The organism is Curtobacterium sp. 18060, assembly GCF_902706105.1.
Classification (GTDB): Bacteria; Actinomycetota; Actinomycetes; order Actinomycetales; family Microbacteriaceae; genus Curtobacterium.
This window is the reverse complement of sequence record NZ_CACSJV010000002.1, coordinates 111,047-222,935: the sequence shown is the minus strand read 5'-3', so window position 1 is coordinate 222,935 and position 111,889 is coordinate 111,047. Positions and strand designations below refer to the sequence as shown.

Sequence of the window (111,889 nt, the reverse complement as noted above, 5' to 3'; positions counted from 1 at the left end):
GGGCCAGGAGCGGCGCGAAGATCGCGACCAGCACGAACACCGCGAGGATGATGATGCCGATCCGGGCCTTCGAGTTCGACCAGACGACGCCGAACTGGCGGGCGGTGCTCTTCCACTTGGAAGGAGCCTGTTGTTCGTCGGTGTCCTGGGTCCGGACAGCGACAGTGGCGTTGTTGGTCATCGGCGCGTCCTCGGGTCCAGGACGCCGTACATGACGTCCACGATGAAGTTGGCGATGAGCACCGACACGGTGATCATCAGGAAGAGGGCCTGCATCAGCGGGTAGTCCTGCCCGATGACGGCGTTGAACAGGAGGTAGCCGATGCCGGGGTAGCCGAAGACCTGCTCGACCAGCACCGAACCGCCGACCACGCCACCGAGTGCCAGACCGAAGCCGGTCAGGTTCGGCAGGATCGCGTTCCGCGCCGCGTACCGGACGGCCACGGTGCGGCCGCGCAGACCGTTCGCCTCGGCGAAGGTCACGTAGTCGTCACCGAGCGTGTTGATCATCGCGTTGCGCATGCCGATGATCCAGCCGCCGAGGCTCGTCACGAGGATCGTCACCGCGGGCAGCACCGCGTGCTGCAGGGCATCGGCCGCGAACGCTCCGTTGAGCCCCGGGGTGGTGGTCGCCGAGTAGGCGCCCGTGGTCGGGAACCAGTGCAGCACGTAGCCGAGGAAGAACAGCAGGAGCAGGGCGGTCCAGAAGTACGGGAACGTCGACATGAACGACCCCGACAGCGTCGGGAGCGAGTCCAGCCAGGTGCCGCGCTTCCACGCCGCCGCGACGCCGATCAGGGTGCCGAGGACGAACGCGAGGATCGTCACGACGCCGACCAGGATGAGCGTGTACGGCAGGGCCTTCGACACGAGGTCGCCGACCGGCTGCGGGTAGAACGTGTAGCTCACCCCGAAGTCGAGCGTGACGACCTGGTGCAGGTAGTTGACGTACTGGTCCCACAGGTTGCCCGTGGGGACGCCGAGCTGGGCCTCGATGGCCTTCTTGGTGGCTTCGGTGACGGGGCCGTTCTGGCTGAGCTTCGCCAGCGCGGCGTCCGACGGGCTGCCCGGCATGAGGCGCGGGAGCACGAAGTTCAGCGTGACCGCGGCCCAGAGGGTCAGGACGAAGAGGACGAGTTTCTGGAGGATGTACTTCACTTCTGGTCCTCTTGCTGCTTCAGGATCTCCTGGCCGGCTGCGCTGTCCCGGAGCCGGAGCTTCGAGAAGATGAGCAGCGGTGCGGAGTCGTAGTTCTGCGGGGCCATGTACGGGTCCTCGGCGCTGGGCCAACCGACGAACTTGCCGGTGTTGAACAGCCCCCAGAGCCCGCCGTAGTACATGCCGATCACGGGCAGTTCGTCGTACACGATCTCCTGCAGCTGGTTCAGGATCTCCTGCTGCTTCGCCGTGTCCGTCGTCGCCTTGTACTCGTCGAGGAGCTTCTGGGTGTCGGCGTTCTTGTAGCGCTCGTAGTTGTTCACCGTCGACTTGCCGACCGGCTGGTAGAAGTCGCTGCTGAGCAGGGAGTTGAACGCCTGGTAGACGTCACCGTTGCCCATGCCGCCCATCGCCATGTCGAACGTGCCGTTGTTGATGTTCTGCTGGTAGCCGGCGGGCTGTGGTGCCTGGATCGTCACCTTCACGCCGATGGCCGTCAGGTCGCGACGGACCTCCTGCGCGGCACGGAGCCAGTCCGAGTAGCCGTTCGCGGTCATGATGGTGATGGACAGCTGCTTGCCGTCCTTCATGATCTTCCCGCCCTGCTCGGTCCAGCCGGACTTCGCGAACGCGGCCTTCGCAGCGTCGACGTCCTGCGTGATCATGCCCTTGTCCGGGATGTCCGGGTTGAGGTACTTCTCCTGGTTCGGCAGGATCAGGCCGGTCTGGCCCGCTGCCGCCAGGTTGCCCTCGGACGCGGTCTCGGCGATGTCGTCACGGTTCAGCGCGAGCGAGATGCCCTTGCGGACGTTGACGTCGTTGTACGGGGCCTTCGTCAGGTTCGGGATGAGGCCGATCACGCCACCGGCCGGGAACCACCACTGGTTCGTCTTCGACGCGGCGCCCCAGGTGCCCTTGACGTCCGAGATGAACGAGTACGCCCAGTCGTAGCCGCGGGTGACGGTGTCGAGCTGCGTGTTCGTCGCCGGCAGGATGAGGTGCTTGATGGCGATCTTGTCGGCCTGCCAGTACGTCGGGTTCTTGTCCATCGAGTACTGCTGGTCGGTGTAGTTGCCGAGCACGAACGGGCCGGTGCCGACCGGGTTCGGGTCGCGGAACGTCGTGGGGTCCTTCACGCCGCCCCAGTGCTGCTCACCGAGGATGTACGTCGCGCCGATGATGTTCAGGCTCGGCACGTCGTCGCTCTTCAGGTGGAAGACGACGTGGTCGCCGTCCACCTCGATGCTCTTGATGTGCTGCCAGGCGCCCTTGACGTCCATCGCCGGGAACTTCTTCAGCAGGTCGAACGTGAAGGCGACGTCCTTCGCCGAGAACGGTGAGCCGTCGGACCACTCGACGCCCTGGCGGATCGTCATGTCGATCGTGCTGGCGTCCGGCTGGCTCCACTTGCTGGCGAGCCACGGGGTGCCCTTGCCGTCGAGGGGGTTGATCTCGATGAGCGGCTCGTACATCCACTTGGAGGCCGTGCGGGCGTTCGCGATGTACGGGTTGAAGTTGCGGTCGAACAGCGGGTTGCCGTGGTCCGCGTTGATGAGCATCGTGTCCTTGCCGATCGTGGGATCGGGTTCGGACCGGACCTGGATGCTGCAGCCGGTGGCCATGAGGGCCACGGCTGCGAGCCCGGCGATCGCCGCGACGAGGCGTCCGCGTCGTCGGGTGCTGCCGGGGCGCGTTCCGGGAGCGCGGGTCCCGGGGTCGCGCTTGCCGCGCGTGCGCTGTGGGGGAAGCGTCATTGCTCGGTCGACCTCCGTGTCGAATCGGTACTGGGTCAATGTATGCGCTTACATCGCGTCGCGCAACACCGGGGTTCCGTGCCGGGGTGGTACGTAGGCGCGGGCGGCGGCAGCGAGGGTCGGAGCGAGGGTCGCTGCGCACGGTGCGCGTTCCGTCGCAGGGTGCGAGGCTGCCCGCTCCGTGCGCGGTTACAGGCCCGCACCGGGCGGTCAACGTCGCACGGGATGACCAAAGCCGCACGGTGCGGACGCACCGCCGCGCCGCTCGCAGCACCGCTCGCCGCGCCGCTCGCCGCACCGCTCGTCACAGCGCCGGCGGGCAGCTCTCGCGCAGCAGCACCTCGACCGGCAGCCGGACGGCGCGCGGCGGCCCCTCGCGGTGGTCCAGCCGGTCGACGATCGCCCGCACCGCAGCACGCCCGAGCTCCCCCATCGGCTGGTGCACGGTGGTGAGCCGCGGCGACGAGAAGCGCCCGGCGTCGATGCCGTCGAAGCCGGTGACGACGACGTCCTCCGGCACGCGCAGGCCCCGGGCGGTGGCGGCGTCGAGCACCCCGAGTGCCGACTGGTCGTTCGAGCACACGATGGCCCGGGGCACCTCGTCCGCCAGCAGCGTCGCCGCCAGCTCCCGCGCCCGCGCCCGGCCGAAGTCGCCGTGCACCACCCGGACCGACGACGCCAGCACCCCGTGGTCTGCCAACGCTGACCGGAAGCCCGTCGAGCGCTCCATGTCGTCCGGCGAGTCGATCGGGCCCGCGACGTACGCGAGCGACCGGATGCCGAGCCGCCCGATCACGTGCGATGCGAGCGTCCGCATGCCGGCGCTGTTGTCCACGCTCACGGAGTCGAACCCGTGCGACCGCCGGTCGTCGGCGAGCACCACGACCGGGATCCGACGGGCGACGTGCTCGAGCAGGTCGTCCGGCACGGTCTGCGCGAGCACGGCGAGGCCGTCCACCCGGCCGGCGACGTCGTTGACGATCACGTCGCGCGACGACCCCCGACCGGCGGCGACCATGAGCGCGAGTCCGCGCTGCCAGGCCTCGGTCTCGGCGCCGCGCAGGACCTCGTCGAAGTACAGGTTCGAGGAGAACGGCTGGGTCACGTGGCGGCGGTCGTCGACCACGCGGACGCCCCCGTCGGTGACCAGGTCCGGCCGTTCGTCGGGTACCACGTCGAACCCGGGCAGCAGCAGTCCGACGACGCCGGTGCGCTTGCCGGCGAGGGCTCGGGCGTTGCCGGAGGGGACGTAGCCGAGGCTGCGGATCGCCGCCTGGACGCGGTCCCGGGTGCCCTCGCGGACGGCGTCCGGCGTGCGGAGCACGCGCGAGACGGTCGCGATCGAGACGTTCGCGGCACTGGCGACGTCGTAGACCGTGGGAGGTGCGGTACGTGGTGCAGCCAAGCCGTGCCTCCCGTCCGACGTCCGCTGGTGCGCACCGGGGCGGCGCGGCCGCACCATCCTAGGCACGGTCCGTGACGGCACTTCTCCACATGTGACGAAAGCCCTTGCGGCGGCCGGAGCGACCGCGCGACACTGTCACGACCTCAGTACGTCCCGTGAGGAAGCGCACCGGCGGGCAGGATGCCCGCGCACACCACGATGCCCACACGCAGGGGAAGGACACCGACATGTCACAGGCGACACGATCCGGAAGCAAGCTGGCGAACCGCGCGAGCCACGACGAGGCCGAGGTGCGCGACGCGCTGCTCGAGCGCACCGACGGCGGCGGTTCGACGTTCGACCAGCTCGACGCGACGGAGGAGCGCGCGGACCGCCCGTAGCGGGTCACGTCCGGCGTCGACCGGGCGACGGCCAGGAGGCGCGGACCGGCACCTGCTGTCGGGTCGCGTCTCCGGGGCGGTCGCGTCCAGTGCCCTGCTCGCGTCACGGCGGACCGCGTCACGCGCCGCGCGTCACGCGCCGCGCGTCATGCCGGGCCCCGGGGTTCGTGCTCCGTCAGGTCACGCGGTTCGCGTCAGCGCTCGGTGGCCCCGACGATCGTCATGCCCGCGCCGCGCAGTCGGCGGCGCTCCTGTGCGATCCAGCCGAGCAACCGGTCGTTCGTCCCGGCGACGTGCGCTGCGACGAGCCCGGCCGCACGGTCGGCGTCGCCGTCGCGCACGGCGTCGATGATGGCGCTGTGCTCGTCCCACGCGGCGTCGCGGGCCTCGGGCGTGCGTACCTCGATCCACCGGGTGCGCTCGAGACGGGTCAGGGCATCGGCGATCGCGTCGGTGATGAACCGGTTGCCGCCGAGCGCCGCCAGGTCGAGGTGGAACGTCGAGCCCATCCGGATGCCGGCTTGCTGGTCGGGTGTCGGGCGCAGGGCGTCGAGGTGCCCGCGGACCTCGGCGAGCTGTTCGGCGCTCGCCCGCTCGACCGCGAGTCGGGTGGCGGCGGGTTCGAGCACGCCCCGGAGTTCGGCGAGCGAGGCGATCTCGTCGAGGTCGATCGGGGTGACCGTCCACGAGCGCCCCTCGTGCAGGATGAGGCCCTCGCGCTCGAGCCGCGACAGTGCGGCACGGACGGGGGTCCGCGAGGCGTGGAACCGTGCTTCGAGACCGCGCTCCGAGATGCGCTCGCCCGGCGCGATGTCGAGCGTCAGGATCGCGGCACGCAGGTTGTCGTAGAGCTGGGCCGTCTGCGACACCGGGGTTGCATCGGTCGTGTCGGTCACGGCCAACAACTCTAGCGGGGACACCGCCGGAATGGTATACCGTTGTGGTATACCAATTGCTTCCGACATGAAACGATGCGAGCCACCACGATGACCGCGACCGCCGCACCCCCGACGCCCACCACGATCGGCCGCCGAGCGTGGACGATGCTCGCGCTCGGGGTCGCCGCGCAGGCCGCCGGGACCCTGGTGGTGACGGCTCCCGCTCTGCTCATCCCGTACCTGCACGCGAACGGTACGTCCCTGACCGTGGCGGGCGTCCTCGCCGCCGCGCCGACGTTCGGCATGGTCCTGACGCTCATCGCCTGGGGCGCCATCACCGACCGGATCGGCGAACGGATCGTGATCGCCGGCGGACTCGTGCTGACGACCCTCGCGGTGGTCGGGGCATGGCTCGCCGCGGGCGACCCGGTCCTGCTCGGGCTGGCCTTCCTGCTGGGCGGCATGACGAGCGCGTCGACGAACGCCGCGAGCGGCCGGGTCGTCGTGGGGTGGTTCCCGAAGGAGCGGCGCGGGCTCGCGATGGGCATCCGGCAGATGTCGCAGCCGCTCGGGGTGACGCTCGCGGCCGTCACCGTGCCGCAGCTCGCCGAGGGGTCCGGGATCCGCGCGGCCCTCGTCCTGCCGATCGTCCTCTGCGCCGTGCTCGCGGTGCTCTGCGCCGTCGGCATCCAGAACCCGCCACGACCGGCCCGGCACACGGCACCGGCCGACGCGACGGCGAACCCGTACCGGGCGAGCGGGTTCCTGTGGCGGATCCACGCGGTGTCGATCCTGCTCGTGGTGCCGCAGTTCACCCTGTCGATCTACGGGCTGGTGTGGCTCGTCGGGCTGGGCTGGTCGACGGCCGCGGCAGGGCTGCTCGTCGGGGCGTCGCAGTTCGTCGGGGCGATCGGGCGGATCCTGGTCGGGGTGTGGAGCGACCGGGCCCGCTCACGCGTCGGACCGCTGCGGATCGTCGTCGTGAGTGCCGCCGTCGTGATGGGGCTCCTCGCGCTCGTCGACGTCACGCACCTGGCGGCCGGCGCCGTGTTCCTGGTGATCGCGACGAGCGTCACCGTGGCGGACAACGGGCTGGCCTACACGTCGGTCGCCGAGGCGGCCGGGCCGTTCTGGTCCGGTCGCGCCCTCGGCACGCAGAACACCGGGCAGTTCATCGCGGCGAGCGCCGTCGGCCCGGGCATCGGCGCGTTGGTGACGGCGCTCGGGTTCGCGGCGTCGTTCGGCATCGTGGCCGTGCTGCCGCTGCTGGCCCTGCCGCTGGTCCCGCGTGCGGACCGGTCGCACGACTGACCCGCGCGATGCACTGTAGGAACGGGCGTACCTGGTCGAAAGAACTGACCAGGTACGCCCGTTTCGATAAGGTACGCGCGCGGCTCGCTAGGCGGGGACGACCGGACCCACCGGCCAGCGCAGCAGCGCGGCGGCGGGAGCGCCACCGGGCAGCGATGCGGCGTTGACGAGCACGAGCTCGGCGTCGGTCAGGACCGCGGCCCGCACGAGCGCGCACACCGCCGGCACCGCCCCGATGACCGGCGTCCCCGCGGCCTGCTCCGGCGCGGTGGCGACCCACGGCGCCCCGGCGAGCGCGAGCAGCGTCCGGTCGCCGATGGCCACGGCGTCGAGGGCGACGGTCGCGCCCTGGGCCTGCTGCAGCGCCTCGACGACGGGTCCGAGGCCGGTGACGACCTGGTTGTCGCCACGGCCGACGTGCGTGCGGAGCGAGTCCTCGAGGTCGTGACGGCGGGTGGCGACGACGCGGGCGAGTGCGGTCTCGACGTGCTCGACGAACGCCTGCTTCGAACCGGCGTCGGCGCGCGGGTCGCCCGGGAACACCGAGACGAGTGCACGGGTCTCGGACGAGAGTGCCTTCACCAGCAGCTCGCGCGCGGTGACGTCACCGGCGACGACGACGAGTCCGGGGCGGATCGTCCGCACGGCCTCGTCGACGGCGGCAGCGGTCTCCGACGAGTTCTGCTTCCAGATCTCCTCGGTGTGCTGCTGCCAGTGCGGCTGCTTCCACCCGGTGCCGGCCTTGGCGTAGTGCAGGGTGTCGTTCCGGCCCGCCACCTGCTGCTCGGACGCGTCGGCCGCGACCGGGGCGTGCCCGAGGCGGTAGGCGCGGAACGCCCCGCCCTCCTTGCCGGCGTGGACCACCAGGAACGGCAGGTCGACGGGACGGTGGGCGACGAGCGGCACGAGGTCCGGCACGGCTCCGACGCCGACGGACTCCGATCCGTGCAGCGGCCCGGGCAGGACCTCGCTCAGCACGACCTCGCCGTCGTGCACGAGCACGTACCGGGTGACGGGCGAGGGGACACCGGGCTCCTGCTCGAACTCGGTGGCGACGGCGTCGACGACCTCGTCGGACGCACCCTGTGCCCGGAGCCCTTCCTCAACACCGCGGAGCTTGAGCGCCGCCTGTCGTCGGGGATCCTCGACGTTGCCGGAGACGTCGGCGTAGGCCCAGGCCCAGGTGCCGCCGCCCTCCAGTCGCTCTCCCAGGATCCGGTGCAGTTCGCTCGTCGCGTTGGTCGACGTCATGGCAGCTCCTCTCGGACGGTTGCCGGAGCCGATGAGCTCCGGCGCTCTCACGTGCGACCACACTCCACCTCGCCGCCACCGGGCGTCCACAGTCGGGAGCGAACACCCAGGCGCGAATCTGCAACGACGCTCGGTTTTGTGGTTGGCTGACCTGGACCCCGAATCGACGACGAACCGGAGTGCGGCAATGACGCCACGACCACGACCCATCTCCAGACGACAACTCCTGGGCTTCGGCATCGGCACGGCGGCGGCAGGACTGCTCGCCGGCTGCGCGGTCCCCGGTTCCACCAACGTGAACAAGGCCGCCCTCGTGCCGGCCGCCGCGTCGGGCGAGACCGTCCAGCTCACCTACTGGGCCTGGTTGAAGGACCTGCAGAAGGTCTGCGACGTCTGGAACAAGACGCACCCGAACATCCAGGTGTCGGCGAACTGGATCCCCGGTGGCAACAGCGGCGGGTACCAGAAGATGTACTCCGCGCTGGCGGCCGGCGGCGGTCCGGACATCGGTCAGGTCGAGCTGCGGCAGATCCCCGAGTTCATGCTCGCCAACGGTCTCGTCGACCTCGCCCGCTACGGCGCGAAGGACTTCGAGTCCAAGTACGACGAGGCGGCGTGGGCGCAGGTGTCCTTCGTCGACGGCATCTACGGCATCCCGCAGGACACCGGCCCCATGGGCTTCTACTACCAGACCGCCCTGCTCGAGCAGGCCGGCGGTGAGCCCCCGACGACGTGGGACGAGTGGCGCGAGCTGGCCGAGAAGGTCCGGAAGACGGGCAAGCAGAACTACCTCGAGGTGTTCCCGGTCTCGGACGCGTCACCGTTCGCCGCGTACGCACAGCAGGCCGGCGCCCGCTGGTTCAAGGTCGACGGTGACGAGTGGGTCGTCGACATGACCGACGACAAGACCCTGATGGTCGCGGACTTCTTCGACGGGGTCATCGACGACAAGCTCGTCGACACCAGCGCCGGTGCGTACTCCCCCGGCTGGTACGCCTCGGCCGCGAGCGGCAAGATCGCCGCGGTCACGAGCGCGAGCTGGGGTGACGCCCTGATCGAGTCCGTGCAGGGCGGCGAGGGCAAGTGGAAGGTCGCCCCGATGCAGAAGTGGGGCGCCGACGGCTTCGGCTCGAGCGCCATCGGTGGTTCGACGGCGGCGGTCCTGGCGAACGCGAAGCACCCGAGGGAGGCGCTCGAGTTCATCACGTGGATGACCACCTCGAAGGAGGGCATCGACGCGATGATCAAGCACTGCGGCATCGGCTGGTCGCCCGCGGTCGACTACATCGGCAAGCAGCGTGAGCAGCCGTCGAAGTGGTTCTCCGGCCAGAACTACAACGAGGACGTCTTCGTGCCGGCCTCGAAGGAGCAGAACATCGACTGGTCCTGGTCCCCCGTGACCCAGTCGGCGTTCACGAGTCTGCAGAACCAGTTCCGCCGCAAGCTCACCTCCGGCCTCAAGCTCTCCGACGCGGTGGAACTCGCGCAGCGGGAGATCGTCCAGTCCTTCAAGGACAAGGGCCTCAGCGTCAGGACGGCACGATGAGCCAGCAGACCAGCACGCGACCCGCCTTCCGCACGAGCACGAAGGCCACGAGTGCGCAGAAGCGTGCCCCGTGGATCCTGCTCGCGCCGTTCCTGGCCCTGTTCCTGCTGACGTTCATCATCCCGATCATCAGCGCCCTGTTCCAGTCGTTCACGACCGTCGACCGCGAGGGCCTGTTCGGCGAGGACGGCGTCGTCGGCAAGTTCGCCGGCTTCGACAACTACGCGATCGCCCTGCAGGACTCCGGCTTCGTCGCCTCGATCGGCCGCATGCTGCTCTTCGGCATCGTGCAGGTCCCGGTGATGATCATCGCCTGCACGATCCTGGCGCTGCTGCTCGAGTCGGCGAGCGCCCGCTGGCCGGGCTTCTTCCGGGCGATCTACTTCATGCCGTACGGCGTCCCCGGCGTCATCGCGACGATCCTGTGGTCGTTCCTGTACGTGCCCGGCCTGTCGCCGATCGTGTCGCTGCTGCAGTCGATGGGGCTGCAGCCGGACTTCCTCGGCGCGAACAGCGTGCTGTGGTCGATCGCGAACATCGTCACGTGGACCTACACGGGCTACAACATGCTCATCATCGTGGCCCAGCTGAAGTCGATCCCCGGCGAGGTCTACGAGGCCGCCAAGATGGACGGTGCCGGCCCGTTCCAGGTCGCGTGGCGGATCCAGATCCCGCTCATCGCGCCGGCCCTGGTGCTCACCACGGTGTTCTCGATCATCGGCACGCTGCAGCTCTTCGCCGAGCCGCAGATCCTGTCCACGGTCGCCCCGGCGATCGACACCGAGTACACGCCGAACTACGCCGCGTACACGAACGCGTTCGCGTTCAACGAGTACGGCGTCGCGAGTGCGCAGGCGGTCATCATCGCGCTGGCCGCGTTCATCCTGTCGTTCGCGTTCCTCGCGTTGACGAACCGCGCGCCGAAGGACGAACGCGACCGGCGCAAGCGCGCCAAGCGTGACGGCCTGGAGGCCCGTACCGCGCTCCAGACGCGCGCTGCGGCGGGCAGCACCGGTACTTCCCAAGCCGCACCGGGCCTCCAGGCCAGGTCCGGTCTGCAGAACGGAACGAAGGGGGCGGACGCATGACCAGCGAAGCCATCGAAGCGCCGGCCACGGCGAAGACCGCCGTCCCCGTGGACACCACGTCGATCTCGGCGCACCAGCGCCGCAAGCTCGACCGGTCCCCGCGCTCGCAGATCGTCGTGACGGGCATCCTCGTCATCGTCGCGCTGTACTTCCTCGTCCCGCTGTACTGGGTCGTCATCGCCGCGACGAAGACGACCGGCGCGCTGTTCTCGACGAACGGGTTCTGGTTCGGCGGCGAGTTCGCACTGTGGAGCAACCTGCAGCAGGTGTTCACCTACGACGGCGGCATCTTCGTCCGGTGGATCGCGAACAGCATCCTGTACTCCGGCGTCGGTGCGGTCCTGGCGACCTACTTCGCCGCGGCCGGCGGGTACGCCCTGGCGAAGTACGACTTCAAGGGTCGGCAGTTCGTGTTCGGCACGATCCTCGGCGGAGTGCTCGTGCCCGGGACCGCGACGGCGCTGCCGCTGTTCCTGCTGTTCTCGACGCTGGGCCTGACCGACACGTACTGGAGCGTGCTCATCCCGAGCCTCGTCTCCCCGTTCGGCCTGTTCCTGTGCCGGGTGTACGCAGCGGCGTCGGTGGACACCACGCTGCTCGAACAAGCACGCATCGACGGTGCCAGCGAGCTCCGGATCTTCCACACCGTCGTGCTCCGGCAGATGACCCCGGCCCTGGTGACCGTGTTCCTGTTCCAGGTCGTCGGCATCTGGAACAACTTCTTCCTGCCGCTCATCATGCTGGCAGACCAGAAGCTGTACCCGATCACACTGGGGTTGAACAACTGGCGCTCGCAGGTCGACCGCCTGCCGGAGTTCTACCAGCTCACCACCGGCGGGGTGCTCGTCTCGGTCATCCCGCTCGTCATCGCCATCATCGTCCTGCAGCGCTTCTGGCGCGGGGGCCTCACGGAAGGATCGGTCAAGGGTTGACCAACTCCGCACTCGACGACCTCCACTCGACCTCGCCGGGTTCGGCATCACGGCTCCCCCCGCGGGCCGCGCTCCACACCGACGCACCGTCGCTCTCGCTGAACGGCGACTGGCGCTTCCGGTGGTCGCCGGTCGCATCGGTGTCCGACGCGTTCGCCACCGACGCCGCCGTGGAGGACGACCCCGCGTGGGGCGAGCTCCCGGTGCCGTCGCACTGGGTGCTGCACGGGCACGGGTCGCCGAGCTACACGAACCTGCAGTACCCGTTCCCGATCGACCCGCCGCACCCGCCGGACGAGAACCCCACCGGTGACCACCGGCGGACGTTCGAGCTGCCGGCGTCCTTCGCGGCCGCCGGTCGGGTGCTGCTGCGGTTCGACGGGGTCGAGTCGCACTTCCGGGTGTGGCTGAACGGCACGCTCGTGGGCTGGTCGACCGGGTCCCGCCTGGCGACCGAGTTCGACGTCACGCAGCTGCTCCGTCCGGGGTCGAACGACCTGGCCGTGCGGGTGCACCAGTGGTCGGCGGCCTCGTACCTGGAGGACCAGGACCAGTGGTGGCTGCCGGGGATCTTCCGCGACGTCACGCTGCTCGCCCGTCCGACGGCGCCGATCGACGACGTGTTCGTCAGGGCTTCCTGGGCGCCCACGTTGGGCAGTGCCGCGACGGCCGGGACGGCTGCGTCCGGACGCCCGGCGACCGGCAGCGGGACCATCACGTTCCCGACGCTGGACGCTGGCTTCCCGGTGCGGTTCGCGGTGCCCGACCTCGGCGTCGACGTGACGTGGGCGACGGCCGACGAGGTCACGCCGATCGAGGTCGAGGGCGTCGAGCCGTGGAGCGCGGAGCTGCCGAAGCTGTACGACGCGACGGTGTCGACCGGCACGGACGCCGGCGGTGCCGCCGGTGGCGAGACCGTCTCGTTGCGGCTCGGCTTCCGCACCGTGTCGATCGAGGGCGACCGGTTCCTGGTGAACGGCGAGCGCGTGGTGTTCCACGGCGTGAACCGGCACGAGACCCACCCCGTCCGCGGCCGCGTCTTCGACGAGGAGCACGCCCGCGCGGACATGGCGCTCATGAAGCGCAACAACGTCAACGCGATCCGCACCTCGCACTACCCGCCGCACCCCCGCGTGCTGGACCTGGCCGACGAGCTCGGCTTCTGGGTGATCCTGGAGACCGACCTCGAGACCCACGGGTTCATCTTCACCGGCTGGGTCGGCAACCCGTCGGACGACCCGGCCTGGGCGGACGCCTACCTCGACCGCGTCGCACGGACCGTCGAGCGGGACAAGAACCACCCGTCCATCGTGATGTGGTCGCTCGGCAACGAGTCCGGCACCGGCCGGAACCTGGCGGCGATGTCGCAGTGGGTGCACGACCGCGACGCCGAGCGCCCCGTGCACTACGAGGGCGACTACACGGGCGAGTACACCGACGTGTACTCGCGGATGTACCCGTCGCTGCAGGAGACCGAGTCCATCGGCGGCGGCACCCCGACGCCCCTGCTCGGCTGCGGCCCGGCCGAGGCCGCACGGCAACGCTCGAAGCCGTTCATCCACTGCGAGTACGTCCACGCGATGGGCAACGGCCCCGGCCAGATCGCCGAGTACGAGGCCCTGGTCGACCGGTACCCGCGCCTGCACGGCGGGTTCGTGTGGGAGTGGCGCGACCACGGACTCCTGGCGCAGACGGCGTCCGGCCAGGACTACTACGCCTACGGCGGCGACTTCCACGAGGTCGTGCACGACGGCAACTTCGTGATGGACGGCCTGGTGCTGCCCGACGACTCCCCGACCCCGGGGCTCGCCGAGTTCGCGGCCGTGGTCGCGCCGATCCGCCTGGCGGTGTCGGACACCACGATCCTGGTCGAGAACCGGTACCACTCGGCCTCGACCGCCGGGCTGCGGTTCTGCTGGACCCTGTCGCGGAACGGCGTCGTCGAGGCCTCCGGTCGGTTCGCCGCCGGTGTGGTGGCCGCCCGCGAGTCGGCGACCGTCCCGGTGCCGTCCGAGGTGCTCGACGCGGCCACCGCCGAACTCGCACCCGGCGACGAACTCTGGCTCGACCTGACCGCCGAACTGGCGGGCCCGACCGCGTGGGCGGACACCGGCCACGTCGTCGCACGCACCCAGCGGCTCGTCGCGAGCCGTGTGGCGGACGCACCACGGGCCTCCCGGCAGGGGTGGGACGGCGACCGTCTCGGCGTCGGGACGTTCTCGGACCGCGGCGACCTGGTGTCCTGGAAGGGACACGAGGTCGCAGGACCCCGCCTGGAGCTCTGGCGCGCCCCGACCGACAACGACCGCTTGGCGTCGCAGGGCGGCTACGAGACGGCGGACCCGGTGCTGACGCACGGTGTCGGTGACCCGGACGCTCCCCCGTCGGCCTCGCGCTGGCGGGACCGTGGTCTGGACCGGCTGAGCCACCGCCTGGTGTCGGTGGCACGGACCGACTCCGGCCTGGAACAGCGGGTGCGGGTGGCGGCGGCGAACAGCGGGTGGGGCCTCGAGGTCACGCACCGCTGGACCCTGACGTCCGACGGGCTCGTGCTGCAGACCGACGCGGTGCCGTTCGGGGCGTGGGACGTCACCTGGCCGCGGATCGGGGTGCGGTTCGACCTGCCGGCCGGGTTGGCCGACGAGACGGCCACGTGGTTCGGCACCGGACCGCTCGAGTCGTACGCCGACTCGTCGCACGCTGCCCGGGTCGGTCGGTTCACCGCTCCGGTGCGGTCGCTCGGGGTCGAGTACTCGCGGCCGCAGGAGACCGGGCACCGGCCTGCGCTGCGCTCGTTGTCCGTCGGGCCGTTCACGGTGTCGACCGTGGGGTCGCACCGTGCGGGCTTCACCCTGTCGCCGTGGACCGCGCAGCAGATCGACCGCGCCGAACACCCGTACGAGCTGCCGACGTCGGACCACCTGTACCTGTACCTCGACGCGGCACAGCACGGGCTCGGCTCCCGCGCGTGCGGCCTCGACGTGCTGCCGGAGCACCAGCTCTGGCCGCAGGCGTTCTCGTGGAGCGTCGTGCTGGCGTAGGGGTCGGGTCGGGTCGGGTCCGGCTCGTCCGCGCCCCGCTGTCGTCGTCGCGCCCCGGCTCTTCGGGGCGCGACGACGATCACGGGGCGCGATCTGTCGACTGCGCCGCGACCGCGCTACGCGTCGGCGGACAGGGCGCGCAGGGCCTCGGGGTCGCTCGCGTTCAGGAAGTCGGTCAGACGCTCGGGCTCGCCGGGCTCGTCGATCGCCTCGGCCGCACGGCGCAGGGCGAACAGGGCACGGAGCACGCCCCGGTTCGGCTCGTGCGCCCACGGCACCGGACCGGCACCGCGCCAGCCGGCCTTGCGCAGGGCGTCAAGCCCGCGGTGGTACCCGACACGGGCGTAGGCGTACGACTCGAGCGCCGCGCCACGCTCCCAGGCCTCGTCGGCGAGCAGGGCCCACGCCAGGCTCGACGACGGGTGCGACACCACCACGCTGGCGACGGGGGCGTCGGCGGCGAGTGCCGCGGTCACCTCGGGTTCGGCGGGCAGCAGGGTCTCGGGGTTCGTCGACGGGTTCGGCAACAGGTTCTCCGGCATGCCCCCAGCCTGTCATCCCTTGCGCGTCCCCGTGGCCGGGATTACCGTGGGAGGCACCTCGTCGTCATCACGAGGCCCCCGGGGCGGGAGACCGACCGGCGGCACGGATGGCGGACACGGGGGTCCCCGACGGAAGAAGACGGATTGCTGTCGATCACCGGTTCTGCTCAGCCCACGCGCTGACACCGTGATCGCGCGCCCCGTCGGGCGCTCCACCGCACAGCGGTGGGTTCGGTGTCGTGCGCCCAGCATCGACACCGGGAGGCATCCCCATGCCCAGCAGTCCATCCGTCGTCCTGCACGACGTCACCTTCGCCTGGCCCGACGGCACCGTCGCGCTCGACCACCTCACCGCCGCCTTCGGGCGTGGCCGGACCGGCCTGGTCGGGAGGAACGGGGCCGGCAAGTCCACGCTGGTCCGGCTCGCGACCGGTCGGCTCCACCCCACGTCGGGTACCATCTCGACGTCCGGCCCCGTCGACCACCTGCCGCAGCGCCTCGCAACGGGGATCGACGACGCCGTCGCCGACCTGCTCGGCATCCGGTCGACGCTCACCGCACTCCGGGCCGTCCTGTCCGGTGACGCGTCCCCCGAGCACTTCGAGGCGGTCGGCGACGAGTGGGACCTCGAGGAACGGGCCGCCGCCGCGATCGCGAGCGTCGGACTCGACGGCGCCGACCTGGAACGCCCGGTGTCGACGCTGTCCGGCGGGCAGTCCGTGCTCGTCGCCGTCGCCGGGGTGCGGTTGCGCGGCCGTCCGATCGCGTTCCTCGACGAACCGACGAACAACCTCGACCGTCGGGCACGAGGGCTCCTGCTCGACCTGGTCGACGACTGGCGCGGCACCCTCGTGGTGGTCAGTCACGACCGGGAGCTCCTCGAGCACGTCGACGAGACGTGCGAGCTCCGCGCCGGTGCGATGACCGTGTTCGGCGGGACGTTCAGTGCGTTCGAGGAGCACGTGGCCGTGCAGCAGGCGGCCGTCGAACGGGAGGTCCGGGTCGCCGAACAGCGACACCGCACCGAGAAGCGGCAGCGCATCGAGGCCGAGACGAAGATCGCCCGGCGAGCGCGCGCCGGGGTGAAGGCCGTCGAGAACATGCCGAAGGGCTACGCGAACGAGCTGCGGAAGAAGGGCGAGCAGACCGCCGGCCGACTGCGCGTCGGGTACGCGGACGACGAGGCCGCTGCCCTCGAGACGAAGCGGGAGGCACAGCTCCGGCTGCGCGACGACGAGTCCATCCACGTGACCCTGCCCGACCCGGACGTGCCGGCGTCACGGCAGATCGCGACCGTCACGGTTCGCGGGCGGGACGTGATCGTGCAGGGGCCGGAGCGGATCGCCGTCACCGGGGACAACGGCGTCGGCAAGTCCACCCTGCTCGAACAGCTCGTCGGTGCGCCGGAGGCCCGGGAGCACCCGCTCCCCGACACCGGTGCCGTCGCCCACGTCGAGCGGATCGCGTACCTGCCGCAGCGGAAGGACACCCTCGACGACTCCGCCACGGTGCTCGACAACGTGCGACGGGACGCCCCGCACGTCGCCGTCGCCGAGGTGCGGAACCGCCTCGCGAAGTTCCTGGTGCGCGGCGACACCGTCGACCGGCTCGCCGGGGCGCTGTCCGGCGGGGAGCGCTTCCGGGTGGCGTTGGCGAGCCTGGTGCTGGCCGACCCGCCGCCGCAGTTGCTGGTGCTCGACGAGCCGACGAACGACCTCGACCTGACGAGCGTCGACCAGCTCGTCGACGCGCTGCGGGCCTACCGCGGCGCGCTCGTCGTGGTCAGCCACGACGAGACGTTCCTCGACCGACTCAAGCTCGACGCGCGCATCGAGCTGTCGTAGCCCGCTGTCAGCGCCGTCGGGTCGGTCGGATCGCGAGCGACTCGACGGTGCCGCGCTCCGGCAGGTCGACGACCGTCCGGACGGCGGCGGCCACGTCCTCCGGCGCCAGGTAGTACGCGGTGTCGTAGTCCTCGCCGAGCTTCTCGGTCAGCGCCCGCTGCATGTCCGAGTCCGTCCGGCCCGGGTGCACGCTCGAGACCCGGACGCCGTTCGCCCGTTCTTCTTCGCGCAGGGCATCGGCGAAGGCCCGCAGTGCGAACTTCGACGCCGCGTACACACCACCGCCGGGGCCGGAGTGGAACCCGGAACCGCTGTTGATCGGCACGACGATGCCCCGAGCCGCCCGGAGTGCCGGCAGCGCCACCCGGGTGAGCTCGGCGACCGCGAACAGGTTCGTGGCGAAGACCTGCTCCCACACGGCACGCGGGGTGTCGGCGATGGTCGTGCCCTGCTCGACACCGGCGGAGTGCACGAGCACGTCGAGCCGGTCGGGCAGCGGCGGCAGGTCCCCCGCGCCGAGGTCACCGACGAACGGCACGGCGCTCGGCAGCTCGGCGACGAGGGCGTCCACTGCCTCGGCGTTCCGCCCGCCGACGAACACGTGGTGGGTGCGACCGAGGTCGGTCGCGATCGCGCGGCCGATGCCGCGGGTGGCACCGGTCACCAGGGCGACCGGACGGTTCTGGAGCTGTTCTGTCGTCACGTGGGCCAGCCTACGGAAGCCGGGCCGGGCCTCCTGTCCGGTTCCGCGATCTGTGGAGAACCGTCACCGCGACGACCATCGCGACCACCAGGACGGCCACCGCCGCGATGCCCCAGGGCGAGCCGGCCAGCGCGGCGACGACCGCCCAGAACACCGCGAGCCCGACGGTGGCGTAGAGGAAGGCCCACGCGACGCACCCCGGCACCATCGCGATCGTGTAGCGCCACCACGCCACGCGGGCGAGCCCCGCGGCCGCGTTCATCACCGTCTGCAGCCCGACCACCACGAAGCTCACCGTCACCACCGGCAGGCCCCAGCGTTCGAGGAGCACTGAGCCGCGGCGGACCGCCGGCGAGTGCAGCCAACGACCCCAGCGGGAGCGCGAGGCACCCGTCACTGCGAGACGCGCGACCCAGTACGTGGCCTGCGCACGGCAGAACACGATCACGAAGAGCGCGAGGACGAGCTGCCAGAACGGCAGCCCGTCGAGGAAGGCGGGCACGGTCGCACCGTAGCGCGCCGACCCCCGCGGACGCCTGGAGTAGACGCGCCGCGTGCTCGAGGACCCGGTGGCACATGACAGCCGTCGTTCGCAGTGGGCGCAGATCGCCGACCTCGTGGCGTACACGGTGAACATCCACCTCAACCGGCACCCACGCAACGCGTTCGGATGAAATTGGTACGACCAGCACCTGCGACCCCTGGACCGAAACGGTGCGCCGTTGCACGTGCCCGGAGAAACAGCTAGACCCGCCTGATCCACGAGAGTGGGGCGGGTCCGCTGCACCAGTTTACCGGATTCGGTCAGTCGCCGTCGGCGCCCTGCCGGATCCTGATCCCCTCGAGGACGTCCTGCGCGCGCTTCTCGTCCTGCTTCTCGATCTGGCGGGTGTCGCGCTCGGGGAGCTGGATGTCCTCCTCCGCACGGATGCCGGCCTGCAGCTGCCGGCCGCGCTCGAGCTCGGCGTCGAACTCGGCACCGAACAGCAGCGCGTTGTTCGTGATCCAGAGCCACAACAGGAACACGATGACCCCACCGAGGGAGCCGTACGTGGCGTTGTAGTTCGAGAAGTTGGCGACGTAGAACCCGAAGCCGACGCTCGCGATGATCAGGATGAGGATCGCCAGAATCGACCCACCGCTCACCCACCGGAACTTGGGCTGCTTGACGTTCGGCGCCCAGTAGTAGAGCACCGCGACGACGATGATCGCGACGACGAGCAGGATCGGCCACTGCACGATCAGCAGGACCGTCGCGGCGGCGTCGCCGAGTCCGATGACGTCGCCGAAGCTCCGCGCGAGCGGGCCCGAGACGAGCACGAGCAGGCCGATGACGAGCATGACGACGGTGAACACCGTCACGCCGAGCATGGTCGGGCGGAGCTTCCAGATCGGTCGGCCCTCGCGGACGTTGTAGATCCGGTTCATCGCCCGGCCGAAGGCGCCGACGTACCCGGAAGCCGACCAGATCGCGCCGACGATGCCGACCACGAACGTGATGCCGGCGGCGGGCGACCGGACGAGGCCCTCGATCGGCTCCTTCAGCAGGTCGACGACGCTCTGCGACCCGACGTTGCCGATGATCGTCAGCAGGGAGTCGATGGTCTGCTGAGGGTCGGACACGAGGCCCAGGATCGAGACGATCGCCAACAGTCCGGGGAAGAGCGCGAGCACGGTGTAGTAGGTCAGGCTCGCCGCGAGGTCGGTGCACTGGTCGCCGGTGAACTCGCGCAGGGTCTTCTTCAGCGTGTAGACGAGCGTGGGCTTGGTGAGGTCGGTGGGGCTGTCCGGCTTCCGGGAGTCGTCCGGGTCCGGCTTCTGCTGCTCCTGCGCCATCGGACTACCCCCGCGCCTTCAGGGCCTGCTTCGACCGCTTCACGGCGGCCTTGCGGTTCTTGTTCGCCCGTCGCTGGACCGCGGCGATGCCGGTCTGCTGCTTCACGCGGGCCTTGTGGGCCGGGTCACGGTCCAGCGCTTGCTCGGCGGCCTTCGCCCGGGCCTTGCGACCCTTGCGGCCGGACTGTGCCTGCTCCTTCGCCGAGGGGCCGTCGCCGCGCGCGCCGAAGGGCAGCAGCGCGGTGAACGCCGAACTTGCCGGTGGCGTCGCCAGGTGTCCGGCGGGGCGGTTGCGCAGCGCGACGCCGAGGACGATCGCCGCGACACCGGTCAGCCCGGTGATGCCCATCGCGACGAGCGGGGTCGGGTCACGGTGCCAGCGCTGGCGGGTCTTCGCGGCTGCGAGCCGTGCCCGCGCCGGGAGGTTCGCACGGCGCTTGAGCTCGATGACGGTGTCGGTCATGCGCTCACGCGTGCGGACGTTCGCGAGTTCGAGCTCGGGGAGACTGTCCTTGGCCATTCCCCAGTTTCTACACGGTGGGGCCGGGGGCGCGCCCAGATGGCCGCGGTGAGGCCTCCTGCTCGGTGTCGCTCCTGCGGCAGTGGGCGTGGCCCCAGGGCGGACGGGAGGCCCGTGGCGGGCCCGCCACGGGCCTCCCGTCCGTCGGTCACGGCGTTCAGGACGGGACGACGACGTCCTCGGGCTGGCCGCTGGCAGCCGAACGACCGGCTGCCTCCATGAGTGCGAGGCTGCGCAGGTTGTCGCGGCCGCTCGTCGCCGGTGCCGGACCGCCCTCGACCGAACGGGCGAAGGCCTGCAGCCCGCCCTGGCGGTCGGTGTGCTCGAGCACGGGCAGCTCGACGGGCTCGGCCTCGTCGTCCTGGGTGCGGCGGAGGGTGACCACGTCGCCGTCGACCGCGTTCGGCGCTCCGTCGCGGCTGGTGAACCAGAGTTCGCCGTCCTCGCCCTGGATGCTCCACTCGCCGGCCCACGCCGTGCGGGGGCCGCGGCTCAGCCAGCTGCCGCGGTAGCTGACGACCAGCCCACCATCGAGCTCGATGAGCATCGAGGCGATGGCTTCGTCCTGGTACTTGCTGTACGACGGGAAGGTCGCCTTGGTGAAGACCCGGACGGCCTCCTGCCCGGTGACCATCCGCAGCAGGTCGAAGTGGTGGATGGCCATGTCGTTGATCATGGCGTGGGGGAACTTGTAGTGCGGGTGTTCCTCGAACGCCAGGTCGTTGTCCCACTGCCGGAAGTCGACGTTGATCGCGGAGAGCTCGCCCACGGTGTTCGCAGCGAGCAGGTCCTGCACGGCGCGCGGTGCCGGGTACCAGCGGTAGTTCTGGCTGACCTGCAGCACGAGGCCGAGCTCCTCGGCACGGCGCACGGCGGTGACGGCCTCGTCCGTGGTGTTGGCGAACGGCTTCTCGACCAGGACGTGCTTGCCGGCGTCGAGGGCCTCGAGCGCGAGCGGCACGTGGGTGACGGCGGGGGCGGTGATGACGACGGCGTCGGCCTCGACCCCGGCGAGCGCCTCGGTCAGGGACGCGAACGCAGCGGACGCGGGCAGCCCGAGGTCCTGCTGCACGGCGGTCAGCGTCGCCGGCACCGGGTCGACGATCCCGACCACCTCCACTTCGGAGACCTCTGGGATGGCGGTGCGGGCCCAGTTGCCGCCCCACCCTCCGAGACCGACGTGGATGATCCGGACCGTCATGCGTGCACTCCTTCGTGGCTGCCGCGTCACGACTCCCGTGACGCGTCCGTCCAGTCTGTCAGTGCTGCGGGCGGTGGGCGCCGAGGTTCGGGCGCCGAGGTTCCACGACATGCCGCGTCCGCGGCGTCGAGGTTCCACGGATCGCGCCGGGCGACGTCGAGATGCCGAGATTTCGGAACCTCGACGGGACGCTGACGGAGCCCGACCGCGACCAGCGCGACCCGGGCGCTCAGTGTGTGAAGGCGTAGGCGATGAGCGCCATCGTCACGATGAACCCAGCCAGGTAGTTGATCCAGAGGAACCGCTTCCACCCGGCGTTCGCGGCCTCGGCACCCTGGTCCGTGATGTTCCACCACGGCAGCACGTTGAGCGCGTACGGGATCACGACGACGGCGGCGATCGGTCCGGGGAACGCCGAGAAGAGCAGCGCGACGCCGGCGACCAGGTACGCGACGAACGCGAGTCGCACGGTCGCCCGCGCACCGATGACGGTCGCGACCGACCCGATGCCGCCGGCCCGGTCGGCCAGGACGTCCTGCACGGCGCCGAAGGCGTGCGAGGCGACCCCCCACAGGAAGAACGCGATGCAGACGGCGACGAGCTGGCCGGTCCAGTGCGGTCCGGCGAGCGCCAGGCCGTAGATCGCGGGCGAGACGAAGTGGGTCGACGAGGTCAGGGAGTCGAGGAAGGGCTTCTCCTTGAACCGCAGCCCCGGCGCCGAGTACGCGATGACGGCGAAGACGCTGATCGCGAGGACGAGCCACGACCAGGGCCCGTTCCCGCTCACCGCCCCGAGCACGACGAGCGCGACCAGGAACGGCACGTTCGTGGCGACGACGGCCCAGAGCGTGGTGCGGTGGACGCTCTTGTCGAGCAGCGCCCCCTCGACGCCGCCCTTGCGCGGGTTGCGCAGGTCGGATTCGTAGTCGAAGACGTCGTTGATGCCGTACATCGCCAGGTTGTAGGGCACCAGGAAGTACACGACGCCGACCAGGAACGCGACGAGCGAGAACCCGCCGCCGCCGCTGTCGTCAACGCTGACGCCGACCCCGCTGCCGAGCAGGTACGCGGCACCGAACGGGTAGGCGGTGTTCACCCAGCTGATCGGACGCGACGAGACGAACAGGGCTCGCAGGGTCGACGGCCTGGAGGCGGTGCTGGCGTTCACGGGGTGTCCTCCGGTGGTGCGGTGGTCGGGTCGGGCGCGGGGCGCGCGGCGGCCGGGTCGCGCGGGCCCGTCCGGTCGAACAGGACCCAGAGGCTGGGCAGCAGCACGATCGCCGCCATCGCGTAGGCGAGGTCCTCGACCGGGATCGCCCCGATCTTCGCCCCGCTGATGAGCGAGGGGTCGTAGGCGACGATGCGCAGGGTCACGATGACGTTGTCGAACACGATCGTCATCACGAGCAGCGCGACCCCGGCGACGAGCGACGTGACCAGTGCGACCCGGCGGCCGGGCCCCGGTGCGCGTCCCGCCGTTCGTGCACGGCGCGCGGCCACGATGCCGGCGACGACCGCCACCACCGCCACGACGGCGAAGAACGGCAGGGCCAGGAAGGCGTACGCGCCGGAGCCGGTCACGGGCGCCGCCGTCCGAGCGACCGCTGCACGACGGGCCGGACGAAGCCGACCAGGTCCATCGTCGAGTAGCAGAGCAGCAGCAGGAAGAAGAGTTCCTCGAGCGGGACCTCGGGGGCGAGCAGCACCCCGGTCAGCAGGTGCTGCGGGCCGATGAAGAAGATGCCGTACGCGACCCCGGCGACGTCCCACACCATGAAGAACGCGACGCCGACGACCATCACCGCAGCCGCACGCCACGGCGCTCGCCAGAAGAACAGCCGGAAGCGGGCGTCGAGCACGGTCATGCCGATCAGCGACACGACCAGGCCGGCGAGGTACAGCCCCGGCATCAGGCGGTGCCGGCCTGGTTCCGCGGGGTGCCGAGCGGCGTCGGCAGCGGTTCGGTGCTCGTGTCGCCGTGGATCCGCTTGAGCAGGACCTCGGCGCTGATCAGGCACATCGGCAGACCGATGCCCGGGATCGTGGACGCCCCGGCGTAGTACAGGCCCTCGACCTTGGCCGACGCGTTCTTCTCGCGGAAGAACGCACTCTGCTTGAGCGTGTGCGCGGGACCGAGCATCGACCCGTTCCACGCGTTGAGGTCGTCGGCGAAGTCGCGCGGGCCGATCGTCCGGCGGACCCGGATGCGGTCCCGCAGGTCGGGGACGCCCGAACGCTCGGCGACGACGTCGATGGCGCGGTCGGCGATCTGCTCGACCTCGTAGTCGCCGGCACCGTCGATCCCGCCCTTGCCGATGGACAGGTCGGCGGGCAGCGGCACCAGGATGAACAGGTTGCTCGAGCCGCGGGGTGCGACGGAGGGGTCGGTCTCCGACGGCGCGCAGACGTAGATCGACGCGGGGTCGGGGACGTGCCGGTCCTTGCCGAAGATCGCGCCGAAGTTCGCCTTCCAGTCCTCGGTGAACACCAGGGTGTGGTGCAGCAGGCCGGGCGTCGGTCCGTCGATGCCGAGGTAGACGAGCACGGCGCTCGGCCCGGGGTCGCGGGTCTTCCAGTGCTCGGCACCGTGGGTGCGGTGCTCGCGGTCGAGCAGCTGCATCTCGGTGTGCTGCAGGTCGGCGGCGCTCACGACCAGGTCGGCCGGAGCCGTGTGCTGCACGCCGTCGCGGTCGCGGTGCACGACCCCGGTGGCGACGCCGTCCTCGACGACGATCCGTTCGACCTTCGCGCCGGCGATGATCTTCGCGCCCTCGGCACGGGCAACCCGCTCGACCGCGGCGATCACCTCGGTGATGCCGCCCTTCGGGTAGAGCACCCCGTCGGCGAGGTCGAGGTGGCTCATCAGGTGGTACATGCTCGGTGCGGCGTACGGGCTCGTGCCCAGGAAGACGGCCGGGTAGCCCAGGATCTGCCAGAGCCGCCGGTCCTTGACCGCCGAGGCAGCGCGGGACGACAACGGCTGCAGGAGGAGCCGGGCGAGCTTCGGCAGGCGACGGAGCACGTCGGGGGCGGCGAGCTTCGTGAGGTCCTGGAACGTCGTGTACAGGAACCGGCGGATCGCCATCGCGTAGGTGTCCTCGGCCGAGGCGAGGTACTTCCGGATGCGCTTGCCGGCTCCGGGCTCGACGGACTCGAACAGCGCGATGTTCGCCTCGGCGTCGGCGCGCAGGTCGATCGGCTCGTCGTTGCCCTCGCTGTAGACGCGGTACCCGGGGTCGAGCTTCACGAGGTCGAGTTCGGCGTCGGCCGAGGTACCGAGCAGCTGGAAGAAGTGGTCGAACACCTCGGGCATGAGGTACCACGACGGCCCGGTGTCGAACCGGAAGCCGTCGCGCTCCCACGAACCGGCACGGCCGCCGAGCTGCGACCGCTGCTCGAGCACGGTCACGGCGAAGCCGTCCCGCGCGAGCAGCGCCGCGGACGCCAGTCCGCTGATGCCGCCGCCGATCACGACGGCGCGTCGGGCGGGCACCTTGCGCCGGGTGGTGGCGGCGACGGCCGTCGGACGGGAGGCGCGGGGCGGGGTCATGACGTGCCTCCTGGCCGACGGGTGGCCACCTTCGACCGCACGGGGGCGCGTCCGGCGAGCACCTGTGCGGCCAGGCGTGCCTTCACCGGGTTCGGGACGCGCACGCGCGTCGTCACCAGGCGCGTCGCCGGTGTGCGGGCGATGCGGTCGTTGAGTTCCTGGAACAGGGCGTGCGCGAGTCCGACGGCGGCGCGCGCGTCGGACGGCAGCAGGCGGATCGTCCGGGCCGCGTGGTCGAGGTCGGCCTGCACGCCGGCGACCAGCCGGTCCTTCGTGGCCTCGTCGAACGAACGGATGTCGACCCCCGGGAAGTAGGAGCGACCGAGCACCTCGAAGTCGGCGTGCAGGTCCCGCAGGAAGTTCACCTTCTGGAACGCGGCGCCGAGCGCACGGGCCCCCGCGACCAGTTCTGCCTGGTCGAAGGTCGGTCGGCCGGCGCGGTGGACGAAAGCCCGCAGGCACATCAGCCCCACGACCTCGGCCGAGCCGTACACGTAGGCGTCGAACGAGGCGTCGTCGTGCTCGGTGCGCTCCAGGTCCATCCGCATCGACGCGAAGAACGGCTTCGTGAGCTCCGCGCCGAAGCCCGTGACCCGCGCGGTCCGGGCGAACGCGTGCACGACGGGGTTCACCGAGAAGCCGAGGGCGATCGCTCGCTCGGTGTCGGCCTCGAGCTCGTCGAGGACCGTCCGAGCCAGGTCGGGGTCGAGACCCGCCTCGGTCGCGGGACCGTCGACGACCTCATCGGCGACCCGCACCAGCGCGTAGACGTTCCGGATGTGCTCGCGGGCGTCCTTGGCGAGCAACCGGCTCGCCAGACCGAACGACGTCGAGTAGCGGTCGATGACGACGCTCGACGCGGCCTCGGCCGTGGCGTCGTACAGGGGCAGCCGACCGGACGGCGCGCTGCCGGTCCGGGTGGTCTCGGTCGTCACCGGGCGCGCTCCACGAGTTCGGTCACGAGGCCCTCCAGGCGGTCGGCGAGGTCGTACGGCAGTCCGGAGAGCTCGGCACGGGCGAGTGCGACGTGGTCGGCGATCCGGGACTCGGCTGCGGCACGGGCGCCGCAGGTGACCAGGGTCGCACGGAGTTCGGCCGCGCGTTCCTCCGTCAGGTCCGGGTCGCCGAGGTAGGGAGCGATGTCCGGCCAGCAGTCCGTCGTGGCCGCGTACGCGATGAGCATGGTCCGCTTGCCCTCGCGCAGGTCCCCCAGCACGCTCTTGCCGGTGGTCGTCTCGTCGCCGAACACCCCGAGCAGGTCGTCGACGATCTGGTAGGCGATGCCGATCTCGCGGCCGAAGGCGCCGAGCGCGGTGACGACGGTCTCGGGCGCGCCGGCGAGCACGGCACCGGACTGCAGCGGCGCCTCGAACGAGTAGACGCTCGTCTTCGCCCGTTCCATCGCCAGGACCTCGTCCACCGTCGGCATCACGCCGAGCGCCAAGTCGACGTCGGTCATCTCACCGGCGGCGCTGGCGAACACGGCTTCGTCGAGCAGTTCGAGCAGACGCCCACGACGCTCGCCCGTCACACCAGAGGACTCGATGAACCGCGGCGCGCCGGAGAGCGCGAGGTCGCCCGCGATCACGGCGGCGCTCATCCCGCGGTGCTCGGCGGTCGGCAGTGGCAGCCCACCGGTGGTGCCGGCGTCGCGGTAGGAGCCCGCGACGTTCGGCTGGCCGCGGCGCGCCCAGTCACGGTCGATGACGTCGTCGTGCACCACCAGCGCGGTGTGCAGGAGTTCGTAGGCCGCGGCGACGTGCGCGGCAGCGTGCACGTCGTCCCCGCCGAGGCCGAGGTACGCGGTCAGGACCATGCGCGGTCGGAAGCGCTTGCCGCCCAGGCTCGCCTTGCGGAGCACCCGCCAGAGTTCCTCGGACGGACGGCCGTAGCGCGCGGCACGAGCCGAGGACACGACGAAGAAGCGCTCGAGACAGTCGTCGACGAGCGCGAGGTCGATGTGCGCCACGGTGGCCGCTTCCTCGCTCATTGGCCTAACCTATCGGTGCAGATGAGCGCTTTCCCGGAAACCGTGGTCCTGCTGGCCGACGACCGTACCCCGATCGGCACAGCGGACAAGTTCACGGTGCACACAGACCACACGCCCCTCCACCTGGCCTTCTCGTGCCACGTCCGCAACACCGACGGGGACGTCCTGGTGACCCGTCGCGCCCTGTCGAAGAAGACGTGGCCCGGTGTCTGGACGAACACGTTCTGCGGGCACCCCGGCCCCGACGAGTCGTTCGAGGACGCCATCGCCCGCCGGGCATCGCGCGAACTCGGCATCACCGTGCGCGACGTCGAGCTCGTGCTGCCGGACTTCCGGTACCGCGCGGTCGACGCCTCGGGGATCGTCGAGAACGAGGTCTGCCCGGTGTTCCGCGCCGTCACCGACGACCTGCCCGCCCCCGCGGACGACGAGGTCGCCGAGTACGCCTGGGTCTCCGAGGACTCGCTGCGGGCCGCCGTCGCCGGTGCGCCGTTCGGCTGGAGCCCCTGGCTGGGCTGGCAGCTGACCGAGCTCGAGGCCGCGGGCCTGCACATCACCCGCTGACCCCGGCCGCGCGGTCCCCGCCGGTCCGGGGCGGGGGCGAGACTCGGGCTGCGCGACACTCCTCGTGCCCGCGAGCGCGAGAACTGTCGCCCACGCCGAGTCTCGAGTGCGCCGGGTCCAGTCTCGAGTGCGCGGCCAGCGACTGTCAGGGCGCGTCATCGACAATGGTCGGTATGACCACGACGGAACGCGATGCCGCACCGCGCGCTGGCGCCGCCGCCGTGCTCGAAGCACTCCGCGACGACCCGGTGATCGCCAGCGTGAAGGACGCCTCGGCGCTCGACGAGGTCCTGGCCTCCGACCGGGGCGTCGTGTTCGTCCTGTACGGCAGCGTCCTCGACGTCGCGGACGTCGTCGACCGGGCGAAGGACGCCGGCAAGACAGTCTTCGTGGACGTCGACCTGCTCGACGGGTTCTCGGCGCGCGAGGTCGTGGTGACCTGGATCGCCGAGCACACCCGCGCCGACGGGGTGCTCTCCACCAAGTCGAACCTGGTCCGCGCCGCCAAGCGTGCGGGGCTCGTTGCCGTCCAACGGTTCTTCCTGGTCGACTCGTTCTCGTACCACCAGCTGCCCCGGGTGGTCGAGCAGGCGAAGCCCGACGCGATCGAGATCCTGCCCGGGTGCATGCCGCGGGTCATCACGTGGCTCCGCGACGACACCACGGTGCCGGTCATCGCCGGCGGCTTGGTGTGCGACAAGGCGGACGTCATGGCGGCGCTCGGCGCGGGCGCGATCGCCGTGGCCTCGTCGAACCGCGACGTCTGGGGCATGTGAGCCCACGCAGGTCCTCGCCGCGAACCGGCGGGAGTGGTGACCGCCTGGAGGCCCGGTGCCGATCTCGTGGACCGGCACCGGGCCTCCAGGCTGTCGCGTTCGACGTCCGCGGCCGTCAGCCGACGATCGCTGCGGTCCGCCGGTACAGCTCGTCGGTGTGGGCCGTGACGTCGGCGTGCACCGCACGCAGCGCGTCGTAGACCGTCGCGGTCGACGGGTCCGGCGCGAACCGGTCCCGCTCGACGACCATCGCCTCGGCCGCCGCGGCGAACGACGGGTGCACACCCGTCGCGACGGCAGCGCAGATCGCGGCCCCGCGCCCGGCGGCGCTGTCGCCCACGATGCGGATGGCCGGTGTCTGGAAGACGTCCGCCATCACCCGCATCATGAGGTCCGACGACGAACCGCCACCGGAGACGACCACGCGCTCGTACGGCGTGCCGAGCTCTGCGGCCATGGCGTCGCTGCGGTCGCGCATCGTCATCGCGATGCCCTCGAGGATCGACCGGTAGACGTGCGCTCGGCCCTGCCGTCCGTCGAAGCCGAGGATCGACCCCTTCCGGAACGCTGCGTCCGCCGGCGCGAGCCAGTCGAGCACCGTGAGGAGCCCGTCGGAACCGGCAGCGACCGCGGCGGCCTCGCGGTTCAGCCGGTCCTCGGCCCGCTCCCCCGCGGACTCGGCCGCGGCGGCGTAGTCCGGCCCGAGCAGATCGCGGAACCAGCTCACCGTCCACATGCCGCGGCGGATGCCGCCGGACTCGTACAGGTACCGGCCCGGTTCCGCACCGAAGTTGGTCCAGAAGTCGGTCCCGCCGGCGGTGTTCCGCTCACCGACGGACATGCCGGCGATGTACGTGCCGAGCGACACGAGCAGGGTGGTCGGGTCGAGGAGCCCGCAGCCGAGGGCCTCCACCGCCTTGTCGTTGGCCGTCGCGACCACTGGCAGTCCGACCGGCAGGCCCGTCGCCTTGCTCGCAGCTGCCGTCACGGTGCCGAGTACCTCGCCCGGGTCGACGAGCTCGAGGAGCTGCGACCGCTGCATGCCCGTTGCGGCATACGCGGCGTCGTCGGTCGCCCAGCGCCAGGTGTCGGTGTCGATCGGCCACATGCCCTGGTAGTTGGCGGCGGTGTCGCGGAACGCGCCCGTGAGCCGGTGACCGACGTAACCCGAGGAGGTGGTGACGTACGCCACGTCGTCGTGCTCGGCCGTGAACGGCTGCCCGACGCGGGCGTCCATCCAGCTCATCACCGGCTGGGCGAGCGACCCGTCGGCGCGCAGCACCGCTCGGCAGAACCGGATGGTGCAGAGCCCGACGCCGACGATCTCGGACGGGTCCCCGCGGAAGGCCGCCATCGCGATGCGGCACGCCGCCGCGACGGAGTCCCAGAGATCGTCGTCCGGATGCTCGACCACGCCGGGCGCCGGTGTGTGGTTCGGCCGCAGCGGCACGCGCCCCTCGGCGACGACGACGCCCCGCTCGTCGAAGACCGTGACCTTCGACGACTGCGAGCCGTTGTCGATGCCGACGAGGTAGCGAGTCATGCGCCCGTGGCTCCGAATCGCGTGTCGGGGTGCTCAGCGGCCGACTGGATCGCTCCGGGTGCAGGGAAGATCGTGCCCTTGTTCATGATGCCCTTCGGGTCGAACTGCGCCTTGAGCCCCTGCATGATCGCGAACGCGGAGCCGTGCTCCTCCTCGACCCACGGGGTGCGGTACTTGCCGACGCCGTGGTGGTGGACCATCGAGCCACCGTGACGCAGGGCCTCCTCGACGATGATCGCGTTGAGCGGGATGTGGTACTTCTCGATCTCCTCCTCCGGGGAGCAGTCGATCCGGTAGTCGTACACGAAGTACATGTTCGTGCCGGTCTGGTAGCTGTGCGACGAGTGACCGCCGAGCATCGTGAGGTCCTCGGCGTGCGGGTACTCGTCGCGGATACGGGCGATGACCGCGTCGTACACGTCGCCGACGGCGGACCAGTCGGCGGAGATCTCGGTCGTGTAGCCGAGCTGGCGGTCCTGCAGCATCACCGCCTTCTCGGCGTCGATCTTGTCCTGCCCCCAGTTGAGGTTGTCGAACCAGGCCTCGATGAGCGCCGGGTCGACCTTCTCGTGCTGGTGCTGGTCGAGGACGCGCTGGATCTCCTCGGAGGTGGCACGCACGATGCCGGCCGGGCCCTCGGCGACGAACACCACGACGCACTTGTCCTTCGAGAAGTGCGAGAAGTGCTGGTTCGCGTCCTCCGGCGAGTACAGGCGCACGACGGAGGGGTGGAATCCGTTCGTGATGACCTCGCGCAGGATCGCGATGCCGGTGCGCATGTCGTCGACGAGCGCACCGTGGAACTCGTTGTTCTCCGGCTGGTACTTGAACACCTTGATCGTGACCTCGGTGATGACGCAGAGCGCGCCCTCGTTGCCGATGACGACGTGGCGGATGTCCGGGCCGGCGGAACGGCGCGGGACGGCCTTGATGCGGCGGACATCACCACCGGGGAAGACGGCCTCGAGCCCGACGACCATGTCCTCGATGGCGCCGTACAGCGTGGAGAACTGGCCGATGGACCGGGTCGCGACGAGCCCGCCGTACTGGGCCAACGGCTTGGACTGCGGCGAGTGACCGGTGGTCAGGCCCTGCAGGCGGAGCTCGTCCTCGAGGCGCTGGAGCGGCACGCCCGCCTGCACCGTCACCTGCATGTTCTCGGGATCGACGTTCAGCACGGCGTCCATGCGCGAGCAGTCCAGCACGATCGTGTCGACCACGCTCGTCTCGAGGCCACCCTCGGTGCCGGTCCGGCCCGTGCGCGGGACGATGTTGATCAGGTTGTCGTTCGCGAACACCAGGATCGCGGCGACGTCCTCGGTGGACTCGGCGTTCACGATGGCGACCGGGGCGGGCGCGTCGTAGATCCCGTGCACCGACTGGTACTTCTTGAACCGGTCGACGCTGGCGTCCTTGAGGTGCTGTTCGTCGGTGTCGATCTGCTCAGGTCGGACGATCTCGGCGAGGCGCGCGAGGATCTCGGAGCGGTCGAGGGTGGCGATCGAGTCGATCATGCGAAGGGTTGCCTTTCGTTGGTGTGGGTCGGAGCGCTGGTCGGGCGACTAGCGGACGAGGTATCCGCCGTCGACGGTCAGGGTGTGGCCGTTCACGTAGTCGGAGGCGCGCGAAGAGAGGAAGACCGTCGCGCCCATGAGGTCGGCGACGTCACCCCAGCGCCCGGCCGGGATGTGGTCGAGGACGCGCTGGTTCGTCTCCGGGTTGGACCGGGTCTGCTCGGTGATCTTCGTGGCGAAGTACCCCGGAGCGATCGCGTTGACCTGCACGTTGTGCTGCGCGAGTTCGTCGCAGTACGCCTTCGTGAAGCCGACGATGCCGTGCTTGGTCGCGGCGTACGCGGGCGACCACTGGCCGCCGAGGAACGCGAACAGCGACGCGATGTTGATGATCTTGCCGGAGCCCTGCGCGACGAAGTGCTTCGCGACCGCGTGCCCGAGGGCGAACGGCGCGGTGAGGTTGACCGCGACCATCGGGTCCCACTTCGCGCGGTCGAACGCGTCGACGTCGTCGAGCAGGCAGATGCCGGCCGAGTTCACCAGCACGTCGACGCCGCCGAGTCGCTCCACGCAGGCGTCCACGATCCGTTGCGGGGCGTCCGCCGCGGTGAGGTCGACCTCGAGGAACTCGTACCGTCGGCCCTCGCCCTCGACGAGCGCCCGGGTCGTGCCGTCGTCGTCGACCACGCTCGGCACGAAGACGTCGGCGCCGGCCTTGGCGAGAGCCAGCGAGAACGCCTGCCCGAGGCCGGAGTTGCCGCCGGTGACGATCGCCCGCTTGCCGGCGAGGCTGAACAGGTCCATCGAGAAGTCGCGGATGTCCATGGGTGTGGGGTCCTTTCGTGGTGCTTCAGGCGACGACGGCCACGTCGGGCGCCGTGTGGTTCCGGAGGTCTCGCGCGCGGACGCGCATGGTGAGGGTGGTGAGGAGGAAGCCGAGGACGGCCGCGCCGAGCAGGACGGCGAACATGGTCGTGTACCCGCCGCCCTGCGAGGGGACGCCGTTCGCCGGGTCCCCGACCCACCAGGCGCCGAGGGCAGGCAGGAACGCGTCCGGCAGGTAGGCGATGCCCGAGGCCAGCCCGATCACGCCGCCGCGCTGGGCGAGCGGGACCTCGACCTCGCCGATCTGCGCCCAGTAGACGCCGCGCGAAGTGAACACCGCGAGGCACATCACGATCATGAGCGCGACGGCGACCCACACCAGGGCGGGGTCCTGCGGCAGCAGGAGGAAGCCGGCGGCGCTGACGGCCGCGACGACGAACGTCCACCGGAGGAACGCCGGCGAGGACTTCGTCCACCGGTCGACGAGCACGCCGCCGACCGGGCCGCCGACGATCTGGAACACGTAGGTGCGGATGACGCCGATCGCGCCGAGGAGCACGACGGGCACGGCGAACCCGTTCTGCAGTAGCGGCGTGAGGTAGCCGAGCAGCGTGTAGAAGCAGTACATCAGCATGATCGAGGATCCGATGAGCCACGTGTACTTGTTGCGTGCGGCGGCGCCGAGTTCGCGGAGCGTGACCGTCTGTCGGCCGACCTGGCCCAGGGCATCGCGGTCCGTGCGGACGACGAGCAGGACCAGGCCGGCGAACACGAGGCAGAGCACGCCGTAGATGCGCATCACCCAGAGCACCCCGCCGGTGTCGGCGATCGCCGCGGCGACGATGCCGGCGCCGATGAAGCCCACGATCGTGGACGTGATGCCGCGGACGCCCTCGAGCCAGCCGAACAGCTTGCCCTGCTCGTCCGCCGAGCCGAGCATCGAGATGAGCTTGACGAGCGACGACCAGTACAGCCCCATGCCGAGCACGGCCATGAGCACGTGGGCGACGACGATCCCGGTCTCGTCCGGCACCGTCGCGAGCCAGAGGTCGACGACACCCATGCCGGCCAGCGCGACCACGATGAGGGCCTTCGGTGAGAAGCGGTCGGCGAACCACCCGCCGCAGAAGTACATGAGCACGGCGACGGCGCCGAACACCGAGGTGATCTCGCCGTAGCGCTGGATCGTGAGGTCGAGCGCATGCGCGGTGTCCGCGAGGAACACGAACCGGATGTACGCGACCTGGAAGATCACGCCGCCGGTCATGGACAGGACGATGAAGCTCAGCAGTCTGCGGGACTTGGTCAAGACCACTCCTTCGTGGTGTGGGTCGGATCGGGTCGGGGGAGGGGGTTCCGGGCACAAAAAAAGAACAGCGACACCCCAGCGCCGGTGCGCTGCGGGTGTCGCTGTTCTCTGAGGTCTGGAGCGACTGCCGTCCCTCGGGTGGGACGGCCGATCTGCAGTTGTCCGATCCGGCCCACGCGATATGCCGGATACGACGTGAACCGTAACCCATGATCACCCGCCAGCACAACTCAGGTGGCACGGATGCTCCGGACGTGCATAATGATCTGGCCCGGAATGTGAACGTGCACATCGACGTGCCACGGCCCCGGGCGGAAACGAGCAGCAATGGCGTCATCGCGGGCACAGCAACCGCGTTCGCCCAGCATCCGTGACGTCGCACGGATCGCGGGCGTTTCCCACCAGACCGTCTCGCGGGTGCTGAACAACTCCGACGCCATCCGCGACGCCACGCGCGACAAGGTGCTGGCGGCGATGGAGCAGCTGCAGTACCGGCCGAACCGTGCGGCGCGGGCCCTCGTCACGAGCCGGACCCACACGATCGGCGTCCTGACAGCCCGGCGCGCCCACTACGGCCCGGCGGTCGCACTGCAGGCGATCGAGGACGCGGCGATGCTGCGCGGGTACTCGGTGACGACGGCGAACATCGCCGAGGCGACCGACACCGCCGTGCGCGAGGGGCTCGGGCACCTGCTCGACCTGGACGTCGAGGGCATCGTCGTCATCGCTCCCCAGCAGCGGGTGTTCGACCTGATCGAGGAACTCGGCATCCGCACGCCGTACGTGACGATGCGGGCCAGTGTCGGCGAGGACCCGACGGCCCTGTGGGTCGACCAGATGGAGGGCGCGCGGCTCGCCACCGAGCACCTGCTCGACCTGGGCCACGAGTACATCCGGCACATCGCCGGCCCGCAGGACTGGATCGAGGCGGACGCCCGCATGCAGGGCTTCCTGCGCGCCATGTCGGACCGCGACATGTCCGTCGTCCCACCGATCCTGGGCGACTGGACGGCGGACTTCGGCTACCACGCCGGCCGAGAACTCCTGCGGTGGCGGGACTGCACGGCGGTGTTCTGCTCGAACGACCAGATGGCCCTGGGCGTCATGCACGCGGCGCGCTCCTACGGGCTCGACGTGCCGGGCGACCTGTCGGTGGTCGGCTACGACGACATCCCCGAGGCGAAGCACTTCTGGCCGCCGCTCACCACGGTGCAGGTCGACTTCGCCGAACTCGGGCGACGCTGCGTCGACCTGCTCCTGCCCGGCGACGACGAGCTCCTGCGGCCGATCGACATCGTCCCGCAGCTCGTCGTGCGCGCGTCCACGGGAGCCCCGCGCGGCCGGTGACGCGCCCACGGTCGATCCGCAGGACGCGGGGCGGACCGGCACCGTGCCTCCCGTCCGGGGGACGTTCGTGCGGGATCACGCAGGCCGTTACGAAAACGCGACCAATCCGAATTGACAGCCGCACCGGGGCTGTGCGTAAATTACCTCCGTCCAGCCGATGTGACCGTTCACATGAGCGTCACACCAGCGGGACACCGGACGCGACAACGAAGTCCACGCAGGCCACCTGCGCCCATTCGCTGCCGCAGCAGAACCACCGAAGAACTGCCGCATCGCAGCGGCAGAAGGAGATGCACTGTGGCGTCAACCCCGATCGACACCGGCCTCGAGACCCGGTCGATCACCGCACCCGAGACCATCCTCGAGATGCGCTCGATCACCAAGGAGTTCCCTGGTGTCAAGGCGCTCTCCGAGGTGTCCCTCAACGTCCGCGCCGGCGAGATCCACGCGATCTGCGGTGAGAACGGCGCCGGCAAGTCGACCCTGATGAAGGTCCTGTCGGGCGTCTACCCCTACGGCACCTACGACGGCGAGATCGTCTACGAGGGCGAAGAGGTCCGTTTCAAGGACATCAAGCAGTCCGAGCAGGCCGGCATCGTGATCATCCACCAGGAGCTCGCGCTGATCCCGGAGCTCTCGATCACCGAGAACCTGTTCCTCGGCAACGAGCCCGGCAAGTTCGGCGTGATCGACTGGACGAGCGCCCAGCTCCGCGCGCAGGACCTGCTCGCCCGCGTCGGCCTGGCCGACGACCCGGACACCCAGATCAAGAACATCGGTGTCGGCAAGCAGCAGCTGGTCGAGATCGCGAAGGCCCTGCACAAGGACGTCAAGCTCCTCATCCTCGACGAGCCGACCGCGGCCCTGAACGAGAACGACTCGCAGCACCTGCTCGACCTGATCGTCGGGCTGAAGGCCAAGGGCATCTCGAGCATCATCATCAGCCACAAGCTCAACGAGATCGAGCAGATCGCCGACGAGATCACGATCATCCGTGACGGCAAGACCATCGAGACGCTGAACGTCAAGGGCGACGGCGTCAACGAGGACCGCATCATCCGCGGCATGGTCGGCCGGTCGCTCGAGAGCCGGTTCCCGGACCGCACCCCGAAGATCGGCGAGACCTTCTTCGAGGTCCGCGACTGGACCGTGCAGCACCCGCTCGACGCCAGCCGCCTGGTCTGCAAGGGCTCGAACTTCCACGTCAAGCGTGGCGAGATCGTCGGCTTCGCGGGTCTGATGGGCGCCGGCCGCACCGAGCTCGCGATGAGCCTGTTCGGTCGCTCCTACGGCACCTGGCTCGGCGGCGAGATCATCAAGGACGGCCACGAGATCAAGGTCACGAACGTCCAGCAGGCGATCCAGAACGGCATGGGCTACGTCTCCGAGGACCGCAAGGCCCTCGGCCTCAACCTGCTCGACACCGTGAAGCGGTCCACCGTCTCCGCCGACCTGCAGAAGATCTCGAAGGGCGGCGTCGTCGACTCCATCGAGGAGTACGACGTCGCCGAGAAGTACCGGAAGATGCTCCGCACCAAGGTGCCGAGTGTCGAGGAGAACGTCGGGAAGCTCTCCGGCGGGAACCAGCAGAAGGTCGTCCTGTCCAAGTGGATGTTCACCGACCCGGACATCCTCATCCTCGACGAACCGACCCGTGGCATCGACGTGGGCGCGAAGTTCGAGATCTACGGCATCATCCAGCAGCTCGCAGCACAGGGGAAGGGCATCATCCTGATCTCCTCCGAGCTCCCCGAACTCCTCGGCCTCTCCGATCGCATCTACACGATCTTCGAGGGCCAGATCACGGCCGACGTCCCCGCGGACCAGGCCGATCCAGAAACGCTCATGCGCAGCATGACCTCCGCGCGGAAGGGCGCTCCCGTCTCATGAACAACCTGAAACTGCTCTTCGGCAAGGGCAACTCGATCGGCCAGTACGGCATGATCATCGCCCTCGTCGCGATCGTCATCTTCTTCTGGTTCACGACGGACGGGCTCATCCTCGAGCCCACCAACGTGATCAACCTGTTCCTGCAGTACTCCTACATCCTCATCCTCGCGCTGGGGATGGTCATGGTGATCATCGCGGGCCACATCGACCTGTCCGTCGGATCGGTGGCGGCGTTCGTCGGCATCATCGTCGCCCAGTCGATGTCGGTCTGGCACTTCCCGGTCTGGCTGGCGATCGTGCTCGGCCTGGTCGTCGGTGCGCTCGTCGGTGCCTGGCAGGGCTTCTGGGTGGCGTTCGTGAAGGTCCCGGCCTTCATCGTGACCCTGGCCGGCCAGCTGATCTTCCGCGGTGCGAACCAGATCATCGGTGCGTCCACCTCGGTCCCGACGCCGGACGGCTACAACACCATCGGCTCCGGCTTCCTCGGTGACTTCGGCCCCGACTTCGGGTTCTCGAACGGCACGCTGCTGATCGGCGCGGTGACCATCGCCGTCCTGATCATCGTCGAGGTCCGCGGTCGTGCCCGTCGCCGCAAGATGCAGGCCGAGGTCCCGCCGCTGTGGGTCTCCGTCGTCCGCACCGGCATCCTGGTCGCCGTCACCCTCGTCGCCACGTACCTGTTCGGCGCCGGCCCGGTCGGCACCTCGATCCCGATCGTCGCGATCATCCTCGGTGTCCTGACCATCGTCTACGGCTTCATCACGAAGAACACCATCTTCGGTCGCCAGGTCTACGCGGTCGGTGGCAACTCCAGCGCCGCCGTCCTGTCCGGCGTCAGCGCCCGCAAGGTGAACTTCTTCGTCATGGCGAACATGTCGGTCCTCGCCGCGATCGCCGGCATGGTGTTCGTCGGGTACTCGAACGCCTCGGGCCCCGCGGACGGCACCGGTTGGGAGCTCGACGCGATCGCCGCCGTGTTCGTCGGTGGTGCAGCGGTCGCCGGTGGCATCGGCACCATCTCCGGCTCCATCATCGGTGGCCTCGTGATGGCGCTGCTGTCGAACGGTCTGCAGCTGATGGGCATCGAGTCCAACAAGGTCCAGATCATCCGTGGTCTCGTGCTCCTCATCGCCGTCGCCTTCGACGTCTACTCGAAGTCGCAGGGCCGCCCGTCGCTCATCGGCGGCATGATGCGGCAGTTCCAGCGCAAGGACGCAGCCGAGGTCCCCGCGGCCCAGCAGCAGCCGCGCTCGATCGAGGACCAGCCCGACAAGATCACCCTCCCCTAGTCCAACCCTTCCCCTCACAGCACCACCACCTCAACGAAGAGAAAGCACTCTCATGCGCAAGAAGCTCATCGCCGGCATCGGTCTGGCACTCGTCGCGGGCCTGGCCCTCAGCGGCTGCTCGGCTCGTGGCACCTCCGACTCGGGCGACGGCTCCGGCTCGTCCATCAAGAAGGGCGACCTCATCGGCGTCGCCCTGCCGGCCAAGACCTCGCAGAACTGGGTGCTCGCGGGCGCCGCGTTCAAGAAGTCGATCGAGGACGCCGGCTTCAAGGCCGACATCCAGTACGCCAACGCCGGCAACCCGGTCCCCGACCAGCAGTCGCAGATCTCGGGCATGGTCACCAAGGGTGCGAAGGCGATCATCATCGGTGCTGCCGACGGTTCGCAGCTCGGCTCGCAGGTCAAGGCCGCCAAGGCCCAGGGCACGACCGTCATCGCCTGGGACCGCAACATCCTGAACACGAAGAACGTCGACTACTACGTCGCGTTCAACAACTTCAAGGTCGGCCAGCTGCAGGCCCAGGCACTGCTCAAGGGCCTCGAGGAGAAGAAGGGCGACGGACCGTACAACGTCGAGCTCTTCGCCGGTTCGCCGGACGACGCCAACGCCACCGTGTTCTTCAACGGTGCGATGGACGTCCTGCAGCCGAAGATCGACGACGGCACGCTGAAGGTCGTCTCGGGTCAGACCACGTTCGCCAAGGTGAACACGCAGGGCTGGCTCGCGCAGAAGGCCCAGTCGCGCATGACCGACCTGCTGGCCCAGTACTACACGGGTGACACCAAGCTCGACGGCGTCCTGTCGCCGAACGACACCCTCGCCCGTGCGATCCTCACCGCGACCAAGGCCGCTGGCAAGGACAACCCCGTCGTGACCGGGCAGGACTCGGAGACCGCTTCGATCCCGCTCATCATGCAGGGCACGCAGTACTCGACGATCTACAAGAACACCACGGAAGAGGCCCAGGCGGCCATCGACCTGGTGTCCGACCTCGCCGACGGCAAGACCCCGAAGACGACCAAGGACAAGAACAACGACAACGGTTCGAAGGTCGTCCCGGCCGTCGAGCTGACGCCGATCCTGGTCACGAAGGACAACGCGGTCGAGGCCTACAAGGGCAACGACACCCTCGAGGAGCTCGCCAAGAAGGGCTGATCTCCCCTGCTCACACGGACGGCCCCGTCTCGCTTCGGCGAGACGGGGCCGTCTTGCGTCGTCGTGGGGCCGGCCACGGTCGGACGGGAGGCCCGGGGCAGGTCGTGATCCGTGCCTCCCGTCCGCCGTGCACGCACGTCCGGTGCCCGCGCGACCCGCCGGGTCAGGGCCGGGTCGCGCGCAACCGCCGCGCCGCGTCGGCCAGGTGCGGCACGTCGGTGTGGGCCGTGCCGAACACCACCGCGCGGGTGGTGTCGAAGTAGCGCCGGGTCAGCCGGTCGCCGAGGTCGGACACCCGCGACCACGGGATGTCCGGTTCGCTCGCGGTGACGGTGCTCGGCAGGACACGGACCGCCTCGCCGATCTCGACCAGCCGCATCCGGACGGCGTCGTGCACCAGGTCCTCGGGCAGCCGCTCGTCGCCGACGTACCGGCCGATGGCCTCGCACGCGCCGATGACGTCGTCGAGTCGATCGCCGACCAGCCGGGGCGTCACCGGTTCCTGGCTCACAGCGGCACCGCGCGTCGGACGACCTCGGGGCTCATGCCGGCGGCGTCCACGACGTCGACGCGCACGCCGAGCAGTCGCTCGGCGCCGTCCTGGATGCGCATGAGCGCGAAGATGCCGAGCCCGGCGTCGACGTCGATCATCAGGTCGACGTCGCTGCCCGGGCCGTCCTCCCCGCGGGCGACGCTGCCGAACAACCGTGGGTTGCGGCCGCCGAACCGCTCCACGACGGCGACGAGGTCGTGCCGTGCTGCGGCGACGCGTTCGCGCAGCGGCGGTGGGTCCTCGACCGGTAGCAGGTCGATCGACGTGGTGAAGCCCGCGGCCCGGAGCATGCGCTGGAGTGCGGCGAGCGAGGGTTCGCGTCGGCCGTTCTCGTACGTGCTGATGACACTCTGCGTGACACCGGCCCGCCGGGCGAGCTGCACCTGCGTCAGTTCGGCGCGGTCACGGGCGTCACGGATGAGCGCGGCCGCCGACACCGTCGGCATCGGACGTGGAGGGACTGCGGACATGCTGCAACGATACACAGCATGCAACATTTCGTCCGCTGGATGACGCGCGGTGTCGACCCGGAACGACGTCATCGATGTCGCACGACGTCGATGACGTCGCTCCGGGTCGGACGGACCGCGGTCAGGGGCGCGCTGAGACGTCCGCGCGGTGGAAGTTCTGCGCCGAGCGGGACGGGGTCGGCCCGCGCTGGCCCTGGTACCGCGACTGGTACTCGGCCGAGCCGTACGGCTTCTCGGCAGGGCTGGACAGCTGGAAGAAGCACAGCTGCCCGATCTTCATGCCGGGCCAGAGCTTGATCGGCAGCGTCGCGACGTTCGACAGCTCGAGCGTCACGTGGCCGGAGAACCCGGGGTCGATGAAGCCCGCGGTCGAGTGGGTCAGGAGCCCGAGGCGTCCGAGCGAGCTCTTGCCCTCGAGCCGCGCGGCGATGTCGTCGGGCAACGTGACGACCTCGTAGGTCGAGCCGAGCACGAACTCGCCGGGGTGCAGCACGAAGGCCTCGTCCGGGTCGGTCTCGACCAGCCGGGTCAGGTCGGGCTGGTCGACCGCCGGGTCGATGTGCGGGTACTTGTGGTTGTCGAACAGCCGGAAGAACTTGTCGAGTCGGACGTCGATGCTCGACGGCTGGACGAGCGAGGCGTCGTGGGGGTCGAGACCGATCCGGCCCTCGGCGAGCTGGGCGGTGATGTCGCGATCGGAGAGCAGCACGCCGTGCAGCCTAGCGGCAGCGGACCCTCGCCGATATGCTGCGAGGCTGTCCGGAGCCGGGCGGCGTCGCACCGCCGGGAGGAACCGACATGACCGCGTACACCGTCCACGAACTCGTGGTCCCCGCCACGATGGACGACGACCCGGGGACCGTGCGGGCGTTCCGCGAGTGGGTCGACGTGCAGAACCGCGCCGAGGTGTCGATCACCGGACTGCCGGAACTGCTCTGGACGCCCGAGGAACAACTGCCGTACCTGATCGACCCCGACGCGCCCAGCCGACTGTTCCTGGTCCGTGACGACGAGGGGGCCGCGGTGGGGGCCGGCTCGTACGAATCGAAGGCGGTCGCGGACGCCCCGAACTGCTGGATGGCGGTCAGCGTGGCGCCCGAGCACCGGCGCCGTGGCATCGGCACGCTCCTGGCCGAGCACGTCGAAGCGGTCGCGAGGCAGCAGGGCCGCACGCAGTGGAAGACGTACGCCGTGTCACGGCAGGTCGGCCCCGCAGCGGGCCCCGGGTACCTCCGTGCACCGACCGGGTTCGGCGTCGTGCCCGAGGACGAACCCGGAGCCCGGTTCCTGACGAGCCGGGGGTGGCGGTTCGGGCAGGTGAACCGGATCAGCCGTCTGGAGCTCCCGGCCGACCCCGATGCGCTCTCCGGCGTCCGCGCGGCGGCGACGCGGGCGGCGGCCGACCGGTACCGCGTGCACACCTGGGCCGGACCGACTCCGTCCCGGTGGCAGACGGACGTCGCACTCCTCCTGAGCCGGATGAGCACCGATGCCCCGGCCGGCGACATGGCCGAGCCCGAGGACGCCTGGACGATCGACCGGCTCCGGACGCACGAGCAGCACCTCGACGACGGCCCGCGCACCATGCGCACCGTCGCCGTGGAGGACGTGTCGTCCGGCGGACTCGTCGGCTTCACCCAGCTCGCCGTCCCTGGGCCCGTGGCCCAGCCCGTGATGCAGGGCGACACCCTCGTGCTGCGCGAGCACCGGGGGCACCGGCTCGGGTGGCTGCTCAAGGTCGTCGGGATCGAGACGATCGAGCGCGACCACCCGGGGCACCCCTCGATCATCACGTTCAACGCCGAGGAGAACCGCCCGATGCTCGACGTGAACGAGGCCGTCGGGTTCGTGGGCGTCGGCAGCGAGGGGATCTGGGAACACCGCCCGGCGTAGGGTTCCCCCATGACGCGCTCACGGGGGATGGACGATCTGGTCAGCGACGGGGTCTTCCTGGCCTGGGAAGCGCAGCTGCAGCTCGCCGACCTGTACGACGACCACGAACGCTGGAACGTCGACCTCGCCGCCGGCACCCTGCAGTTCGTCGGGCCGCACCCGGGCGAGTTCCGGATCCAGCTGCTGGGATCGGCCGCACCGGGGCCGCGCAGCTGGCTCTGGGGCTGGGCGAACCCGTCGCAGTACCCCGCGTCGGTGCTCGCGGCCGCGAACGCCACCCGCGCGCTGGGCGAACGGCTCGGCATCCCGGAACTCGTGCAGGGCGAGGTCCCGTTCGGCGAGCACCGGCAGGCCGACGCCGCCGACGCCGGGTACGAGTTCGCGTGGGACATGTCGATCGCGGCACGGCTGGCGACCGGTTCGTGGTTCGGCTTCGGCGGGCACGTCGGTGGAGGTTCCCGACTCTGGGTGCTGTTCGAGGGCCTGCTGTTCGCGCCACCGACGGTCCCCCGGATGGTCCGGGTCTTCGGTGAGGGCCTGCAGACGACCGAGGTGCACGACCACCGCCGCGCTGTGGGGAGCTGGGCGTCGCTCCGCGGTGTCCCCTGGGACGGGCGCACGCTGACGTTGGCGGACGGGACCATCACGGTCGACTTCGACGAGCTGGGCCGGATCCGCGACCTGCAGGGGTCGTCGGCGCGAGCCTGAGGCGGGCCGCAGCGCGCGCTGCGGACTGACACCGCGCCTCCAGACCGACCCGCCTACCATGGAGGGTCCGCGGTCTCGCGGACGCACGCGTCCCTGGAACAAGGTTGATGACCGTCACGTCCCCCGCAACCCAGCCCGGAGGCCCGGCGCCGGAATCCGCGCCCGTCACCGCGCGCACGTCCACCGTCGCGACCGTGCTGGTCGTCGCCATCCCGCTCGCGGTCGCGTGCTCGATCCTCGGCCTGACGATCACCGGGGCGTTCACCGCGAACCAGCAGCTGGTGTCCGCCGGCGACGTGGTCGAGTACGGCCTGCCGATCGCCCGCGTGGTGCACGACACCATGGCGGCGCTGACCGTCGGCCTGCTCATCGTCGCCGCGTTCGCGCTGCCGGCACAGAAGAAGGACCACCGGGCACTGTCGAGCGTGCAGCACCGCGCCACGCGCTGGGCGGCGGCGACCGGATCGATCTGGTTCCTCGCCGCGGCCGTCACCGTCGTGCTGACCGGCGCCAACACCCTCGGCGTCCCGCTCACCAGTCCGGTGTTCGCCCGCAACTTCATGCTGTTCGCGTTCCAGGTCGAGATCGGTCAGGCGCTCGTGGTCTCCGCGGCGGCGATCCTCATCGCGACCGTGCTCGCCGCGTTCGCCACCCGGGTCACGACGCTCGCCGTCGCCACCGTGTTCGGCCTCTTCGCCCTGCTCCCCCTGGCACTGTCCGGCCACGCCGCCGGCTCGCTCGAGCACGCCAACGCCGTGAACTCCCTCGCGATCCACCTGATCGGGGTGTGCGTCTGGGCCGGCGGGCTCGTCGCCGTGGTGCTGCTGCGCACCCGCACGAAGGGCGCGACCGGTCGGGTGGTCTCCCGGTACTCGACGCTGGCCGGGTGGTCGTTCGGCGCCGTCGCGTTCTCCGGCATCGTCAACGCCTCGCTGCGGCTGACCGGTCCGCTCGACCTCGTCACCACCCCGTACGGCGCACTCATCACGGTCAAGGCCGTCATCCTGGTGCTGCTCGGGATCGCCGGCGTCGTGCAGCGCCGCAAGCTGGTGCCCGGGCTGCTCCGCGCGCCGCTCGACCGCCGTCGGTTCACCCGGTTCGCGCTCGCCGAGATCGTGTTCATGGCCGTCGCGATCGGCGTCTCGGTGGCCGTGTCCCGCTCGCAGCCGCCGATCCCGCAGACACCCGAGACCGGTGAGGACACCCGCTCCGGCCTGATCGGGTTCCCGTTCCCGCCGGCCCAGACGATGCACACGTACCTGACGCAGTGGCACATCGACTGGGTGTGGCTCGGGCTCGCCGTCGTCGGTGCCGTCTGGTACCTGCTCGCCGTGCGGAAGCTCCGGAAGCGCGGCGACAAGTGGCCCGTCGGGCGCACCATCGCCTGGGTCATCGGCTGCGCCCTGTTCATCTGGACCACGTCGGCCGGACCGGCCGTGTACGGCATGATCCACTTCTCGTCGCACATGGTCCAGCACATGCTGCTCATGATGTTCGTGCCGCTGCCGCTCGTGCTCGGCGGGCCGGTGCTGCTCGCCATGCGCACCCTGCCGGTCCGCAACGACGGTTCCCGCGGGGCCCGCGAGTGGCTCATGCTCTTCGTGCACTCGCGGTACATGCAGTTCATGGGGAAGCCCGCCGTCGCGGGTGTGATCTTCGCCGGGTCGCTCGTGGTGTTCTACTTCACGCCGGCGTACCAGGCGGCGATGCAGTCGCACGAGTGGCACGTCGCGATGGTCGTCCACTTCGTGCTGAGCGGCTACCTGTTCTTCTGGGTGTTCGTCGGCGTCGACCCGGGGCCGAAGCGTCCGCCGTACCCGATCCTGATCATCGCGCTGCTCGCGACGCTGGCCTTCCACGCGTTCTTCGGCGTCGCCGTGATGACCTCGCAGTCGGTGTTCGCGATCGACTGGTTCCACGCACTCGGCCAGACGAACGACGCCGCCCTGCTCGACGACCAGCACACCGGCGGCGGGATCGCCTGGGGTGCCTCCGAGCTGCCGATGGTCTTCGTCGCGCTGCTCGTGGTGCGGAACTGGATCCGCACGGACAAGCGCGACGCGAAGCGGCTCGACCGCAAGGCCGAGCGCGACGGTGACGCCGACCTGAAGGCGTACAACGAACGTCTGGCGGCGATCAACGCGACCGACACCGCGCGCCGCGACTGACGCGCGCGTCCGGCGTCCGCGTCGGCTCCGTCAGTCGCCGTGGACGATGCAGACCGCGTCGAGGTCGAGCGCGGCCTCGAGCGCCGCCGAGATCCCGGACTCGCCGTCGGCCCCCGCCGGGGTGACGGTGTCGACCCACCACAGCGGCGTCGCGATCGTGGGAGCGTCCGGCAGGATCCGCTCGACCTCGTCGAACGAGTCCACTCGCCGCACCCCGAGCACGGTGATCACCGGGTGCGTGGCGTCGCGGCAGACCTGCAGCATCGGGCCGTCGTCGAGGGCTCGGACACCCCAGGACTCGTCGTGCAGGAGCAGCGCCTCGGCGACCTCCCGCGGCTCGACCGGCTGACGGCAGAGGATGGTGACGTCACGCGGCACCGTGACCGCCTGCCACCCGGGCGTCCCGCACGTGTCCGTCGAGCGTGCCCTCGTCGTGGGCAGGGTCGAGGGGCGCTCCGCCGACGAGCTGCAGGAAGCGGTCCTCGTCGATGCGGTCGAGGAAGGACTCGAGGGCTTCCCAGCCGTCCTCGAAGCGGACGATCATGCCGCCGTCGACGATGTCGCTGTCAGCGGCACCGGTGTCGCCTGCTCCGGACGGGCCGCCCGCCCCGGACCGGTCGCCTGCCCCGGACCGGGTGCCGAACGTCGCCGTCGTGGTGCGCGGTGGCGGCCAGACCCCGTCGCGGTCCAGGAACTCGGAGGCTTCGGGTCCGACGACGACGGCGAGCGGCGACGGCTCGCCGTGCGACACCGCGCGGATCAGGTGGTCGGCGTCCCCCCGGCGCTGCATCACCACACCGAAGACGGGCACGACCTGGTCCGCGACCTGCTGCACGGCGTCGAACAGGCGGTTCGCGAGCGCCGGGTCGGTGTTCTCCTCGGGCACGGTCAACACGGCGGACATCGTCTCGACGACGACGCCACCGACCAGGTGGGCGGTCATCGTCGCGGAGAAGCCCTCGCCGACGGCGTACGAGGTCGACACCCCGGGCGCCTCGTGCTTGGCGTACTGCGTGACGACCCATCGGTCCCACGGCACGGAGAGCGGTTCGGCGGTGCCCCAACGGGTGGGGCAGGTGCCGACGGTGTGGCACAGGGCCTCGATCGCGGACCCCATGTCCACGGCACGCTCGGCGTGGTGGCGGAGCGTCAGGTCGATGCTGATCTGGCGGACGGAGTCGGCTGCGACCGGGTGCTCGGGAGACGGTGTGCCGACGAGTTCGGGGCCGCGGTGCACGAAGTCCTCGATGCCCGAGGCTGCCGCACCCGTCCGGCCGTCGCGCAGCGTCCCGTCGAAGTCGGCGACGGCCCACGCGGCACCGTAGGCACCGAGCGCGTGCCGCAGGGCGGGGGTGATCGCGGATTCGCGCCCGGTCCGCAGCACGACCATGCGGCCGGCGTCCGCCGAACGACGGAGCAGTGAGGCGAGCGCGTCCGTCAGCCACACGACCGGCGAGGCGGACTCGACCACGATGGCGGGACCGACCACGTCGTCGATGAGGGGATGCCTGACCATCCGGTCCTCCTCGGGTTCTTCGGCGCTGGAACTCCCTGGACGGTACACACGAGGACGACACCTGTCCGTCAGGCTGGCGTGCTCACAGCGGAGACTCGGGAGGCACGACACACGCCCGACAGGAGGCGTACGGTGCGCGGTCGGCTGGCTTCCAGGCGAGAATCCGCTAGGCTTGCCGAGTCCCGTTCTGCGGGGTGTGCGAGTGTAGTTCAATGGTAGAACTCCAGCTTCCCAAGCTGGTAGCGCGGGTTCGATTCCCGTCACTCGCTCCGAACGAACGGCCGCCCGGTGGGCGGCCGTCCTGCATGTGTCCAGGGTGACCCGCAAGGCTGCTCGCATGCGTCGTTCTGCCTTGTTCGTGATCGGCGGTGTGATCACTGCGCTCGTCCTGACCGGCTGTGCGGACGGCGAGTCCCCGGCGACGTCCCGTTCCGCGGCACCGCCCCGGACGACGGCGAGTCCGACCCCGACGGCGAGCGCCGCTGCACCGCACCAGGAGCGCGTCCGCCGAGCACTCGCGGGCCTCGAACGCCAGTACGACGCGACGGTCGGCGTCGTCGCGACCGACACCGTCACGGGTGCGACGGTCGCGTACAACGGCGACCGACGCTTCGGCTACGCCTCGACCATCAAGGCGTTCGCCGCGGCACAGTTCCTGCGCTCGGTGCCCGCGGACGCCCGGAACGAGGTCGTGCACTGGACGGCCGCGGACGTCGCCGCTGCCGGGTACTCCCCCGTGACGGAACAGCACGTCGCCGACGGGCTGTCGTACGAGCAGCTGGCCGAGGCAGCAGTCCGGATGAGCGACAACACGGCCCTGAACCTCGTGCTCACGCGCATCGGCGGTCCGAGCGGCCTGGACGCCGCGTTGACCGAGCTCGGCGACACCACCACCGAGGTGGTCCACGGCGAGCCGGACCTCAACACCATCGAGCCGGGCAGCACCGAGGACACCACGACCCCGGCGGCGTTCACCGCGGCCCTGACGACCGTGCTCGACGGCAGCACCCTGGACCGCGCCGACACCGCGCTGCTGGTCGACTGGATGGGCGGCAACGCGACCGGCGACGCACTCATCCGGGCCGGCGCACCCGACGGCTGGGTCGTGGTCGACAAGTCCGGGGGCGCCGGGCCGATCCGGAACGACGTGGCGCGGGTGACCCCGCCCGGCGGCGACCCGATCGTGCTCTCGGTCCTGACCACGCGGAACGACCCCGACGCCGCCTACGACGACGCCCTGGTGGCCCGGTCGGCATCGGCGGTGCTCGACGCGTTCGACCGCTGATCGACCGGGGCGGCGATCGCCGTTCTGCACCGCGTCACACGGCGTCATGAACGACACCTGTCGGGGACCCCGGGACACTACGCTCGCTCCATGTCCTCCTCCGGATCCCCCGTGGTCGTCGTCGGCGCCGGCATCATCGGACTGAGCGCCGCGTGGCACCTCGCCGGGCTCGGGCAGCGGGTCCTGCTCCTCGACAGTGGGACGGTCGCCGGGGGCACGACCACCGCGGGTGCCGGGTTCGTCGGCCAGTGGGCAGCCGGGTACGCCTGGTACTGGAACGAGTCCGAACGCGACGTCGAGCAGTACGGCATCGACTTCTACCGCGACCTCGCCGGCGCCGGCCACGGCCCGACCGGGTACCGGCAGAACGGCAACGTCTGGCTGACCGTCACCGAGCAGGGCCAGGCCGACCACCTGCCGCCGTTCGAGCAGCACCCGCTCCGGCCGGCCGGGGCGCGGACGCTCACCCCGGCCGAGGCGGCCGACCTCGTGCCCGGGCTCGACCCGACCGCGGTCACCGCGGGCTTCCTCCATCCGGACGGCATCCAGATCAGTGCGCCGGACACGGCCGCAGCGCTGGTGCACGCGGTCCGTGCACGGCGCGTCGAGATCCGCGAGCACACTCCGGTCGCCGGTCTGGAGGCCCGTGGGGGCTCCGTCACGGGCGTCCGGACCGCGAACGGCGAGGTCATCGACGCCGCGAAGGTCGTGCTCGCCGCCGGCAGCTGGACGAACGCCCTCCTCGCCCCCTTCGGGCGCGAGCTGCCGACGGTCCGGGTCGTCGCCAGCCGGCTCGTGACGACACCGTTCGGTCTGCCGGGCACCCTGCCGACCCTGATGCTGCCGGAGCTGCACGGCCTGTGGATCCGTGAGCACCGCGGTGGCCTGACGTACGGTGCCGGGCCCGGGTACGAGCCGCTGCACGTCGGCGGTGCGGACCGGAGCGACGAACCCGACCGCCGACCGGTTCGCACGGACCTGCTCGACGCCATGCGGACGTACCTGCACCCGATCGTCGCCCGGCTGCTCCCCGCCGCCGCGAGCGTGCTCGGGGTCGACGAGACCCCCACGCAGGGCGTCGTCTCGATGACCGCCGACCGGAACTTCATCGTCGGCGCGGTCCCCGAGCTGGACGGACTTGTGGTGGCCGGTGGCGACAACGAGTCCGGCGTCACGCACGGTCCGGGCCTCGGGCGGATCGCGGCGGAACTGAGCGTCACGGGCACGACCACCCTCGGCGACGCGAGCCGCTACGCCCCGGCACGGTTCCCGGCGGCGGCCCCGGCCGAGGCCGAGGTGGTGGCGATGATGCCGGCGCGGCGCGAGGCTGACGCCCGACGAGCCGGAGCCGTGGCATGAGCGACGTGCTGAGCGACCGGGCCCCGGCGCACGTCGTGATCGGCGGCGGGGTCGTCGGCGCCGCCACCGCGTACGCCCTCACACTCCGCGGCGAGCGCGTCCTGCTCGTCGAGCAGCACGAGCGCGGGCACCACAACGGCTCGTCCCACGGCGCCACCCGGATCTTCCGGCAGGGCTACGCCGACCCCGAGTACGTCGCCCTGACCTCCCGCGCGCTGGCGCTGTGGGAAGCGCTCGAGGGCGCTGCGGACGAGGAGCTCATCGTCCGCACCGGGGCCGTCGACCACGGCCGCGCCGAGGTCGTCGACGCCATCGCCGCCGCGCTGACGGACGCCGGCATCCCGTACGAGACCCTCACCCCGGACGCCGCGGCCGCACGCTGGCCGGGGATCGCGTTCGAGGGCCACGTGCTCGCGCACGCCACGGCCGGTCGCATCCGGTCCGACCGCGCCATCGAGCTGTTCCTCACCCTGGCGGAACGGACGGGGCTCGCCGAGCTGCGCTTCGACACGGGCGTGACGGGGCTCGAGGACCACGGCGACGACGTGACCGTGACGCTGTCCGACGGGTCCACCCACCGCAGCTCGTCCGTGGTGGCGGCCGTGGGGTCGTGGGCTCCCGCGCTGGTCGGCGACCTGCTCGCCGGACGCGGGGCGGGCCTCCCGGCCATCCGCGTCACCCAGGAGCAGCCCGCGCACTTCCCCAGCCGTCTGCCGGACCAGGCGTGGCCGAGCTTCGTGCACTGGGCGGCCGACGACGACGTGTACGGCCTGCTCACCCCGGGCGAGGGCGTCAAGGTCGGGTTCCACGGCACCGGCCCCGTCGTCGATCCGGACCACCGCGACTTCACGCCCGTGCCGGCCGAGGCCGAGCGGCTGCAGGCCTACGTCGCGCGGTACGTGCCCGGTGTCGACGCGACGAAGCCGACCTTCATCAGCTGCCTGTACGACAACTCCCCCGACGAGGACTTCGTGATCGACCGACGTGGTCCCGTCACCGTCGCGACCGGGTTCTCCGGCCACGGCTTCAAGTTCGCACCGCTGCTCGGCGACATGATCGCCGACCTCGCGACCGGCGGGGCCGCACATCCCCGTTTCTCCCTCTCGAAACCATCCCCCTCAGGAACCCCGTGACGACCCGACTCCTCTCCGCGCTCGCGCTCTCCGCTGCCGTCGCCGCCGTGCTCACCGGCTGCGCCTCGACCGGGGCGTCCACCGACGTCTCCGACGGCCTGGTGATCGGGACGACCGATCCCGTCACGTCCCTCGACCCGGCCGGCGCCTGGGACCGCGGCAGCTACACGGTGCAGACGCAGCTGTACCAGCACCTGCTCACCTACCCGGCCGGCAAGACCACGACGAGTCCCGAGGTCGCCGAGTCGTGCGACTTCACCGACGGCACCCACTACGTGTGCCGGATCCGTGACGGGCTCACGTTCTCGAACGGTGACGCCCTGACGGCGAAGGACGTCGTGTTCTCGTTCGAGCGCCAGGTCGGCATCGGCTCCGAGAACGGTCCGGGGTCGCTGCTCGCCAACATGGCGTCCGTGGCGGCCGACGGCGACGAGGTCACGTTCACCCTGAAGCAGGCGAACGACCAGACGTTCCCGTACGTCCTGGCGAGCATGGCCGGGGCGATCGTCGACAGCGGGGTGTTCTCGAAGACGGAGGTCCACGCGGACGACGGGGTCGTCGGGTCCGGTCCGTACGCGCTGCAGCAGTCCGCCGACGGCGGGGCGACCATCGCGTTGACGGCGAACAAGGAGTACGACGGCACCGCGCCGGAGTCGTCGAGCGTGACGATCAAGCAGTACACGAAGTCCGCCGACCTCAAGCTCGCGGTGCAGGGGGGTGACGCCGATGTGGCGTACCGCCAGCTCACACCGACCGAGGTCACCTCGTTGTCCGAGGACGACGGCCTGCAGCGGGTCCAGGGCTCGTCGGGCGAGGTCCGGTTCCTCGGCTTCAACCTCGACACGATGCCCGGTGACGACACCGCGCAGAAGACCGCGATCCGCCAGGCCGTCGCCGCGACGGTCGACCGCGCGGCGATCGCGAAGGACGTCTACCAGGGCACCTACGCTCCGGCGTACTCGATCGTGCCGTCCGACTTCACCGGCGCGACCGATGCGTTCCAGACGGAGTACGACGGCGCCGACCCCGCGGCCATCCTCGAGAAGGCCGGCGTGCGCACGCCCGTCACGTTGCCGATCGAGTACACGACCGACCACTACGGCTCCGGGTCGGACGACGAGTACGCACTGATCAAGCAGCAGCTCGAGGACACCGGCCTGTTCACGGTCGACCTGCAGTCGGCGAGCTGGGACACCTACGTCGGGAACGTCGGCAAGGGCGAGTACCCGGTCTTCCAACTCGGGTTCTTCCAGGACTACCCCGACGCCTCGTCGTACCTGACGCCGGCCTACGGTTCCGAGGACGTCAACCTGCTCGCGAACCACTTCGACGACCGGGCCGTGCAGCAGCTGGTCGCAGCGCAGGCGGTCGAGGCCGACGCGACCGAGCGGACGAAGCAGATCGAGGAGATCCAGCAGGACACCGCCGAGTCCGTGCCGCTCATCCCGTTGCTCGCCGGGCAGGAGAACGTCATCGGGCAGAAGTCGCTCACCGGGCTGACGAAGTCGGTCGACGCCTCTGGTGAGTTCCGTCTCTGGGAGATCGGGCGCTCGTGAGCACCGGCGACGCAGCGCTGCGCGACGCGGTCCGCGCCGGGATGCCCGCGGGGCTCGACGAGCTCGCGGCGCTCGTCGCCATCCCGTCCGTCCACGACCCGGCCGTGCAGTCGCTCGACGACTGCCGCCGCGTCGCCGAGCGCGTGCGGGGTGCGTTCGACGGCCTCGGCCTGACCTCGCGCCTCGTCACGACGTCGGACGGCTCGCAGGCGGTCCTCGCGACCCACCCCGCGCCGCCCGGCACCCCGACGGTCCTGCTCTACGCCCACCACGACGTCCAGCCCGCGGGCGACCTCGCAGCGTGGACGAGCGACCCGTGGACCCTGACCGAGCGACAGGGTCGCCTGTACGGTCGCGGTGCTGCTGACTGCAAGGGCGGGGTCGTCACCCACCTCGTGGCGCTGCGGGCGCTGCTCGACGTGCACGGCTCGTTCCCGGTCGGACTCGTCGTGGTCGTCGAGGGGTCCGAGGAGCAGGGCACCGACGGTCTCGAGCAGTACGTGTCCACCCACGCAGCGGACTTCGCCGACGTCGACACAGCCGTCGTGATGGACGCCGGCAACGCCGCCGTCTGGGTCCCCGCGCTCGTGACCACCCTGCGCGGCACGGCGTTCGTCGAGCTGCGCGTCCGTGCGCTGCACGGCAACGTGCACTCCGGGATGTTCGGCGGTGCCGCACCCGATGCCATCGCGACCCTGGTGGCCCTGCTCGCCACGCTGCGCGACGACGCCGGGGACACCACCGTCGACGGGCTCGAGGCCTCGCAGACCTGGGACGGCCTGCCCTACGACGCCGACCGGTTCGCCGCCGACGCCGGGCTGCTCGACGGCGCGGTGCCGATCGGGTCCGGGGACCCGGCATCCCAGGTCTGGGCACGGCCGGCGCTGACCGTCGTCGGCATCGATGCGCCGGCGGTCGCCGGGTCGTCGCCGTCCGTGCAGGCGACCGCCGGTGCCGCGCTGAACCTCCGGGTCCCGCCGGGCGTCGACCCCGCTGCCGCCGGCGATCTGCTCGTGGCGCACCTGCTGCGGCGAGCGCCCGCCGGGGTCGAGGTCACCGCGCGGGTCACGGGCACGGGCGACGGCTTCCGGGCGACGGCGGGGCAGTACTCGTCGGCGTTCCGGAGCGCACTGGCATCGTCGTACCGGGTGTCCTCCGTGGGCTCCCTCGGCGGCGGCGGATCGATCCCGCTCTGCGCGACGCTCGAGCGGGCGATCCCGGGGGTCGAGGTCATCCTGGCGGGGGTGTCCGAGCCGGCTGCGAACGTGCACGCGCCGGACGAGAGCGTCGATCCGTCCGAGATCGAGCACATGGCCCTGGCCGAGGCGACTTTCCTCGCCGGCCTCGGAGCGGCCGGAGGCTGACCCGCCGGGCGCCTGGGCCGGGCGCTGGCGCCGTCACGCGACGCCAGCGCCCGGGCGTCAGGCGGCGGCAGGTGCCGATGGCTTCCGCCGCGTCCGAACCTGCAGCACCCCCGTCAGCAGCAGCACGACCAGGCCGATCGCGAGCACCACGAGCCCGCCGAGGAACCCGATCACGACGAGCAGCAGCGTCTCGGTGGACATCCCCCCGCCGCTGCTCCCGTCGGACGCGGCCGCGGCGGCGACCGACCCGTCGGCCTGCTGCGTGACCGCCTCGACGCCGTCGGTCACCGAGAACGGCACCGCGACGACCGTTCCCTGGTCCCCGACGAGCACGACGTGGTGGTCGCCGACCTCCAGGCCCGTGGTGTCGACCGAGGCGGTGGCTGTGGCGTCCTCGACGGTGAAGTCGTCGCCCTGCACCGGTTCGGAGTAGGTCCACACGCTCCCGCCCTCGTCGTCGCCCGTCCACGGCAGGCGGAGCTCGAGCTGGTCACCGGCGGTGACCTCGTCGGGGATCCCGGCGTCGGCGGCCGCGACGGTCGTGATGTCGCCGGCGTCGATCTTGCGTGCCAGCTCGTCGGAGTCCGCGGCGGGGGCCGTGGGTGGCTCGGCGGCCGAGGGGGCCTTCGCGCTGTTCCGGGGCTGGGCGGCGGTGTTCCGCGGCGCTGCGGTCGGCGCGGCCGTCGGCGCCGTGTCCGAGGCGTTCGTGATGGTCGGTGCCGTGGCGGCCGGCGGCAGCTGCACGACGGGCGGCTGGATCACCGTGCCGCCGTTGCCGCCGGTACCACCACCCGTGGTCGGACCGGTCGGCAGGGTGCCGGGGACCGTCTGTCCGGCGAAGTACACCGGCGTGAAGGTCTCGAGCGCGGCGTCGGCGGCGCCGTGCGCACCGATGGTCAGGACCCCGCACTGCACGGCCCCGGACAGGCAGTCGACACGCTTCGTCGACTGGCCGGTGAACGTCGAGCGCGCGATGACGCCGCCCTGCGTGAAGCCGGCGTTCTTCGTGCCGCTGAGCTTCGCGGTCGCTGCGGCGCCGGTGCCGGTGTTGTCGGGCCAGGCGACGAAGCCCTGGCCGTCCTGCCCGGTGCCGCCGGACCCGGGGACGTAGTCGTAGCCCGCGCCGGCCGCTCCCCCGGCGCTCGGGTGCTTCGTGACGTACCCGAACAGCACGTACAGCCCGGAGCCGTTGGTGTTCTTCGTGAAGCCGGAGCCGGTCACGGTGAGCTTCGTGCCCGCCGCGGCGGTCGAGAGGCCGGTGGCCGGCCGCACGTTCGTCGAGGCACCCCGGGCGTTCTCCGCCCCGGTGATCGACCCGTCCGCACCGACCACGGTCGACCCGCCGCCGGTGCCGCCGCCGCCCGTTCCCCCGCCGCCGGTGCCGCCGCCCGGGTTCGTCGGCGCCTGCACGGTGACGCGCAGGGTCGCGGTGTCCGAGGCGACCCGACCGACGACGGTCGCACCGAGGACGTTCGTGGCGACCGCGCGGTACCGGTCGCCGTCCAGCCCCTCGGTGGCCGTGATGCGGAGTGTGCTGGTCGTCGCGCCGGCGACCGAGGGGCCGTCCTGCAGGTCGGCCCAGCCGGACGGGGTGTGCTGCTGCCACTGCACGGTGGGCGTCGGGGTCCCGGTCGTGGTGACCGCGAAGGACACCTGCTGCGGCGTGGCGGGGGTCGTGCTGCCGTCGGTTCCGGTGGTCGCGCCGGTCAGCGTCACGGCGACGTCGGCCGGCTGCGCCGTGATGGTCGGGGTGGTCACGACCGTGAACGTGCGGAGCCCCTGGTCGGCGGCGTCGGTCGCGGCGTTCACGACGCCGACCACCGCGCGGCCGTCGGCGGCGACCACGATCGGGTCGCCGGTGTAGGTGGTGCCGGGCTGGTACTCGGCTCCGAGCGTGGGCGCGGTGCTGCCGTCGATCGCGTAGGCGCGGACGACGTTGCCGGTGTCGGTGCTGCCGGCGGCCGACACCCAGAGGCGCTTCGCGGACTCGTCGACGGCCAGGTACGCGGCACCGCCGACCCGGTCGATCGAGGTCGTCACGGCCGGGGTCCCGCGCAACGAGACGGCTCGGAGCGTGGCGTCGCCGTCGTTGCTCCACCACGCCCGGCCTCGGGAGTCGACGACGGTCCCGCCGGTGGCCCCGGACGTCGCGGCGGCGCCGATCGACACGTCGGCGACCGAGGCCCCGGTGTCGAGGGCGACGACGCGGGCGAGGGCGGCGGCCTGGTCGAAGACGACGGCGCGCTTGCCGGTCCAGTCGACGCCGACCGACGAGATCGTCCCGGTGACCGAGCCGATCAGGGTTGCCGTGCGGGTGACGGCGCGGACGGTCCCGCCAGCGGGGCTGGTGCCGACCTCGGTCACCGCACCCGAATCAGAACCGGAACCAGAACCAGAGCCAGAGCCAGAGCCACCCGAACCAGAACCAGCACCCGCTCCCACTCCCGCGCCGACGGCGGCCACCCGCAGCAGCCCCGCGGACCCGCCGTTCGCGGCCGGGGCGACCTGCGCGACGATCGAGCCGTCGGCGGGGTCGATCGTGAACGCCTTCGCGGCGGGCACCGCGACGGACGGCTTCACGTGCACGACGTCCCGGTAGGCGGCATCCGTGCCGCGTTCGACGACGACCCAGCCCTGGACGTTCGCGCCGGTGCCGCCGAACTCCGCGGCGGGCAACGACGCGGTCGCGACGATGTTCCCGGTGGACGGGTCGACGCTCGGCTTCGAGGTGGCGACACCGGGGTCGATCGGCCCGGCGACGCGCTTGCCGTCGTCGTCCACGACGAAGTAACTTGCCTTGGCGGTTCCGGCCGCCGGTACCTGCACGACGTTCAGGGCGCGCGTGGCGTCCCGCACCACCGTGGTGACCCGGCCGATCGTGCGGTCACCGACCGTGGTCTGCACGCCGGTGCTCACGAGCCCCTGGACGCCGGGGTCGCTGAACCCCTGGTCACCGTCGGCGCCGCCGTCACCGTCCGTGCCCTCGGCGGCCCAGTCGCCCGTCACGGCGACCGACAGCGGGTCCAGCGCGGTGCCCGCGGCGTAGAACTGGGTCGGGTTCCCGCCGCCGGTGACGTCGGCTGCGAAGGCCGCTGCACCCGCCGCGGTGATCGTGGTGGGCAGACCAGTCCACGAGTACTTCCCGTCGGTGACCGATCGGGTGCCCTTGGTGACGTCGATCGTCGCGAACGCGATGCGCTTCGTCCCCGGGTCGGACGTCCTGGCACCGGTCGTCGGGTCCACCAGCCGCACGTCGACCCCGGCGGTCAGGGTGCCGGTGGTCGGCGTGAGCTCGATCGCAGGGTCGCGCAGCGAGATGACGAACGTGTGCGCCCGGTAGTCGAACACCGCGGCGCCGGAACCCGTGACGGTGAGCTTCCGCGTGCCGGGGTCGTAGCTGCCGCCCGACGCGGCGAACCGGAACGTGCCGTCGGCGTTCTTCGACGCACCGCCGGACACCGACTGCCCTGCGGCCGGCACGTAGTTCCGGAACGACTGCTTGAACCCCCAGTCGAGCGTGCCGCCCGTGACGGACGTGCTCGGACCCGAGGCCGCGGTGGCGGCGGTCGCCGCGGTGGGCACGGTGCCAGCGACGGCCGCGGTCAGGCCGATGATCGCGGCGACGGTGGCGCTGAGCGCGCGGAGGCGACGGGCCGGTCTGGTCTGGGTGTGCATCGGTTCCTCGGGTCGGGTGGTGCGCGTGCGGGGAGGCGGTGCCCCGGGCGGACCCGGGGCACCGCGTGGGTCACCAGGTGACGGGGACCTGGACCTCGTCGAGGTCGACCGGGTCGTTCGCGACGCCGTGCGCCGAGAACGTCTGGACGAAGCACTCGTACTGCCCGAGGGCAGCGTTGGCGGTCGCGGTCTTCGTGGCGTCGTAGTCGCAGCTGACGGTCGCGGCCGCGTCGCCGGTGTGGTGCGGGTCCGCGGTGTAGGACTTCGCGACGTCGATCGTCGTGGTGAAGCCGCCGCCGGCGGTGAACGCGCTCTTCGACACCCACTGGGCGGAGCCGAACCAGCCGGAGTTGGTGGCGTAGTCCGCCTGCTTGGGCCCGTAGACGACGTAGACGCCGAAGCCGCGCCCCTGCGCGTCCCCGTCGAAGCCGCTGCCGGTGACCGTGACGCTGCCGTCCGAGACGCCGTGGAGCGCCCCCGGGCCGTCGGTGACGACCGAGGCCGGACCGCTGACGGACAGGCTGGCGCCGTAGTCGTTCGTGACCGCGGTGGCCGCGGATGCGCTGACCGCGGGCAGGACGGCGATCCCGACCGCGGCGACCCCTGCCGCCAGCGTGATCCCGAACGAGCGTGCGATTCGTGTCATGTTCGTGTTTCCCTCTCGATGTGGGCGCCCCCTGTGAGCACCCGGGTCCGGTGGTCCTACGGCGCGACGTCGGTCGCGGTGCGTCGTGCGGTGCGACGGGAGTGCACGATCGCGAAGACGACGAGCGCCGCGACGGCCACGACGAGCGCGGACAGGCCGCCGAGGACGATCCGCAGGACGCTCGGGTCGATCCCGCCCGCGGAGCCGTCGGCAGCCGCGGCCGCCACCGCCGATGGGGTCGCCCCGGCCGGCACGGTGGGGGTCGCCGACGCGGTCGGCTCCGCGGTGGCGCTCGGCTTCGTCGTCGACCGCGCGGACGGCTTCGTGGCCGCGCGGGTGTCGGCGCTCGCCTCGGACGTCGGCTCGGCGGACGGACGGGAGGCACTGCCCGCGTCCGTCGTGTCGGCCGGCGCCTGCCCGGTGGTCGCCCTGGTGCCGCCACCGGCCAGCGTGCCGCCGCTGCCGTACAGGTTCTGCACGGAGACGGGTGTGAACGACTCGTTGTTCGCGTTCGCGACGCCGTGCGCACCGATCGTGATGATCCCGCACTGCACGACCGTGCAGTCGACGGTCTTCGCGGCACCGTTCCGGTCGAGCGCCTGGAACGTCGAACCGGGGACCTTGAGGGTCGCGGACCAGGTGCCCGTGGCGGAGTCGACCGTGCCGCCGTTCGCCGCCGACGCGGTGGTGCTGCCCTCGAAGGCCACGAAGTCGAGGTACCCGGTGGGGTTCGACTCGTCGTCGGGCACGTAGCTGTAGTCCGCGCCCGTCGCCCCGCCCTTGCTCGGCTGCCAGGTGCCGTTCACGGTGCCGAACGCCACGTAGATGCCGCCGTACCCGTTCTTGATGCCCTGGAACCCGGAACCGCGCAGGCGCAGCGTCGTCAGGTACGTCGAGTCGACCTGGTTCGTGACCTCGGGGTGCCCCTCGATCGCGACGCTGACACGGCCGGCTGCCGCTGCGGGGGCGACGCCCACCAGGGCGGCTCCCCCGGCACTGAGCGCGACGAGCAGTCCGGCGAGCGCGAGCCGCAGCGGGCGGGTGCGGGTGGTCACGAGGAGGCCTCCTGGAGGGTTCGGGACGGCACGACGACGGGCGTGCCGGTGTTCGGGTCGGGCACGACGGTGACCGGGTGTCGGTAGACGGTGCCGATGCGGTCGGCGGTCAGGACGTCGGTGGGGGTGCCGTCGGCGACGATCCGACCGCCGGCGAGCATGGCGACGCGGTCGGCGTACGCCCCGGCGAGGCTCAGGTCGTGGAGCACCACGACGACGGCGCCGCCGGCCCGGGCGTGTGCGCGGGCGACGGCCAGCACGGCCTCCTGGTGCCGCAGGTCGAGGGCGGCGGTCGGTTCGTCGAGCAGGAGCACCGGGGTCGACTGCGCCAGGACCCGGGCGAACGAGGCCCGGGCGCGCTCCCCGCCCGACAACGAGGGGAACGCCTGGTCGATCCGGTCGGCGAGTTCGACCTGGTCGAGCACCCGCGCGACCACGGTGTCGTCGTCGACCGCTCGCGGGGTCCCCCGCCACGGAGCACGGCCCATCCGGACGACCTCGCCGACGCGGAACCCGAAGGCCACCGCGGTGTCCTGCTCGAGCACGGCGCGCCGACGAGCGGTCGCGAGCGGTGCTTCGCCGCCGGTGCGCACGCCGTCGATCGCGACCGTGCCGCTGTGCGCGAGGTCACCGGCGATCGCCCGGAGCAGGGTCGACTTGCCGGCACCGTTCGGACCGACGAGCGCCAGGACCTCGCCCGCGCGCACGGTCAGGTCGACGTCGGCGAGCAGCGGTCGTCCGTCGATGACGACGCCGATCCCGGAGGCGACCACGGCGCCGACCGCGCTCGACTCGATCATGCCCAGCCTCCCGACCGTCGGCGGGCACGGCGCAGGAGCCAGAAGAAGAAGGGACCGCCGACGAGCGAGGTCAGCATGCCGATCGGCAGGTCCGCGTACGGCACCAGGGTGCGCGCGAGCAGGTCGGCGATCGTCAGGAGCAGGGCGCCGCCGAGCGTCGAGACCAGCAGCAGCGGGCCGTGTGCCGGGCCGATGACCATCCGCATCAGGTGCGGGACGACGAGCCCGACGAACGCGATGATGCCGGCGAACGCGACCGCTGCGCCGACGAGCAGGGCGACCACGACGATCGCGACGACCCGGACGGCCTCGACCCGCACCCCGACGTGCCGCGCGGCCCGGTCACCGAGGGCGAGCAGGTCGAGCGAACGCGTCAGCACGACGGCGCCGACGAGGCCCGCACCGATGACGGGGGCGATCGCTGCGGCCTGGTCCCACATCGAGCCGTTCAGGGACCCGAGCTGCCAGAACACGATCTGCTCGCGCGCCTGCTGGTCGCCGAGGAACGTCAGGAAGGCGAGCCCCGCGCCGGTGAACGCGTTCACGGCGATGCCGGTGAGCAGGAGTGTGACGACCTCGGTGCGGCCGCCGGCACGGGACAGCCCGTAGACGAGCAGCGTCGCGACCAGGCCCGCGGCGAAGGCCATCAGCGGCGTCGTCCAGTACCCGGCGAACTGCAGGCCGAACACGATCGAGGCGCAGGCCCCGAACGCCGCGCCACCGGACACCCCGACGACGCCGGGGTCGGCCAGGGGGTTCGCGAACACGGCCTGCATGAGCACACCGGCTGCGGCGAGCGCAGCACCGATCAGCAGCGCCATCACCACCCGCGGGAACCGGATCGTCCACAGCGCCTGGGTGACGAGGTCGTCGGCCGGGCCGTCCACGGGCAGGCCGAGCGACCGGCCGACGGTCCGGAGCACCTCGGCGGGCGAGATCCCGAGCTGTCCGACGCTCGCCGACACCAGCGTCGCGACGACGAGCGCCACCACGAGCCCGATGGTGAGGAGCGCGATGCGGCCGGCCCGCGACCTGGACGTGACCGCCGGTGCTGCGGGGACGTGCGTGGCGGGCGCGATCCGTTCCTCCCGGACGGTCATGAGGCGTCCGCCGGACCGTAGATCGCCGCGGCCAACGCGGCCACGATCTCGGGCGTGCGCGGCCCGAAGCTCATCACCGTCGTGTCCGCCATGTCCACGATGCGGCGGTGCTCACCTGCGGGCGTCTTCGCGATCGCGGGGACCCGCTGGAGCAGTCCGTCGACGCCGTCGACGGACTCGAGCCCCTTGGTCATCATGATCACCAGGTCCGGCTGCATGGCGACCAGCGCCTCGGCGTTGACGGGGCGCATGCCCGTCCAGTCCTGTTCCGTCGCGACGTCCCGCCCGCCGACGGCGTCGATGAGCGAGTCGGCGCCGGACTCGCTGCCGAACAGGTAGTAGATCCCGGCGTTCCCCCGCACGTACAGGAACACCATCTTCAGCTTGTCGGCCCGAGCCGACGGCGCGATCCGGGCCACCTGCGCGGCGACGGCCTGCTCCTGCGCGTGCACCTCGGCGGCCAGGCGGTCGCCGGTCGCCGGGACGCCGAGCGCGGTCGCGACCTGCTCGATGATCGCGTCGGTGTTCGTGGTGTCCCGGTGCGGGTCCAGGACGACGACGGGGACACCGGCCTTCCGGATCTGCAGGACGACGTCCCACGGGCCGAGTGAGGTGTCGGTCAGCAGCACGGTCGGGCGGAGCGCGAGGATCGCCTCGGCGGAGAGTTCGTGGCCGTTCTGGGTGACGAGCGGCAGGTCCTCGGTGCCGGAGAAGCCGGTCGAGACGTCCCGTCCGACCAGGTGGTCCCCCAGGCCGAGGCCGTACACGGTGGACGACAGCGTGCCGGAGATGTCAAGCGCGAGGATCCGGTCCGCGCTCGTGACGGTCACCTCGGTGTCCTGGTTGTCGGTGACGGTGACGGGCAGCTCGGGCTCGTCCACCGTGCTCGCCGTCGGCGGCAGGTCGGTCGCCAGGGTCGCGGTGCGCTCGCCGGTCACGTCCTGCGCGTCGGTCACCGGGGCGATGGCCTGGAGGCTCGCGGCCGGGTCCGTCGCGCTCGTCCCGCGACCCGCGGCCTGCGTCGCACCCGCGGTGCCGGTGCCGCCGCCGGTGCAGCCGGTCGCCACGGCGAGGACGACGATGGCGGACGCTGCGGCCGTGAGGGCGCGACGGAGTGACGACATGGAGATGATCCCGAGTGCTGGTTCGTGAAGTTAGGTGAGCCTCACCTAACCGTTAACTTAGGTGAGCCTTGCCTACCTTGTCCAGCACGTGTCGCCGTCTCCCCGCTACGGTGGTCCCGTGCGCATCGTGGTGGCTCCGGACTCGTTCAAGGGCACCGCGACCGCGGCGTCCGTCGCCCAGGCGGTCCGCGACGGCTGGCTGACCGAACGCCCCGACGACGACGTCGTGCTCGTGCCGATGGCCGACGGCGGCGAGGGCACCCTCGACGCCTTCGCGACCGCGGTCCCCGGCGCGGTCCGCGTGCCCGTCACGGTCACGGGTCCGGCCGGCGACCCCGTCGACACCCACTGGCTGCGGCTGCCCGACGGCCGCGCGGTGGTCGAGCTCGCGGCGACGAGCGGGCTCCCCCTGCTCACCGAACTGCTGCCGGACACCGCCACGAGCCGGGGGTTCGGCGAGGCGATCGCCGCTGCGCTCGACGCCGGCGCCACGGGGCTCGTGCTCGGCATCGGCGGCAGCGCCTCGACCGACGGCGGACGGCCCGTGCTCGAGGCGCTCGGGTTCGACGGCGACCGCGGCTCGCTGCGTGCCCTGCCGCCGCTCGGCGTGACCGTACTGACCGACGTGACGTCACCCCTGCTCGGCCCGACCGGCGCCGCCGCGGTCTTCGGGCCACAGAAGGGGATCGCGCCCTCGCGCGTCCCCGCGTTCGACGAGCAGCTGGCCGCCTGGGCCGCGCGCTTCCCTTCGGTGGACCCCGCGACCCCGGGCGCCGGTGCCGCGGGTGGCGTCGGCTTCGGCCTGCTCGCCTGGGGTGCGACCCTGGCCCGCGGCGCGGACGGTGTCGCCGAGGTCCTCGGCTTGGCCGACCGGCTCACCGGCGCCGACGTCGTGATCAGCGGCGAGGGCCGGTACGACGGCCAGTCCGCCGCCGGCAAGGTCCCGTCGGTGGTGCGGTCGCTCACGGCGACGCACGCACCCGGGGCTCGGTCGATGCTCGTCGCCGGCGCGATCGAGGCGTCGCTCGACGACTACGCCGCCGCTGCCTCGCTCACCGTGCTCGCCACGCAGACCACCGGCGAACCGTCCGACGCCCTCGCCGATCCGCTGCGCTTCGCCGCCATCGCGGGCCAGCGGCTCGCACGGTTGGCCTGAGCACCCCGATTCCCGCTCTGGGGAGCCCCATCGGAACCTCCCACGCCGTGGCGCGCTCCATCAGACTGGTTCCGGGCCGGAACCGGCCCGCAACGAACCACCCCCACGAGGAGATCATTGCGCACCGTCAACGCGTACGCGGCACCGTCAGCGACCGAGCCGCTCGTCAAGACCACCATCACCCGTCGGGACGTCGGCCCGGACGACGTCGCGATCGACATCGCCTACGCCGGCATCTGCCACTCGGACATCCACACCGTCCGCGGTGAGTGGGGCCCCATCCAGTACCCGCAGGTCGTCGGCCACGAGATCGTCGGCCACGTCACCGCCGTCGGCGAGAACGTCACCAAGCACCAGGTCGGCGACCGCGTCGGCGTCGGCTGCATGGTCAACTCCTGCGGCGAGTGCGAGAACTGCGTCGCCGGCCAGGAGCAGTACTGCCTCAAGGGCAACATCGGCACCTACGCCAGCGTCGACCCCGCCGACGGCTCGATCACCCAGGGCGGCTACTCGCAGGCCGTCGTCGTGAACGAGGACTTCGTGCTCCGCGTCCCCGAGTCGCTCGACATCGAGAAGGTCGCGCCGCTGCTCTGCGCCGGCATCACCACCTACTCCCCGCTGCACCACTGGAAGGCCGGCCCCGGCACGAAGGTCGCCGTCGTCGGCATGGGCGGGCTCGGCCACATGGCCGTCAAGATCGCCGTCGCGCTCGGCGCCGAGGTCACCGTCCTGTCGCAGACCACCTCCAAGCAAGAGGACTCGCTCCGCTACGGCGCGAAGGCCCACTACGCGACGAAGGACCCGGAGACGTTCGAGAAGCTCGCGAACTCCTTCGAGCTCATCATCAACACCGTGTCGGCGAAGATCCCGATGGGCTCGTACCTCGGCCTGCTCAAGGTCGACGGCACGCTCGTCAACGTCGGCGCTCCGTCCGAGCCGCTCGAGGTCCCGGCGTTCGCCCTGATCCCGCGCCGGCTCAGCTGGGCCGGGTCCGCCATCGGCGGCATCCGCGAGACCCAGGAGATGCTGGACTTCTGCGCCGAGCACGACATCCTGCCGGAGACCGAGCTCATCAGCGCCGACCAGATCAACGAGGCCTACGAGCGCGTGCTGTCCTCGGACGTCCGCTACCGCTTCGTGATCGACGCGGCCACGCTGGCGTAGTCGACACCACTTGCGAGACGGGAGGCCCGTTGCCAGCCGGCAACGGGCCTCCCGTCTGTCTGCCTGTCCGTCGGACGGTCAGCCGACCTCGTCGCCGGACGGCAGCGCGCCGCACCAGTCGACGGAACCCGCGTCGATGCTCGCCTCGAGCGCACCGGAGGTCGCGTCGACGATGCTCACCAGCTCGTCGGTCGCCGACTTCGTCGCGACCGCCACGAACTGCCCGTTCGGGGACGGACAGACCGCCGTGACGCTCGCGTCGTCGGGGATGGTCACCGGCAGCCGGGAGGCCCGCCCACCGTCCACGCGCACGATCCGTGCCGAGACGGTCCCGTCCGACCGCACGTCCCCCAGCACGCGCAGGTACGTGTCGTCCGTCAGCGGGGCGATCCTGCCGAGCACCGCCGCGTCGGTACTCGCGGCCGGCGCCCGCAGCGCCGTCTTCGCGCCGTCGGTCAGGTCGAGGCGCTCGATGCCCGTGCCGGTCTCGACCACCGCCGTGGTGCCCGAGCCGACGAACCCGTGCAGGTACGTGGCGCTGCCGAGCCGGACGGGGTCGGCGCGGCCGCTCATGTCGACGAGCACCAGGTCGTCGCTGCCCGTCCGCACCAGGGCGCTCTCGGTCCGGGGCACGTAGGCCCACTGCCCGACCGTCATCGGCACGGCGCCCGTCTGCGGCTTCCCGTCCTCGGCGATCGCGGTGGGCAGGTGCGTGCCCGTCATGTCGACCACGTACAGACCGGTGTTCCGCGACTGCCCGGTGGACGTGTCGGCGTACTCGAACCCGAACGAGGCCGCGTCGTCGGCGACGTGCAGCGCGGTGACCCGACCCTGCGCGGACGGCAGGGTGAGGTGCTCGACGGGGGCGTCCGGGTCCTGCACCCCGCCGGACAGCGCGACCACGTCGACCGAGGAGCTCGCATCGCTGCCGCTGACCACCACCAGCGACCGTCCGAGCCGGGCGTACTCCGAGATGTCGGCGCCCTGGTACACGGTCGTCGCACCGCCGGCGTCGAGGGAGCGGCGCACGATGCGGTCCTTCGCGCCGTCGGCTCCCGGCACGAGGGCGAGGACGTCGGTGCTGCCGGTCCGGATCGCGGCGGTGAGGTCCGCGGTGGCACGCTGCCCCGGAGCCCGGACGTTCGCGACCGTCACCGTGTAGTCGCGGTCGTAGGCCAGGGGTCCGGCGAACTCGACCGCGATCGTGTTGCCGCTCGAGGTCACGGTGTGCGCGGCCGCGGGGCTGACCCGGACGTCGTCGGCGGACACCTGCTGCAGTGCCTGGTTCGCCGTCAGGATCACCCGCTGCGCCGGACGGGACACCAGGCCGGTGGCGTCGTACGACACGTCGCGCAGGCGCGGCCCCTGGTGCGACCCGACGACGGCGGCGAGCGCGGCGACGACCGCCAGGACGAGCACGACGGCGAGGTACCGGCGGTGGAACCGGCGCGTGACCGGGCGGCGACCACGGCGCCCCTCAGTACTCATACGGGTCCTTCGGCTGCGCGATCTCGGTGACCTTCGCGGCCTTGATGACGATGCGGGCGTCGGCGGACTGGTCCGGGTTGGCTGCGAGGGCGCCGGTCACCGTGACCCACTGTCCCTCGTCGGGCACCGCGTCGGGACGGTCGCCGGCGTCCGTCACGACACCGAGACCGACGGGCTGGGCATCGACGGCGCAGCAGCTGATCACGAACCGGGTGAGCGTGAACGAGCCGTCCTGGCCGGGGACCACGAAGCCGGACAGCCGCACCTGCTTGCCGACGAGCGCAGTGGTGTCGGTGGTCTGCCGGATCAGCGCCGCCCAGTCCTTGACGCCGTACTGCGAGGTGTCGACGCCCTCGCTGCCGAGCAGGGACACCGCTGCATCGGAGCCCGTGGCGTTCGACAGGGTCGCCGAGTCGACGCTCCGCTGCTGCGCGGTGCGGGCGGAGAGCGTCGTCGGGGGCAGGACCAGCATCGACACGGTGACCCCGACCGTGACGATCGCGGCCGCTCCGCCGAGGGCGAGGCGGACGGCGCGACCACGGCCGGGCCTGCGCCGCCCGTGGTCGTGGTCCGGCTCGTACTCGTGCTCGTCCGCGTCGTCACCGTGCGTGTGGCCGTGGCCGCGTGCGATGACCACCAGGCCCGCGATCGAGGCGGGTACCGCGACGGCGGCGAGCACGATCGTGAACACCGAGTAGCGCGGGTTGATGTACAGGTCGAGGTGCCCGACCAGTGCCAGCCACAGCGTGCAGAGCGCCACGGCCAGCACCGACCCGAGGCCCAGGTACGCGGGCGCGTTGCTGCGTGCATCAGACGAGGACATTCATCACCAATCCCACGGCGCCGGCGAACAGGACGCACACGACGGCGAGCAGCACCAGGAACCGGACCCGGAACGTCGTGCGCAGCAGCGCGATCATCTTCACGTCGATGATCGGCCCGATGATCAGGAAGGCCGTGATCGACCCGGGCAGGAACGTCGAGGCGAACGACAGCGCGAAGAAGGCGTCGACGTTCGAGCAGAGCGACACCGTCATCGCCAGCAGCATCATCGCCGCGACGGACAGCACCGGGTTCGAGCCGATCGCGACCAGGGTCGAGCGGGGCACGGCGACCTGGATCGCGGCGGCCAGGCCGGCACCGACGAACAGCGCCGGCATCATCGTCGCCGTCTCGCCGCCGAACTGTGCGGCGCTCTGTCGCCAGCGGTGCACACCCCGGGGTGCTCCGACGGCCGCGCGGCACCGGGCCTCGAAGGCGGGGAGCAGCAGGTCGGCCGGACGGCGGTGCGCGGCGACGATCCAGCCGACCAGGTTCGCGATCACGAAGCCGCCGACGATCCGGACCGGCAGGATCCAGCCGGACCAGCCGAACGCCTGCGCGGTGCTGATGATCACGAGCGGGTTGAGGATGGGGGCGGCGACCAGGAACGTGACGGCCTCCGCAGGGGTGAACCCGCGCATCATCAGGCCGCGGGCGAGCGGCACGTTCCCGCACTCGCACACCGGGAACAGCATGCCGATCAGCGAGATCACGGCGCGGCGGCCGAAGGCGTTCTGCGGCAGGACCTTCTCGAGCGCACCGACGGGCACCCACACCTCGACGACGATCGACAGCACGATGCCGAGCACCACGAACGGCAGCGACTCGACCACCACGCTGATCGCCAGCGTCAGGAAGTCCTGCACGACGTCCGGCAGGCCGGCGGTCCCGATGCTCGGGGACAGCAGCCGGATCCCCAGGAGCACGACGACGGCGAGCAGCACGAGGCCCGGGCCCGTCAGGGAACGGGAGCGGGAGCGCTGCTGCGGCGGCGTGGTCGTCGTCACCCGGAAAGGATAGGCGACGCGTGCTGCGTGGCGGTCCGCGCGCGGCCGCCTGCGCACCGTGCGAGTTCGTTCACCCCGTGCAGGGTTGCTCGCTCGGTGCAGGCCTGGAGCGCCGCACGGAGCCACCAACGACGCACGGGTTCGCGGACCCGGCACCGTGCACGTGCTCAACCGCCAGCCACAACGCCGCACCGGCCCGCGAACCCGGCACCGTGCAAGCGCACCGTGCCGCAGTCAGCCCCGGGCGATGCCCGCCACGTGCCGGTCGAGCGTGTCGATCGCCCACGAGGCGTCACCCCCGGGATCGACCCGCACGATGTGCATCGCGAGCCCGTCCACCAGGGCGTGCAGCCGCCGGGTCTCGTAGGGCACGTCGGCGTCCGGCACCCCGAGCGCCCGCAGGATCCGCCCGCACCACTCCCGCATCTCGTCGACGACCCGGTCGTGGAACGGCCGCAGCTCGGTGTCGGTCAGCGCCGCCGTGCCGAGGCCCAGGTAGACGTCGAGCTCGATGCGTCGCTCCTCGTCGAGGGGCAGGAGCTCGAGCAGGACCGCGTGCGCGTACGCCGTGCCCCGCAGGTCCGCGGGCACGGCGTCGATCCGGGCCGCGGTCGCGTCGAACACGAGCTCGAGCGCGTGCGACCGGACGCTCGCCTGGGTCGGGAAGGTGTAGCGGACGGTGCTCGGCGGCAGCCCGGCCTCAGCCGCGACGTTCCGGACGCTGAGCGCCCCGAGTCCGTCGCGGGCGAGCACCCGGCACGCCGCCTCGGACACGGTGCGGCGCCGCTGCTCGACGTCCATGCTCCTGGCCACGACGCCATACTCGCACAGTCGTACGAACTCGTGCTACCGTCGAGGTCGTTGTCGCACAGTCGTGCGACTATGCGACCGAACGAAGGGAACATCGTCATGGCATGGGTCATCCTCGTGCTGAGCGGCGTGCTCGAGGCCGTCTGGGCCACCGCGCTGAGCGCCTCGAACGGCTTCAAAAAGGTCGTGCCGACGATCGTGTTCATCGCCGGCATGGCGCTGAGCATGGTCGGGCTCGCGTTCGCGATGAAGTCGATCCCGGTGGGCACCGCCTACGCCGTCTGGGTCGGCATCGGCGCCTCGCTGACGGTCGTCGTGTCGATCCTGCGCCGGCAGGAAGCCGCGTCGCTCGCACGCCTCGGCCTCGTGTTCGGCCTGGTCGCCTGCGTCGTCGGCCTCAAGGTGGTGAGCTGAGGTGGCCTGGATCGTCCTGTTCCTCAGCGCCACGCTCGAGACCGTGTGGGCGACCGCCCTCGGCGAGAGCGACGGCTTCACCCGACCCGGCCCGACGCTCGTGTTCGCGATCACGATCGTGGTCAGCCTGGGCGCGTTCGGCTACGTCCTCAAGCACATCCCGATCAGCACCGCGTACGCCGTGTGGACCGGCACCGGAGCGGCGCTCACGGTGCTGTGGGGCATGGCCACCGGCGCCGAGCCCGTCACCGTGCTGCGCGTGCTGTTCATCGCCGGGATCGTCGGCTGCGTCGTCGGCCTGAAGCTCGTGCCGGCCCGCCCGGTCGCCGAGCCCACCGCCCCTCTCGCGAAAGCGACAGATCTCCGCCGATGATCGGCGGGCAACTGTCGCTTTCGCGAAGGTGACGGCAGCGCCATCCGCAGGACTGTCGCTTTCGCGATTGGCGCTCTGGACGCGCGCCGGGACGGACGGGAGGCCCGGTGCCAGCTGGCGCCGTGCCTCCCGTCCGCACGTGGTCGCGCCCACCCCGCATGGTGAGCAGAAAAGGTCGGGTCACCTCGCGGGACCCGACCATTCCTGCTCACGAACCGAGCGCTGGGAGCGTCAGACGGAGGCGCCCGTCCACTCGTCCTCGGCGGCGACGTGGTCGCTGCCGACCGTGCCGGCGGCGAGCGCCGCGGCGGCGCGCTCCGTGTGGCTCGGCGGGTTCGACGGCACGTCGGACGGACGGCCCTCGTCGTTCAGCTTGCGCAGCTCGGGGACGATGTCCGTGGCCAGGATGTCGATCTGCTCGAGCACCGTCTTGAGCGGCAGCCCGGCGTGGTCGACCAGGAACAGCTGGCGCTGGTAGTGGCCGACGTGGTCCTTCATGGCCGCGTACCGGTCGATGACCTGCTGCGGCGAACCGACCGTGAGCGGGGTCTGGGCGGCGAAGTCCTCCATCGAGGGGCCGTGCCCGTAGACCGGGGCGTTGTCGAAGTAGGGCCGGAACTCGTTGACCGCGTCCTGCGAGTTCTTGCGGGCGAAGAACTGCCCGCCGAGACCGACGATCGCCTGGTCGGCGCGACCGTGACCGTAGTGCTCGAAGCGCTGGCGGTACAGCCCGACCATCTGCTCGGTGTGCTGGATCGGCCAGAAGATGTTGTTGTGGAAGAAGCCGTCGCCGTAGTACGCGGCCTGCTCCGCGATCTCAGGCGTGCGGATCGAGCCGTGCCAGACGAACGGGGGCACGCCGTCGAGGGGGCGCGGCGTCGAGGTGAAGCCCTGCAGCGGCGTGCGGAACTTGCCCTGCCAGTTCACGACGTCGTTCTCCCAGAGCTGGCGGACGAGCGCGTAGTTCTCGATCGCCAGGTTGACGCCCTGGCGGATGTCCTGCCCGAACCACGGGTAGACCGGGCCGGTGTTGCCGCGACCCATCATGAGGTCCATGCGGCCGTCGGAGATCACCTGGAGCATCGCGTACTCCTCGGCGATGCGCACCGGGTCGTTCGTGGTGATGAGCGTGGTGCTCGTCGAGAGCGTGATGTCCTTCGTCTTCGCCGCGAGGTAGGCCAGCAACGTGGTCGGCGACGAGGCGACGAACGGCGGGTTGTGGTGCTCGCCGGTGGCGAAGACGTCGAGTCCGGCCTGGTCGGCGTGCTGCGCGATCGTGAGGATGTCGCGGACGCGCTGGGTGTCGTCCGGCGTGGTGCCGGTCGTGGGGTCGGTCGTGACGTCACTGACCGTGAAGATGCCGAACTGCATGATGCGCCGCCTTTCGCGATATCGATGCGTTTGCATCGACTTGCTGGGTACAACGTAGCGTACGCCGGTGCATTCCCACCAGGCGTCAGCGCGCTGCGGGCAGTGCTGCGGGGTCGGTCCGGGCCGCGTGGTGCATGCCGTCGAGGAACCACACCGCGGTCACCACCGCCAGGACGCTCGCGCTCGAGGCCAGTCGTCCGGCCATCAGGATCGCGGCGTGGTCGTGAGCGCCGTCCCCCGTCAGGCCGACGACGAGCGCGGCGACGCCGACAGCCAGCGTGACCCCGGTGGCGACGAGCAGGACGACGCTGACCACCCGACGCGGTCCCCGTCGGCCGTCCCGGTCACCTCGGAGTCCCCGGTCGACCCTCGGCCCGAACGCCCGGACGACGCCGAGCCAGAACATCGCGATCGCGCACGCCCCGATGATGTCGCTCACCCGGTGCCAGCCGTAGACGACCGTCTGGTTGGCGACGAAGACCGCGTAGGCGGCACCGAGCAGGGTGACGATCGGCCGGAAGCGACGGGGCGTGACCATCAGGACGGCGAACAGTGCGGCCAGCGCGATGGTCGCGTGCCCCGAGGGGAACGAGTTCGGCGTCGTCGACTGGGCGATCTCCGGGCGCTCGGCGATACGCTTGACGAGCGTCGAGGTGGCCGCCGACGCGAGCACCACTGCACCCGCGCCGAGCCCCACCGAGAGCCGTCGCCTGGCGAACGCCACCGCGACGATCACGACAACGAGCAACAGGATCACCGGCACCGAGATGACGTTGAGCGCAGTGTCCGAGCTGAACAGGTCGGACTCACGGACCCCGCCGAGCGCGGCGTCCTCCATGCGCTGCCCCACCGGCGTCAGCACCGCGGCCGCGTAGACGGAAGGCACGATCACGAACCCCAGAGCCGCCAGCACACCCCACCGCAACCGCCGCGAGACGCTCGGTCCACGCGACTCCGGTGCATTGCGCTCGGGTGTCAAGGTCACCGGGCTGGTCCTCCTCGGAGTGGTCGTCGTCGGTCTCGTCGCACGCCTGGTGACGGCGCTGCGATTCGGACGGTCGGGGTCGGACACGATACCGTTGGCTCACCGGCCGGAGGCTGGGAACCGCGCGGCCGTCACCCGCGGATCCCGCGCTGTGCCGCTCAGTGCCGCGCCGCTCAGTCCGGCGGGCACCGCCGGACTGACGCACGTCGCGTCGGCAGTGTACGAGGAGGAGACCGAAGTGGCCATCAAGGAACCGGGCATCACCGCCTCACCGAACCGCGGGCTCGCGCTCACGGTCGGTGGCGTCCTCGCACTCTGGGGCATCCTGGGCTTCTTCTTCGCCGCCGACGGCGACCCCGGCTTCTTCAGCCGCCACGGCGGGATGCTCTGGAACGCCTTCGGGGTGAACCCGCCGCTCGCCCTCATCTGGGTGCTGCTCGCCGCGGTCCTGCTCATCACCGGGCTCGGCACCACCATCGGTTCGCGGAACGGCAACCTGGTCGTCGGCGCCGTGCTCGTGGTGCTGGCCGTCTACGGCTTCGTCTTCGTGAACACCTCGGCGAACATCTTCGCGCTGAACACCACCGACAACGTGTTCCACGCGATCGTCGGGGTCATCCTGCTGCTGACGGCGCTCGGTGCCGACAAGGAGAACCTCCGCGCGCTGCGTGCGGCGGCTCGCGCCTGACGCACCGACACGCTCCCCGACGCCCGTCTGCCGCTCCGGCAGGCGGGCGTCGTCGTGTGTGCGTCAGGCGTCGTCGCCGGAGTCGGGGTCCGGCGCAGGCTCCGGCTTCCGGGCTTCGAGTGCCGTCGCGACGATGCGCGGCGCCTCGGACATGAAGCGTCGGACGTCCGTGTCGACGATGATGTCCTGCGGCCGCAGCGGCCGGGTCAGGTACAGCCCCTCGAGCGACGTCAGCCGTGACAACGCGACGTACGTCTGTCCGGCGCTGAACACCCGGTTGCCCAGGTCGACCACCGCGCGGTCGTAGGTGCTGCCCTGCGACTTGTGGATCGTCACCGCCCAGGCGAGCCGCAACGGGAACTGCTGGAACTCACCGACGGTGTCCTTCTTGAGTTCCTTCTTGTCGGCGTCGTAGGAGTACTTGAACTTCTCCCACACCGACGGCTGGACCTCGAAGGACTCTCCGTCGACGTCGACCCATACCGTGTCGCGGATCGCCGTGACGATGCCGAGGGTCCCGTTCACCCACCGCTGGTCGGCGTCGTTGCGCAGGAACATCACGTGCGCGCCGGGCTTGAGCTCGAGGGCTTCGTCGGCCGGGAAGTTCCGCCCGCCGAAGTCGCCGTTGACGTCGGCCTTCGCGGTCTTCACCTTGCCGGGCAACCGTTCGAGCGCCGCCTTGTTGATGCGCGCGACGGTGTCGTTCCGGGTGGCGAGGGTGATGGCGTCGTCGGGCGAGGGTCGTGCGCCCGCGGTGTTCAGCTGGTCGGCGATCTCGGCGGTGACCCGGCCGTGCCGCACCGCCGTGAGCATGGCGGCGAAGGCGTCGTCGCGCTGGCGGTGCACGGTGGCGAGCTCGATGATGTTCAGCTTCGCCTCGAGCCACACCTTGGCGTCGAAGAACCACATCGACCGGTAGTGGTCGGTGAAGTAGGCGCGTTCGTCGGCACCGCCCGGGACCGGCGGCAACTGGTACGGGTCGCCGAACATGACCACCTGCACTCCGCCGAACGCCTCGAACTGCCGCCCGCGGGCCTTGCGGAGCGAGCGGTCCATCCCGTCGAGCAGGTCGGCGTTCACCATCGAGACCTCGTCGATCACCAGGGTGTCGATGGTGTTGAGGAGCTTGCGGGTGTCCGGTCCCTGGCGCAGCTCGGCATCGGCGATGAGCCCGATCGGCAGGCGGAACAACGAGTGGATCGTCTGGCCACCGACGTTCAGGGCCGCGACCCCGGTCGGTGCGCAGATCACGACCTGCTTCTCGGTGTTCCACGACAGGTGGTTGAGCAGGGTCGACTTGCCCGTGCCGGCACGACCGGTGATGAAGACGTGGTCGCGGGTGTGCTCGATGTACTCGAAGACGGCCCGCTGCTCGCCGCTGAGCTCGACGCTCATCGTGCGTCCTGCTCGAGGGTCCGCGCGTCCGCTCCGAGCGTGCGCGCCGCCGATCCAGCGCGCCGCAGCTGCACGAGCACCACCACGACGACCGCCACCAGGAGCAGCACCCCGGCGATCACGAGCACGAGCCCGCCACGGGCCTGGTCGACGAGCGGATCGGGGCCCCACGTCCGCCCCATCGCCCCGAACCACGACGCCTGCAGCAGTCCGAGCGGCCCGCGCATCGCGACGCCGAGCGACACCGCTCCGGCGGCGACGACCGCGGCCCCGACGATCCGGACGATCGCTGCTGCGCGGGTCGGGTACTGCTGGCCGGCCGCGACCGGTGTGAAGAGCGTCGGCATCGCCAGGAGTCCGACGAGCAGGAAGCCCACGTCGATGACCGTGCGCCCCGTGGAGTCGCTCACCGACCAGCGGACGGCATCGGTGGCGAAGTACGCCCACCACACCGCCGCGGCGAGCAGGAACGCCGGGAAGGGCTGCACCAGGTAGCGGACCGCGGCGTTGTCGACCAGCACACCGGTCCACTCGCGCACGCCGGTGCTGTCGTCGTCGCGCGGGTGCACCGCGGCCCGGATGAGCACGACGGGAGCCGCCGCCCACACCAGCGCCGGCACCACCAGGCCGAGCAGCACGTGCGCGCCGACGTTCGCCGACACCAGGAAGCGGTCGTACTGATGCAGCGAACCGGACGTCGCGACCACGAGCGAGATGATCGCGAGGGCCGCGGCCACCGAACGGCGCACCGGCCAGTGGACCCCGGCGCGGCGCAGGCGCACGACACCGGCCGCGTAGGTCGCAGCGAGCAGCACGGCGGCCATCAGCCAGAACAGGTCGATGTTCCACTGCGTCAGCCAGCCCCAGGCCCCGGGCGCGTGCGGCAGCAGGTCGTCGGTGAGCAGCTCGGCCGGACTCGGGTCGGTCGTCTTGCTCAGCGCGATCTGGTCGACCGGGGTGGCCGTGCGCCCGAGCGCCGCGGCGAAGCCCGACGCGACGCCCATCACGGCGAGCTCGACCACGATCAGGGTCCAGAACGGGCGGTGCCGTGCCGGCGCCTCGGTCAGGGAGCGGATCGCACGCCGACGCTGCACGGCACCGAGGACCCCGATGGCGACGATCGCGCCGATCTTGACCAGCACGAGGGTGCCGTACGGCGTGAACAGGTTCGACAGGGCGCCCACGCGGATCTGCGCCGAGGCGACACCCGACACCGCCACGAGCACGAAGCACCCGAGCGCGATGCTCGAGTACCGCGCCACGACCACGGCCAGGCGGTCACCGGGCAGCACGCCGCGCAGGAGCACGAGCATGGTCAGGCCACCGACCCAGAGCGCGGCGCCGACCAGGTGCAGCCCGAGCGCCGTCACGGCGGCGTCGTGGCTCGCGGTGCCGGCGGCGTGGCCCTGCTGTGCGAGCGGGATGAGGCCGATCATCGAGACACCGGCGGTCAGGGCGACCATGCCCCGGGAACGGACGGCGAAGCAGAGCACCGTGACGGCGGCGGCGACGAGCACCGTCACGAGCCAGGCGAGCCCGAGGTCCGTGCCGGTGAGGAACACGCCCATCGACTGACCGAACTGCTCGTCGATGCTGATCTTCGAGCCGGCGACGCTCAGGAACGTGAAGAAGGTGGTGACCGCGGACGACACCGTCCAGAGCCCGCTGGCGGCGGCCGCGACGTCGATGGCGCGGTTCCACTCCGGACCGGAGCGCGAGAGTCCGACGGTGGCCAGCGCGAGGCCGCCGATCGTCGCGGCGGCGGACAGGTCCACGACCAACCGGGAGATCGGCAGGCCGAACCGGACCAGGGCACCGGGGTCGGCGATCAGCGCTGCGTTCGCACCACCGCCGATGACGAGCGCCGTGAGCAGCGCCACGAACCCGACGAGCAGGAGCACGGCGGGACCGGCGATGCGCGCGATCCGATTCACCCGTCAAGCCTAGGCGGTGCCCACCCGGCCACCGAACCGGCCGGGCCGACCTGTGGGAACCGGCACGGGCCTCCCGGTCGACGCGACAGGACGAACGCGACCCGACGCACCGAACGCACCCCGGGAACGACGAAAGGGACGGCCGAAGCCGTCCCTCCCGATGCGCGGAACAGTCTTACTTGACCGCAGCCTTGAGCTTCGAGCCGGCGCTGACCTTGACCGAGTCGCTCGCGGCGATCTCGATGGCCTCACCCGTCTGCGGGTTGCGGCCGGTGCGGGCGGCGCGGTGCGTCTTCTCGAAGGCGATCCAACCGGGGATCGTGACCTTCGTGCCGTCCGCGACGGACGACGAGACGACGCTGAAGAGCGCGTCGACGACGCCGTTGACGGTGGCCTGGCTCTGGCCGGACTCGGCGGCGACGGCAGCGACGAGCTCGGTGCGGTTCAGTGACTTGTCAGCCATGGATGTCCTCCTCGGACTTCTTGCAGTATCGGTCGGACGGACGTGCCGTCCGGCGCCCGGAGCGGTTGCCCCGTGCCACGGTGCCAGTGGGCCGAGGGCCCGGCGGAACCGGAGTTGAACCTACCAGCCACATCGGACGTTTTCAGCCGACTCGCCCGGATTTCCGGGCTTGTCGCGGGTCCAACGGGGCAGATGTGACCCCTGAGGCACCCTTGTACCCCGGACACAGCGAACGCCCCGCCACCAGGAGGTGACGGGGCGTCGGGTACTGCGAGTGCTTACCAGGAGCTCTTCGTGATGCCGGGGAGCTCTCCACGGTGGGCCATGTCGCGGAAGCGGACACGGCTGATGCCGAACTCACCCAGGTGGCCACGGGGGCGGCCGTCGATCGCGTCGCGGTTGCGGTAGCGGATCGGGGATGCGTCGCGGGGCAGCTTCTGCAGGCCCACGCGAGCGGCCTCACGCGACTCGTCGGAGCCGTTCGGGTCCACGAGGGCCTTCTTCAGCTCGAGACGACGCTCGGCGTAGCGCGCGATGATGACGGCACGCTGGTTGTTCTTCGCGATCTTGCTCTTCTTCGCCATGCTTAGCGCTCCTCACGGAAGTCGACGTGCTTGCGGATCACCGGGTCGTACTTCTTCAGCACGAGACGGTCGGGGTTGTTCCGACGGTTCTTCTTGGTCACGTACGTGAACCCGGTGCCCGCCGTCGAGCGGAGCTTGATGATCGGACGGATGTCCTGACCCTTTTTCGCCATCAGATCTTCTCCCCACGGGCGAGGACGTCCTTGACGACGGACTCGATGCCCCGTGCGTCGATGACCTTGATGCCCTTAGCGCTGACGTTGAGCGTCACGTTGCGACGCAGCGACGGCACGTAGTACGTCTTCTTCTGCACGTTCGGGTCGAAGCGGCGCTTCGTCCGGCGGTGCGAGTGCGAGATGTTGTGACCGAAGCCGGGAACGGCGCCGGTCACCTGGCACACTGCTGCCATGGTTTCCTCCTGAGGTACCGTGCGACCGGACGGCCGCACCCAAGTTCACTTGCCTGGTGCGCACGCGCAGGACCACCGGAGTGGTGCATGCGAGGGGGTTGTGCACACCGCCCAGGCCCGCAGCCCCTGTCGAAGGGGGAACGGACACCACGCGACCGCGGCGTTCGCGACGGTCGGAGGGCTTGGAACAACGGGTCCGCCACGCGGACGTGGAGGACCAAGGGAAAAGCTTACGCGAGCTCCGGGCGTGTCGCAAGCGCACGCACCATGAGCTCCCCGAGTTCGCGCGGCGCCGTGAACATCGGCCAGTGTCCGGTCTCGAGTCCGACGATGCTGAGCTCCTCGGTCGCGACGAGTTCCGCGGCCCAGGTCTGGTGGTCAGCCACCATCGTCGCGAGCTCGGTCGCCGGGATCTCACAGGTGATCACCGTCGCGGGGATCGTGTGCCGGGCGGCGTCGGCGTAGTGGAACCGGTCGGACGGCACGGCGGCCGGCTCCGGGATCGCGCGGTGCTCGAAGGACTCCCGCAACGCCGGCGTCATCCCGCGCACCGTGGCCGGCTCCCAGACGTCCCACGAGGGCAGCGGCACCACACCGTCCACCACGGGCAGTTCGTCGTTCACGCAGCCGCCGGCGGGACCGGGGAACGTGTCGACGTAGAGCAGGTGCGCGACGAGTGAGGGTCGCTGGTCGGCGGCCATGTACGCGATCGGTCCGGCGCCGGAGTGTCCGGCGAGCACGACGGGCTCGTCCGGGCTGGCGACGTCGTCCAGGCGCTCCACGAGCGCCGCGACCTGCTCGTCGAGCGTGTCGCCGTCGCGGGTGATCGCCTCGACCGTGTGGCCCGCCTGCAGCAGCACCGGGGCGACGTCGTCCCACGCGCTCGCATCGAGCCAGAACCCGGGGACCAGGATGACGTGCATGGCGCGGACGCTACTCGCCGTCGGCGTCGCCGGTCCGCGGTCCGGCTGCGGCGGCAGATGCCGTGCACACCGCGCACTCGCCGAAGATGTCCACGACGTGGCTGGCGTTCGTGAACCCGTTCGCGGCGGCGACGTCCTGCGCCCACTGCTCGACGGGGTCCGCCTCGATCTCGACGGTCCGACCGCAGTTCCGGCAGATCAGGTGGTGGTGGTGCGCGTCCGTCGTGCACGCCCGGTACAGCGATTCGCCGTCCTGCTGCAACGAGTCGGCGTCACCCTCGGTCGCCAGGTCGGCGAGCGCCCGGTAGACAGTGGCGAGGCCGATGGTCGAGCCCTCGTCACGCAGGTGCTGGTGCAGCGCCTGGGCGCTGACGAACCCCTCGGTGGAGTCGAGGGCACCGCGCACCGCTTCGCGCTGCCACGTGTTCCGCTTCACCTTCTGCACGGCGTTCATGCTGGTGCACCCACCTTCGTTTCGGCTGACGTTCCGGACGGGAGGCCCGGTGCGCCCCCGCCACGCTGGTCGCGGCGGACGACCCGGTCGCGTCCACGGCGGTCGCGCCGGGCCCCGACGATCCGGCAGACCACCCAGATCGCGAACGAGATGGTCGTCACGTAGGGGCTGATCGGCAGGCCGCCGCCGAGTGCCAGCAGGATGCCACCGACGACCGACACCACGGCGAACACCGTGGAGAGCACCGGCACGACGACCGGGTGCGAGCTGAGCCGCAGGGCCGCGGCGGCCGGGGTGACGAGCAGCGACAGCACGAGCAGGGCGCCGACGATCTGCACCGACACCGCGGTGGCCAGGCCGAGGACGAGCATGAACACGATCGCGAGCGTCCGCACCGGGATGCCGGCGGCCGCGGCCACGTCGGGGTCGACCGACGCGAACATCAGCGGCCGCCAGATGACGAGCAGGGTCGCGACCACGATGGCGGCGATGACGATGAGGAACGTCAGCTGCGGGTTGTCCACCGACACGATCTGGCCGGTGAGCAGCCCGAACTTGTTGGCCGCACGTCCCTTGTAGAGCGCCAGGCACAGGATGCCGAGCCCGAGACCGAACGGCATGAGCACGGCGATGATCGAGTTGCGGTCACGCGCCCTCGAGCCGAGCACCCCGATGAGCAGCGCCGCGATCACCGACCCGACGAGCGAGCCCGTGACGACGTTGACACCGAGCAGCAGGGACGCGCTCGCGCCGGCGAAGGACAGCTCCGAGATGCCGTGCACCGCGAAGGGCATGTTCCGGGCGACGACGAACGGGCCGATGAGCCCGCCGACGATGCCGAGCACCGCGCCGGCCCAGATCGAGTTCTGCACGAGGGCCACGAGCTCGCCGTAGTCCTGGAACGAGAACACCGTCGACAGGACGTCCATCAGATCCGCCCTTCGTCCGACGCCGGGGCGTGCGGGTCGACCTCGCCGTGGTGGTGGTCGTGCGCGTCGTTCGCGCCGACGATGACGATGCGGCCCATCGTGCGGACGACGTCGACGGGGGTGCCGTACAGGTCGCTCAGCACGTCGGCGCGCAGGACCTCGTCGGGGGAACCGATCCGGAACCGGCCGCCGGCGATGTACAGGACTCGGTCGACGACGTCGAGGATCGGGTTCACGTCGTGGGTCACGAAGAGCACCGCGGCACCCTGCTGCCGACGCTGCCGGTCGATGAGCTCGGTGACGCCGCGCTGGTGCCGCAGGTCGAGTGAGATGAGCGGTTCGTCGCACAGCAGCAGTGCCGGGTCGGCGGCGATGGCCTGACCGACGCGGGTGCGCTGCTGCTCGCCGCCGGACAGCTCGGCCACCGGGGCGTCCGCGAACGCGGTGGCGCCGACCTCGTCGAGGATCCGGTCGATGCGGGCGCGGTCGGCCTTCGACGTCGGCAGGACGCCCCACCGGTGCCCCGTCACGCCCTGCGCGATCATGTCCCGCGCGCGCAGGGGGGTGCCGGCCTCCATGAGCCGCTGCTGCGGGATGTAGCCGATCTTCCGGTGCCCACGACGGACGGGCTGGCCGAGGAACGACATCGTGCCGCTCGTCAGGCGCTGCTGCCCGAGCACCGTGCGCAGGAGCGAGGTCTTCCCGGCGCCGTTCGGGCCGAGGACCGCGACGAACTCCCCCGGCGCGATGTCCAGGTCCAGGTGTCCCCAGAGCTTCCGTTCGCCGAAGGACAGCCCGGCGTCGCGCAGGGCCAGGACCGGACGGGCCGCAGCCCGGTCGTCCACCGAGGTGGTCGCCGGGCTGTCGGTCGTCGCTGCTGCGGTCGAGGTCGTCACTTCTGGAGCGCCGCCTGCACCGCGTCGATGTTCGCCTGCTGCCACGAGACGTAATCCTGCCCCTTGGGGAGCGTCTCCGTGACACCGACCACCGGGACGTCGTTCTGGTCGGCGGCCTTCTTGACCTGTTCGGTCTCGGCACTCGAGGTCTGGTCGTTGTAGGCGAGCAGCGCCACGCTCTTGCCGCTGAACAGCGCGAGGGTGTCCTTGAGCGCTGCCGGCGGGACGTCGTCGCCCTCCTCGATCGCCTCGGAGAACGCTTCGGGGGTGACGTTGTCGAGACCGATCGCGTCGAAGAGGTAGCCCGGCACCGGCTCGGTGTACGCCACCTTCTCGCCGTCGTACGTCTTCTCCAGGTCGGCGGTCTGGGATTCGAGGTCCTCGAGCTTCGTCGTGAGCGCGTCGGCGTTCTTCTCGAACGTGGCCTCGTCGCCCGCGTCGAGCGCGGACAGGCGCTTCGTGACGTCGTCGACGAGCTTCACCATCGTCGGGTAGCTGTAGAACACGTGCTCGTTGAACTCGGCGTCGCCGCCCTTGTCCAAGCCGGAGAGCTTCACGACGTTGATGGTGTCGGCCTTCGTGTCCGAGGCGTCGGCGAGCGTGGTCATGAAGTCGTCGTACCCGCCGCCGTTCTCGATGAGCAGGTCGGCCTTCGACACCGCGAGCTGGGTGCGGGCGCTCGACTCGAAGGAGTGCGGGTCCTGCGAGGGGTCGTTCAGGATGCTCGTGACCGACACCTGGTCGCCACCGATCGACTGGACGATCGAGCCGTAGACGTTGGTCGAGGCGACGACGGCGATCTTCCCGTCGCTGCTGGCGTTACCCGAGGCCGAGGAGGTCGCGCAGCCCGTCAGGGCGAGCGCGGCGGCGCCGACGACGAGCGGGAGGGCGAGGAGGCGGCTGTGCATGCTCCGACGGTAGCGCTTGCTGATAACGATTGTCAAAACCGGTACCAGCGCTCTGTTGGTGACGACAGACGGACAGGAGGCGCGGTGCCAGCGGGCACCGCGCCTCCTGTCCGTCACGTGGTGACGTCTACGGCTTGGTGGCCGCGTCGATCGTGTTCTCGGCGATCGTGTCCTCTTCACGCCCGGGCGTGCGGAGGTTCCACTTCTTGATCACGAAACTGAACAGGAAGTAGTAGACGACCGCGTAGCCGAGGCCGATCGGGATGAGCCAGATCGCCCCGTCCGCCTTGCCGAAGTTCAGCACGTAGTCGATCGCACCGGCCGAGAACGAGAACCCGTCGTGGATCCCGAGGGCGTTGACCAGCGCCAGCGAGGTCCCGGTGAGCACCGCGTGGATGATGTACAGCGGGAACGCCACGAACATGAACGAGTACTCGAGCGGCTCGGTGATGCCGGTCACGAACGAGGTGAGCGCGGCCGAGATCATGATGCCGCCGACGAGCTTGCGGTTCTGCGGCTTGGCGTTGCGCCAGATCGCGAGCGCACCGGCCGGCAGCGCGAACATCATGATCGGGAAGAAGCCGGTCTGGAAGATACCAGCGGTCGGGTCGCCGGCGAGGAAGCGCGGGATGTCGCCGTGCACGATGTCGCCGGCCGCGTTCGTGAAGCTGCCGAGCTGGAACCACGGGAAGAAGTTGAGCAGCTGGTGCAGGCCGATCGGGATGAGCATGCGGTTCGCGAACCCGAAGATGCCGCCACCGATCACGGCGTTGTCCGCAACGGCGGTACCGGCTGCCGTGAGCGCGATGTCGAAGTAGCGGTAGACGAATGCCATGAGCACGGCGATGACGAGACCAGCCGCAGCGGTCAGGATCGGGACGAGGCGACGACCGGAGAAGAAGCCCAGGAAGTCGGGCATCTTCGTGCGGTGGAACTTCTCCCACATGACCGCCGAGACGAGCCCCATCACGATGCCGCCGAGGACACCGAAGTTGATGGTCGCCTGGTCGCCGTTCGCGTCCTTGACCCCCGCGAGCACAACCGGGGACATGACTGCGAACACCTGGTACATGACCATGTAGCCGACGACGGCGGCCAGAGCGGTCGTGCCGTCCGACTTCTTCGCCCACCCGATCGCGATGCCGACCGCGAAGAGGAGCGGCAGCCAGGTGAAGATGGCCTGTCCGGCAGCCGAGATGACTCCCGCTCCCGTCTCGAAGCCGGGGATCGCGCCGAGCAGGTCGGGCTGCCCGATGCGGTTCAGGATGCCCGCAGCGGGCATGACCGCGATCGGCAGGAGCAGGCTCCGTCCGAGGCGCTGGGCGTTGGCGAAGAGCCGGGACTGCTTCTTCGGCTTCTTCTTCTCCGGCACGTCCGTGGCAGTGGTGGCGCTCATCGGAGGTCCTCTCGTCATTGGGTGGAGCTGTCGGGGTGAGTTGAGTCGTGCAGCCAGCGCAGGTAACCTCGGCGGTGTCGCCAGGTCCGGTCCTGTCCGGTCATGACCAGTTCCGTAGTCTGAACCGAGACCGGTCCCGTGTCAACCTGGTACGAAAACCCTTAACGAGGAGGAAACGATGGCCGACATCAAGGCAGCCGACATCATCGCCGCGCTCGGCGGTGCCGACAACATCGAAGAGGTCGAGGGCTGCATCACGCGCCTCCGTGTCGAGGTGGAGGACGGCGACCTCGTCGACAAGGCCGCGTTGCAGGCTGCGGGCGCCCAGGCCGTCGTCGGCGGCGGCACCGGCTGGCAGGTCATCGTCGGCACGGTCGCCGACAACCTCGCGCAGGACATCCAGGACGAACTGTGACGGCGGTCCGCACGCCCTTCGCCGGCCCGGTCGTCGCCCTCGCTGACGTGCCGGACCCGGTGTTCGCCGGCCAGCTCGTCGGCGCCGGTGTGGCCGTGGACCCGACGGGCGTCGAGGGCGCGGTCACCGCGGTGGCCCCGGTCGACGGCACCATCGTGAAGCTGCACCCGCACGCGTTCGCCCTGCAGGGCTCGGCGGGCACGGACGTCCTCGTGCACGTCGGCATCGACACCGTGAAGCTGTCGGGCGAGGGCTTCGAGCTCCTCGCCACCGAGGGCTCGACGGTCACGGCCGGCGACCCCGTCGTCCGGTTCACCCCGTCGGTGATCTCGGCCGCCGGCTACTCGCCGATCTGCCCGGTCGTGGTGCTCGGATCCGCGCCGGACACCATCGACCAGGGCACGGTGGGCACCACGGTGCTCGACGGCGACACCCTGTTCGAGGTCTGACGCGGGCCACCCCGGTTCTTCCTTGCCGAAGCGACTCTGTGCTGCGGAACGTTCGCAGCACAGAGTCGCTTTCGCGTTCGTGCCGGACTACGCGACCGCCGGGGTCGCGGTGACCTCCATCTGGACGCGGTAGCGGTCCGAGCGGTACCAGCTGCGGGTGTGCTCCACGGGGCGCTCCCCCGCGTACGACACCCGGTCGAACTCGAGCACCGGGGCACCGGTCTTCGTGCCGAGCAGGGTCGCGACGTCGTCGGCGGCCGGGTTCGCGGCCACCGTCTGCTGTGCCCGGTCGATCGGGGTGCCGTACTCGTTCGCGATGATCGAGTACACCGACCCGGACAGGTCGTGGTCGAGCAGCCCCGGGAACGCATCGGCCACGAGCCAGGCGTCGTCGATCGACACCGGAGCGCCGTCCGCCATCCGGAGTCGCTTCACGTGGAAGGCCGACACCTCGGCGTCGAGCCGCAGGGCCGCCACGGTGTCACTCGGCGGCACACGTTCCTCGCGCACCAGGACCACCGTCGTCGGGACGTGGCCCATCGCGCGCATCTCCTCGGTGAACGACGCCAGGTGCAGCGTCGACTGCACGGGGCGGTGCGCCACGAACGTGCCCTTGCCGCGCACGCGCTCGAGGTAGCCCTCGTTGACGAGCTGTCCGAGGGCTTCGCGCACGGTGATCCGTGAGACGCCGTACTCGGCGATGAGCTGGCGTTCGGACGGGATGGCGGCGCCGGGGGCCAGGCGGGCGGTGGCGAGGTCGAGCAGGATGCGCCGCAGCTGCTGGTGCTTCGGTTCGGCACCCTCGGTGATGCGGCTCGTCATGCGTCCCTCGTGCTCCGTTGCTGGTCCTGGGTGGTGGTCATGCGCGGACATGACCAGTTCCCATCACAGTAGCGAGTCGACCTCGGAACGCCAACGTGCGTGACGTTCCGCGTGGACCGGCGGGAGGGTTCAGGCGTTGCGGACGAGCCAGGCGAACTGTTCGTCGGAGAGCAGCCGGTCGGTCCAGACCTGCCCCTCGACCCCCGCGGCGGAGGACGTCTGCACCCCGGGAACCCCCTGCCACACGAGTGACAGCCCGGCCCGACGGAGCACCGCAGCCGACGCCGGGTTGTTCGTGAGCACGCGACCCGTCACGGGGACGTCCGGCGCGGTCTCGGCGGCGGCTCGCACGGCAGCGAGGGCGATCTCGGACGCGAAGCCCTGCCCCCAGGCCGCGGGAGCCAACCGGTACCCGAGGTTCCAGACCCCACCGGCGGTCATGTCGACCCCGCCGACCCCGACGAACGCGTGGTCTGCAGCCGTGCGGACAGCCCACGAACCGAGTCCGTGTCGGGCCCGACCACCGATCTTCCGCTGCACCAGGTCCACGCTCGAGCTCCGGGCGACGTGCCGACCACTCGGCAGGTGCTGCCAGGTGCGGGCGTCGGCGAACACCGCGTGCACGTCGTCGATGTCGGCCGGCGTGAGCGGGGTGAGCAGGAGGCGATCCGTTCGGATCTCCTGCGAGGGGGTCAGGAGCTGGTGGACCATGCCCCGATCATCCCCCGCACCACCGACATCCGTGTGAACACCACGCGACGATTGCGGAAGGCCGCAGATGGTGAGCAGAAATGGTCGAGTGGCTCGAAGCCACCCGACCATTTCTGCTCACGAAGCGGAACGACCGACGCGCCGGCCCCTGAACGCCACTCAGTCGAGCAGGAGCGCCGGCTCCTCGAGCACCGAGGCCACGTCGTGCACGAACCGCGACGCCACGTCGCCGTCGACGACGCGGTGGTCGAACGAGGCGCCGATGGTCGTCACCATGCGCGACCGGACCTCGCCGTCGACGACCCACGGCTTCGGCTTGATCGTGCCCATGGCGACGATGGCGACCTCGCCCGGGTTGAGGATCGGGGTGCCGGTGTCCATGCCGAACACGCCGATGTTCGTGATCGAGACCGTGCCGTTCGCCATCTGCTTCGGCGTCGTCTTGCCGTCACGGGCGGTGAGGGTGAGTTCCTCGAGCGCCTGCGCCAGCTCGAGCAGCGACATGTCCTGCGCGTCCTTGATGTTCGGCACGATGAGCCCGCGCGGGGTCGCCGCGGCGATGCCGAGGTTCACGAAGTGGTGGACGATGATCTCGCGATCGGTCCAGGTCGAGTTCACCGAACGGTTGCGGCGGACGGCCCAGATGACGGCCTTCGCCACGATGAGCAGCGGCGAGACCTTGACGCCGGCGAACGTCGGCGAGGCCTTCAGCCGCTTGACGAACTCCATCGTGTGGGTCGCGTCGACGTCGACGAACAGCGACACGTGCGGTGCGGTGAACGCCGAGGTGGTCATCGCGGTCGCGATGGCCTTGCGGACGCCCTTGACCGGGATCGTCTCGCTGCGCACCTCGCCCCACTCGGGCGTCTCGATGTTGCGGAAGACGCTGGCCTGCTTCGCGTGCCGGATGACGTCGTCGCGGGTGACCTCGCCGGCGAACCCGGTCGCGACGATCTCGGTCAGCTCGACACCGAGGTCCTTCGCGAGCTTCCGGATCGGCGGCTTCGCGAGCACGTTGGTCGCGAGGGTCTGCTTGCGCGCGGGCGCGGAGGCCAGACCGGCGATCGCCTCGGCGGTGGTGTCCTCACCGGGATCGCTGGCCGCTTCGGCCGCTGCTTGCGCATCCACACTGGAGGCACGGCTCGCCTCGGCCGCGAGGGCTGCGGCCCGGCGGGCGCCCGGCTTGCGCCGCGACGGCGACGAGGTCGCCGAGCCGTAGCCGACGAGGACGGCGCCGGAGGACTCGTCCGTCCCGACGACGGAGGCGCTGTCGGCGACGGGCTGCACCGATGCTGCCGGTGCAGCTGTGGGCGCGGCAGCGACGACGGGAGCAGGTGCAGCAGCAGGTGCCGGGGCCGCCGCGGGGACGGGCTGGGTCTGCGCGACCGGAGCCACCGGGGCGGGCGCTGCCGGCGGGGTCGGGGCGACCACGGGCGAGGTCGGGACGCTGTCGGCGACCGGTGCCGGGCCTCCCGACTGAGCAGCTGGAGCGGCGACCGGCGCACCGGACGCGACCGACGCGTCGGACTCGACACGGATGATCGGCTTGCCGACCTCGACCGTGTCGCCCTCGGACACGAGCAGCCCCGTGACGGTGCCGGCGAACGGCGACGGCAGCTCGACGAGCGACTTCGCGGTCTCGATCTCGACCAGGACCTGGTCGACGGTGATCTCGTCCCCGATCGCGACGCGCCACTGCACGATCTCGGCCTCGGTGAGGCCTTCGCCCACGTCGGGCAGGGGGAATTCGGCGACGGCCACTTACGGCTCCTTCGGCGTTCGGACGAGTTGGGTCAGTCGAGCTGGATCAGTACGCGAGGGCGCGGTCGACGGCCTCGAGGACGCGGTCGGCGTCCGGCAGGTGCAGGTGCTCCAGCTTCGAGACCGGGAACGGGATGTCGAACCCGGACACCCGCAGCGGCGGCGCCTGCATCGTGTAGAACGCCTTCTCGGCGACGGTGGCGGCGATCTCGCTGCCGACACTGACGAAGCCGGACGCCTCTTGCGCGATGACGAGGCGACCGGTCTTGCGGACCGAGGTGAGGATCGGGTCCCAGTCGATGGGCGAGATCGAGCGGAGGTCGATGACCTCGCAGCTCGTGCCCTCGGACTCGGCGAGCTCGGCGGCCTGCATGAGGGTCGCGACCATCGCACCGTGGCCGACGAGGGTGACCTCGGTGCCGGTGCGTGCCACACGCGTGGTGTGCATCGGGACGTGCCCGTCGACGAGGTCGACCTGGCCCTTGGGCCAGTAGCGCGACTTCGGCTCGAGGAAGACGACCGGGTCCTTCGAGGCGATGGCCTCCTGGATCATCCAGTAGGCGTCGTTCGGGGTGCTCGGGCTGACCACGCGCAGACCGGGGGTGTGCGCGAAGTACGCCTCGGGCGACTCCTGGTGGTGCTCCACGGCACCGATGTGGCCGCCGTAGGGGATGCGGATGACGACGGGCAGCGACATGTGCGCCGGCAGCCGGTTCGCCATCTTCGCGAGCTGCGAGGTGATCTGGTCGAAGCCGGGCCACACGAAGCCGTCGAACTGGATCTCGACGACCGGGCGGTAGCCGCGCAGGGCGAGGCCGATCGCGGTGCCGATGATGCCGGCCTCGGCGAGCGGGGTGTCCCGCACGCGCTCGGGGCCGAAGCGGTCCTGCAGGCCCTCGGTGATGCGGAAGACGCCGCCGAGTTGGCCGATGTCCTCGCCCATCAGCAGGACCTTGTCGTCCGCCTGCATCGCCGCGGCGAGCCCGGCGTTGAGGGCCTTCGCCATCGGCAGGGTCGGGGTGGGGTCGCTCGGGACCTCGCCGGCGCCCGGGTGGGACCGCAGCGTGTAGTCGAAGAGCTGCTCGGTGGTGCTCATGCGTGGGCGCCCCCTTCGAAACCGGCCTCGTACTGTTCGAGCCAGGCCTTCTGCTCGGCGACCAGCGGGTGCGGCTCGCGGTAGACGTTGTCGAACATGACGTCGACGGACGGCGGGGTCAGCGCCACGGTGCGGCGGCGGACGTCGGCGGCGATGTCCTCGCCCTCTTCGTCGAACGCGGCGAACTGCTCGTCGGTCGCGCCCTTCGAGCGCAGGTACGCCTCGGAGCGGACGATCGGGTCGCGGCGGACCCAGTCCTCGAGTTCGCCGTCGGCACGGTACCGGCTCGGGTCGTCCGAGCTGGTGTGCGCGCCGATGCGGTAGGTGTCGGCCTCGATGAAGGCCGGACCCTGGCCGCTGCGGGCGTGGTCGGTGGCGACGACCGACGCGGTGTACGACGCCAGGATGTCGTTGCCGTCGATCAGCACGCTCGGGATCCCGAAGCCGCGGGGACGGTCGACGAGCGGCGTCGGCGACTGCACCGACACCGGCACCGAGATCGCCCAGTGGTTGTTCTGCAGGAAGAAGACGACGGGGGCCTTCGTCGACGCCGAGAACACGTACGCCTCGTTCACGTCGCCCTGGCTCGTCGCGCCGTCGCCGAAGTAGACGACGGAGCACGCGTCACGGTCGGGGTCGCCCGTGCCGACGTCGCCGTCGAGCTTCTGGCCGAGCGCGTAGCCCGTGGCGTGCAGGGTCTGCGAGCCGATCACCAGGGTGGAGATGTGCGTGTTGCCGCGCTGGTCCGGGTCCCATCCACCGTGGGTCTGCCCGCGGTACATCGCGATGATCTCCATCGGCTCGACACCGCGCTGCATCGTGACGGCGTGCTCGCGGTACGAGGGGAAGACGTGGTCCTGGGCGCGCAGGGCGAAGGCGGAACCGGTCTGCGCCGCTTCCTGCCCGTGACTCGGCACCCAGAGGCCGAGCTGGCCGGTGCGCTGCAGGTTGTGGCCGGCGTGGTCGAACCGTCGGGTGAGGACCATGCGGCGGTGCATCGCCAGCAGGGTCTCGTCGGGGATCGCCCGCGCGGCGGCGGCGAACTCGGCGTTCTCGTCGGACTCCACGAACCGACCCTCGGGGTCGAGGAGCCGGACGGTGGTCGTCGCGGGAGCCGCGGCGCGGAATGACATGCGGGCCAGCGTAGCGGCAGGCATCAGTCGGCCACCTGGAGGTCCCCCACAAGCGAGCGGGCCGTTTCGAGGAGCGTTTCCACAGCCTCGTGCTCGCCGATCGAGATGCGGATGCCCTCCGGCGGGAAGGCCCGCACGATGATGCCGGCCTCCTCGAAGGCGGCGGCTGCAGCGACCGTGCGGTCCCCCGTCGGCAGCCAGACGAAGTTGCCCTGGGCGTCCGGCACGGCCCACCCCTGCTCGCGCAGCTCGGTGACGATGCGGTCCCGCAGCGCGGCGATCTCGGAGACCCGCTCGAGCAGTTCGCCCTCGCGTTCCAGGCTGGCCAGTGCGGCCGCCTGCCCCTGGGCCGTGACGGAGAGAGGGATCGCGCACGCGCGGACCGCCTCGAGCACGTACACCGGGCCGAGGGCGTAGCCGACGCGCAGCCCGGCGAGACCGTACGCCTTCGAGAAGGTCCGGAGGACGACCAGGTTCGGGTAGCGGGCCAGCAACGGCTGCCCGTGCACGGCGGCCTCGTCGGTGGCGAACTCGGCGTATGCCTCGTCGAGCACGACCAGCACGGACTGCGGCACCGCGGCCATGAAGGACGCGAACTCGGACTCGGTCACGATCGGGCCGGTCGGGTTGTTCGGCGTGCACACGATCACCATGCGGGTGCGGTCGGTGACGGCGGCGGCCATCGCGTCGAGGTCGTGGCCGCCGTCCGGCCGGTTCGGCACCTGCACGCTCGTGGCACCCGCGACGGTGACGACGCCGGGGTAGGCCTCGAACGACCGCCAGGCGTAGACGATCTCGTCGCCCGGGCCGGAGGTCGCGCGGGCGAGCTCGTGCAGGATCGCGACGCTGCCCGGGGCGACGTGCACTTCGTCGGCGGTCAGTCCGAAGCGGTTCGCGAGCGCGGCACGGACGGCCAGGGCGGTGGCGTCCGGGTAGCGGTTGAACGCGGTCTGCGCCTGCACGGCCTGGACCACCCCGGGGAGCGGGGGGAACGGGTTCTCGTTGCTCGACAGCTTGAAGGCGTCGTCGGCGGCCTGGCGTCCCTGCTTGTAGGCGGGGAGGACGGCGATCTCGGGCCGGATGTGCACACGCTGCTCACTCACCTGCACAGGCTAACCCGCGGCCGTGCGGGCGGTGTCGGTGACTGCGCGGGTGTCGAAGGGCATCATGGGTGCATGCGATTCCTCGTCCGCCTCGTCGTCAACGCCGTGGCCCTCTGGCTCACCACGCTCATCGTCAGCGGCGTCTCCGTCACCGCGTTCGGCGACGGCGGGACCACGGCGACCGTGCTCACCTACCTGCTCGTGGCCTTCGTGTTCGGGCTCGTCAACGCCGTGATCGGCACGCTGATCCGGATCGTGGCGTTCCCGATCTACATCCTGACCCTCGGGCTGATCTCCTTCATCGTGAACGCGATCCTGCTGCTCATCGTCGCGGGCATCTCGGACGCGTTCGGCTTCGGGCTCGAGGTCGAGTCGTTCGGCTGGGGCATCGTCGGGGCCTTCGTGCTCGCCGTCTTCGCCTGGCTGATCGGGCTGTTCGTCCGCCCGGTGCTGAACCGCCAGCGGGCGTGACGCGGACGGACCTCGCGGAGGACACCTCCCTGCGTCATGATGTGACCATGGCCCCGGACGTCGACGCCCCGTTCCGCGTCTCGTTCGTCTGCAGTGGCAACATCTGCCGGTCCCCTATGGCCGGCGTCGTCTTCGCGCAGATCGCCGCGGACGCCGGGCTCGCCGAACGCTTCCACGTCGAGTCGGCCGGCACTGGTGACTGGCACGTCGGCGAACCGGCCGACGAGCGCACGATCGCAGCCCTCGCGGCACGCGGATACGATGGCAGCAGGCATCGCGCCCGTCAGTTCGACCCGGACCGGTTCCCGGACCTCGATCTGGTGGTCGCACTCGACCGCTCCCACGAACGCGTCCTGCGATCGTGGGCACCGACCATGGACGACTCCGCCAAGGTGACGCTCCTGCTGCGGTACGACGACGCCTGGCCCCAGCAGACCGACGTGCCGGACCCGTACTACGCGGACCGGCACGAGTTCGACCGAGTGCTCTCGACCGTCGAACGGGCCTGCCGGGCGCTCTTCCACCAGCTCGAGCCGGCCGTCCGTCAGGGAGCCCCATGACCCCCCTTCCCCCGCAGCCGATCAGCCCGCTCGACGGGCGCTACTACCCGATCGTGCACACGGTGGGCGAGTACCTCTCCGAGGCCGGGCTCAACCGCGCGCGCATCGTGGTCGAGGTCGAGTGGCTGGTCTTCCTGACCGACCACGCGATGTTCACCACCTCGCCGCTCAGCGTCGACGACAAGGCCGCGCTCCGGCGCATCGTGGAGACCTTCGGCCACGACCAGATCGCCGAACTCGCCGAGATCGAGGCGACGACCCGCCACGACGTCAAGGCCGTCGAGTACTTCGTCCGCCGCCGGCTCTCGGAGCTCGGGCTGGACGCGATCGCCGAGCTGACCCACTTCGCCGCCACGAGCGAGGACGTCAACAACCTGTCGTACGCCCTGACCGTGCGCGACACCGTCGACCAGGTCTGGCTGCCGGCGTACCGTGCTGTGCTCGAGAAGCTGCGGACGCTCGCCGTCGAGCTGCGCGCCGTCCCGATGCTCTCCCACACGCACGGGCAGCCCGCGACCCCGTCGACGCTCGGCAAGGAGCTCGCGGTCGTCGTCTACCGGCTCGAGCGCGTCCTGGCCCAGATCGAGGGCGGCGAGTACCTCGGCAAGTTCTCCGGCGCGACCGGCACCTTCTCGGCCCACCTCGCCGCGGACCCCGAGGCCGACTGGCCGACGCTGTCGCGCGAGTTCGTCGAGGGCCTCGGGCTCACCTGGAACCCGCTCACCACGCAGATCGAGTCGCACGACTGGCAGGCCGAGCTGTACGACCGGATCCGGCACGCCAACCGCATCCTGCACAACCTGGCGACCGACGTGTGGACCTACATCTCGATGGGGTACTTCACGCAGATCCCGGTCGCCGGTGCCACCGGCTCGTCGACGATGCCGCACAAGATCAACCCGATCAAGTTCGAGAACGCCGAGGCGAACCTCGAGATCTCGTCGGCGCTGTTCTCCACCCTGTCCGAGACCCTGGTGACGAGCCGTCTGCAGCGCGACCTGACCGACTCGACCACGCAGCGGAACATCGGCGTCGCGTTCGGGCACTCGCTGCTCGCGCTCGACAACCTGCGCCGCGGCCTGGGCGAGATCTCGGTGAACGAGGCCAAGCTCGCCGACGACCTCGACCACAACTGGGAGGTCCTCGCCGAGGCGATCCAGACGGTCATCCGTGCCGAGGTCACCGCCGGGCAGTCGAACATCGAGGACCCCTACGCGATGCTCAAGGACCTCACGCGCGGCAAGCGGGTGACCCAGCAGGACCTCATCGTGTTCGTGAACGGCCTGGACATCTCGGACGGCGCGAAGGCCCGGCTGACGAACCTGACGCCGGCGACGTACACGGGCCTGGCGGACGAGCTGGTCGACCACCTCGACGTCTGACGTCGGACGCCAGACGTCCGACGTCGGACGTCCGACTTCCGACGTTCCCGGACATCCGCGTGACGCGCGACGGTTCCTCACGTAAGCTCGCGACGGACACTGGGGGGACCGCGACGTCGCGGAGCACGGAACCGGGTCCGCGCTGCACCCCGCTCGGGTGTTCGAACCGGAAGAACCCATCCATGCGCCGTACCACCATCGCCACCGCCGCCGCGGTGACCGCGCTCGCAGCCGCGCTCGTCGCCCTCCCGGGCGTCGCCACGGCCGAGAACGCGCCGAGCCCGACCCCCACAGCGTCCCAGCAGTCCATCACGGGCACTGCGGGCGAGGGCACCGCTGCGAAGGCCTCGCCCGAGAGCCGTGCCGCGACGCCGGCCGGCACCGAGTGGGTCGCCGCGGACGACCTCACGACCTGGACGAGCGGCGCCTTCCCGGCGAACTGGTTCACCACGGGCGGCACGCCGACGTTCGGCGCGAGCGGCGCGACGCTGCCGACCGGCACGCTCCTCGCGCACGCCACGACCGGCAGCGCCGCGACCGACCTCACCGATGTCCGCAGCACGGTGAAGGCATCGCGGGAGGGCCTCGGCCTCGGCACCGCCGACCTCATCGCGTCGGGTGACGCCCGCTACGCACTGGTGGTCGACACCGCTGGTTCGACCGACAACGCCCCGGGCGACGGCGTCGTCCTGACCACCTCGGCCACCGGACCCACCGCCGTCGACGGCACCTGGACGGCCACGCTGCCGGTCGGCACCATCGCCGCGGGCACCGCGGCGACCCTCGCTGCCTTCCAGGCCCAGTTCGCGGCGACCACCCCGGACGCCACCATCAACGCGTACGGCGCGGTGACGCTCACCGGGACCGGCACGGTCACGGGGATCTCCCGGAACCAGGACAACACCTACTTCACCCCCGAGCCGACCGGCACGATCCGGGTGCAGACGCCGACCACGCAGTCGTCGCTCCGCGACCCGGGTGTGCAGGTCACCGCGACCGGCTTCCTGCCGGGTGAGAAGGTGCTGCCCGCGATCCTGCTGCCGGACCTCGAGTACGTCGGTGCGGACCAGGTCTTCACCGCCGACGCGGACGGCAACGTCTCCGGGACCGCCACGTTCAGCGCCGACATCCCGGCCGGCGACGTCGCCCTCATCCTGAGCGGGGACGACAGCGGCATCCTGGTCAGCTTCGCCGTGACGATCGTGGCCGACCCGACGACACCGGGCACCGACCCCACCCCGGTCGACGACCCGGCTCCCGTCGCGGTCCCGGTCCCGGGCAACGCGGCCTTCACCGGCTGATCCGCAGCACCGACCGAACCGACGTCCTCCGCGGCGTCCGACGGCGTCCGGCGAGTTCCACGCCGGGCGCCGTCGCCACGTCCGAACCGAGGAGCCGCACCGTGCCCCGACCGTCGTCGTCCCGCTTCCGCCCCGGGGTGCTCGCCGCTGCCGTGGCGATCGCCGTCGCTGCGGTGATCGTCGTCCTGGCGATGCGCCCGTGGTCCGCTCCGGCCGCCGCGCCCACCTCGGCGCCCTCGCCGGTCGCATCGAGCACGCCGACAGCGAGCGCGACCCGGGGACCGACGCAGACGCCGACGCCGACCGCGAGCCGCGGCCCGGTGGACGCGGTGCACGCCCCGGCGACGTCGACGGTCGCTGCGGTCCGCGGCGCGTCGATCGCGGTGCACACCGCCCCGGGCGGCGCGGTCACGACCACGCTGCCGAACCCCCAGGCCTCCGGCGCCCCGCTCGTGTTCCTCGTGGTGGCGCAGCAGGACGGGTGGGTGCAGGTGCAGCTCGCGCAGCGTCCGAACGGCAGCACCGGCTGGGTGGAGAAGACGTCCGTCGACCTGTCCGCCGACCCGTACGCGATCGTGGTGACGACGTCGACCAACACCCTCGACCTCTACAAGGCCGGCAAGGTCGTCGACAGCTACCCCGTCGCGACCGGTACCGGTGGGACGCCGACGCCGACGGGCCGCTTCGCCCTGACCGAGCTGCTGGCGCCGACGAACGCCGGGTACGGCCCGTACGCCTACGGCACGACGGCGTTCTCGGACGTGCTGAACTCGTTCGGTGGCGGCCCGGGACAGATCGGGCTGCACGGCACCGACGACACCTCGAGCATCGGTACCGCCGCATCGCACGGCTGCATCCGCATGCACAACGCCGACATCACCGCGCTCGCGGAGCTCCTGCCGCTCGGCACCCCGATCCAGGTGCGCTGACGCCCCTGGCGCTCACCGAGTGAGCAGAAGAGGTCGAGTCGCGGCGCGGCACCCGACCGCTCCTGCTCACGAAGCGGGTCTGCCGCAGCGCCCACGCGGCCGGGAGGCACGGCGTGCGCCCGGCAGTGGGCGCGACCGTCTCAGGTGGTGACGTCCAGGGCCTCGGCGACCAGCGCCTCCAGGACGGTGCGCACCACGGGGCGGACCGCACGGTCGGGGCGGACCAGCGCCTCGATCCGGCGCCCCGCCCGCACGTCGGCCAGCTCGGCCAGGTGGAACCGGCCGGACGCCCGCGTGCCCGAGGTGTAGCGGGGCACGAGCGCGACGCCGTGGCCCGCGGCGACCAGGTTCTCGATGACGGGCAGGTGGATCGTCCGGAAGGCGACGCTCGGCGGAGCGTCCGACGCCGCCGCCATCGCCTGCAGGACCCGGTCGATCGGGTACCCCTCCGGCACGCCGATCCAGGTCTCGCCGACGACCTCGTCGATCCCGACGCGCTCGCGACCGGCGAGCCGGTGCCCCGGCGGCAGGGCCACGTCGAGCGGTTCACGCAGGAGCGGGACCGTCTCCACCGATCCCTGGTCCGCCGGCCGCACCCCGTCCGAGCGGTGTCCGACGGCGATGTCGTGGTCGGCGGCGAGGGGTGCGAACTCCCCCTCGCTGACGTCCACGTCGACGAGCGTCAGCTCGATGCCGGGGTGCGCGCGCATCCGGGTGAGGACCCCGGGCAGCAGCAGTTCGGCCGCCGACGGGAAGATCGCGAGGTCGACGCTGCCCGTCGCGCCGCCCAGGTGCTCCTGCCAGGCGGCGTCGACCCGGGCGATCGCCGTGGCGACGCCGGTCGACAGTCCGGCGAGTACGTCGCCGTGGGCGGTGAGCCGGACGCCGCGGCCGATGCGCTCGACGAGCGGGACGCCCACCTGCCGCTGCAGCGTCTGCAGTTGCTGCGACACCGCGCTGGGCGTGCGGTGCGTGGCCTCGGCGACGGCAGTGACGCTGCCGCGCTCGGCGAGTTCGCGCAGGACGGCGAGCAGGTGCACGTCGAAGTCGACCATGCAGGGAGGCTACAACGTCGGTTGCGAACAATTCGCTGGTCCTACACGTTCCGAGCCACCACGATCGGAGCATGACCACCCGTGACCGCCTCCTCGCCCTGGTCGTCGCCGCCGTCTGGGGCCTGAACTTCCCCGCGACCGCGCTCGCCCTCGAGCACTTCCCGCCGTTCCTCCTCGCGGCCCTGCGGTTCACGATCCTGGCGATCCCCACGCTGCTGTTCGTGCCGCGGCCGAAGATCCCGTTCGGGCGGCTGCTGCTCGTCGGGTTCGGGCTCGGGGTGCTGCAGTTCTCGTTCCTGTACCTGAGCATGGCGTCGGGGATGCCGTCCGGGCTCGCCTCGCTCGTGCTGCAGGCCTCGGCGCCGTTCACCGTGGTGCTCGCCGGCGTGTTCCTGCGCGAACGGCTCACCGGACGACAGGTCATCGGCGTGACGATCGCGGTCGCCGCCCTCGGCCTGATCGCCCTGCACCGGTCGCAGACGGCGGCCCTGCTGCCGGTGGTGCTGGCGCTGTGCGGCGCACTCGGGTGGGCGATCGGCAACGTCGCGACCCGGCGAGCAGGAGCCGCGAACCCGCTGCACCTGACGCTCTGGTGGTCGGTCGTGCCGCCGATCCCGATGGCCGTGCTGTCGGTCGTGGTCGAGGGGCCGGACCGCATCGGTACCGCACTCGGCACGGCCTTCAGCGCCGAGGCGCTGCCGGCCGACCTCGGCCTGCTCTACATCGTGCTCGTCGCGACCCTGGTCGGCTACGGGATCTGGTCGCGACTGATGGCGACCTACCCGTCGAGCACGGTCGCCCCGTTCTCGATGCTCGTGCCGGTCGTCGGTGTGCTCGCGTCGTGGGCGGCCTTCGGCGAGGTGCCCGACCTGGTCGAGGTGCTCGCCGGCGCCGTCGTGGTCGGGGCGGTGCTGTGGTCGTCGCGACCGGCACGCGCGTCGCGACCGGCACGCGCGTCGGGTCCGTCGCACTCGTCGCCTTCCGAGGTCCCGGTGCCGACGCCGGTCGACGGAGTCCCGGTGCCGGTGCTCAGCCCCGGTGCTGGCGACGCTCCGCGATGATCCCGGCGAGCGCACCGCGCAGGTGCGGGTACCGGAACTCGTACCCCGCCTGGGTCAACCGCGTCGGCACCACCCACCGGCTCTTGAGCACCAGTTCGGTCTCGGTGCGGATCGCGAAGGACCCGACCTCGAGCATCCACCGCGGCGTCGGCAGTCCGAACCGGCGACCCACGGCGTCACGGATCGTCGCCATCACGGTCCGGTTGTCGGACGGGTTCGGGCTCGACACGTTCACCGCTCCCTCGATCTCCGGGTGGTCGCGGACGAACCGGATCGTGCCGAGCACGTCGGCGATGTGCACCCAGCTGAACCGCTGGCGACCCCGGGTCGGCCGGTGGTGGTGGTACGTCCCCGCCCGCAGCCGGGAACGCGTCGGCACCCAGGCGCCGTCGTACTGCGGCCCGCCGAGGCCCGCCTGCGCCAGCCGGAGCAGCGGCACGAGGGCGCTGCCGTCGCCGAACACGATCGCCATCCGGAGCGCCACCCGACGGGTCGACGGCAGGTCGGCGCCGAAGAAGGCGTCCTCCCACGCACGCGCCACCGAGACCGAGAAGCCCTCGCCGAGTTCGCCGGTCAGTTCGTCCTGGGGGCGGTCGTCGGCGTGGCGGTAGATCGTCGCGGTCGAGGCGTTGAGCCACAGCGGTGGGGGCTGCTCGGCGGTGCGGATCGCCTCGGCGAGCTCGAGCGTGGTGTCCACCCGGGAGCGCATGATCTCGGCGCGGTTGCGTCGGCCGTACCGGCAGTTGACGCTCTTGCCCGCCATGTTCACGACGAGGGCTGCACCGTCGACGAGCTCGCGGATGCGCAGGGTGTTCCCCCACACCGCGTCGCCCGTCCGGCCGACCGTGACGACCTGGTAACCCTCTTCGGTGAAGGCGTCCCGCAGGTACTGCCCCACGAACCCGCTCGCGCCCGCGATCACGACGCGGCCCTTCTGGTCGCTCATCTCATCCCCGTCCTGTGTCCGGCGCGATCTCGTACCGGAACGCCCCCTCGTACCGGTACAGCGTGCCGAGCACCGGCGCCGAGAGCACCAGGGACACGCGCTGCAGGTCCGCTTCGTCATCGAATCGTTCTGTGAGCAGGACCCGCGGTGCGATGCGGGCCGGAAGGCGCACCTCGCGTCCCAGCGCACGGAACGTCACGCGGGTGGAGACCAGGCGCAGGGCGCCCGCGTCCGGCCCGTGCGCGTCGACCTCCGCCCGGAGCCGGGCGCTGACGCGCCCGTGGCGACCGAGGTGGTCGACCAGGCCGTCCGGTTCGGCGGTGATGGCGTCCACCATCGTGCGGCTGCCGGAGCGGAACCGGAAGGTGCGGTGCGCGCGGACCGCGGGGCGGGCCTCCCGTCCGGCACGACCACGACGGACGCGAGCCGGGTGGTTCTCGACCGTGAAGGGGACGTCCCGCTCCCAGACCGGGAACATGACGGCATCGCGGGCTAACCAGGCGAGCAGCGGCCACAGCCACCGGCGCGGTGTGCCGACGACGTCGAACACCCCTTCACCGCGGCCGACGTGGCCCGGCGGGATCGCGCCGAAGTACGCCGACAGCCGCGGGTGCAACCGGGCCAGCACGTCGGATGGTGTGGACAGCTCGTAGGGCGACCGGGTCACGTCCCGATCCTGGCATGTCGTCGGTGCCGATCCCTACGATGTGGCACATGGGTCACGACCACGGAGCAGGGCACTCGCACGGGCACGCGTCCGAGCGCGCACTGCTCATCGCGTTCTGCATCTCGGCGACGATCCTGCTGGCCGAGGTCGTCGGCGCCGTCGTCACGGGCTCCCTCGCGCTGCTGGTCGATGCCGGGCACATGGTCGTCGACACCGGTGGGCTCGGCATCGGCCTCGTCGCGACGCGGCTCGCCCGCCGCAGCCCGACGACGCAGCGCACGTGGGGCTTCCAACGTGCCGAGGTGCTCGGTGCCACCGCCCAGGCGGCGATCCTGCTCGCGGTCGGCGTCTTCGTGATCATCTCCGCGATCCAACGGCTGTTCGTGCCCGCCGAGATCCACTCCGGACCGCTCCTCGTGTTCGGCATCATCGGACTCGTCGGCAACCTGGTGGCCTACGGCGTGCTGCTGCGGGCCTCGGGCGAGGGCTTCACCTCGCGCGCCGCCCGGCTCGAGGTCCTCAACGACACCCTCGGCTCGGTCGCCGTCATCGCCGCCGCGGTCGTGCTCATGCTCACCGGGTGGGAGCGTGCCGACTCGGTCGCTGCGATCCTCATCGGCCTGCTCATCCTGCCGCGGGCGATCCGGCTGCTGCGCGAGACCGCGAACGTGCTGCTCGAGTCCACGCCGCCGGGGCTCGACCTCGACGACGTGCGGGGCCACATCCTCGAGCTCGAGCACGTCATCGCCGTGCACGACCTGCACGCGACCCTGGTGGCGACGGGGGTCCCGAACCTGACCGCCCACGTGGTGGTGGACGACGAGTGCTTCTCGACGGCGCACGCTCCGCGGATCCTCGACGAGCTGCAGCAGTGCGTGGCGGAGCACTTCGACGTGCCCGTGGAGCACTCGACCTTCCAGCTGGAGCCCGCGTCGCACCGGCGGCACGAGCACGAGGTGCACGCGTAGGGATGCCGTGTGGGTGGCTGGCTCGTCGCACCCGCCGCACCTGTCGACGCGGAACGACTTCGTCGACGTCGTACGACATCGGCTTCGTCATTCGTTGCACGCGCGCACTGTTGCCGGTGCCCCGAGACGACATCCTCGCCGTCGTACGACATCGAGAGTGTCGTTCGGGGTCGGCGGACGCACTCACCCGCGCCCGCCCGCCCGCGTCAGCAGTCGTCGGTGCGCGTCGGGTACGCCGTGATGACGCGGTCGGTGGTGGCGGAGACGATGACCTTCACGAACGGGTCCGCATCCGGACGCGACCCGTCGTCGAACCGCACCGGTGCCGCGTAGCAGACCTTGCCGTCCCCGGCGTCGACCGGGAATCCTGCTCGCGGTGACACCAGCGCCGTCTGCACGGCCGTGAGCATCGCGTCGTCCCAGTCGCGGGAACCGTGGCCCGCGACGACCTCCTGCCAGTCGGCAGTGTGCCGCTGCCGGATGTGCTCGTAGCCCTGTGCCGACGTGCCGCACTGCAGGGTGACCTGGCCGAGCGCCGCGGTGTCGTACTGGGCGACGGCCGCCTGGGTCGTGGAGTCGCACCGCGCCAGGGTGGCGTCGCCGGGCAGGTCCGGCCCGGTGCGTTTGATCGTGACGGTGCCGTCGCCGGAGGCGGTTGCCGCGTCGGTCGGCGTCCCGGAGCGCGATCCGGCACCGATGGTCGGGTCGTCCGCGCCCTGCCGCGCCGTCAGGAACAACCCGCCGACGAGGAGACCGGCGGCCACCACGGCCGCGATCCCCGTGATCACGGGACGGTTGCGGTTCTGGGGCACGCGCCCAGTATGCCGGGCGCGCGACCCGGACGACGGAACCGTGTTCCGGGATGCGACGGGCGGACGGGAGGCCCGCCCCGCGTCAGGCGCGCGCGGCCAGTCGGGTGCCGGCGATGACGGCCAGGACGGCGACGAGCACCACGTACCCGATCAGGACGGGCAGGGTCGGGATCACCAGGAGCGCCGCCCCGACGGCCACGACCGGCACCGTCAGCCCGGCGTAGGCGATGAGGAACGTGGCCGCGAGCACCCCGCCCCGACGCTCGGGACCGACCAGGGCTCCGGCGCTCGCGATGCTGGCCCGGAAGAGCAGCCCGACCCCGGCGCCCGCCACGACGCCACCGCCGATGAAGCCGGCGACCTGCAGCAGGACCGCGGCGACGGCGAGCACCGCCAGGCCGCCGACCAGGAGCACCATGCCGAGCCGGATCTGCGTGCGCTGCGTGAGTCGGGCGAACACGATCTGCGAGACGGCGCTCGCGGCGAACACCCCGAAGGTCGTCGCACCGGCCGCCAGCCGGTCGGTGACGTGGAAGGTGGTGCCGAGGAACGTCGGGGCGACCGAGGTGAAGAGCCCCTGGACCGCGAGGGCCGCGAACGCCGCGGCACCGGCTGCCCAGAACGCGGCGGCCTTGCCCTCCGGTGCCTGCATGCGCTGCGGGCGGTAGGGCACGCGGGTCTCGGGGCGGGCGACGGTCTCCGGCACGACGAGGACGAGCACGAAGGCCACGGCCAGTGCGACGACGAACACGACGTACGGCACCATGAGCGGCGCTCCGACGAACTCGGCGAGCGCACCCCCGACGAGGGCGCCGAGCGACAGCCCGCCGAGGTTCACGGCACCGGCGGCGACGCTCGCGCCCTTCGCCGAGTCGGACGAACCGGTCGCACGGACCCGGAGCTCACCGAGGTGGGCGGTCGCCGTGGCGGTGAGCGTCCCGACGCCGAGGCCGGTCACGAGTCGCGCGACGATGAGGCCGGTGACGTCGTTCCAGACCAGGAACAGCACGGCGGCGACGAGCGCGAGCGCGATCGACACGAGGATGAGCGGCTTCCGCCCGTGCACGTCGCTGAGGTGTCCGGCCAGGTACAGGGACCCGACGACCCCGACGCCGTACGCGGCGAAGATGATCGTGGTGGTGAACGTGGGGAAGCCGTCCCGTGCCTGGTAGATGACGTACAGCGGTGCGGGGACCGTCGCGAAGGCCATCACCGACAGGAACGCGAAGGCGACGGCCCAGAAGCCGAAGCCGTGACGCCGACGGGTGTGCGCACGACGGCCACGGGGGGCCGGGACACGCTCGCTCGCGGGAGCGGATGCTGTGGCGGGGAGAGCGCCCGTCGGGGTGTCGGTCACGGTTGACATGTTCCGATGATCGCGCGCCCCGAGCATCGAGTCCAACGGATGCTCTTGATGCCGTCCATCGATCGGATCGATGATGGGGTAATGGAGACCCGCCTGCTCGAACAGTTCGTGACCGTCGCCGCCGAGGGCAGCGTGACCCGCGCGGCCGAACGGCTCTGGGCGGCGCAGTCGACAGTGTCGGCCGGGATCGCCTCGCTCGAGCGGACCTTCGGCGTGCGGCTGTTCGACCGCACCGGACGGCACCTCGTGCTCACGACCGCCGGGGAGGACCTGCTCCCGCACGCCCGCGCCGTGCTGGAGTCGCTCGACCGGATGCGCGACCTGGCGACCGTGGACGACGCCGACCTGCGCGGACGGGTGCGGCTCGGCATCTTCACGAGCATGGACATCGTCGACCTGACCGGCGTGCTGCAGCGGTTCCGGCGGCGGCACCCACTCGTCACCGTGGAGCTCATGACCTCACCGTCGGGCACGACCGGGCTCGTGCAGGACCTCGTCGCCGGGCGGCTCGACCTCGCGTACACGGGGCTGCCGACGGTGCCGGCCGGAGTCGTGGTCGAACCGCTGCGCGAGATGCCGTTCCGCGTCTTCACGGCGTCGGACCACCCGTTGGCCGGGCGCCGCTCGGTGTCGCTCGCCGACCTCGCGGACGAACCCTTCGTCGACACCGCGCACGGGTTCGGCAACCGGATCATCCTGGACGGCGCACTCGAGCGGCTCGGGATCCGACGGCGGATCGTCGCCGAGATGAACGACATGCCCGCGGTCATCCGGTTCGCCTCGGCGGGGCTGGGGGTCGGGGTCGTGCCGGACTCCGGAGTGCGGCACGACGGCGCGGTCCTCGAGCTCGAGGACGCGGTCGAACCACTCCGCATCGGCCTGGCGATCCGCACGAGTCCGGAGCCGAACCGTGCGGTCCGGACGCTGGCGCGCGACATCGTGGCCGCGCGCGTCGTCTGACGCGGCGCCGGTGGGTGGACCCCACCGACGGACAGGAGGCACGGGGCGGGTCCGCCACGAGCCTCCTGGCCGTCAGTCCCCCCACACCTCCCCGACGACCGCACCCAGCAGGTTGTCGGTCGGGAAGCCGATCTGGTCGACGACGACGGAGCTGTCGCCGCGGACGTACAGGGTGTACGCCTTGGCGACGCCGCCGTCGAGGGTCGCTCGGAGCTGACACAGTGTGCCGTCCGGACGCTCGGTGCAGGTGCCGCCGGCCTCGTCACCGAACGTGTCGACCTGGTTCCGGGTCTGCTCTGCGGTCGTGGTGGAGACCGTGACGTACAGCGCCCCACCGTCCGCACCCGGCGCCCGCCATTCACAGCTGAGTCCGGTAGCGGCGGTGCCGTCGCCACCGTCACTCGCGCCGTCGATGTCCTGCTCGGTCGCGGTGATGTCCCCGAAGAACCGGGAGTACTCCGACGCCGGCACGACCGCGCGGCAGTCCGTCGGGATCGTGGCGGTGGTGTTCAGGGGCGTCGACGTCGCGGTGGGGCGTGGCGTGCCGGTGATCGGTGCGGAACTCGGGGTGGTGGCCGTCGGCGAGGGCTCGGGCGCCTGCGTCTGGGTGGGCGCGGCGACCGGGGTGTCCTGCTGCGAGAGCGTCAGCGCGACGGCTCCGGTAGCGGTACCGACGGCGAGCAGCGCGACGACGCCGATGACCACACCGGACCGACCACGACGGCGCTTCGGGCGCGGGGTGGCACGTTCGAGGACGTGCTGCTTCATCGAGACGAGCATGCGCTGCAGGTCGTCTCCCTCGGGAGGCTCAGTGTTCATCGTGCATCACCACCTTCTTGAGTCGGCGTCGATTGCGCGAGACGCGCTGGGTGACTGCCCCGACGCTGAGGCCCAGCAGCTCGGCGGCCTCGGCGTAGGAGTGCCCCTCGAGCAGGCAGAGCTCGCAGATGCGGCGGTCGACGTCGGGGAGCGCGGCGATCTCGGCCCGGACCCAGCGCAGGGTCTCGCGGGCCTCGTCGTGCTCGGCCGGCGACGAGAGGTGCTCGGGGAGCTCGTCCGCGCGGCGGCGGGCCTGCTTGCGCCCGGTGTTGAAGGCGTGGTTCCGGCAGACGACGAGCAGCCACGGCAGCACGGTGGCCGCCGGGAGCTCCAGCGCCACCGCTCGCTGCCACAGGGTCAGGAACGTGTCCTGCACGATCTCCTCGACGTCCGACCGGTCGTCGACGAGTGCCCAGGCGTACCGGGTGAGCGTGGCGGCGTAGCGGTCGAACACCCGTGCGAGCGCATCGGTGTCCCCCTGCGCGATCGCACGGACGAGCGCCTCGTCCGTGTCGGTCGTCACGTCCACATCCCACCTCCTTCACCCAGAGGTGTCGGCAGGACCCGCGATCCTGACAGGACCGTGGCGGAAACGTGATCTCGGGCGTGTCCGACCGCGGTGCGATCGGCGGCGACCGCCGTGGATCAGTGGAAGTCGTCGCCCTCGCCGTCGCCGGGCGTCTTGTGCCCGCCGAGCATGTCGTTGTCGTCCTGGTCGCTCGTCGACGCGAGCTGGAGCATCGCCAGCACCACGACGACGACGATGAACGCGACGCCGAGGAAGATCACGGCCAGCTGCAGTTCCCGCGTCGAGAACAGCACGACGAGTCCGGTGAACACCGCGATGATCGCGGAGATCCCGAGGAGCTCGACCGGGCGCAGACGGTCACGACGGCTGGGGGTGGTCATGCGTGTGGTGCTCCGTCCGGGGCGACGGACGGCGTGGCCGTGCCCCACTTGTGCGAGAGGCCGGCGATCACGTGGAAGACCGCCGTGATGGCGAGGTAGGCGCCGAGCAGGCCGACCAGGACGATCGAGGCGTCGAGCGTGCCGGTGACCTGCTCCACACCACCGAGCTGCTGCGAGTAGTCCGGCGGGGTGATGAGGAACGCGATCGCGAGCAGCAGGGTGAGCGCGCCGATCGTGGTCCAGTCCCGCGCGAAGGGGGAACGACGACGAGCCCGCAGACCCTGTGCCAGCTCGAGCGCACCGGTGAGCACCGCGAAGGCGACGATGACCGAGATGAACGCCGGCAGCCCGAGGCCGTTGCCGGCGAACCCGGCGACGGCGGCGAGCAGGGTGATGACGGCCTGCAGCAGCGTGGTGCGGCGGGACCGACCGTCGAGCGGGAGCCGCGCGACGCCGGCCCACAGGAGCACGAGCCCCTCGACCAGCGCGAAGCCCGCGAACAACAGCAGGCCGTAGCCGGCGGCGTGGTTCGTCGAGAAGGTGATGACGAGCGCGACGACCGCGGCGGGCACAGCCCGGAGGATCGGGATCGGCCAGTACCGCGCGCGTTGGGTCGCCTCGTTCACGGTGGTGGCGTCGTCCACGGTGTCGGACACGGGACCTCTTTCAGGCATGCGGATCGTGAGATCGATCCTACCGCCGCGGTGGCAGCCGACCGACCGCCGGGGGTCCGCAGCACTGAGGATGCTCGAATGCCGGCCGGGGTGGCGTCGCCCGGACGACGCCACCCCACCGCTGGATCAGGACCGTGGCTGGTCGTCCGTCACCACCGAACGCCGTCCACGCCGACGCGCGAGCCACCAGCAGGTCGAACCGGCCGCGACGACCACCGCGGCGAGCGCGGCGACCAGCCCGAGGTCCTCGACGCCGGTGTAGGCGAGGGCGCCCCGTGCGGCCTGCGGCGCCGCGTCGGTGACGGGGCCACGGGGACCCCGGTCGCCGTCGCCGTCGTCACCGCGGGGAGCATCCGGCACCGATGCCGCGTCGTCGGGGTCGGGCGCCAGGGTCGGGGACGGGGTCGGCGCGGGACCCTCGTCGTCCTGGTCGACGACGATCGCGACCTCGGTCGACGGGTCGCCGCCGTCCGGGTCCGTCGGGGAGGTCGCCGTGGCCACGTTCACCACGTCGGAGCCGTCCCCCTGGTACTCCGGATCGAGCACGGCCCGGAGCCGGAAGTCGTGGGTCTCCCCCACGGCGAGCGCGACGTCGGAACGGCAGGTCACCCGCTGCCCCTCGGCCGTGCAGCCGTCGTCGGACCCGACGAACCGCATCGCGTCGGGCAGGTCGTCCGTCGCGCCGACCTGCTGGGCTACCGATGGCCCACGGTTCCGTGCGGTCACGGTGTACACGACCTCGTCGCCGGGCTCGACGGTCGTGGGTGAGACGGACTTGTCCGTCTCGACGTGCGCCGCGGCCACGGCCGTGACGACCGTGGTGCTCGCCCGCGAGGCGTTGTCGGCTTCGTTCGTGTCGGACATCGACGACGGCGGTGCGATGGTCGCGACGCTCTCGAGCGGCCCCTCGGCACCGTCGGCGATGCGCCCCTCGACGGTGACGACGGCCGATCCGCCGCGGGGCAGGGCGAGGTCCGTCTCGACGTCGCCCGCTCCTGACGCGACGGCGCAGCCCGAACCCGCTGCCGGCGCGCAGGTCCAGGTGGCGTCCTCGATGCCCTCGGGGACGTCCACCCGCAGTGGGCTCGGCTCGGCGTCGTTCGGACCGGGGTTCCGTGCGGTCACGGTGTACCGGACGGTGCTGCCGGCGACCGAGGTCGCGGGCAGGTCGTGCTCCACGGACAGGTCCGCCGGCTTCCAGACCCGGAGGGCGTCGATCTCGTGGGTGTTCACGTGGCTGCCGGTGGCGCCGGCGAACCCGAGCCGCAGCGTGCTCGGCATCGGCACCTGTCCGTCGCCGTGCAGCGGGACCCCGTCGAGCACGGTGCGCATCACCTGACCGACCTGCAGCCGCACCGTCAGCGTGAGCTCGCCGTCCTCGCCCGGCAGCAGCGTGACGCGGACCGTGCGCGGCGTCGAGCCGGTCGTCACGGTGCCCCCGGGTGCCGGAGCCCCCGCGACGTAGCGGTAGCCGTCGTTCCCGTTGCCGGACCCGCGGACGACGACGTGGTCGGCCTGCGCCCTCGGCCCCGAGCCGTTGATCCGCGACGAGAAGTTGCCGTAGTGGTCGATCGCGATCGCGGCGAACCCACCAGGGACCCCGGGCAGGTCACACGCCTGTCCGCCGCCCTCGGTCTGCGTGCTCCGGCAGGCGTACCCGAGGCCGGCGCCGAACGCCCCGACCCCCTGCACGGCGGCGCCGTCGGCGAGGAAGAGCAGCAGGCCGTCAGCGCCGGGGTCGTCCTTGTCGGTGTGCATCGCGTAGTCGAACGCGATCTCGAGCCCGGTGCCCGACGGGAACGTGTCGTTCGTCGACCACGCCCCGGCCTGGTTCCGGACGTCGTCGGTCAGGCGGAGACGGCCGTCGACGATCGCGGCGTCACCGCTCAGGGTGCCACCGGCCGCGCTGGTGAACGAGTTGTCGTAGGGGAAGTCGAGTGTCGCCGCACTCGAGCCGGTGGGCAGGATCGCAGGAGCCGCGAGGACGGCGAGGGCGGTCAGCGCGGTGCACACCGTCGCGAAGCGACGGGCAGCCCGCGACCGGAGCGGGTCCGGGACGGATGTCGGAGCAGTGGGTTCTGTCATGTCCCGATCGTCGCGATCGAGCGGTCACCGCAGGTCGAGCCGAAGCCGATCTGTGGATCGCAGCCACGGGCCTCCTGGCTGTGGAGGAAGAGCTGTGGAGGAAGAACGGCCAGAGATGGTCCGCTCAGGCCAACCAGACCGTCGTCTCGCCCGGCAGCACGCCGGCCGCGTCACCGAGCGGCCCGGACGCGACCACGACGTCACCCGACGGCAGCGGCACGGGCGTCGTGCCGAGGTTCGTGACCGACCGCCACCCGTCGTGCCGGGCGAAGGCGACCACGTCGTCGGGGGCGTCCAGCCAGGTGAGCTCCTCCCCCTGCTGCAACCGGCGACGAGCGTCGAGCGCTGCCCGGTACAGGGACAGCGTCGATGCCGGATCCCCGTCCTCCGCCTGCACCGACGACGCCCCGAAGTCCGCGGGCTGCGGCAGCAGCGGCGCGACGTCCCCGAAGCCGAACGACGGTCCGGAGGTCGTCCACGGGATCGGCACACGGCACCCGTCCCGGCCCTTGACGGTGTGTCCTGAGCGCAGCCACTTCGGATCCTGCAGCTCGTCACGCGGGATCGCGGCGGCTTCGTGCAGGCCGAGTTCCTCGCCCTGGTAGACGTACGACGACCCGGGCAGCGCGAGCATCAGCAGGGTCGCGGCGCGGGCACGGCGGAGGCCCCGCTCGCGGTCGAGCTCGGGGGTGGTGCCGTCGGTCAGCAACCACGCGTCGGTGTCGGTGTCGTCCGGCAGGCCGTAGCGGCTGGCGTGCCGCACGACGTCGTGGTTCGACAGCACCCAGGTGCTCGACGCACCGGACTGCTCGGACGCCGCCAGGTTCCGCTCGATGATGCTCCGGAAGGCGGCAGCCTCGAACGGCGCCTCGAGCAGGTCGAAGTTGAACGCCTGCCCGAGTTCGGTGGGCCGGGCGTACAGGACGCGTCGCGGTGCCGGTGCCCAGGCCTCGGCGACGGCGGCCCGGGGCGGGTCGTACTCGTCGAGCACGGTGCGCCAGGACGCGAAGACCTCGTGCACCTCGTCGCGGTCGTACAGCGGGTCGGAGCCGTCGAGCGGCAGCGCGTGCTCGTTCGATGCGCGGTACGGCGTCGACAGGTCCTTCGCCAGGCCGTGTGCGACGTCGACCCGGAAGCCGTCGACCCCGCGGTCCGACCAGAAGCGCAGCGTGTCCTCGAAGTCCGCACGGACCTCAGGGTTGGACCAGTCCAGGTCGGGCTGCTCGGGTGCGAAGAGGTGCAGGTACCACTGGCCGTCCGGCACCCTGGTCCAGGCGCTCCCGCCGAAGTTCGACACCCAGTCGCTCGGCGGCAGTTCCCCGGACACACCCGCCCCGTCGCGGAAGACGTACCGCGCCCGTTCCGGCGAGCCCGGCGCGGACGCGAGTGCCGCCCGGAACCACTCGTGCTCGTCCGAGGTGTGGTTCGGCACGATGTCCACGATCACCCGCAGGTCGTGCTCGTGCGCGGACCGGAGCAGGGCGTCAAGGTCCGCCAGCGAGCCGAGTCGTGGATCGACCGCCCGGTAGTCGGCCACGTCGTACCCGCCGTCAGCGAGGGGCGACGGGAAGAACGGCGAGAGCCACAACGCGTCGACGCCGAGTGCCGCCAGGTAGGGCACGCGGCTGGTGATGCCCGCGACGTCGCCCAGGCCGTCGGCGTTCGAGTCCGCGAAGCTGCGTGGGTAGACCTGGTAGACGACGGCGTCGCGCCACCAGTCCGGGTTCGACGTGCGGGGCGTGCTGGCCGGCGTCCGAAGCGTGCTCACGTCGCCACCGTACCCATCGCCACCGTACCCAGCGGTCTGGGAATAGCACGCCGTACGCTCGAATTGGTTGTCGCAGACACCTTTCCGTCCCAGAACAACGTCTCGAACCAGAAGGATCACCATGACGAACGTCCTCGCACTCGTCGGCAGCCTCCGCGCCGACTCCATCAACCGCAAGCTCGCCGAGGCCGCGGCGCACCACGCGCCGGAGGGCATCGAGGTCACCACGTTCGACGGCATCGTCGACCTGCCGTTCTACAACGAGGACATCGACGGCGACACCCCGCCGGCCGCAGCGGTCGCCTTCCGCGACGCGATCGCCGCCGCGGACGCCGTCCTGCTCGTCACCCCCGAGTACAACGGCACGATCCCGGCCGTGCTGAAGAACGCCCTCGACTGGGCATCGCGTCCGTTCGGCGCCTCGCCGCTGTCCGGCAAGCCGCTCGCCGCCATCGGTTCCGCGTTCGGGCAGTACGGCGGCGTGTGGGCCCACGACGACGCCCGCAAGGTCGCCGGCATCGCCGGCGCGAAGGTCCTCGAGGACGTCAAGGTCGCGATCCCGCAGTCGGTCGTCCGCTTCGCGGAGACCCACCCGCGCGAGGACGCCGAGGTCACCTCGCTCGTCCAGGGCGCGCTGAACGCACTCGCCGACGCCTCGACCGAGCAGGCCGCCGCGTAGAGCGACCGGGTGCGGTCGACCGCACCTCAGGACGGACGGGAGGCCCGTGGCGACCCCGCCACGGGCCTCCCGTCCTGCACGCGGGAACGAAGCAGGCACACCCACAGGAAGTCGCTAGACGGCCTCCATACGAGACGGACTAGCCTGTGGCAATGGCAACGCAGGAGATCACCGAGGCGTCCGGGTACTGGTTCCCCGACGACGACGCGACCCAGCGCGGGGTCGCCGTGCTCAACGCCCTGCGTCGCTACCGGGCCGCCGAGACCGCGATGCGCCGCCGCACCCGCGACTCGATGGGCATGGGCGAGACCGACCTGCTCGCCGTGCGCTTCCTGCTGCAGTCGCAGCGCTCGGGCCGCAGCATCAGCCCGAAGGACCTCGCCGCCTACCTCAAGATCTCGTCGGCCTCGACCACGATCCTGATCGACCGCCTGGTCAAGTCGAACCACGTGCGCCGCGACCCGCACCCCACCGACCGTCGAGCGCTCGTGATCACCCCGACGACCGAGACCGACGACGAGGTCCGCGCGACCCTCGGCATCATGCACCGCCGGATGATGTCGATCGCCGAGGGACTGCCCGCGTCCGAGGCACGCATCGTCGCGTCGTTCCTCGAGCAGATGCGCGGCGCCGTCGACCAGGTCGACCCGGCACCGGCCCACTGACCGGCGCGAACACACCCGGTGGAACGCCCGGGGGACAGTGCGGTTCCGTGCGCACTGAGAGTGGTCTCGGCCGCACCGCGTAGACCGGAAGGGTCACCGACGCGAAAGGAGCCACCACCATGCACGCTTCGGACAAGATGGCCAAGAACCTCCAGGCGGTCCTCGTGGACCTCATCGACCTGCACCTCCAGGGCAAGCAGGCCCACTGGAACATCCTCGGCACGAACTTCCGCGACCTGCACCTGCAGCTCGACGAGATCGTCGACGCCGCACGCGAGTTCGCCGACGACACGGCGGAGCGCATGCGCGCCCTGTACGCCGTGCCGGACGGACGCTCGAGCACGGTCTCGGCGTCGAGCCACCTCGACCAGTTCCCCGAGGGCGAGATCACGACGCACGACGCCATCGACCAGGTGACGCTCCGCCTCTACCAGGCGACCGGCACCATGCGCGACGTGCACGACGAGGTCGACGAAGAGGACCCGACGACCGCGGACCTGCTCCACGGCTTCATCGAGCGCCTCGAGCAGCTCGCGTGGATGGTCTCCGCCGAGAACCGCGCGCCGAGCACGCCGCTGGCCTCCGCCACGACGCCTGCCGTCGCCGACGCCTCGGCGCACGCCTAGGGGACCGAGTGGACCTCGGCATCCAGGGCAAGACCGCGCTCGTCTTCGGTGCCGACTCCGGCATCGGCTGGAACACGGCTCGCATCCTCCTGGCGGAGGGTGCGACCGTGGTCGTGAGCGACCTCGACCAGGCGCAGCTCGACAACAGCGCCGACCAGCTCGAAGCGCCGCTCGGCAAGCTGCACGCGTTCGCGGCCGACGTCACGAGCGCGGCGAGCCTGGCGGACCTGCACGGCAAGGTGCGGGACGCCGTCGGCGCGATCGACATCCTGGTGCAGTCCTCGGGCGTCACCGGCGCCCAGGGACTGTTCCACGAGATCGACGAGCAGGGTTGGGCCGACACCATCGACGTCGACCTGATGGGTCCTGTCCGCATCACGCGCGAGTTCATCGGCGACCTGCGGCAGGGCGGGTGGGGCCGGATCGTGTACCTCGTGTCCGAGGACGCCTCGCAGCCCTACGACGACGAACTGCCCTACTGCGCCGCGAAGGCCGGGGTCCTGTCGTTCGCGAAGGGCCTGTCGCGCACCTACGCGCGGGAGGGCGTGCTCGTGAACACCGTCAGCCCCGCGTTCATCCACACGCCCATGACGGACGCGATGATGAACAAGCGGGCGAAGGAGACGAACCAGAGCTTCGACGACGCGATCACGAGTTTCCTCGACGAGGAACGTCCCTACATGGAGCTGAAGCGCCGCGGTGAGCCGGAAGAGGTCGCGAACGTCATCGCGTTCCTCTGCTCCGACCTCGCGAGCTTCGTCAACGGCTCCAACTACCGGGTCGACTCCGGCTCGGTCGCCACGATCTGACGCCGGGAGGCACCGTGACCGACTACCGATACCTCATCATCGGCGGCGGGATGGTCGCCGACGCCGCCGCCCGCGGTGTCCGCGAGCTCGACGCCGACGGCACGATCGGCATCCTCAGTGAGGACGTCGACCGGCCCTACGCCCGCCCGGCCCTGTCGAAGAAGCTGTGGACCGACCCGGACTTCAGCTGGGACGAGAAGGTCGACCTGCACACCGAGGAGACCGGGGCGTCGTTCGTCCTCGGCACCGCGGTGACGGGGATCGACCGTGCATCGAAGACCGTGACCACGGCCGACGGCCAGACCCACGGCTACGAGCGGCTGCTCATCGCGACCGGCGGCAAGCCCCGCGGGTTGCCGGGCCTGGAGCCCTCGGACCGCGTGCTCGACTACCGCAGCGCCGACGACTACCGGAAGCTCCGCGAGCTCGCCGACGCCGGGGCGCACGTGGTCGTCGTCGGTGGCGGCTACATCGGCCAGGAGATCACCGCGGGGGTCGTGCAGAACGGCGCCCGCGTCACCCTGGTCGACCCCGACGACATCGTGGGCGGCCGGATGTTCCCGGAGGACCTCGCGCGCGCGTTCCAACAGCGCTTCGTCGACGCCGGCGTGGACCTCCGGCTCGGACGTCGGGTCGAGTCCGGCACGCAGACGGCCGACGGGGTCACGCTCACGCTCGACGACGGCTCCGTGCTCGAGGCAGACGCCGTGGTCGCCGGACTCGGCATCGAGCCCGCCACCCAGCTCGCCGCCGACGCCGGTCTGACCGTG

The 111,889-nt window shown here is 71.3% G+C and carries 110 protein-coding genes and 1 tRNA gene (2 of these 111 cut by a window edge); 43 read left to right on the top strand and 68 right to left on the bottom strand.

Annotation, left to right across the window (positions count from 1 at the left end):
• From GVL05_RS02450 to GVL05_RS02435, 4 genes are all read right to left on the bottom strand, one after another.
• On the bottom strand, positions 1 to 181 hold the start of the coding sequence (locus GVL05_RS02450) for an ABC transporter permease (protein ID WP_131847635.1). 764 nt of this gene lie to the left of the window's left edge; only the first 181 of its 945 coding nucleotides appear in the window; the start codon lies at positions 179 to 181; its stop codon lies off the left edge, out of view.
• Positions 178 to 1,158 (bottom strand): ABC transporter permease, encoded by a 981-nt coding sequence (locus tag GVL05_RS02445; RefSeq protein ID WP_111085432.1) that lies wholly within the window; start codon positions 1,156 to 1,158, stop codon positions 178 to 180. The genes GVL05_RS02450 and GVL05_RS02445 overlap by 4 nt, the downstream gene beginning before the upstream one ends.
• The gene (locus GVL05_RS02440) at positions 1,155 to 2,912 is read right to left on the bottom strand and encodes an ABC transporter substrate-binding protein (protein ID WP_235035807.1); all 1,758 of its coding nucleotides are present in this window, start codon (positions 2,910 to 2,912) and stop codon (positions 1,155 to 1,157) included. The genes GVL05_RS02445 and GVL05_RS02440 overlap by 4 nt, the downstream gene beginning before the upstream one ends.
• Positions 2,913 to 3,216: 304 nt before the next feature.
• Positions 3,217 to 4,317, bottom strand: coding sequence for a LacI family DNA-binding transcriptional regulator (locus GVL05_RS02435; RefSeq protein ID WP_235035806.1), 1,101 nt, complete (start codon positions 4,315 to 4,317; stop codon positions 3,217 to 3,219).
• Between the two features lie 227 nt (positions 4,318 to 4,544).
• On the opposite strand from GVL05_RS02435, the gene GVL05_RS02430 reads away from it, so the two are divergent.
• On the top strand, positions 4,545 to 4,697 hold the full coding sequence (locus tag GVL05_RS02430; RefSeq protein ID WP_159570996.1) for a hypothetical protein: 153 nt from the start codon (positions 4,545 to 4,547) through the stop codon (positions 4,695 to 4,697).
• Between the two features lie 194 nt (positions 4,698 to 4,891).
• On the opposite strand, the gene GVL05_RS02425 is transcribed toward GVL05_RS02430, so the two are convergent.
• The gene (locus GVL05_RS02425; RefSeq protein ID WP_235035805.1) at positions 4,892 to 5,593 is read right to left on the bottom strand and encodes a GntR family transcriptional regulator; all 702 of its coding nucleotides are present in this window, start codon (positions 5,591 to 5,593) and stop codon (positions 4,892 to 4,894) included.
• A gap of 90 nt (positions 5,594 to 5,683) precedes the next feature.
• On the opposite strand from GVL05_RS02425, the gene GVL05_RS02420 reads away from it, so the two are divergent.
• Positions 5,684 to 6,886, top strand: coding sequence for an MFS transporter (locus GVL05_RS02420; RefSeq protein WP_159570985.1), 1,203 nt, complete (start codon positions 5,684 to 5,686; stop codon positions 6,884 to 6,886).
• Positions 6,887 to 6,973: 87 nt separating this feature from the next.
• Here GVL05_RS02420 and GVL05_RS02415 read toward each other — a convergent pair whose 3' ends face one another.
• Positions 6,974 to 8,137: a hypothetical protein gene (locus GVL05_RS02415; RefSeq protein ID WP_123293507.1), complete on the bottom strand. Its 1,164-nt coding sequence runs from the start codon at positions 8,135 to 8,137 to the stop codon at positions 6,974 to 6,976.
• Positions 8,138 to 8,324: 187 nt separating this feature from the next.
• Here GVL05_RS02415 and GVL05_RS02410 point away from each other — a divergent pair, with 187 nt between their 5' ends.
• Genes GVL05_RS02410 through GVL05_RS02395 form a run of 4 tightly spaced genes read left to right on the top strand, consistent with a single transcriptional unit; the run spans position 8,325 to position 14,744 of the window.
• Entirely contained in the window at positions 8,325 to 9,683 is a 1,359-nt protein-coding gene (locus GVL05_RS02410; RefSeq protein WP_159570982.1) for a sugar ABC transporter substrate-binding protein, read from the top strand.
• Positions 9,680 to 10,771, top strand: coding sequence for a carbohydrate ABC transporter permease (locus GVL05_RS02405; RefSeq protein ID WP_123293505.1), 1,092 nt, complete (start codon positions 9,680 to 9,682; stop codon positions 10,769 to 10,771). Before GVL05_RS02410 ends, GVL05_RS02405 begins: the two co-directional genes overlap by 4 nt.
• The gene (locus GVL05_RS02400) at positions 10,768 to 11,703 is read left to right on the top strand and encodes a carbohydrate ABC transporter permease (protein ID WP_111085425.1); all 936 of its coding nucleotides are present in this window, start codon (positions 10,768 to 10,770) and stop codon (positions 11,701 to 11,703) included. Before GVL05_RS02405 ends, GVL05_RS02400 begins: the two co-directional genes overlap by 4 nt.
• The gene (locus GVL05_RS02395) at positions 11,700 to 14,744 is read left to right on the top strand and encodes a glycoside hydrolase family 2 TIM barrel-domain containing protein (RefSeq protein ID WP_159570980.1); all 3,045 of its coding nucleotides are present in this window, start codon (positions 11,700 to 11,702) and stop codon (positions 14,742 to 14,744) included. The genes GVL05_RS02400 and GVL05_RS02395 overlap by 4 nt, the downstream gene beginning before the upstream one ends.
• A gap of 116 nt (positions 14,745 to 14,860) precedes the next feature.
• On the opposite strand, the gene GVL05_RS02390 is transcribed toward GVL05_RS02395, so the two are convergent.
• Entirely contained in the window at positions 14,861 to 15,286 is a 426-nt protein-coding gene (locus GVL05_RS02390; protein WP_131881275.1) for a DUF3151 domain-containing protein, read from the bottom strand.
• Between the two features lie 272 nt (positions 15,287 to 15,558).
• Between GVL05_RS02390 and GVL05_RS02385 the strand changes: the two genes are divergently transcribed.
• Positions 15,559 to 17,130: an ABC-F family ATP-binding cassette domain-containing protein gene (locus tag GVL05_RS02385; RefSeq protein WP_159570977.1), complete on the top strand. Its 1,572-nt coding sequence runs from the start codon at positions 15,559 to 15,561 to the stop codon at positions 17,128 to 17,130.
• A 7-nt stretch (positions 17,131 to 17,137) separates the two neighbouring features.
• On the opposite strand, the gene GVL05_RS02380 is transcribed toward GVL05_RS02385, so the two are convergent.
• The 11 genes from GVL05_RS02380 to GVL05_RS02330 form a co-directional block, all read right to left on the bottom strand.
• The gene (locus GVL05_RS02380; RefSeq protein ID WP_131844733.1) at positions 17,138 to 17,833 is read right to left on the bottom strand and encodes an SDR family oxidoreductase; all 696 of its coding nucleotides are present in this window, start codon (positions 17,831 to 17,833) and stop codon (positions 17,138 to 17,140) included.
• 10 nt (positions 17,834 to 17,843) lie between these two features.
• Positions 17,844 to 18,335 (bottom strand): DedA family protein, encoded by a 492-nt coding sequence (locus GVL05_RS02375; RefSeq protein WP_159570975.1) that lies wholly within the window; start codon positions 18,333 to 18,335, stop codon positions 17,844 to 17,846.
• A 302-nt stretch (positions 18,336 to 18,637) separates the two neighbouring features.
• Positions 18,638 to 19,669 carry a YihY/virulence factor BrkB family protein gene (locus GVL05_RS02370; protein ID WP_159570972.1) on the bottom strand — a complete coding sequence of 344 codons (1,032 nt, stop codon included), beginning with the start codon at positions 19,667 to 19,669 and terminating at the stop codon, positions 18,638 to 18,640.
• A gap of 4 nt (positions 19,670 to 19,673) precedes the next feature.
• The gene (locus GVL05_RS02365) at positions 19,674 to 20,189 is read right to left on the bottom strand and encodes a hypothetical protein (protein ID WP_159570970.1); all 516 of its coding nucleotides are present in this window, start codon (positions 20,187 to 20,189) and stop codon (positions 19,674 to 19,676) included.
• A 157-nt stretch (positions 20,190 to 20,346) separates the two neighbouring features.
• Positions 20,347 to 21,390 carry a Gfo/Idh/MocA family protein gene (locus tag GVL05_RS02360; RefSeq protein ID WP_159570967.1) on the bottom strand — a complete coding sequence of 348 codons (1,044 nt, stop codon included), beginning with the start codon at positions 21,388 to 21,390 and terminating at the stop codon, positions 20,347 to 20,349.
• Between the two features lie 229 nt (positions 21,391 to 21,619).
• A complete protein-coding gene (locus GVL05_RS02355) occupies positions 21,620 to 22,558 on the bottom strand; it encodes a prenyltransferase (RefSeq protein ID WP_123293496.1) in 939 nt (312 codons plus the stop codon).
• Positions 22,555 to 22,971, bottom strand: a complete 417-nt coding sequence (locus tag GVL05_RS02350) for a lycopene cyclase domain-containing protein (RefSeq protein ID WP_159570965.1) — start codon at positions 22,969 to 22,971, stop codon at positions 22,555 to 22,557. The genes GVL05_RS02355 and GVL05_RS02350 overlap by 4 nt, the downstream gene beginning before the upstream one ends.
• Positions 22,968 to 23,300 carry a lycopene cyclase domain-containing protein gene (locus tag GVL05_RS02345; protein WP_111085416.1) on the bottom strand — a complete coding sequence of 111 codons (333 nt, stop codon included), beginning with the start codon at positions 23,298 to 23,300 and terminating at the stop codon, positions 22,968 to 22,970. The genes GVL05_RS02350 and GVL05_RS02345 overlap by 4 nt, the downstream gene beginning before the upstream one ends.
• Complete coding sequence (gene crtI, locus GVL05_RS02340) at positions 23,300 to 24,940, bottom strand: phytoene desaturase family protein (RefSeq protein ID WP_235035804.1); 1,641 nt, start codon at positions 24,938 to 24,940, stop codon at positions 23,300 to 23,302. The genes GVL05_RS02345 and crtI overlap by 1 nt, the downstream gene beginning before the upstream one ends.
• The gene (locus tag GVL05_RS02335) at positions 24,937 to 25,875 is read right to left on the bottom strand and encodes a phytoene/squalene synthase family protein (protein ID WP_159570962.1); all 939 of its coding nucleotides are present in this window, start codon (positions 25,873 to 25,875) and stop codon (positions 24,937 to 24,939) included. The genes crtI and GVL05_RS02335 overlap by 4 nt, the downstream gene beginning before the upstream one ends.
• A complete protein-coding gene (locus tag GVL05_RS02330) occupies positions 25,872 to 26,930 on the bottom strand; it encodes a polyprenyl synthetase family protein (RefSeq protein ID WP_111085415.1) in 1,059 nt (352 codons plus the stop codon). The genes GVL05_RS02335 and GVL05_RS02330 overlap by 4 nt, the downstream gene beginning before the upstream one ends.
• Positions 26,931 to 26,951: 21 nt before the next feature.
• Here GVL05_RS02330 and idi point away from each other — a divergent pair, with 21 nt between their 5' ends.
• Both idi and GVL05_RS02320 read left to right on the top strand, forming a co-directional pair.
• Positions 26,952 to 27,494 (top strand): isopentenyl-diphosphate Delta-isomerase, encoded by a 543-nt coding sequence (gene idi / locus GVL05_RS02325; RefSeq protein ID WP_111085474.1) that lies wholly within the window; start codon positions 26,952 to 26,954, stop codon positions 27,492 to 27,494.
• A gap of 173 nt (positions 27,495 to 27,667) precedes the next feature.
• A complete protein-coding gene (locus GVL05_RS02320) occupies positions 27,668 to 28,270 on the top strand; it encodes a glycerol-3-phosphate responsive antiterminator (protein WP_131844740.1) in 603 nt (200 codons plus the stop codon).
• A gap of 115 nt (positions 28,271 to 28,385) precedes the next feature.
• On the opposite strand, the gene GVL05_RS02315 is transcribed toward GVL05_RS02320, so the two are convergent.
• The 4 genes from GVL05_RS02315 to GVL05_RS02300 are packed head-to-tail and all read right to left on the bottom strand — an operon-like array spanning position 28,386 to position 33,461.
• Positions 28,386 to 29,813 carry an FGGY-family carbohydrate kinase gene (locus tag GVL05_RS02315; protein ID WP_159570959.1) on the bottom strand — a complete coding sequence of 476 codons (1,428 nt, stop codon included), beginning with the start codon at positions 29,811 to 29,813 and terminating at the stop codon, positions 28,386 to 28,388.
• Complete coding sequence (locus GVL05_RS02310) at positions 29,810 to 31,327, bottom strand: FAD-binding oxidoreductase (RefSeq protein WP_131844742.1); 1,518 nt, start codon at positions 31,325 to 31,327, stop codon at positions 29,810 to 29,812. Before GVL05_RS02310 ends, GVL05_RS02315 begins: the two co-directional genes overlap by 4 nt.
• 48 nt (positions 31,328 to 31,375) lie before the next feature.
• Positions 31,376 to 32,152, bottom strand: a complete 777-nt coding sequence (locus GVL05_RS02305; protein WP_131844743.1) for an SDR family oxidoreductase — start codon at positions 32,150 to 32,152, stop codon at positions 31,376 to 31,378.
• A gap of 25 nt (positions 32,153 to 32,177) precedes the next feature.
• Positions 32,178 to 33,461 carry a nitrate/nitrite transporter gene (locus GVL05_RS02300; RefSeq protein ID WP_131844744.1) on the bottom strand — a complete coding sequence of 428 codons (1,284 nt, stop codon included), beginning with the start codon at positions 33,459 to 33,461 and terminating at the stop codon, positions 32,178 to 32,180.
• 209 nt (positions 33,462 to 33,670) lie between these two features.
• On the opposite strand from GVL05_RS02300, the gene GVL05_RS19965 reads away from it, so the two are divergent.
• From GVL05_RS19965 to GVL05_RS02280, 5 genes are all read left to right on the top strand, one after another.
• Positions 33,671 to 33,835 carry a hypothetical protein gene (locus GVL05_RS19965; protein ID WP_165901269.1) on the top strand — a complete coding sequence of 55 codons (165 nt, stop codon included), beginning with the start codon at positions 33,671 to 33,673 and terminating at the stop codon, positions 33,833 to 33,835.
• A complete protein-coding gene (locus GVL05_RS02295) occupies positions 33,789 to 34,808 on the top strand; it encodes a LacI family DNA-binding transcriptional regulator (RefSeq protein WP_123293492.1) in 1,020 nt (339 codons plus the stop codon). The genes GVL05_RS19965 and GVL05_RS02295 overlap by 47 nt, the downstream gene beginning before the upstream one ends.
• A gap of 366 nt (positions 34,809 to 35,174) precedes the next feature.
• A complete protein-coding gene (gene mmsA, locus GVL05_RS02290; RefSeq protein WP_123293834.1) occupies positions 35,175 to 36,698 on the top strand; it encodes a multiple monosaccharide ABC transporter ATP-binding protein in 1,524 nt (507 codons plus the stop codon).
• Entirely contained in the window at positions 36,695 to 37,987 is a 1,293-nt protein-coding gene (gene mmsB, locus GVL05_RS02285) for a multiple monosaccharide ABC transporter permease (RefSeq protein WP_123293491.1), read from the top strand. Before mmsA ends, mmsB begins: the two co-directional genes overlap by 4 nt.
• A 52-nt stretch (positions 37,988 to 38,039) precedes the next feature.
• Positions 38,040 to 39,143 carry a sugar-binding protein gene (locus tag GVL05_RS02280; protein WP_159570956.1) on the top strand — a complete coding sequence of 368 codons (1,104 nt, stop codon included), beginning with the start codon at positions 38,040 to 38,042 and terminating at the stop codon, positions 39,141 to 39,143.
• A 163-nt stretch (positions 39,144 to 39,306) separates the two neighbouring features.
• Here the strand turns inward: GVL05_RS02280 and GVL05_RS02275 are convergent, their stop codons facing one another.
• From GVL05_RS02275 to dcd, 3 genes are all read right to left on the bottom strand, one after another.
• Positions 39,307 to 39,654, bottom strand: a complete 348-nt coding sequence (locus GVL05_RS02275) for a DUF86 domain-containing protein (protein WP_123293489.1) — start codon at positions 39,652 to 39,654, stop codon at positions 39,307 to 39,309.
• Complete coding sequence (locus GVL05_RS02270; RefSeq protein WP_159570953.1) at positions 39,651 to 40,166, bottom strand: helix-turn-helix domain-containing protein; 516 nt, start codon at positions 40,164 to 40,166, stop codon at positions 39,651 to 39,653. Before GVL05_RS02270 ends, GVL05_RS02275 begins: the two co-directional genes overlap by 4 nt.
• 121 nt (positions 40,167 to 40,287) lie before the next feature.
• A complete protein-coding gene (dcd, locus tag GVL05_RS02265; protein ID WP_123339996.1) occupies positions 40,288 to 40,875 on the bottom strand; it encodes a dCTP deaminase in 588 nt (195 codons plus the stop codon).
• An 89-nt stretch (positions 40,876 to 40,964) separates the two neighbouring features.
• On the opposite strand from dcd, the gene GVL05_RS02260 reads away from it, so the two are divergent.
• The 3 genes from GVL05_RS02260 to GVL05_RS02250 all read left to right on the top strand — a co-directional run bounded on the left by GVL05_RS02260 (position 40,965) and on the right by GVL05_RS02250 (position 44,935).
• Positions 40,965 to 42,059: a GNAT family N-acetyltransferase gene (locus GVL05_RS02260; RefSeq protein ID WP_159570949.1), complete on the top strand. Its 1,095-nt coding sequence runs from the start codon at positions 40,965 to 40,967 to the stop codon at positions 42,057 to 42,059.
• Between the two features lie 9 nt (positions 42,060 to 42,068).
• Entirely contained in the window at positions 42,069 to 42,767 is a 699-nt protein-coding gene (locus GVL05_RS02255) for a DUF6882 domain-containing protein (protein ID WP_132099438.1), read from the top strand.
• A 107-nt stretch (positions 42,768 to 42,874) separates the two neighbouring features.
• Entirely contained in the window at positions 42,875 to 44,935 is a 2,061-nt protein-coding gene (locus GVL05_RS02250) for a cytochrome c oxidase assembly protein (RefSeq protein WP_131922143.1), read from the top strand.
• Between the two features lie 30 nt (positions 44,936 to 44,965).
• On the opposite strand, the gene GVL05_RS02245 is transcribed toward GVL05_RS02250, so the two are convergent.
• Together GVL05_RS02245 and GVL05_RS02240 are read right to left on the bottom strand one after the other, a co-directional pair.
• The gene (locus tag GVL05_RS02245; protein WP_123293483.1) at positions 44,966 to 45,313 is read right to left on the bottom strand and encodes a hypothetical protein; all 348 of its coding nucleotides are present in this window, start codon (positions 45,311 to 45,313) and stop codon (positions 44,966 to 44,968) included.
• On the bottom strand, positions 45,303 to 46,451 hold the full coding sequence (locus tag GVL05_RS02240; protein WP_159570945.1) for a DUF6177 family protein: 1,149 nt from the start codon (positions 46,449 to 46,451) through the stop codon (positions 45,303 to 45,305). Before GVL05_RS02240 ends, GVL05_RS02245 begins: the two co-directional genes overlap by 11 nt.
• 198 nt (positions 46,452 to 46,649) lie before the next feature.
• Between GVL05_RS02240 and GVL05_RS02235 the strand changes: the two genes are divergently transcribed.
• From GVL05_RS02235 to GVL05_RS02210, 6 genes are all read left to right on the top strand, one after another.
• A tRNA-Gly gene (locus GVL05_RS02235) sits at positions 46,650 to 46,720 on the top strand.
• A gap of 68 nt (positions 46,721 to 46,788) precedes the next feature.
• On the top strand, positions 46,789 to 47,736 hold the full coding sequence (gene bla, locus GVL05_RS02230; RefSeq protein ID WP_159570942.1) for a class A beta-lactamase: 948 nt from the start codon (positions 46,789 to 46,791) through the stop codon (positions 47,734 to 47,736).
• 90 nt (positions 47,737 to 47,826) lie between these two features.
• Positions 47,827 to 49,095: an FAD-binding oxidoreductase gene (locus GVL05_RS02225; RefSeq protein WP_159570939.1), complete on the top strand. Its 1,269-nt coding sequence runs from the start codon at positions 47,827 to 47,829 to the stop codon at positions 49,093 to 49,095.
• The gene (locus tag GVL05_RS02220; protein WP_235035803.1) at positions 49,092 to 50,228 is read left to right on the top strand and encodes an FAD-dependent oxidoreductase; all 1,137 of its coding nucleotides are present in this window, start codon (positions 49,092 to 49,094) and stop codon (positions 50,226 to 50,228) included. The genes GVL05_RS02225 and GVL05_RS02220 overlap by 4 nt, the downstream gene beginning before the upstream one ends.
• Positions 50,225 to 51,784: an ABC transporter substrate-binding protein gene (locus GVL05_RS02215; protein WP_159570936.1), complete on the top strand. Its 1,560-nt coding sequence runs from the start codon at positions 50,225 to 50,227 to the stop codon at positions 51,782 to 51,784. Before GVL05_RS02220 ends, GVL05_RS02215 begins: the two co-directional genes overlap by 4 nt.
• A complete protein-coding gene (locus GVL05_RS02210; protein WP_235035802.1) occupies positions 51,781 to 53,148 on the top strand; it encodes a M20/M25/M40 family metallo-hydrolase in 1,368 nt (455 codons plus the stop codon). Before GVL05_RS02215 ends, GVL05_RS02210 begins: the two co-directional genes overlap by 4 nt.
• A gap of 57 nt (positions 53,149 to 53,205) precedes the next feature.
• Here GVL05_RS02210 and GVL05_RS02205 read toward each other — a convergent pair whose 3' ends face one another.
• The 6 genes from GVL05_RS02205 to GVL05_RS02180 all read right to left on the bottom strand — a co-directional run bounded on the left by GVL05_RS02205 (position 53,206) and on the right by GVL05_RS02180 (position 61,548).
• Positions 53,206 to 56,823, bottom strand: a complete 3,618-nt coding sequence (locus tag GVL05_RS02205; RefSeq protein WP_159570933.1) for an HtaA domain-containing protein — start codon at positions 56,821 to 56,823, stop codon at positions 53,206 to 53,208.
• A 70-nt stretch (positions 56,824 to 56,893) separates the two neighbouring features.
• Entirely contained in the window at positions 56,894 to 57,469 is a 576-nt protein-coding gene (locus GVL05_RS02200) for a hypothetical protein (RefSeq protein ID WP_111085395.1), read from the bottom strand.
• Positions 57,470 to 57,525: 56 nt separating this feature from the next.
• A complete protein-coding gene (locus tag GVL05_RS02195; protein WP_159570930.1) occupies positions 57,526 to 58,524 on the bottom strand; it encodes a hypothetical protein in 999 nt (332 codons plus the stop codon).
• Positions 58,521 to 59,324, bottom strand: a complete 804-nt coding sequence (locus GVL05_RS02190) for a heme ABC transporter ATP-binding protein (RefSeq protein WP_131922132.1) — start codon at positions 59,322 to 59,324, stop codon at positions 58,521 to 58,523. Before GVL05_RS02190 ends, GVL05_RS02195 begins: the two co-directional genes overlap by 4 nt.
• Positions 59,321 to 60,424, bottom strand: a complete 1,104-nt coding sequence (locus tag GVL05_RS02185; protein WP_159570927.1) for an iron ABC transporter permease — start codon at positions 60,422 to 60,424, stop codon at positions 59,321 to 59,323. The genes GVL05_RS02190 and GVL05_RS02185 overlap by 4 nt, the downstream gene beginning before the upstream one ends.
• Positions 60,421 to 61,548: a hemin ABC transporter substrate-binding protein gene (locus tag GVL05_RS02180; protein WP_159570924.1), complete on the bottom strand. Its 1,128-nt coding sequence runs from the start codon at positions 61,546 to 61,548 to the stop codon at positions 60,421 to 60,423. Before GVL05_RS02180 ends, GVL05_RS02185 begins: the two co-directional genes overlap by 4 nt.
• 118 nt (positions 61,549 to 61,666) lie before the next feature.
• Between GVL05_RS02180 and GVL05_RS02175 the strand changes: the two genes are divergently transcribed.
• Both GVL05_RS02175 and GVL05_RS02170 read left to right on the top strand, forming a co-directional pair.
• On the top strand, positions 61,667 to 62,704 hold the full coding sequence (locus GVL05_RS02175) for a glycerate kinase (protein ID WP_159570921.1): 1,038 nt from the start codon (positions 61,667 to 61,669) through the stop codon (positions 62,702 to 62,704).
• A gap of 117 nt (positions 62,705 to 62,821) precedes the next feature.
• A complete protein-coding gene (locus GVL05_RS02170) occupies positions 62,822 to 63,868 on the top strand; it encodes an NAD(P)-dependent alcohol dehydrogenase (protein ID WP_159570918.1) in 1,047 nt (348 codons plus the stop codon).
• A gap of 78 nt (positions 63,869 to 63,946) precedes the next feature.
• On the opposite strand, the gene GVL05_RS02165 is transcribed toward GVL05_RS02170, so the two are convergent.
• The 4 genes from GVL05_RS02165 to GVL05_RS02150 form a co-directional block, all read right to left on the bottom strand.
• Positions 63,947 to 65,356 carry a hypothetical protein gene (locus tag GVL05_RS02165; RefSeq protein ID WP_159570915.1) on the bottom strand — a complete coding sequence of 470 codons (1,410 nt, stop codon included), beginning with the start codon at positions 65,354 to 65,356 and terminating at the stop codon, positions 63,947 to 63,949.
• Positions 65,346 to 66,179 carry a TIGR03943 family protein gene (locus GVL05_RS02160; protein ID WP_159570912.1) on the bottom strand — a complete coding sequence of 278 codons (834 nt, stop codon included), beginning with the start codon at positions 66,177 to 66,179 and terminating at the stop codon, positions 65,346 to 65,348. The genes GVL05_RS02165 and GVL05_RS02160 overlap by 11 nt, the downstream gene beginning before the upstream one ends.
• A complete protein-coding gene (locus tag GVL05_RS02155; RefSeq protein ID WP_159570909.1) occupies positions 66,166 to 67,185 on the bottom strand; it encodes a permease in 1,020 nt (339 codons plus the stop codon). The genes GVL05_RS02160 and GVL05_RS02155 overlap by 14 nt, the downstream gene beginning before the upstream one ends.
• Before the next feature lie 234 nt (positions 67,186 to 67,419).
• Positions 67,420 to 67,998 carry a TetR/AcrR family transcriptional regulator gene (locus GVL05_RS02150; RefSeq protein WP_235035801.1) on the bottom strand — a complete coding sequence of 193 codons (579 nt, stop codon included), beginning with the start codon at positions 67,996 to 67,998 and terminating at the stop codon, positions 67,420 to 67,422.
• Positions 67,999 to 68,094: 96 nt separating this feature from the next.
• On the opposite strand from GVL05_RS02150, the gene GVL05_RS02145 reads away from it, so the two are divergent.
• Positions 68,095 to 68,409 carry a multidrug efflux SMR transporter gene (locus GVL05_RS02145; RefSeq protein WP_123293830.1) on the top strand — a complete coding sequence of 105 codons (315 nt, stop codon included), beginning with the start codon at positions 68,095 to 68,097 and terminating at the stop codon, positions 68,407 to 68,409.
• Position 68,410: 1 nt separating this feature from the next.
• Complete coding sequence (locus GVL05_RS02140; protein WP_159570907.1) at positions 68,411 to 68,782, top strand: multidrug efflux SMR transporter; 372 nt, start codon at positions 68,411 to 68,413, stop codon at positions 68,780 to 68,782.
• Positions 68,783 to 69,013: 231 nt separating this feature from the next.
• On the opposite strand, the gene GVL05_RS02135 is transcribed toward GVL05_RS02140, so the two are convergent.
• Positions 69,014 to 70,153, bottom strand: coding sequence for a CE1758 family FMN-dependent luciferase-like monooxygenase (locus tag GVL05_RS02135; RefSeq protein WP_123339972.1), 1,140 nt, complete (start codon positions 70,151 to 70,153; stop codon positions 69,014 to 69,016).
• A gap of 85 nt (positions 70,154 to 70,238) precedes the next feature.
• Positions 70,239 to 71,138 carry a phosphatase PAP2 family protein gene (locus tag GVL05_RS02130; protein WP_131844768.1) on the bottom strand — a complete coding sequence of 300 codons (900 nt, stop codon included), beginning with the start codon at positions 71,136 to 71,138 and terminating at the stop codon, positions 70,239 to 70,241.
• A gap of 238 nt (positions 71,139 to 71,376) precedes the next feature.
• On the opposite strand from GVL05_RS02130, the gene GVL05_RS02125 reads away from it, so the two are divergent.
• A complete protein-coding gene (locus tag GVL05_RS02125) occupies positions 71,377 to 71,826 on the top strand; it encodes a DUF4383 domain-containing protein (protein ID WP_159570904.1) in 450 nt (149 codons plus the stop codon).
• 63 nt (positions 71,827 to 71,889) lie between these two features.
• Here the strand turns inward: GVL05_RS02125 and GVL05_RS02120 are convergent, their stop codons facing one another.
• From GVL05_RS02120 to GVL05_RS02065, 12 genes are all read right to left on the bottom strand, one after another.
• The gene (locus GVL05_RS02120; protein WP_159570901.1) at positions 71,890 to 73,221 is read right to left on the bottom strand and encodes an ATP-dependent RecD-like DNA helicase; all 1,332 of its coding nucleotides are present in this window, start codon (positions 73,219 to 73,221) and stop codon (positions 71,890 to 71,892) included.
• Positions 73,218 to 75,155, bottom strand: a complete 1,938-nt coding sequence (locus tag GVL05_RS02115; protein ID WP_159570898.1) for a cytochrome c oxidase assembly protein — start codon at positions 75,153 to 75,155, stop codon at positions 73,218 to 73,220. The genes GVL05_RS02120 and GVL05_RS02115 overlap by 4 nt, the downstream gene beginning before the upstream one ends.
• 175 nt (positions 75,156 to 75,330) lie before the next feature.
• Positions 75,331 to 75,618, bottom strand: a complete 288-nt coding sequence (locus GVL05_RS02110; RefSeq protein WP_111085379.1) for an HU family DNA-binding protein — start codon at positions 75,616 to 75,618, stop codon at positions 75,331 to 75,333.
• Positions 75,619 to 75,896: 278 nt separating this feature from the next.
• Positions 75,897 to 76,202: a 30S ribosomal protein S14 gene (rpsN, locus tag GVL05_RS02105; protein ID WP_111085378.1), complete on the bottom strand. Its 306-nt coding sequence runs from the start codon at positions 76,200 to 76,202 to the stop codon at positions 75,897 to 75,899.
• A gap of 2 nt (positions 76,203 to 76,204) precedes the next feature.
• Positions 76,205 to 76,375 carry a 50S ribosomal protein L33 gene (rpmG, locus tag GVL05_RS02100; protein ID WP_017886456.1) on the bottom strand — a complete coding sequence of 57 codons (171 nt, stop codon included), beginning with the start codon at positions 76,373 to 76,375 and terminating at the stop codon, positions 76,205 to 76,207.
• Positions 76,375 to 76,611, bottom strand: coding sequence for a 50S ribosomal protein L28 (gene rpmB / locus GVL05_RS02095; RefSeq protein WP_111085377.1), 237 nt, complete (start codon positions 76,609 to 76,611; stop codon positions 76,375 to 76,377). The genes rpmG and rpmB overlap by 1 nt, the downstream gene beginning before the upstream one ends.
• Before the next feature lie 230 nt (positions 76,612 to 76,841).
• Positions 76,842 to 77,534: an alpha/beta fold hydrolase gene (locus tag GVL05_RS02090; RefSeq protein ID WP_123672148.1), complete on the bottom strand. Its 693-nt coding sequence runs from the start codon at positions 77,532 to 77,534 to the stop codon at positions 76,842 to 76,844.
• 10 nt (positions 77,535 to 77,544) lie between these two features.
• The gene (locus GVL05_RS02085) at positions 77,545 to 77,988 is read right to left on the bottom strand and encodes a Fur family transcriptional regulator (RefSeq protein WP_123293457.1); all 444 of its coding nucleotides are present in this window, start codon (positions 77,986 to 77,988) and stop codon (positions 77,545 to 77,547) included.
• On the bottom strand, positions 77,985 to 78,917 hold the full coding sequence (locus GVL05_RS02080; RefSeq protein ID WP_159570895.1) for a metal ABC transporter permease: 933 nt from the start codon (positions 78,915 to 78,917) through the stop codon (positions 77,985 to 77,987). The genes GVL05_RS02085 and GVL05_RS02080 overlap by 4 nt, the downstream gene beginning before the upstream one ends.
• Positions 78,917 to 79,762 carry a metal ABC transporter ATP-binding protein gene (locus tag GVL05_RS02075; RefSeq protein ID WP_123293829.1) on the bottom strand — a complete coding sequence of 282 codons (846 nt, stop codon included), beginning with the start codon at positions 79,760 to 79,762 and terminating at the stop codon, positions 78,917 to 78,919. Before GVL05_RS02075 ends, GVL05_RS02080 begins: the two co-directional genes overlap by 1 nt.
• A 47-nt stretch (positions 79,763 to 79,809) precedes the next feature.
• On the bottom strand, positions 79,810 to 80,721 hold the full coding sequence (locus GVL05_RS02070) for a metal ABC transporter solute-binding protein, Zn/Mn family (protein WP_159570892.1): 912 nt from the start codon (positions 80,719 to 80,721) through the stop codon (positions 79,810 to 79,812).
• Positions 80,722 to 80,848: 127 nt separating this feature from the next.
• The gene (locus GVL05_RS02065) at positions 80,849 to 82,117 is read right to left on the bottom strand and encodes a PTS transporter subunit EIIC (protein ID WP_123293455.1); all 1,269 of its coding nucleotides are present in this window, start codon (positions 82,115 to 82,117) and stop codon (positions 80,849 to 80,851) included.
• 178 nt (positions 82,118 to 82,295) lie between these two features.
• Between GVL05_RS02065 and GVL05_RS02060 the strand changes: the two genes are divergently transcribed.
• Positions 82,296 to 82,532, top strand: a complete 237-nt coding sequence (locus GVL05_RS02060; RefSeq protein ID WP_071253138.1) for a PTS transporter subunit EIIB — start codon at positions 82,296 to 82,298, stop codon at positions 82,530 to 82,532.
• On the top strand, positions 82,529 to 82,981 hold the full coding sequence (locus tag GVL05_RS02055; protein ID WP_159570889.1) for a glucose PTS transporter subunit IIA: 453 nt from the start codon (positions 82,529 to 82,531) through the stop codon (positions 82,979 to 82,981). The genes GVL05_RS02060 and GVL05_RS02055 overlap by 4 nt, the downstream gene beginning before the upstream one ends.
• An 87-nt stretch (positions 82,982 to 83,068) precedes the next feature.
• Here GVL05_RS02055 and GVL05_RS02050 read toward each other — a convergent pair whose 3' ends face one another.
• The 6 genes from GVL05_RS02050 to GVL05_RS02025 form a co-directional block, all read right to left on the bottom strand.
• On the bottom strand, positions 83,069 to 83,803 hold the full coding sequence (locus GVL05_RS02050) for a GntR family transcriptional regulator (RefSeq protein WP_123293453.1): 735 nt from the start codon (positions 83,801 to 83,803) through the stop codon (positions 83,069 to 83,071).
• A gap of 129 nt (positions 83,804 to 83,932) precedes the next feature.
• Positions 83,933 to 84,514 carry a GNAT family N-acetyltransferase gene (locus tag GVL05_RS02045; RefSeq protein WP_159570886.1) on the bottom strand — a complete coding sequence of 194 codons (582 nt, stop codon included), beginning with the start codon at positions 84,512 to 84,514 and terminating at the stop codon, positions 83,933 to 83,935.
• Between the two features lie 159 nt (positions 84,515 to 84,673).
• Complete coding sequence (locus tag GVL05_RS02040; RefSeq protein ID WP_159570883.1) at positions 84,674 to 86,275, bottom strand: dihydrolipoamide acetyltransferase family protein; 1,602 nt, start codon at positions 86,273 to 86,275, stop codon at positions 84,674 to 84,676.
• A 46-nt stretch (positions 86,276 to 86,321) separates the two neighbouring features.
• Positions 86,322 to 87,281, bottom strand: a complete 960-nt coding sequence (locus GVL05_RS02035; protein ID WP_111087054.1) for an alpha-ketoacid dehydrogenase subunit beta — start codon at positions 87,279 to 87,281, stop codon at positions 86,322 to 86,324.
• 86 nt (positions 87,282 to 87,367) lie between these two features.
• Positions 87,368 to 88,504 (bottom strand): thiamine pyrophosphate-dependent dehydrogenase E1 component subunit alpha, encoded by a 1,137-nt coding sequence (locus GVL05_RS02030; RefSeq protein WP_159570881.1) that lies wholly within the window; start codon positions 88,502 to 88,504, stop codon positions 87,368 to 87,370.
• Between the two features lie 23 nt (positions 88,505 to 88,527).
• A complete protein-coding gene (locus GVL05_RS02025) occupies positions 88,528 to 89,607 on the bottom strand; it encodes a histidinol-phosphate transaminase (protein ID WP_159570880.1) in 1,080 nt (359 codons plus the stop codon).
• A gap of 72 nt (positions 89,608 to 89,679) precedes the next feature.
• Between GVL05_RS02025 and GVL05_RS02020 the strand changes: the two genes are divergently transcribed.
• The 5 genes from GVL05_RS02020 (at position 89,680) to GVL05_RS02000 (ending at position 94,250) form a co-directional block, all read left to right on the top strand.
• A complete protein-coding gene (locus tag GVL05_RS02020) occupies positions 89,680 to 90,078 on the top strand; it encodes a phage holin family protein (protein WP_111087052.1) in 399 nt (132 codons plus the stop codon).
• 47 nt (positions 90,079 to 90,125) lie between these two features.
• Positions 90,126 to 90,638, top strand: a complete 513-nt coding sequence (locus GVL05_RS02015) for a low molecular weight protein-tyrosine-phosphatase (RefSeq protein WP_123293449.1) — start codon at positions 90,126 to 90,128, stop codon at positions 90,636 to 90,638.
• On the top strand, positions 90,635 to 92,020 hold the full coding sequence (purB, locus tag GVL05_RS02010) for an adenylosuccinate lyase (RefSeq protein WP_159570878.1): 1,386 nt from the start codon (positions 90,635 to 90,637) through the stop codon (positions 92,018 to 92,020). Before GVL05_RS02015 ends, purB begins: the two co-directional genes overlap by 4 nt.
• Positions 92,021 to 92,202: 182 nt before the next feature.
• Complete coding sequence (locus GVL05_RS02005) at positions 92,203 to 93,321, top strand: hypothetical protein (protein WP_159570875.1); 1,119 nt, start codon at positions 92,203 to 92,205, stop codon at positions 93,319 to 93,321.
• A 101-nt stretch (positions 93,322 to 93,422) separates the two neighbouring features.
• Positions 93,423 to 94,250 (top strand): L,D-transpeptidase family protein, encoded by an 828-nt coding sequence (locus GVL05_RS02000; RefSeq protein WP_235035800.1) that lies wholly within the window; start codon positions 93,423 to 93,425, stop codon positions 94,248 to 94,250.
• Positions 94,251 to 94,390: 140 nt separating this feature from the next.
• Here GVL05_RS02000 and GVL05_RS01995 read toward each other — a convergent pair whose 3' ends face one another.
• The gene (locus GVL05_RS01995) at positions 94,391 to 95,305 is read right to left on the bottom strand and encodes a LysR family transcriptional regulator (protein ID WP_159570872.1); all 915 of its coding nucleotides are present in this window, start codon (positions 95,303 to 95,305) and stop codon (positions 94,391 to 94,393) included.
• Between the two features lie 71 nt (positions 95,306 to 95,376).
• Here GVL05_RS01995 and GVL05_RS01990 point away from each other — a divergent pair, with 71 nt between their 5' ends.
• Entirely contained in the window at positions 95,377 to 96,366 is a 990-nt protein-coding gene (locus GVL05_RS01990) for an EamA family transporter (protein WP_159570869.1), read from the top strand.
• Here GVL05_RS01990 and GVL05_RS01985 read toward each other — a convergent pair.
• Together GVL05_RS01985 and GVL05_RS01980 are read right to left on the bottom strand one after the other, a co-directional pair.
• Complete coding sequence (locus GVL05_RS01985) at positions 96,335 to 97,312, bottom strand: epimerase (RefSeq protein WP_159570866.1); 978 nt, start codon at positions 97,310 to 97,312, stop codon at positions 96,335 to 96,337. The genes GVL05_RS01990 and GVL05_RS01985 overlap by 32 nt on opposite strands.
• A gap of 1 nt (position 97,313) precedes the next feature.
• Positions 97,314 to 97,979: a DUF4166 domain-containing protein gene (locus tag GVL05_RS01980; RefSeq protein ID WP_159570863.1), complete on the bottom strand. Its 666-nt coding sequence runs from the start codon at positions 97,977 to 97,979 to the stop codon at positions 97,314 to 97,316.
• 47 nt (positions 97,980 to 98,026) lie between these two features.
• Here GVL05_RS01980 and GVL05_RS01975 point away from each other — a divergent pair, with 47 nt between their 5' ends.
• A complete protein-coding gene (locus tag GVL05_RS01975; protein ID WP_111086907.1) occupies positions 98,027 to 98,947 on the top strand; it encodes a cation diffusion facilitator family transporter in 921 nt (306 codons plus the stop codon).
• Positions 98,948 to 99,153: 206 nt separating this feature from the next.
• Here the strand turns inward: GVL05_RS01975 and GVL05_RS01970 are convergent, their stop codons facing one another.
• Together GVL05_RS01970 and GVL05_RS01965 are read right to left on the bottom strand one after the other, a co-directional pair.
• Entirely contained in the window at positions 99,154 to 99,759 is a 606-nt protein-coding gene (locus GVL05_RS01970; protein ID WP_159570860.1) for a hypothetical protein, read from the bottom strand.
• Between the two features lie 82 nt (positions 99,760 to 99,841).
• Positions 99,842 to 101,125 (bottom strand): MFS transporter, encoded by a 1,284-nt coding sequence (locus GVL05_RS01965; RefSeq protein WP_159570857.1) that lies wholly within the window; start codon positions 101,123 to 101,125, stop codon positions 99,842 to 99,844.
• 81 nt (positions 101,126 to 101,206) lie between these two features.
• Between GVL05_RS01965 and GVL05_RS01960 the strand changes: the two genes are divergently transcribed.
• The gene (locus GVL05_RS01960) at positions 101,207 to 102,085 is read left to right on the top strand and encodes a LysR family transcriptional regulator (protein WP_159570854.1); all 879 of its coding nucleotides are present in this window, start codon (positions 101,207 to 101,209) and stop codon (positions 102,083 to 102,085) included.
• Positions 102,086 to 102,157: 72 nt separating this feature from the next.
• On the opposite strand, the gene GVL05_RS01955 is transcribed toward GVL05_RS01960, so the two are convergent.
• The 6 genes from GVL05_RS01955 to GVL05_RS01930 all read right to left on the bottom strand — a co-directional run bounded on the left by GVL05_RS01955 (position 102,158) and on the right by GVL05_RS01930 (position 108,340).
• Entirely contained in the window at positions 102,158 to 102,904 is a 747-nt protein-coding gene (locus tag GVL05_RS01955) for a hypothetical protein (RefSeq protein WP_159570851.1), read from the bottom strand.
• The gene (locus tag GVL05_RS01950) at positions 102,894 to 103,427 is read right to left on the bottom strand and encodes an RNA polymerase sigma factor (protein WP_235035799.1); all 534 of its coding nucleotides are present in this window, start codon (positions 103,425 to 103,427) and stop codon (positions 102,894 to 102,896) included. Before GVL05_RS01950 ends, GVL05_RS01955 begins: the two co-directional genes overlap by 11 nt.
• Positions 103,428 to 103,549: 122 nt before the next feature.
• Positions 103,550 to 103,813, bottom strand: a complete 264-nt coding sequence (locus GVL05_RS01945; RefSeq protein ID WP_111086912.1) for a hypothetical protein — start codon at positions 103,811 to 103,813, stop codon at positions 103,550 to 103,552.
• Positions 103,810 to 104,469 (bottom strand): DUF308 domain-containing protein, encoded by a 660-nt coding sequence (locus tag GVL05_RS01940; protein ID WP_123339942.1) that lies wholly within the window; start codon positions 104,467 to 104,469, stop codon positions 103,810 to 103,812. The genes GVL05_RS01945 and GVL05_RS01940 overlap by 4 nt, the downstream gene beginning before the upstream one ends.
• 144 nt (positions 104,470 to 104,613) lie before the next feature.
• A complete protein-coding gene (locus GVL05_RS01935; protein WP_159570845.1) occupies positions 104,614 to 106,572 on the bottom strand; it encodes a DUF11 domain-containing protein in 1,959 nt (652 codons plus the stop codon).
• A 124-nt stretch (positions 106,573 to 106,696) separates the two neighbouring features.
• Positions 106,697 to 108,340 carry a glycoside hydrolase family 13 protein gene (locus GVL05_RS01930; protein ID WP_235035798.1) on the bottom strand — a complete coding sequence of 548 codons (1,644 nt, stop codon included), beginning with the start codon at positions 108,338 to 108,340 and terminating at the stop codon, positions 106,697 to 106,699.
• A 121-nt stretch (positions 108,341 to 108,461) separates the two neighbouring features.
• Between GVL05_RS01930 and GVL05_RS01925 the strand changes: the two genes are divergently transcribed.
• The 5 genes from GVL05_RS01925 to GVL05_RS01905 all read left to right on the top strand — a co-directional run.
• On the top strand, positions 108,462 to 109,019 hold the full coding sequence (locus GVL05_RS01925; RefSeq protein ID WP_111086916.1) for an NADPH-dependent FMN reductase: 558 nt from the start codon (positions 108,462 to 108,464) through the stop codon (positions 109,017 to 109,019).
• Positions 109,020 to 109,171: 152 nt separating this feature from the next.
• The gene (locus GVL05_RS01920) at positions 109,172 to 109,684 is read left to right on the top strand and encodes a MarR family winged helix-turn-helix transcriptional regulator (protein ID WP_159570839.1); all 513 of its coding nucleotides are present in this window, start codon (positions 109,172 to 109,174) and stop codon (positions 109,682 to 109,684) included.
• 119 nt (positions 109,685 to 109,803) lie between these two features.
• A complete protein-coding gene (locus tag GVL05_RS01915; RefSeq protein WP_159570836.1) occupies positions 109,804 to 110,310 on the top strand; it encodes a Dps family protein in 507 nt (168 codons plus the stop codon).
• A gap of 8 nt (positions 110,311 to 110,318) precedes the next feature.
• Positions 110,319 to 111,119: an SDR family NAD(P)-dependent oxidoreductase gene (locus GVL05_RS01910; RefSeq protein ID WP_131844787.1), complete on the top strand. Its 801-nt coding sequence runs from the start codon at positions 110,319 to 110,321 to the stop codon at positions 111,117 to 111,119.
• A 14-nt stretch (positions 111,120 to 111,133) separates the two neighbouring features.
• A protein-coding gene (locus GVL05_RS01905; RefSeq protein WP_159570833.1) for an NAD(P)/FAD-dependent oxidoreductase crosses the window boundary here: on the top strand, positions 111,134 to 111,889 show its 5' portion. The gene runs 438 nt beyond the window's last position; the window shows 756 of its 1,194 coding nt (coding positions 1-756); its start codon is at positions 111,134 to 111,136; its stop codon lies beyond the right edge, outside the window.

What these genes read in the sequence shown, in the direction of transcription:
- GVL05_RS02440 (WP_235035807.1), bottom strand. Translation starts at nt 2,912, where the DNA reads ATGACGCTTCCCCCACAGCGCACGCGCGGCAAGCGCGACCCCGGGACC.
- GVL05_RS02430 (WP_159570996.1), top strand. Translation starts at nt 4,545, where the DNA reads ATGTCACAGGCGACACGATCCGGAAGCAAGCTGGCGAACCGCGCGAGC.
- GVL05_RS02420 (WP_159570985.1), top strand. Translation starts at nt 5,684, where the DNA reads ATGACCGCGACCGCCGCACCCCCGACGCCCACCACGATCGGCCGCCGA.
- GVL05_RS02415 (WP_123293507.1), bottom strand. Translation starts at nt 8,137, where the DNA reads ATGACGTCGACCAACGCGACGAGCGAACTGCACCGGATCCTGGGAGAG.
- GVL05_RS02410 (WP_159570982.1), top strand. Translation starts at nt 8,325, where the DNA reads ATGACGCCACGACCACGACCCATCTCCAGACGACAACTCCTGGGCTTC.
- GVL05_RS02405 (WP_123293505.1), top strand. Translation starts at nt 9,680, where the DNA reads ATGAGCCAGCAGACCAGCACGCGACCCGCCTTCCGCACGAGCACGAAG.
- GVL05_RS02400 (WP_111085425.1), top strand. Translation starts at nt 10,768, where the DNA reads ATGACCAGCGAAGCCATCGAAGCGCCGGCCACGGCGAAGACCGCCGTC.
- GVL05_RS02390 (WP_131881275.1), bottom strand. Translation starts at nt 15,286, where the DNA reads ATGCCGGAGAACCTGTTGCCGAACCCGTCGACGAACCCCGAGACCCTG.
- GVL05_RS02385 (WP_159570977.1), top strand. Translation starts at nt 15,559, where the DNA reads ATGCCCAGCAGTCCATCCGTCGTCCTGCACGACGTCACCTTCGCCTGG.
- GVL05_RS02370 (WP_159570972.1), bottom strand. Translation starts at nt 19,669, where the DNA reads ATGGCGCAGGAGCAGCAGAAGCCGGACCCGGACGACTCCCGGAAGCCG.
- GVL05_RS02365 (WP_159570970.1), bottom strand. Translation starts at nt 20,189, where the DNA reads ATGGCCAAGGACAGTCTCCCCGAGCTCGAACTCGCGAACGTCCGCACG.
- GVL05_RS02360 (WP_159570967.1), bottom strand. Translation starts at nt 21,390, where the DNA reads ATGACGGTCCGGATCATCCACGTCGGTCTCGGAGGGTGGGGCGGCAAC.
- GVL05_RS02345 (WP_111085416.1), bottom strand. Translation starts at nt 23,300, where the DNA reads ATGCCGGGGCTGTACCTCGCCGGCCTGGTCGTGTCGCTGATCGGCATG.
- crtI (WP_235035804.1), bottom strand. Translation starts at nt 24,940, where the DNA reads ATGACCCCGCCCCGCGCCTCCCGTCCGACGGCCGTCGCCGCCACCACC.
- GVL05_RS02330 (WP_111085415.1), bottom strand. Translation starts at nt 26,930, where the DNA reads ATGAGCGAGGAAGCGGCCACCGTGGCGCACATCGACCTCGCGCTCGTC.
- idi (WP_111085474.1), top strand. Translation starts at nt 26,952, where the DNA reads ATGAGCGCTTTCCCGGAAACCGTGGTCCTGCTGGCCGACGACCGTACC.
- GVL05_RS02320 (WP_131844740.1), top strand. Translation starts at nt 27,668, where the DNA reads ATGACCACGACGGAACGCGATGCCGCACCGCGCGCTGGCGCCGCCGCC.
- GVL05_RS02315 (WP_159570959.1), bottom strand. Translation starts at nt 29,813, where the DNA reads ATGACTCGCTACCTCGTCGGCATCGACAACGGCTCGCAGTCGTCGAAG.
- GVL05_RS02310 (WP_131844742.1), bottom strand. Translation starts at nt 31,327, where the DNA reads ATGATCGACTCGATCGCCACCCTCGACCGCTCCGAGATCCTCGCGCGC.
- GVL05_RS02305 (WP_131844743.1), bottom strand. Translation starts at nt 32,152, where the DNA reads ATGGACATCCGCGACTTCTCGATGGACCTGTTCAGCCTCGCCGGCAAG.
- GVL05_RS19965 (WP_165901269.1), top strand. Translation starts at nt 33,671, where the DNA reads ATGATCACCCGCCAGCACAACTCAGGTGGCACGGATGCTCCGGACGTG.
- GVL05_RS02295 (WP_123293492.1), top strand. Translation starts at nt 33,789, where the DNA reads ATGGCGTCATCGCGGGCACAGCAACCGCGTTCGCCCAGCATCCGTGAC.
- mmsA (WP_123293834.1), top strand. Translation starts at nt 35,175, where the DNA reads ATGCGCTCGATCACCAAGGAGTTCCCTGGTGTCAAGGCGCTCTCCGAG.
- mmsB (WP_123293491.1), top strand. Translation starts at nt 36,695, where the DNA reads ATGAACAACCTGAAACTGCTCTTCGGCAAGGGCAACTCGATCGGCCAG.
- GVL05_RS02280 (WP_159570956.1), top strand. Translation starts at nt 38,040, where the DNA reads ATGCGCAAGAAGCTCATCGCCGGCATCGGTCTGGCACTCGTCGCGGGC.
- GVL05_RS02270 (WP_159570953.1), bottom strand. Translation starts at nt 40,166, where the DNA reads ATGTCCGCAGTCCCTCCACGTCCGATGCCGACGGTGTCGGCGGCCGCG.
- GVL05_RS02260 (WP_159570949.1), top strand. Translation starts at nt 40,965, where the DNA reads ATGACCGCGTACACCGTCCACGAACTCGTGGTCCCCGCCACGATGGAC.
- GVL05_RS02255 (WP_132099438.1), top strand. Translation starts at nt 42,069, where the DNA reads ATGACGCGCTCACGGGGGATGGACGATCTGGTCAGCGACGGGGTCTTC.
- GVL05_RS02250 (WP_131922143.1), top strand. Translation starts at nt 42,875, where the DNA reads ATGACCGTCACGTCCCCCGCAACCCAGCCCGGAGGCCCGGCGCCGGAA.
- GVL05_RS02240 (WP_159570945.1), bottom strand. Translation starts at nt 46,451, where the DNA reads ATGGTCAGGCATCCCCTCATCGACGACGTGGTCGGTCCCGCCATCGTG.
- bla (WP_159570942.1), top strand. Translation starts at nt 46,789, where the DNA reads ATGCGTCGTTCTGCCTTGTTCGTGATCGGCGGTGTGATCACTGCGCTC.
- GVL05_RS02225 (WP_159570939.1), top strand. Translation starts at nt 47,827, where the DNA reads ATGTCCTCCTCCGGATCCCCCGTGGTCGTCGTCGGCGCCGGCATCATC.
- GVL05_RS02220 (WP_235035803.1), top strand. Translation starts at nt 49,092, where the DNA reads ATGAGCGACGTGCTGAGCGACCGGGCCCCGGCGCACGTCGTGATCGGC.
- GVL05_RS02205 (WP_159570933.1), bottom strand. Translation starts at nt 56,823, where the DNA reads ATGCACACCCAGACCAGACCGGCCCGTCGCCTCCGCGCGCTCAGCGCC.
- GVL05_RS02200 (WP_111085395.1), bottom strand. Translation starts at nt 57,469, where the DNA reads ATGACACGAATCGCACGCTCGTTCGGGATCACGCTGGCGGCAGGGGTC.
- GVL05_RS02190 (WP_131922132.1), bottom strand. Translation starts at nt 59,324, where the DNA reads ATGATCGAGTCGAGCGCGGTCGGCGCCGTGGTCGCCTCCGGGATCGGC.
- GVL05_RS02185 (WP_159570927.1), bottom strand. Translation starts at nt 60,424, where the DNA reads ATGACCGTCCGGGAGGAACGGATCGCGCCCGCCACGCACGTCCCCGCA.
- GVL05_RS02180 (WP_159570924.1), bottom strand. Translation starts at nt 61,548, where the DNA reads ATGTCGTCACTCCGTCGCGCCCTCACGGCCGCAGCGTCCGCCATCGTC.
- GVL05_RS02165 (WP_159570915.1), bottom strand. Translation starts at nt 65,356, where the DNA reads ATGAGTACTGAGGGGCGCCGTGGTCGCCGCCCGGTCACGCGCCGGTTC.
- GVL05_RS02160 (WP_159570912.1), bottom strand. Translation starts at nt 66,179, where the DNA reads ATGTCCTCGTCTGATGCACGCAGCAACGCGCCCGCGTACCTGGGCCTC.
- GVL05_RS02145 (WP_123293830.1), top strand. Translation starts at nt 68,095, where the DNA reads ATGGCATGGGTCATCCTCGTGCTGAGCGGCGTGCTCGAGGCCGTCTGG.
- GVL05_RS02135 (WP_123339972.1), bottom strand. Translation starts at nt 70,153, where the DNA reads ATGCAGTTCGGCATCTTCACGGTCAGTGACGTCACGACCGACCCCACG.
- GVL05_RS02120 (WP_159570901.1), bottom strand. Translation starts at nt 73,221, where the DNA reads ATGAGCGTCGAGCTCAGCGGCGAGCAGCGGGCCGTCTTCGAGTACATC.
- GVL05_RS02110 (WP_111085379.1), bottom strand. Translation starts at nt 75,618, where the DNA reads ATGGCTGACAAGTCACTGAACCGCACCGAGCTCGTCGCTGCCGTCGCC.
- rpsN (WP_111085378.1), bottom strand. Translation starts at nt 76,202, where the DNA reads ATGGCGAAGAAGAGCAAGATCGCGAAGAACAACCAGCGTGCCGTCATC.
- rpmG (WP_017886456.1), bottom strand. Translation starts at nt 76,375, where the DNA reads ATGGCGAAAAAGGGTCAGGACATCCGTCCGATCATCAAGCTCCGCTCG.
- rpmB (WP_111085377.1), bottom strand. Translation starts at nt 76,611, where the DNA reads ATGGCAGCAGTGTGCCAGGTGACCGGCGCCGTTCCCGGCTTCGGTCAC.
- GVL05_RS02090 (WP_123672148.1), bottom strand. Translation starts at nt 77,534, where the DNA reads ATGCACGTCATCCTGGTCCCCGGGTTCTGGCTCGATGCGAGCGCGTGG.
- GVL05_RS02085 (WP_123293457.1), bottom strand. Translation starts at nt 77,988, where the DNA reads ATGAACGCCGTGCAGAAGGTGAAGCGGAACACGTGGCAGCGCGAAGCG.
- GVL05_RS02080 (WP_159570895.1), bottom strand. Translation starts at nt 78,917, where the DNA reads ATGGACGTCCTGTCGACGGTGTTCTCGTTCCAGGACTACGGCGAGCTC.
- GVL05_RS02070 (WP_159570892.1), bottom strand. Translation starts at nt 80,721, where the DNA reads ATGCACAGCCGCCTCCTCGCCCTCCCGCTCGTCGTCGGCGCCGCCGCG.
- GVL05_RS02065 (WP_123293455.1), bottom strand. Translation starts at nt 82,117, where the DNA reads ATGAGCGCCACCACTGCCACGGACGTGCCGGAGAAGAAGAAGCCGAAG.
- GVL05_RS02060 (WP_071253138.1), top strand. Translation starts at nt 82,296, where the DNA reads ATGGCCGACATCAAGGCAGCCGACATCATCGCCGCGCTCGGCGGTGCC.
- GVL05_RS02050 (WP_123293453.1), bottom strand. Translation starts at nt 83,803, where the DNA reads ATGACGAGCCGCATCACCGAGGGTGCCGAACCGAAGCACCAGCAGCTG.
- GVL05_RS02045 (WP_159570886.1), bottom strand. Translation starts at nt 84,514, where the DNA reads ATGGTCCACCAGCTCCTGACCCCCTCGCAGGAGATCCGAACGGATCGC.
- GVL05_RS02035 (WP_111087054.1), bottom strand. Translation starts at nt 87,281, where the DNA reads ATGGCGAAGGCCCTCAACGCCGGGCTCGCCGCGGCGATGCAGGCGGAC.
- GVL05_RS02030 (WP_159570881.1), bottom strand. Translation starts at nt 88,504, where the DNA reads ATGTCATTCCGCGCCGCGGCTCCCGCGACGACCACCGTCCGGCTCCTC.
- GVL05_RS02020 (WP_111087052.1), top strand. Translation starts at nt 89,680, where the DNA reads ATGCGATTCCTCGTCCGCCTCGTCGTCAACGCCGTGGCCCTCTGGCTC.
- GVL05_RS02015 (WP_123293449.1), top strand. Translation starts at nt 90,126, where the DNA reads ATGGCCCCGGACGTCGACGCCCCGTTCCGCGTCTCGTTCGTCTGCAGT.
- purB (WP_159570878.1), top strand. Translation starts at nt 90,635, where the DNA reads ATGACCCCCCTTCCCCCGCAGCCGATCAGCCCGCTCGACGGGCGCTAC.
- GVL05_RS02005 (WP_159570875.1), top strand. Translation starts at nt 92,203, where the DNA reads ATGCGCCGTACCACCATCGCCACCGCCGCCGCGGTGACCGCGCTCGCA.
- GVL05_RS01995 (WP_159570872.1), bottom strand. Translation starts at nt 95,305, where the DNA reads ATGGTCGACTTCGACGTGCACCTGCTCGCCGTCCTGCGCGAACTCGCC.
- GVL05_RS01990 (WP_159570869.1), top strand. Translation starts at nt 95,377, where the DNA reads ATGACCACCCGTGACCGCCTCCTCGCCCTGGTCGTCGCCGCCGTCTGG.
- GVL05_RS01985 (WP_159570866.1), bottom strand. Translation starts at nt 97,312, where the DNA reads ATGAGCGACCAGAAGGGCCGCGTCGTGATCGCGGGCGCGAGCGGGTTC.
- GVL05_RS01975 (WP_111086907.1), top strand. Translation starts at nt 98,027, where the DNA reads ATGGGTCACGACCACGGAGCAGGGCACTCGCACGGGCACGCGTCCGAG.
- GVL05_RS01965 (WP_159570857.1), bottom strand. Translation starts at nt 101,125, where the DNA reads ATGTCAACCGTGACCGACACCCCGACGGGCGCTCTCCCCGCCACAGCA.
- GVL05_RS01960 (WP_159570854.1), top strand. Translation starts at nt 101,207, where the DNA reads ATGGAGACCCGCCTGCTCGAACAGTTCGTGACCGTCGCCGCCGAGGGC.
- GVL05_RS01955 (WP_159570851.1), bottom strand. Translation starts at nt 102,904, where the DNA reads ATGAACACTGAGCCTCCCGAGGGAGACGACCTGCAGCGCATGCTCGTC.
- GVL05_RS01945 (WP_111086912.1), bottom strand. Translation starts at nt 103,813, where the DNA reads ATGACCACCCCCAGCCGTCGTGACCGTCTGCGCCCGGTCGAGCTCCTC.
- GVL05_RS01935 (WP_159570845.1), bottom strand. Translation starts at nt 106,572, where the DNA reads ATGACAGAACCCACTGCTCCGACATCCGTCCCGGACCCGCTCCGGTCG.
- GVL05_RS01925 (WP_111086916.1), top strand. Translation starts at nt 108,462, where the DNA reads ATGACGAACGTCCTCGCACTCGTCGGCAGCCTCCGCGCCGACTCCATC.
- GVL05_RS01920 (WP_159570839.1), top strand. Translation starts at nt 109,172, where the DNA reads ATGGCAACGCAGGAGATCACCGAGGCGTCCGGGTACTGGTTCCCCGAC.
- GVL05_RS01915 (WP_159570836.1), top strand. Translation starts at nt 109,804, where the DNA reads ATGCACGCTTCGGACAAGATGGCCAAGAACCTCCAGGCGGTCCTCGTG.